The organism is Spongiivirga sp. MCCC 1A20706 (assembly GCF_046524175.1).
GTDB lineage: Bacteria > Bacteroidota > Bacteroidia > Flavobacteriales > Flavobacteriaceae > Spongiivirga.
In genome coordinates this window covers 403,701-519,043 of record NZ_JBEFZF010000003.1, presented here as the reverse complement: position 1 = coordinate 519,043, position 115,343 = coordinate 403,701, and the positions used below count along the sequence as shown (strand labels likewise).

At 37.7% G+C, this 115,343-nt stretch carries 91 protein-coding genes, 1 other RNA gene and 1 pseudogene (2 of these 93 cut by a window edge); 43 read left to right on the top strand and 50 right to left on the bottom strand.

Features of this window, described 5'->3' with window-relative positions:
- The 7 genes and pseudogenes from ABN763_RS10265 to ABN763_RS10235 form a co-directional block, all read right to left on the bottom strand.
- On the bottom strand, positions 1-195 hold the beginning of the coding sequence (locus ABN763_RS10265) for a DUF819 domain-containing protein (protein ID WP_410485371.1). 1,077 nt of this gene lie to the left of the window's left edge; only the first 195 of its 1,272 coding nucleotides appear in the window; the start codon lies at positions 193-195; the stop codon falls past the left edge of the window.
- A 44-nt stretch (positions 196-239) separates the two neighbouring features.
- Positions 240-1,673: pseudogene (locus tag ABN763_RS10260) on the bottom strand (DUF5916 domain-containing protein); the annotation flags it as partial.
- 27 nt (positions 1,674-1,700) lie between these two features.
- Positions 1,701-2,462, bottom strand: coding sequence for a carbohydrate binding family 9 domain-containing protein (locus ABN763_RS10255; RefSeq protein ID WP_410485370.1), 762 nt, complete (start codon positions 2,460-2,462; stop codon positions 1,701-1,703).
- 172 nt (positions 2,463-2,634) lie between these two features.
- Complete coding sequence (locus ABN763_RS10250; RefSeq protein WP_410485369.1) at positions 2,635-2,808, bottom strand: Arc family DNA binding domain-containing protein; 174 nt, start codon at positions 2,806-2,808, stop codon at positions 2,635-2,637.
- 2 nt (positions 2,809-2,810) lie between these two features.
- Entirely contained in the window at positions 2,811-3,749 is a 939-nt protein-coding gene (locus tag ABN763_RS10245) for an alpha/beta hydrolase family protein (protein WP_410485368.1), read from the bottom strand.
- On the bottom strand, positions 3,746-4,246 hold the full coding sequence (locus ABN763_RS10240) for a DUF6141 family protein (RefSeq protein WP_410485367.1): 501 nt from the start codon (positions 4,244-4,246) through the stop codon (positions 3,746-3,748). The genes ABN763_RS10245 and ABN763_RS10240 overlap by 4 nt, the downstream gene beginning before the upstream one ends.
- A 37-nt stretch (positions 4,247-4,283) precedes the next feature.
- On the bottom strand, positions 4,284-5,141 hold the full coding sequence (locus ABN763_RS10235) for an SPFH domain-containing protein (protein ID WP_410485366.1): 858 nt from the start codon (positions 5,139-5,141) through the stop codon (positions 4,284-4,286).
- A 123-nt stretch (positions 5,142-5,264) separates the two neighbouring features.
- Between ABN763_RS10235 and ABN763_RS10230 the strand changes: the two genes are divergently transcribed.
- On the top strand, positions 5,265-6,050 hold the full coding sequence (locus tag ABN763_RS10230; protein ID WP_410485365.1) for a S1/P1 nuclease: 786 nt from the start codon (positions 5,265-5,267) through the stop codon (positions 6,048-6,050).
- A 2-nt stretch (positions 6,051-6,052) separates the two neighbouring features.
- Here the strand turns inward: ABN763_RS10230 and ABN763_RS10225 are convergent, their stop codons facing one another.
- Positions 6,053-6,913 (bottom strand): AraC family transcriptional regulator, encoded by an 861-nt coding sequence (locus ABN763_RS10225; protein WP_410485364.1) that lies wholly within the window; start codon positions 6,911-6,913, stop codon positions 6,053-6,055.
- Between the two features lie 161 nt (positions 6,914-7,074).
- On the opposite strand from ABN763_RS10225, the gene ABN763_RS10220 reads away from it, so the two are divergent.
- Positions 7,075-7,491, top strand: coding sequence for a hypothetical protein (locus tag ABN763_RS10220; protein ID WP_410485363.1), 417 nt, complete (start codon positions 7,075-7,077; stop codon positions 7,489-7,491).
- Between the two features lie 425 nt (positions 7,492-7,916).
- On the opposite strand, the gene ABN763_RS10215 is transcribed toward ABN763_RS10220, so the two are convergent.
- Positions 7,917-8,513, bottom strand: a complete 597-nt coding sequence (locus tag ABN763_RS10215; RefSeq protein ID WP_410485362.1) for an alpha-ketoglutarate-dependent dioxygenase AlkB family protein — start codon at positions 8,511-8,513, stop codon at positions 7,917-7,919.
- A 599-nt stretch (positions 8,514-9,112) separates the two neighbouring features.
- Between ABN763_RS10215 and ABN763_RS10210 the strand changes: the two genes are divergently transcribed.
- The 3 genes from ABN763_RS10210 to ABN763_RS10200 are packed head-to-tail and all read left to right on the top strand — an operon-like array spanning position 9,113 to position 27,100.
- Entirely contained in the window at positions 9,113-24,100 is a 14,988-nt protein-coding gene (locus ABN763_RS10210; protein WP_410485361.1) for a gliding motility-associated C-terminal domain-containing protein, read from the top strand.
- 10 nt (positions 24,101-24,110) lie between these two features.
- Positions 24,111-25,130: a type IX secretion system membrane protein PorP/SprF gene (locus ABN763_RS10205; protein ID WP_410485360.1), complete on the top strand. Its 1,020-nt coding sequence runs from the start codon at positions 24,111-24,113 to the stop codon at positions 25,128-25,130.
- 14 nt (positions 25,131-25,144) lie between these two features.
- Positions 25,145-27,100 carry an OmpA family protein gene (locus ABN763_RS10200; RefSeq protein ID WP_410485359.1) on the top strand — a complete coding sequence of 652 codons (1,956 nt, stop codon included), beginning with the start codon at positions 25,145-25,147 and terminating at the stop codon, positions 27,098-27,100.
- Between the two features lie 53 nt (positions 27,101-27,153).
- Here the strand turns inward: ABN763_RS10200 and ABN763_RS10195 are convergent, their stop codons facing one another.
- The 4 genes from ABN763_RS10195 to ABN763_RS10180 all read right to left on the bottom strand — a co-directional run bounded on the left by ABN763_RS10195 (position 27,154) and on the right by ABN763_RS10180 (position 30,056).
- Complete coding sequence (locus ABN763_RS10195) at positions 27,154-27,570, bottom strand: DUF3052 family protein (protein WP_410485358.1); 417 nt, start codon at positions 27,568-27,570, stop codon at positions 27,154-27,156.
- Positions 27,571-27,572: 2 nt separating this feature from the next.
- The gene (locus ABN763_RS10190; protein WP_410485357.1) at positions 27,573-27,980 is read right to left on the bottom strand and encodes a DUF1801 domain-containing protein; all 408 of its coding nucleotides are present in this window, start codon (positions 27,978-27,980) and stop codon (positions 27,573-27,575) included.
- Positions 27,981-28,106: 126 nt separating this feature from the next.
- Positions 28,107-28,856 carry an SDR family NAD(P)-dependent oxidoreductase gene (locus ABN763_RS10185; RefSeq protein ID WP_410485356.1) on the bottom strand — a complete coding sequence of 250 codons (750 nt, stop codon included), beginning with the start codon at positions 28,854-28,856 and terminating at the stop codon, positions 28,107-28,109.
- A gap of 183 nt (positions 28,857-29,039) precedes the next feature.
- Positions 29,040-30,056: a carboxypeptidase-like regulatory domain-containing protein gene (locus ABN763_RS10180; protein ID WP_410485355.1), complete on the bottom strand. Its 1,017-nt coding sequence runs from the start codon at positions 30,054-30,056 to the stop codon at positions 29,040-29,042.
- Positions 30,057-30,321: 265 nt separating this feature from the next.
- On the opposite strand from ABN763_RS10180, the gene ABN763_RS10175 reads away from it, so the two are divergent.
- Positions 30,322-30,921, top strand: coding sequence for a methyltransferase domain-containing protein (locus ABN763_RS10175; RefSeq protein WP_410485354.1), 600 nt, complete (start codon positions 30,322-30,324; stop codon positions 30,919-30,921).
- Between the two features lie 126 nt (positions 30,922-31,047).
- Entirely contained in the window at positions 31,048-31,725 is a 678-nt protein-coding gene (locus tag ABN763_RS10170) for a hypothetical protein (protein WP_410485353.1), read from the top strand.
- Between the two features lie 114 nt (positions 31,726-31,839).
- On the opposite strand, the gene ABN763_RS10165 is transcribed toward ABN763_RS10170, so the two are convergent.
- Together ABN763_RS10165 and ABN763_RS10160 are read right to left on the bottom strand one after the other, a co-directional pair.
- Positions 31,840-33,072, bottom strand: a complete 1,233-nt coding sequence (locus ABN763_RS10165) for a hypothetical protein (protein WP_410485352.1) — start codon at positions 33,070-33,072, stop codon at positions 31,840-31,842.
- Between the two features lie 125 nt (positions 33,073-33,197).
- Complete coding sequence (locus ABN763_RS10160; RefSeq protein ID WP_410485351.1) at positions 33,198-34,076, bottom strand: hypothetical protein; 879 nt, start codon at positions 34,074-34,076, stop codon at positions 33,198-33,200.
- A gap of 1,116 nt (positions 34,077-35,192) precedes the next feature.
- On the opposite strand from ABN763_RS10160, the gene ABN763_RS10155 reads away from it, so the two are divergent.
- The 4 genes from ABN763_RS10155 to ABN763_RS10140 all read left to right on the top strand — a co-directional run bounded on the left by ABN763_RS10155 (position 35,193) and on the right by ABN763_RS10140 (position 47,625).
- Entirely contained in the window at positions 35,193-35,519 is a 327-nt protein-coding gene (locus ABN763_RS10155; RefSeq protein WP_410485350.1) for a hypothetical protein, read from the top strand.
- A 47-nt stretch (positions 35,520-35,566) separates the two neighbouring features.
- Positions 35,567-44,722, top strand: a complete 9,156-nt coding sequence (locus ABN763_RS10150) for a Calx-beta domain-containing protein (RefSeq protein WP_410485349.1) — start codon at positions 35,567-35,569, stop codon at positions 44,720-44,722.
- Between the two features lie 32 nt (positions 44,723-44,754).
- Entirely contained in the window at positions 44,755-45,681 is a 927-nt protein-coding gene (locus ABN763_RS10145) for a type IX secretion system membrane protein PorP/SprF (RefSeq protein WP_410485348.1), read from the top strand.
- A 507-nt stretch (positions 45,682-46,188) separates the two neighbouring features.
- Positions 46,189-47,625 (top strand): leucine-rich repeat domain-containing protein, encoded by a 1,437-nt coding sequence (locus tag ABN763_RS10140; RefSeq protein ID WP_410485347.1) that lies wholly within the window; start codon positions 46,189-46,191, stop codon positions 47,623-47,625.
- A gap of 426 nt (positions 47,626-48,051) precedes the next feature.
- On the opposite strand, the gene ABN763_RS10135 is transcribed toward ABN763_RS10140, so the two are convergent.
- Positions 48,052-49,344, bottom strand: coding sequence for a hypothetical protein (locus ABN763_RS10135; RefSeq protein WP_410485346.1), 1,293 nt, complete (start codon positions 49,342-49,344; stop codon positions 48,052-48,054).
- Between the two features lie 530 nt (positions 49,345-49,874).
- Here ABN763_RS10135 and ABN763_RS10130 point away from each other — a divergent pair.
- Positions 49,875-51,278 (top strand): hypothetical protein, encoded by a 1,404-nt coding sequence (locus ABN763_RS10130; protein WP_410485345.1) that lies wholly within the window; start codon positions 49,875-49,877, stop codon positions 51,276-51,278.
- Positions 51,279-51,507: 229 nt separating this feature from the next.
- On the opposite strand, the gene ABN763_RS10125 is transcribed toward ABN763_RS10130, so the two are convergent.
- Positions 51,508-52,338: a serine protease gene (locus ABN763_RS10125; protein ID WP_410485344.1), complete on the bottom strand. Its 831-nt coding sequence runs from the start codon at positions 52,336-52,338 to the stop codon at positions 51,508-51,510.
- A 20-nt stretch (positions 52,339-52,358) separates the two neighbouring features.
- Positions 52,359-53,072 carry an SOS response-associated peptidase family protein gene (locus ABN763_RS10120; RefSeq protein ID WP_410485343.1) on the bottom strand — a complete coding sequence of 238 codons (714 nt, stop codon included), beginning with the start codon at positions 53,070-53,072 and terminating at the stop codon, positions 52,359-52,361.
- Positions 53,073-53,284: 212 nt separating this feature from the next.
- Here ABN763_RS10120 and ABN763_RS10115 point away from each other — a divergent pair, with 212 nt between their 5' ends.
- The 12 genes from ABN763_RS10115 to ABN763_RS10060 all read left to right on the top strand — a co-directional run bounded on the left by ABN763_RS10115 (position 53,285) and on the right by ABN763_RS10060 (position 60,662).
- Entirely contained in the window at positions 53,285-54,478 is a 1,194-nt protein-coding gene (locus ABN763_RS10115) for a hypothetical protein (protein WP_410485342.1), read from the top strand.
- Complete coding sequence (locus ABN763_RS10110; protein WP_410485341.1) at positions 54,450-55,505, top strand: hypothetical protein; 1,056 nt, start codon at positions 54,450-54,452, stop codon at positions 55,503-55,505. Before ABN763_RS10115 ends, ABN763_RS10110 begins: the two co-directional genes overlap by 29 nt.
- A 53-nt stretch (positions 55,506-55,558) precedes the next feature.
- Positions 55,559-56,638: a hypothetical protein gene (locus ABN763_RS10105; protein WP_410485340.1), complete on the top strand. Its 1,080-nt coding sequence runs from the start codon at positions 55,559-55,561 to the stop codon at positions 56,636-56,638.
- 264 nt (positions 56,639-56,902) lie between these two features.
- Positions 56,903-57,514 (top strand): recombinase family protein, encoded by a 612-nt coding sequence (locus tag ABN763_RS10100; RefSeq protein ID WP_410485339.1) that lies wholly within the window; start codon positions 56,903-56,905, stop codon positions 57,512-57,514.
- 62 nt (positions 57,515-57,576) lie between these two features.
- On the top strand, positions 57,577-58,086 hold the full coding sequence (locus ABN763_RS10095) for a hypothetical protein (protein ID WP_410485338.1): 510 nt from the start codon (positions 57,577-57,579) through the stop codon (positions 58,084-58,086).
- Between the two features lie 92 nt (positions 58,087-58,178).
- On the top strand, positions 58,179-58,526 hold the full coding sequence (locus ABN763_RS10090) for a hypothetical protein (protein WP_410485337.1): 348 nt from the start codon (positions 58,179-58,181) through the stop codon (positions 58,524-58,526).
- Between the two features lie 21 nt (positions 58,527-58,547).
- Complete coding sequence (locus ABN763_RS10085) at positions 58,548-58,874, top strand: hypothetical protein (protein ID WP_410485336.1); 327 nt, start codon at positions 58,548-58,550, stop codon at positions 58,872-58,874.
- 9 nt (positions 58,875-58,883) lie between these two features.
- On the top strand, positions 58,884-59,108 hold the full coding sequence (locus ABN763_RS10080; RefSeq protein ID WP_410485335.1) for a hypothetical protein: 225 nt from the start codon (positions 58,884-58,886) through the stop codon (positions 59,106-59,108).
- A gap of 12 nt (positions 59,109-59,120) precedes the next feature.
- Positions 59,121-59,330 carry a hypothetical protein gene (locus tag ABN763_RS10075; protein ID WP_410485334.1) on the top strand — a complete coding sequence of 70 codons (210 nt, stop codon included), beginning with the start codon at positions 59,121-59,123 and terminating at the stop codon, positions 59,328-59,330.
- 14 nt (positions 59,331-59,344) lie between these two features.
- On the top strand, positions 59,345-59,797 hold the full coding sequence (locus ABN763_RS10070; RefSeq protein WP_410485333.1) for a hypothetical protein: 453 nt from the start codon (positions 59,345-59,347) through the stop codon (positions 59,795-59,797).
- A 25-nt stretch (positions 59,798-59,822) separates the two neighbouring features.
- The gene (locus tag ABN763_RS10065) at positions 59,823-60,347 is read left to right on the top strand and encodes a hypothetical protein (RefSeq protein WP_410485332.1); all 525 of its coding nucleotides are present in this window, start codon (positions 59,823-59,825) and stop codon (positions 60,345-60,347) included.
- Between the two features lie 18 nt (positions 60,348-60,365).
- A complete protein-coding gene (locus tag ABN763_RS10060; RefSeq protein WP_410485331.1) occupies positions 60,366-60,662 on the top strand; it encodes a hypothetical protein in 297 nt (98 codons plus the stop codon).
- Positions 60,663-61,213: 551 nt separating this feature from the next.
- Here the strand turns inward: ABN763_RS10060 and ssrA are convergent.
- Positions 61,214-61,615, bottom strand: a transfer-messenger RNA (tmRNA) gene (gene ssrA, locus ABN763_RS10055).
- Positions 61,616-61,804: 189 nt separating this feature from the next.
- On the opposite strand from ssrA, the gene ABN763_RS10050 reads away from it, so the two are divergent.
- Positions 61,805-63,010, top strand: coding sequence for an NAD(P)-dependent oxidoreductase (locus ABN763_RS10050; RefSeq protein WP_410485330.1), 1,206 nt, complete (start codon positions 61,805-61,807; stop codon positions 63,008-63,010).
- A 346-nt stretch (positions 63,011-63,356) separates the two neighbouring features.
- On the opposite strand, the gene ABN763_RS10045 is transcribed toward ABN763_RS10050, so the two are convergent.
- From ABN763_RS10045 to ABN763_RS10020, 6 genes are all read right to left on the bottom strand, one after another.
- Positions 63,357-65,018: a tetratricopeptide repeat protein gene (locus ABN763_RS10045; protein WP_410485329.1), complete on the bottom strand. Its 1,662-nt coding sequence runs from the start codon at positions 65,016-65,018 to the stop codon at positions 63,357-63,359.
- 159 nt (positions 65,019-65,177) lie between these two features.
- Positions 65,178-65,819, bottom strand: coding sequence for a DUF1361 domain-containing protein (locus ABN763_RS10040; RefSeq protein ID WP_410485328.1), 642 nt, complete (start codon positions 65,817-65,819; stop codon positions 65,178-65,180).
- 24 nt (positions 65,820-65,843) lie between these two features.
- A complete protein-coding gene (locus ABN763_RS10035; protein ID WP_410485327.1) occupies positions 65,844-66,149 on the bottom strand; it encodes a hypothetical protein in 306 nt (101 codons plus the stop codon).
- Positions 66,142-67,536 (bottom strand): cell envelope integrity protein CreD, encoded by a 1,395-nt coding sequence (creD, locus tag ABN763_RS10030; protein ID WP_410485326.1) that lies wholly within the window; start codon positions 67,534-67,536, stop codon positions 66,142-66,144. Before creD ends, ABN763_RS10035 begins: the two co-directional genes overlap by 8 nt.
- Before the next feature lie 55 nt (positions 67,537-67,591).
- Positions 67,592-67,882, bottom strand: a complete 291-nt coding sequence (locus tag ABN763_RS10025; RefSeq protein ID WP_410485325.1) for a winged helix-turn-helix domain-containing protein — start codon at positions 67,880-67,882, stop codon at positions 67,592-67,594.
- Positions 67,883-67,909: 27 nt separating this feature from the next.
- Positions 67,910-68,518, bottom strand: a complete 609-nt coding sequence (locus ABN763_RS10020) for a hypothetical protein (RefSeq protein WP_410485324.1) — start codon at positions 68,516-68,518, stop codon at positions 67,910-67,912.
- Between the two features lie 108 nt (positions 68,519-68,626).
- Between ABN763_RS10020 and ABN763_RS10015 the strand changes: the two genes are divergently transcribed.
- Complete coding sequence (locus tag ABN763_RS10015) at positions 68,627-68,983, top strand: DUF1801 domain-containing protein (RefSeq protein ID WP_410485323.1); 357 nt, start codon at positions 68,627-68,629, stop codon at positions 68,981-68,983.
- Between the two features lie 129 nt (positions 68,984-69,112).
- A complete protein-coding gene (locus tag ABN763_RS10010) occupies positions 69,113-70,564 on the top strand; it encodes a peroxidase family protein (protein ID WP_410485322.1) in 1,452 nt (483 codons plus the stop codon).
- A 108-nt stretch (positions 70,565-70,672) separates the two neighbouring features.
- Here the strand turns inward: ABN763_RS10010 and secDF are convergent, their stop codons facing one another.
- Entirely contained in the window at positions 70,673-73,648 is a 2,976-nt protein-coding gene (secDF, locus tag ABN763_RS10005) for a protein translocase subunit SecDF (RefSeq protein ID WP_410485321.1), read from the bottom strand.
- A 153-nt stretch (positions 73,649-73,801) separates the two neighbouring features.
- Here secDF and ABN763_RS10000 point away from each other — a divergent pair, with 153 nt between their 5' ends.
- Positions 73,802-74,077 (top strand): hypothetical protein, encoded by a 276-nt coding sequence (locus ABN763_RS10000; RefSeq protein ID WP_410485320.1) that lies wholly within the window; start codon positions 73,802-73,804, stop codon positions 74,075-74,077.
- Between the two features lie 25 nt (positions 74,078-74,102).
- Here ABN763_RS10000 and ABN763_RS09995 read toward each other — a convergent pair whose 3' ends face one another.
- The 3 genes from ABN763_RS09995 to gyrB all read right to left on the bottom strand — a co-directional run bounded on the left by ABN763_RS09995 (position 74,103) and on the right by gyrB (position 78,142).
- Complete coding sequence (locus ABN763_RS09995) at positions 74,103-75,026, bottom strand: SecDF P1 head subdomain-containing protein (RefSeq protein ID WP_410485319.1); 924 nt, start codon at positions 75,024-75,026, stop codon at positions 74,103-74,105.
- 64 nt (positions 75,027-75,090) lie between these two features.
- Entirely contained in the window at positions 75,091-76,017 is a 927-nt protein-coding gene (mdh, locus tag ABN763_RS09990) for a malate dehydrogenase (protein ID WP_410485318.1), read from the bottom strand.
- A gap of 175 nt (positions 76,018-76,192) precedes the next feature.
- Positions 76,193-78,142, bottom strand: a complete 1,950-nt coding sequence (gene gyrB / locus ABN763_RS09985; RefSeq protein ID WP_410485317.1) for a DNA topoisomerase (ATP-hydrolyzing) subunit B — start codon at positions 78,140-78,142, stop codon at positions 76,193-76,195.
- A gap of 316 nt (positions 78,143-78,458) precedes the next feature.
- On the opposite strand from gyrB, the gene ABN763_RS09980 reads away from it, so the two are divergent.
- The 5 genes from ABN763_RS09980 (at position 78,459) to ABN763_RS09960 (ending at position 85,268) form a co-directional block, all read left to right on the top strand.
- Positions 78,459-80,411 (top strand): ATP-binding protein, encoded by a 1,953-nt coding sequence (locus tag ABN763_RS09980; RefSeq protein WP_410485316.1) that lies wholly within the window; start codon positions 78,459-78,461, stop codon positions 80,409-80,411.
- Positions 80,404-81,036 (top strand): response regulator, encoded by a 633-nt coding sequence (locus ABN763_RS09975; RefSeq protein WP_410485315.1) that lies wholly within the window; start codon positions 80,404-80,406, stop codon positions 81,034-81,036. The genes ABN763_RS09980 and ABN763_RS09975 overlap by 8 nt, the downstream gene beginning before the upstream one ends.
- Positions 81,037-81,344: 308 nt before the next feature.
- Complete coding sequence (locus ABN763_RS09970) at positions 81,345-83,174, top strand: fibronectin type III domain-containing protein (protein WP_410485314.1); 1,830 nt, start codon at positions 81,345-81,347, stop codon at positions 83,172-83,174.
- Between the two features lie 92 nt (positions 83,175-83,266).
- A complete protein-coding gene (locus ABN763_RS09965; RefSeq protein WP_410485313.1) occupies positions 83,267-84,364 on the top strand; it encodes an NHL repeat-containing protein in 1,098 nt (365 codons plus the stop codon).
- 10 nt (positions 84,365-84,374) lie between these two features.
- Positions 84,375-85,268 carry a hypothetical protein gene (locus ABN763_RS09960; protein WP_410485312.1) on the top strand — a complete coding sequence of 298 codons (894 nt, stop codon included), beginning with the start codon at positions 84,375-84,377 and terminating at the stop codon, positions 85,266-85,268.
- Positions 85,269-85,270: 2 nt separating this feature from the next.
- Here ABN763_RS09960 and ABN763_RS09955 read toward each other — a convergent pair whose 3' ends face one another.
- From ABN763_RS09955 to kynU, 8 genes are all read right to left on the bottom strand, one after another.
- A complete protein-coding gene (locus tag ABN763_RS09955; protein WP_410485311.1) occupies positions 85,271-86,368 on the bottom strand; it encodes an amidohydrolase family protein in 1,098 nt (365 codons plus the stop codon).
- A 58-nt stretch (positions 86,369-86,426) separates the two neighbouring features.
- Positions 86,427-87,128 carry a hypothetical protein gene (locus ABN763_RS09950; RefSeq protein ID WP_410485310.1) on the bottom strand — a complete coding sequence of 234 codons (702 nt, stop codon included), beginning with the start codon at positions 87,126-87,128 and terminating at the stop codon, positions 86,427-86,429.
- 9 nt (positions 87,129-87,137) lie between these two features.
- On the bottom strand, positions 87,138-87,923 hold the full coding sequence (locus ABN763_RS09945; protein WP_410485309.1) for an SDR family oxidoreductase: 786 nt from the start codon (positions 87,921-87,923) through the stop codon (positions 87,138-87,140).
- A 43-nt stretch (positions 87,924-87,966) separates the two neighbouring features.
- Positions 87,967-89,406 (bottom strand): aldehyde dehydrogenase, encoded by a 1,440-nt coding sequence (locus ABN763_RS09940; protein WP_410485308.1) that lies wholly within the window; start codon positions 89,404-89,406, stop codon positions 87,967-87,969.
- A gap of 64 nt (positions 89,407-89,470) precedes the next feature.
- On the bottom strand, positions 89,471-89,881 hold the full coding sequence (locus tag ABN763_RS09935; protein WP_410485307.1) for a RidA family protein: 411 nt from the start codon (positions 89,879-89,881) through the stop codon (positions 89,471-89,473).
- Between the two features lie 23 nt (positions 89,882-89,904).
- A complete protein-coding gene (locus ABN763_RS09930; protein WP_410485306.1) occupies positions 89,905-91,320 on the bottom strand; it encodes an FAD-dependent oxidoreductase in 1,416 nt (471 codons plus the stop codon).
- The gene (locus tag ABN763_RS09925; RefSeq protein WP_410485305.1) at positions 91,320-91,934 is read right to left on the bottom strand and encodes an FMN-binding negative transcriptional regulator; all 615 of its coding nucleotides are present in this window, start codon (positions 91,932-91,934) and stop codon (positions 91,320-91,322) included. Before ABN763_RS09925 ends, ABN763_RS09930 begins: the two co-directional genes overlap by 1 nt.
- Positions 91,935-92,031: 97 nt before the next feature.
- Positions 92,032-93,336, bottom strand: coding sequence for a kynureninase (gene kynU / locus ABN763_RS09920; RefSeq protein ID WP_410485304.1), 1,305 nt, complete (start codon positions 93,334-93,336; stop codon positions 92,032-92,034).
- A gap of 65 nt (positions 93,337-93,401) precedes the next feature.
- On the opposite strand from kynU, the gene ABN763_RS09915 reads away from it, so the two are divergent.
- Genes ABN763_RS09915 through ABN763_RS09905 form a run of 3 tightly spaced genes read left to right on the top strand, consistent with a single transcriptional unit; the run spans position 93,402 to position 96,142 of the window.
- Complete coding sequence (locus ABN763_RS09915) at positions 93,402-94,559, top strand: MFS transporter (protein WP_410485303.1); 1,158 nt, start codon at positions 93,402-93,404, stop codon at positions 94,557-94,559.
- 17 nt (positions 94,560-94,576) lie between these two features.
- Positions 94,577-95,113 carry a hypothetical protein gene (locus tag ABN763_RS09910; RefSeq protein ID WP_410485302.1) on the top strand — a complete coding sequence of 179 codons (537 nt, stop codon included), beginning with the start codon at positions 94,577-94,579 and terminating at the stop codon, positions 95,111-95,113.
- An 18-nt stretch (positions 95,114-95,131) separates the two neighbouring features.
- On the top strand, positions 95,132-96,142 hold the full coding sequence (locus tag ABN763_RS09905) for a glycosyltransferase (protein WP_410485301.1): 1,011 nt from the start codon (positions 95,132-95,134) through the stop codon (positions 96,140-96,142).
- On the opposite strand, the gene ABN763_RS09900 is transcribed toward ABN763_RS09905, so the two are convergent.
- Positions 96,139-96,723: a hypothetical protein gene (locus ABN763_RS09900; protein ID WP_410485300.1), complete on the bottom strand. Its 585-nt coding sequence runs from the start codon at positions 96,721-96,723 to the stop codon at positions 96,139-96,141. The two genes, ABN763_RS09905 and ABN763_RS09900, sit on opposite strands and share 4 nt — an antisense overlap.
- Before the next feature lie 107 nt (positions 96,724-96,830).
- The gene (gene gcvP, locus ABN763_RS09895) at positions 96,831-99,680 is read right to left on the bottom strand and encodes an aminomethyl-transferring glycine dehydrogenase (protein WP_410485299.1); all 2,850 of its coding nucleotides are present in this window, start codon (positions 99,678-99,680) and stop codon (positions 96,831-96,833) included.
- 127 nt (positions 99,681-99,807) lie between these two features.
- Between gcvP and ABN763_RS09890 the strand changes: the two genes are divergently transcribed.
- Positions 99,808-100,644 (top strand): hypothetical protein, encoded by an 837-nt coding sequence (locus ABN763_RS09890; protein ID WP_410485298.1) that lies wholly within the window; start codon positions 99,808-99,810, stop codon positions 100,642-100,644.
- A 17-nt stretch (positions 100,645-100,661) separates the two neighbouring features.
- Here ABN763_RS09890 and ABN763_RS09885 read toward each other — a convergent pair whose 3' ends face one another.
- From ABN763_RS09885 to ABN763_RS09860, 6 genes are all read right to left on the bottom strand, one after another.
- Complete coding sequence (locus ABN763_RS09885) at positions 100,662-100,925, bottom strand: hypothetical protein (RefSeq protein WP_410485297.1); 264 nt, start codon at positions 100,923-100,925, stop codon at positions 100,662-100,664.
- 12 nt (positions 100,926-100,937) lie between these two features.
- Positions 100,938-101,492 (bottom strand): sigma-70 family RNA polymerase sigma factor, encoded by a 555-nt coding sequence (locus ABN763_RS09880; protein WP_410485296.1) that lies wholly within the window; start codon positions 101,490-101,492, stop codon positions 100,938-100,940.
- Between the two features lie 50 nt (positions 101,493-101,542).
- Positions 101,543-102,454, bottom strand: a complete 912-nt coding sequence (locus ABN763_RS09875) for a TIGR01777 family oxidoreductase (RefSeq protein ID WP_410485295.1) — start codon at positions 102,452-102,454, stop codon at positions 101,543-101,545.
- On the bottom strand, positions 102,451-103,275 hold the full coding sequence (locus tag ABN763_RS09870) for a DCC1-like thiol-disulfide oxidoreductase family protein (RefSeq protein WP_410485294.1): 825 nt from the start codon (positions 103,273-103,275) through the stop codon (positions 102,451-102,453). The genes ABN763_RS09875 and ABN763_RS09870 overlap by 4 nt, the downstream gene beginning before the upstream one ends.
- A gap of 85 nt (positions 103,276-103,360) precedes the next feature.
- Complete coding sequence (locus tag ABN763_RS09865) at positions 103,361-103,699, bottom strand: hypothetical protein (RefSeq protein WP_410485293.1); 339 nt, start codon at positions 103,697-103,699, stop codon at positions 103,361-103,363.
- Positions 103,700-103,752: 53 nt separating this feature from the next.
- Entirely contained in the window at positions 103,753-104,256 is a 504-nt protein-coding gene (locus ABN763_RS09860; protein ID WP_410485292.1) for a GbsR/MarR family transcriptional regulator, read from the bottom strand.
- 84 nt (positions 104,257-104,340) lie between these two features.
- Here ABN763_RS09860 and ABN763_RS09855 point away from each other — a divergent pair, with 84 nt between their 5' ends.
- Positions 104,341-105,570 (top strand): glycosyltransferase family 4 protein, encoded by a 1,230-nt coding sequence (locus ABN763_RS09855; RefSeq protein WP_410485291.1) that lies wholly within the window; start codon positions 104,341-104,343, stop codon positions 105,568-105,570.
- Between the two features lie 60 nt (positions 105,571-105,630).
- On the opposite strand, the gene ABN763_RS09850 is transcribed toward ABN763_RS09855, so the two are convergent.
- From ABN763_RS09850 to ABN763_RS09840, 3 genes are all read right to left on the bottom strand, one after another.
- Positions 105,631-107,664, bottom strand: a complete 2,034-nt coding sequence (locus ABN763_RS09850) for a M3 family metallopeptidase (protein ID WP_410485290.1) — start codon at positions 107,662-107,664, stop codon at positions 105,631-105,633.
- Between the two features lie 226 nt (positions 107,665-107,890).
- The gene (gene purE, locus ABN763_RS09845) at positions 107,891-108,376 is read right to left on the bottom strand and encodes a 5-(carboxyamino)imidazole ribonucleotide mutase (RefSeq protein ID WP_410485289.1); all 486 of its coding nucleotides are present in this window, start codon (positions 108,374-108,376) and stop codon (positions 107,891-107,893) included.
- A gap of 6 nt (positions 108,377-108,382) precedes the next feature.
- The gene (locus ABN763_RS09840; RefSeq protein ID WP_410485288.1) at positions 108,383-109,540 is read right to left on the bottom strand and encodes a 5-(carboxyamino)imidazole ribonucleotide synthase; all 1,158 of its coding nucleotides are present in this window, start codon (positions 109,538-109,540) and stop codon (positions 108,383-108,385) included.
- A 167-nt stretch (positions 109,541-109,707) separates the two neighbouring features.
- Between ABN763_RS09840 and ABN763_RS09835 the strand changes: the two genes are divergently transcribed.
- From ABN763_RS09835 to ABN763_RS09820, 4 genes are read left to right on the top strand one after another with little or no spacing between them, the layout of a single operon-like run.
- Positions 109,708-110,814, top strand: a complete 1,107-nt coding sequence (locus ABN763_RS09835) for an adenylate kinase (protein ID WP_410485287.1) — start codon at positions 109,708-109,710, stop codon at positions 110,812-110,814.
- A gap of 9 nt (positions 110,815-110,823) precedes the next feature.
- A complete protein-coding gene (gene obgE, locus ABN763_RS09830) occupies positions 110,824-111,822 on the top strand; it encodes a GTPase ObgE (RefSeq protein ID WP_410485286.1) in 999 nt (332 codons plus the stop codon).
- Positions 111,823-111,882: 60 nt separating this feature from the next.
- Positions 111,883-112,761 carry a tetratricopeptide repeat protein gene (locus ABN763_RS09825; protein ID WP_410485285.1) on the top strand — a complete coding sequence of 293 codons (879 nt, stop codon included), beginning with the start codon at positions 111,883-111,885 and terminating at the stop codon, positions 112,759-112,761.
- Between the two features lie 58 nt (positions 112,762-112,819).
- Positions 112,820-114,175 (top strand): UDP-N-acetylmuramate--L-alanine ligase, encoded by a 1,356-nt coding sequence (locus ABN763_RS09820; RefSeq protein ID WP_410485284.1) that lies wholly within the window; start codon positions 112,820-112,822, stop codon positions 114,173-114,175.
- A gap of 89 nt (positions 114,176-114,264) precedes the next feature.
- Here the strand turns inward: ABN763_RS09820 and ABN763_RS09815 are convergent, their stop codons facing one another.
- Both ABN763_RS09815 and ABN763_RS09810 read right to left on the bottom strand, forming a co-directional pair.
- Positions 114,265-114,426 carry a hypothetical protein gene (locus tag ABN763_RS09815; RefSeq protein WP_410485283.1) on the bottom strand — a complete coding sequence of 54 codons (162 nt, stop codon included), beginning with the start codon at positions 114,424-114,426 and terminating at the stop codon, positions 114,265-114,267.
- Between the two features lie 225 nt (positions 114,427-114,651).
- Positions 114,652-115,101, bottom strand: coding sequence for a DUF1569 domain-containing protein (locus ABN763_RS09810; RefSeq protein WP_410485282.1), 450 nt, complete (start codon positions 115,099-115,101; stop codon positions 114,652-114,654).
- Between the two features lie 77 nt (positions 115,102-115,178).
- On the opposite strand from ABN763_RS09810, the gene radC reads away from it, so the two are divergent.
- Positions 115,179-115,343: the 5' end (the start) of a RadC family protein gene (radC, locus tag ABN763_RS09805; protein ID WP_410485281.1), read on the top strand. Its footprint extends 534 nt past the window's final position; the window shows 165 of its 699 coding nt (coding positions 1-165); its start codon is at positions 115,179-115,181; its stop codon lies off the right edge, out of view.

Genomic DNA, 115,343 nt, shown 5'->3' with positions numbered 1-115,343 from the left:
ATCAGAAACCAGGTTAAAAGAACTAAACAATGATGGAATTAGATAACACATAAGTAGTGCTGGAACATATTTGTAAAAATGCTTCCAAACCCCTTTTTTAATCGATTCTGTGTAGAAAACAAAACCTAACGCGAGCATTAAAAGCCCGAAAACAATGGTATCGTTTGTAATTAATGGCAGTTGTTCTTCTTTCATAAGTTGCAATATATGAAAATGAACAACGTATTTTATTTCTTAGTCTAAATGTTGAGCCAATAGGTGAGTTTTAGATTGATCGACCTGTTTTTAGGAGCTATTGTTTCAGTAAAATAGTTGTCGTTATACACCAGGAACAGATCAGAAAGCGGTGCAAAACGCCATTGTAACCTTGAATTAATACTAAAATTATCTCGTTGATTACTGTATTGTATAAAAGTTGCCCAGAAAATAGACTTGTTGAAAGTAACATCGATTCTTGGTCCAACTAACCAAATATCTGCTGAGGGAAATGGGTCTGGCAAGGTAATGTTGTCATAATTAACCTGCATCGACGCCGTAAAGTATGGTTGCAGCCTTAAGTTAGCCCTACCTTGAAAAGAAAATCGGGTGCCGTTAAAAAACTCGCCATAAGAAGGGTTGATATTATACGAGAATTTTTTACGTTGGTCAGACTGAAAACCTAATGAAATTCTATGATACACATAAGCACGATCGGCAGGAAGTTCTAAACCGCCATCAGTACTCGTAGGATCAAAACTGTTAAACAAAAACGTATAACGTCGATTAATGTTAACGGTAATTCGTTCTTGCGATTTAAAATCAGCTTGATACCGACCAAAGATTGTGTAATCAGAGTTTTTGAAATTCTCTTCGGGTCTCCAGGTAAAAACGTTGGTAAAACTTAACGTATGTCTGTTAAAAACTCCTTTTTTGGGCCAAAGATATCGCTCTATTCGAGTCACCGTTTTAAAAATATCGGTACGTCGAACAAAACCAAGGTCTGACCTGAAATTTTCCCCTACCTGCCGGGCATCGGCTCTAAAAAGCCAGTTGCGGCTATTGTATGTGGTACTCATACCCCATGATAAATCCTTATCATCCACATTTGGTGAAAATGATTTGTGTAGATAATATTTTCCTATCCATGTATTGTCAGCTGACGCTAAGTTATAGTCAATTCCTGCAACTCGATTATAGCTATTATTGCTGAATTCGTCATCATTATCATTATTAAAATCATAATCTTTGGTTGATTGTCTGTTAATGAAAAACGCACTAATGTTCGATCGGCTAAATAGCTTATGTTGTACCACCGCTACGGCATTATTATTTGCGGCAATTTCATCATCGATATTCTCATCGGTTTGCACATTAATAAGACCAATTCGCAAGTTGTTATTAAGCTTACCACTAAGTCTTGCGCCCGCAACTATAGGATTTTCTGTGGCATCTCCGTTGAGATCAGATGCGATACCAATTCTTCTAGAGAAAAACGGGTTCCCATCACGATCATCCCCGAAAGTTCCAAATAGATCGCTATTTTCAATAAAAAACTGTCTTCTTTCGGGTAAACTTACTTCAAATCGACTTAAATTAGTTACCTGCTGATCAACCTCTACTTGTGAAAAATCTGGATTCAAGGTCAAATCTAAATTAAGACCGGTTCCAATGGTTAAACGAGCATCACCGCCAACTTTAAAATCATCAAAACTAGTGTTATTTTAATAGTCTTTTCCGGTTATGCCGTTGATATATGGAATAATTGCAATGGGTGTCTTTGCCTTGCGCAATGGTTTTTCAAAAATCATATCACCCATATAGGCCAGATTGAAAATGAACTGGTTTTGCGGGATTTGCATCCATGTATTTCGTTCGTTATCCTGAGTATCGAAATGGTAGCTATTGAACCGCCATTTGGTTTCTCCTTCTTTAAACTTAAAAGCGTAAAACGGAATTTCCCATTCAGCTATATAATACCCATCATATATTTTGGTTTCGCCTTTCCATTTGGTATCCCAGGAAGTAGTGAAGCCGCTAAGGTCGGTACCACCACCAGAAACTAAAGCTTCCCTTCGAACTCCAAGTGGATTCGTGCCAAATAAAAAAGCGTTGGTTCCGTCATTAAAAGTATCGAACATGAGGGTGATGTTATCGCTGCCACCTGCTCTAAAGTCCCTTCTTAGCGAAGGCACAACATATTCTTTTCCGGAAGCTTTTACTTTAATTCCAACATATAGAAAACGATCATTGTATAAAAACTTGATTTCAGCCTGCTGCTTTGCTTGTACGGTATCGGTGGGGAAATATTGCCAAAAATTATTGGCTACATTGGTTTCTTGCCAAGAAGGTTCGTCTAAAACACCATCTAAGGTTATAGGATCTTGAATATACTTTACGGTAACTTGCTTTTTCGCAAGTCCCGTTTGAGCAGTATTGTAGGTAAAATTTAAAAATACTGCTGCCAGAACTAAAAAATAGCGCATACTTTGGTTAGTTAGCCAAGCAAAAGTATGTTTTTAAACGTTAAGAAAAACCTAATTCCAATGGGCAATTAACCCTCTAAAATTGCTAGTTGTCTATTTGCAAGAATCTGATTTGATAGTGGCAAGGTTGCCACCTATTTAATAGGGAGTGAAACCTACTCATGATAAAGTACTAATCTTCTTGATCTTCTCTTTTTTTTGGCGCTCTTTTAGCCTGTTTTAAGTATTGCATTAGCATCCATTCAATTTGGCCATTGGTTGACCGAAACTCATCTGCAGCCCATTTTTCAATAGCCTTGAACATATCTTCATTAAGCCGTAATGCGAATGCTTTCTTTTTGGGCATAGCTATTTTTTAATGAATTTTTCCAATACATTAATCAACTTTGTTGATATTGGAAAGTCAGGTGAATAGTAGGACTTTTGGTTATCCTCAGGATTGGTTACTGTTTTTAAAACATGGTTCATCTGTTCAACGATCACAAGCTCGGCATCTGGTTTGGCTTTATGTAGGAGCTCTGCATCTTCAACGCGAACTTGTATATCAGCATCACCGTTAATAATCATCGTTGGTATGGTGATTGACTTAATTAATACACTAGGGTTATATCGATTGTAATCTTTTAAAATTGCTTGATTCTGAGGGGCAAATATGCTCATTAACATTGGATTTACAGCCTCGATGGTATCCTGTCGCTTTAAGGTTGCAAAATGTTCAGCGGCAGTTTTTCCAAGCATTTCATTTTGCTGAGTTATTTGTCTTACAATTGCATTTTCGACCGTTGTGCCCAAACCTGCAAGGGAGACAAACTTATCAACTGCGTTGGTAATTGAAAGCATGCTTACTAGGGAGCCTTGGCTGTGACCTATTAATATTATATTGTTGAATCGTTTATCATTTTCAAAATTTTTCAATATCGATTTAACGTCTTCAGCAAGTGCATTAAACTTCATTCCTTTAAGCATGATTGGAATGTTAGACTTAGTAGCCTGACGTTTATCGTATCTAAAAATGGCGATATCACGATTTGCCAGACTATCAGCAAGTTGTTTAATGTAATTTGCCTTTACATTAAAAGCCAATTGGTTTCCGTCTCGATCTGGATTTCCTGAACCTGGAACAAAAATGACAAGAGGCGTTTTATTAAGTGAGGCATTGTACGTTAAGGTGCCAGGAAGTGTTATATCCCCGTTTTTAAGTGTTATTTCCTCAGCGACTTTCTTTTGCCCATAAAGAACAGTACCCACTAAGAAGCTTACAATTAATATCGTTATTCGTGCTATCATGATTGTGTTTTAAAATATTGATCAATAGTACGCTGTGCTTCTGTTGGTCGCTGCGTACCAATAAGTAATTTTTTTCCGCTTATAAATTGAAGTTGAATGCCTTGGTTTCCAGAGGTATTATATGCTTTTCCACTACCTGATAAAGATATTTTATATCCCCAGCCTCCATATTCACCCATAGCACTGTAAGAGCGTGTATGACATTCTTTTAGTTCGCTCCATCGAATGAGTTTCATTTTTAAATGAAGCGGAAACATTTGATAATAAATGCCCTTTTCGTCAATACGAGTACGAAGTGAAATTGCGTAAAGGAGAAATAAAAATACCGCAGATAATACCATGGTACCATTAAAAATGATAAGCCCTGTTTGCCCTAATTTTTCTGCTCCATTAGCATTAACCTTATATACTGCGTATGCGATAATGGCTAAAGAACCCCATACAATTAAGTGCATGAACCACTGATTAAAACGTTGCTTTTCTACAAATACTCTCATCGTCAACTGTTCTTTCAAGTAAAAATTAAATAGTAATTTATGTAAGTGTTCCTGTATTTAGTACTGGAGTTGCATCTTTATCAGAACAAAGTATTACCATTAAATTGCTTACCATAGTGGCCTTACGTTCTTCGTCGAGCGTCACGATGTCTTTTTTACTTAATTCATCCAATGCCATCTCAACCATACTCACGGCACCTTCAACAATTTTATGTCGTGCCGCAATGATTGCGGTAGCTTGTTGCCGCTTTAGCATAGCATTCGCTATTTCTTGTGCATATGCTAAATACCCAATCCGGCTTTCTAGTACCTCAATACCTGCAATTGACAGTCGTTCTTCTAGCTCCTTTTCAAGTGCTTCGCTAACTTCATTAACACTAGAGCGAAGGGTAATGTCTTCATCAAGGCCTTCGTCGGCAAAATTGTCGTACGGATACATACTGGCTAGCTTGCGAACCGCTGCATCGGTCTGTACACGAACAAAATTCTCATAATTGTCTACTTCAAATGCAGCTTTATAAGTGTCAAGTACGCGCCATACCAAAATGGTACTAATCATTACTGGATTTCCTAACTTATCATTAACCTTCAGCCGTTCGCTATCAAAATTACTGGCTCTTAGAGAGATTTTCTTTTTGGTATAGAATGGATTTACCCAAAAAAGACCATTTTTCTTCACAGTGCCTTTATACTTGCCAAAAAGTAAGAGCACCTTCGATGTATTGGGATTTACCAAAACAAAGCCTGGTAATAAAAATAATACAGGAATAAACAGTAGGGCGTACTCAGGATTACCAGTGCTGGTCAACGCATAAATAATCAACCCGACAGCAGTTAAAAAGAACAGTAACATAATGTAACCATTCATGGGGACTGTAGTTTTCTCGTTAGACATATGTATTTAGTTTAAATTGATATTAAATTGATATTATAAAGATATGTATTTTTTTATGAATTTTCCAAATATTCTTGCGATGGAGGTTATTAATCTTACGTATTTTTGTGGAAAACATATGAAGTGAGAACGTACCTATTTTTAGTGATAATATTGTTGCTTGTAATGCCTTCTGAAACAACCGCTAATGAGTTTTTTTGGGGTAGTACAGGTCATCGAACAACCGGGCATATTGCTCAAAAACACCTTAGCAGAAAGGCGAGAAAGGCAGTAAAACGATTGTTGAAAGGAGGTAATTTGGCGTCTGCTTCCACCTTTGCCGATGAAATAAAGTCGGATGATGCCTACCGAAAATATAGCCCTTGGCATTATGTGAATTTTAATTTTGGTACCAAATATGGAGACCAGCCTTTAAATCCTGCTGGAGACATTATTATGGCGATCCGGAAATGTAAAGCAGTGTTGCAAGACCCGAATAGTTCAGATACTGATAAGGTTTTTTATCTAAAATTACTTGTCCATTTTATTGGTGATTTACATCAACCATTACATTGTGGGAAGGCTGAAGACAAAGGTGGCAACGATTTTCAGGTTCGCTGGTTTGATCAAGGCACCAATTTACACAAGGTTTGGGATTCTAAAATGATCGATAGCTATGGAATGAGCTATACCGAACTGGCCGAAAGCATTGATGTGCTATCCAAAAAAGAACGAAAAGCGATACAAGAAGGAAGCGTACTCGATTGGGCTTATGAATCTCAGGCATTGGCTGATAAAGTGTATAAATCTGCCAAAGTGGGAGAAAAACTTAGATATGATTATTCCTACAAAAATCTAGGTACTGTCAAGCAACAGCTACTTAAGGGTGGAATTCGCTTAGCCATGGTACTTAATGAGATATTTAAATAGTATTATGCAGGGGCATTATTAGCCTTTTTAAATACCTTTGGTGTTATCTGATAGTGTTTTTTAAAGACTTTGGTTAGGTGGCTTTCATCCGTAAAACCAAGCTCGTAGGCAATTTCTGCTATCGTCTGGTCGGTATTTCTCAGTCTATATTGCACCAGTTGCATTCTATAATTTTCTATGTATTGTCTAATGCTATCTCCAGTTTCTCTTTTAAAAAGCGCGTTAATGCTGTTAGCAGACATGCCGAAACTGTTAGCAATTTCATTGGTTTTCATCAATTCATGCTCATATACGTTAGTACGTATGTAACTAAGTACATCATCTATTCGAGAGGATTTTTTGGTGTATTTAGTTCTGTTTTTTCGATAGCTTCGCTCAATATTGCGGGCAATAAGACTTAAAATAGTACTGATTGTATTGGAGATTATGTTTTTTGAGTAGGGCTCGTCACTAACATATTCGCTTAATACCACCTCGTGAATTTGCCAAATGAGTTTTCGGTCGTTTTCATCATTGATAACATCACCTGGCATTAAATTGGGGTTGTGCAAAATATGTTCGATTCGATGCAGCCAGTAAGCCCTATCAGGTAACTGTTTATTTTGAGTAAAAAGTGTTTCAGTAAATTTAAAGTAGGTGAAAGTAGTTCGATCTTCAATTTCAAAATTGTGCACATCTTCTGGTGCTATGAGAAAAATATCTTTTGGTTTGTACTTAAATCGCACATTATTGATGGTGTGGTAACCAGTGCCTTCTTCAATAAAAATGATCTCAAAAAAATTGTGATTGTGTGGTTCAAACTCCCAAACATCGAATTGATATTGGTGCAACACAAAACTTTGATACAGATTAATACGGGTCATTGTGTTTAGTTCGTTGTTTTTCAATAGTTAAGATAAAATTTCACCGAAAACCTTTTCGTAACTAATTGATATTCAAAAGGTACAACTTTTTTGTAAAAAAGTACAAGTTCTTTTCTATGCATGCATAGTAATTTTGTCAAGCTGAATCAACCCCTCCAAAAATGAGTACAATTAAGATAAATATGTTCACCATAGCACGGGTATTTACCGGTGTTTATTTAGTATTTCATTCGTTTTTAAGAACCGTCGATTTTAATGGTTTTTTAAACAAAGTAGATGTTTATTTTGAAAACGTAACAGTATTCAATTTTAAAATACTGTATTACACAGCGCCCTTGGTTCCTTTTGAAGAATTTGCCTTAGGAATATTACTGGCGCTTGGTTTGTATACGCGTCTTGTACTAAAAATTGGAGTGGTGTTGCTTGCTTATCTGAGTTTGTTTCTCGTTGATGCAGGAATTTACTCGGAGGCTATTTGTCATTTAATAATGACAGTCGCATTTATGACGCTTTATATGTTTAGGGCGTACAATGTGCGATCGATGGATTATGAAATTCGCTCACACTCGTTGCTTTAATTTTTGGCACGAGCTTTGATATATAAGTTATGTAGCTGCTTACAACGAAGCGAGGCTGGTTACCAAGTGGAGTAGCAGTTACATTTTTTGGTTGGTTAGTGGAAAAGCATCCGATTTTCGGGTGCTTTTTTTTTGGAATCAAGAATGAACAGGAAGTATCTTGACCTAAAAGTTTACATAGGAGTTAGAAACCAAAACCAAAGAAAAAACTAAATGAAATGATATAAGAGAAATAATATAAAGAATGCTGTACGCTAATATTGAACATTAATGTTTACAACGCTCAACGTAAAACCCTCTTTATTCATTATTCCGCATTCTGAATTAATAATTTTAAAAACTCTAAACTCTAAACTCTAGACTCTAAACTCTAAACTCTAAACTCAGAACTCAGAACTCTGAACTCTGAACTCTGAACTAAATTATTATATCAATTTACGAAAGGTCAGGTTAATACGCGCTCCTATTGGTCTAGCTGTTTTTGCAATTTGATGTTGCCAATAATGCTGTGTAGTTCCTTTCATTAATAACAAACTTCCATTCGCTAAAAGAAGTTTGTGTTTTCGGTGCTTCTCTGTTTTATGACGAAGATGAAAAAACCGCTCCTCACCAAAACTTACAGATGCTATTACTGGATTGTTACCTAGTTCCTTTTCATCATCAGCGTGCCAGCCATTACTATCTTTTCCATCACGATATAAATTAAGCAATACCGTATTAAATGTATGATTACTAATGGCTTCAACCTTATTCTTAATCATGTTTAATAACGAAGTAAAGCGATGCGGATGCATCGTAATATTGGAGTAGGAATATGGTTGACCATCGTCTCCATATAAGGCAGTAAGTCTGGGTTGGGCATATACTTTACCGTAAACGGTAATATCATCTTGTTGCCAAGGCGTTTCTGTTAAAAGCTGATGATATATAGAATTAGCCTTTTGCGCATTAAAAAAATTAGGATAGTACACTACGTCCCCATCTTTTAAATTGAACGGTATTGGCTCTGAAAAAAGAGACATTGATTTTATTAACTAGTATGCAATGAATAATACTTCATTATAAAATTAAGTGAAAAGAATAAATCTTTAAGTTAGTAATTTGATTAAAATGACTCTTTAGTCAATTTTGTTCAACATAGTGGTATTCATGAAACTAATGTGTAAATATTACCGAAGCTAGTGAAATTGATAGGTTCACTTCGATGTCATCTATTAAACTGTGTATCAGATTGATAAAAAGATTAAACAAAGTATTTTTTTTTAAAGATTTAACATTTTTTCTTTAATTTTAACAATGTGTTTTGAGCGTACACTCAAGAAACTAACTAAACCAACAATAGAATTCATACTGGGAGCAACAGGTTGATGATTTAAAGAACAGCGGGGTTCTATAAATAGTCAAATGCATTTGTCTATTTCATAAATTTTAGAAAATAGAATTGTTATTAACCAAAATACTAAGTGTGAAAAACAGCTACCTCGACTCCTTTTATTGATCTTATAACAGATCACCCTCCATTAGAAAAGAGCATATTCTTTGAGATACCTATATAGCAATTGGTATATTCTAAGAATAACTGGTTGTTTCCCATACTTTATTATTAACCGATCAATTACCTATGAAACTCCTTGCAACTACTTTGTTGGGCATTATCCCTAGTTTATTCCTTTTAAGAATGCCTCGGTCCAAGAAGCTTATTTTTTCATTATTTCTTGTATGTTCTTTTGGACTTTTTAACCAAACCTTGATTGCACAATGCCCGTCGCCAGGCACTGGAGGAACATTATATGATCAGGACGACTTAGGGAATATCATTGACGGAAATATTACACTGACCTCGGGTGATGTAGTTTGTATTTCTTCCTGGCCGCCTACTTCTGGGACCTATACTTCGGGAGGTGTTTTCGGAGGTATAGATCATGTTAGTACGGGTAATCCTGGGTATACATGGCCAGCAGGAACAACACTGTACGTACAAGGAAGTGCAGGTGAAATAGGGTTTTTTGGGGCGCTGGCGGCTGCAGGTAGCCCTGGTTGTACTGCTCCTTTTACAGATAAAGCGGTTATAGCTGTAGAGGATGCTAACGGAGCTGCGATTAGAGTGCAGGGAACATTAGGTATTTGCGCATCAGCCTTATATGCTGACAACTATGCTGATGCCTTTTTAATTAATGGTGCATTTGATATTTTTTCTGCTTTTGGTTGTAATGCCAACCCGTTAAATTGCGAAGCCGGAGTACCAAGTGATTTATCAAGTTCTTCTGGAGGCGGGAATCCGAACCCTGATGAAGATGGAGACGGTATTTTAAATGTTGCGGACCTTGATGATGATAATGATGGTATCCCTGATGATATTGAATATTTAGGCTTTAGTGTTACCGATCCGGCGGGAGGAATTTGTGATATTCCTTCTTTTGATTTTAGTAACAATCCCACCCAAACTGGACCAAATAATACGGTAGGGACCACCTATAGATATACCAATTCTGCACCTGGTATTGATGCGGTGGTAACAATTTTGGAACTCAATAGCGCAGTCATTAATACTATCGATAATCAAAATACTGGTTTAGCCAGTGCTTTCAATCCTGAAATACGATTTTCAGGTACGGGAACACCTAACGCTGTTTTCCGAATGGATTTTTATGAAACAGGCACTACGAATCCTGCTGCTTCCATAACCAGTTTTGGTGGTTCAGCCTATGATATTGATGGGACTAGTCAAAAAGAATCGCAGGTATATTATGATATAGGGGCTTATATTTTAGAAAGCACGACTGCCTTGTCAGCAGATACGGTTACAGACCCCACCTACGGTAATGGTATCGATTTTACCGCAGGAGCTGTGCAAGGTCCAAGCATTGATACCAATCCCGTAATAAGAGCATTTTTTCATTATCAAGATGTAAGTTCATTTGTTTTTAGGCTGCAATATAAAAAGGGAAATAATGGTGGGTCGGCCACAAGGCAATTCTCATTAAATATTGATGAATGCACGGCAATTGAATATGCTGATCCTGATTTTGTAATTGTTAATGGGTTGGATTTTGACAATGACGGTATTCCCGATCATTTAGATATTGATGCGGATAATGATGGATTGCCCGATGTTTATGAGGCAGGCAATGGTGCTTTAGATACTAATAATGACGGAGTGTTAGACGCAAACGATCCTGGAGGTGATGTCGGAGCAAACGGTTTGTCGGCACTGGTAGAAACAAATGATACGACTACCGCAGGAATCAATTATATACTACCGAATACAGACAACGATTTAATATCGGAAGGAAAAAGGTTGTTTGATTATAAAGATCGAGATGCAGACAATGATGGAATTACTGATGCTGAAGAGGCGTGGGCAAACAATCTAGTTTTAGGGGATGCTGGTAACGACGGTACTATTGATGGCGACGGGATAGACAATGCAACAATTACTGATGCCAATGGTGACGGTTGGGATGATGATGCCCAAGCGATTTATAATGGGGTTCCAACAAATTCTGATTATGATACCATACCAGATCATCTTGATTTGGATAGTGATGGCGACGGACTGCCTGATACCTTTGAAGGCAATTTTCAGGTTGCTGATGGTGATAATGATGGAATAGTCGGAACTGGAATCCCAGTCGATTCCGACAATGATGGTTTGGCCGATACCAATGATCCTGATTTTCCGGGGAATATTTTAGGCGGTTTTGGTTTTAACCAAGATCGCGATGGCGATGGCGTGAATAATTATTTAGACATCGATATTGATAACGATGGCATCATTGATAATATTGAAGGCTTACCAACTACTTCCTATGTATCCCCATCAAATACCGATGCGGATGGAGATGGATTAGATGATGCCTATGATGTAGACCAAGGAGGAGTTGCACATGGATACGCAAATACCGATGGGGGTTCGGCGCCGGATTATGCTGATACAAACTCAGACGGACAAGACGGAGGGTTGGATCCTAGTGATTTGGCCGAAAACTTTTTTGGCGTATCCGGCTCATTAGACCCCGCCGAAGTTGATGTTGATAATGATGGAGTGCTAGATGCCGTGGCCTTTGCCGATGCTGATGGTGACGGACTGGCTGATATTTTTGACCTCAGTGCGGGGACAACGGCTATTGCCAATGTAACCAATGGTGGGCAAACACCCACAAGTCAACCCAACGATCAATTGTCTTCTACCCCTGAGAGAGACTGGCGTGAAGAATTGGCACCGGATAACGACGGTGACGGTATTCCAGATAGTGCAGATATAGATGACGATAATGATGGAATCCTAGACTTAAACGAACGAGACTATTTGGTATGTAATTATCAAGTAACAGCATTCGGTGCTCCGAGTGGTGCATCTGTTTCAGGATCTAATAATGCGAACGCCACGACAACAACAGTTACCATAACAACATCCGGTGGCGGCACTTTATCCAATCAAAACCCGATTTTAGAAAGCTTTCCTCAATTCAATATTACACCAGCGTTAAATGGTGTCCGAACAAGTCGAACGGGAGCGGTAACTATAGCTTTTTCTCAACCAGTTGAAAACCCAATTATCTTGTTTTCAACAATTGGTGGCCCGGGTTTACTTAGAACACTTACCTTTTCCAATACCTTTGCAGTTCTAGACCGATATGGTACCATCACAATAACTCCGACCACTATTTCAGGTGAGGAGGTAGGCGCTGCGCTTCAATTTCCGGGAACCTATACTTCAATAAGTTATACGACAACGGCTCCGGCTGAAGAATATGATATTGCTGTTGTTTTTCAAGATGGTGCGTGCCCATTAGCAGCTGTTGATAGTGATGGAGATGGGATTTTGGATACATTTGATCTGGACTCTGATAATGACGGGATTACTGATTATACAGAGGCAGGTGGAACCGATGATCCTGATGGAAACGGACAACCGGGTACTGGTGTTTTAGCAGATAACACTGAAGTAGATGCCCAAGGTTTACCACTAGGAGCAGCAGGGTCATTACAAACATTTGATTCTGATGGTGATGGTATTGATGATAATGTCGATTTAGACAGCGATAACGACGGCATTCCTGATGTCATTGAAGCACGCGGTACTGATGAAAATAACGATGGGCAATTAGGCCCGGGTACTGCTAATGATGCGGATGCTGATGGACTCATTGATGCGATCGATCCTTATGACGATCGTGATGGTACTGCTGATACTGCATTAAATCCCGGTAATGCGTTGCCAATACCCAATTCTGATGGTAATGGTCCGGTGGATTATTTAGACTTAGATAGCGATAATGATGGTATTCCAGACGTCACCGAGGCTGGTGGTTCTGATCCTGATGGTGACGGTATTATTGGAACCGGTGCAATAACGGATACAGATGGTGATGGTTGGAGTGATATCACCGATGCTGATGATGGCGGCACGGCCTTACCGGCAGGTGACGCTGATGGTGATGGAAAACTTAATTTTCAGGATGTTGATAGTGATAACGATGGTATTTACGATACGACGGAAGCTGGTGGTACTCCAGATGCGAACGGAGTTATAGCCGGATTCACCGATGGTGATGGAGACGGATTGGATGATAGCGTTACGGGATCACCATTACCATATCCAGATACTGATAGTGATGGCGTTAATGATGCCTTAGATTTAGATAGCGATAATGACGGTGTTTATGATCTTATTGAAAGTGGCCAGGGCGATACCGATGCTGACCAAGATGGTCGGGCAGATGGAGCTGATACAGGTACGGGAGCAGTAACTGGTGCTGCCTATGGTACACCGGTGGACACAATCAATACAGCAGGTGATAACCTTCCTGATTATTTAGATTTGGATAGTGATGATGATGGCATTCCGGATAATATAGAAGCCCAAACAACAGGAGACTATACAGCGCCCTCTGGTACTGATAGTGATAATAACGGTGTTGATGATGCTTACGATACCAATGGTGCACCAGTGACGCCAACCAATACGGATGCTGCCTTGGCAACAAGTGATGCGATCCCGGATTATTTAGATACCGATAGTGATGGTGATGGAACTTTAGATAGTGCCGAAGCGCCTGTTCCTTTCGGTGAAACCTACGCCGACCCAAATGGTAGTCTTGATGACCCAAATACACTACCCGATGAAGATACTGATAATGGCACAACGGGTGATGTTGATTTCCGTGATGACAACAATGATCTTGTTGATACTGATCAAGATGGGATTCCCGATATTACAGATGTCGATGATGACAATGATGGTATTTTAGACGTCGACGAAAGCTGTGGGACAGCAAGCGCAGATGCCAATTTCACAACAGGAGGTGGCACAGGTACAGTTACAGGAACGTTAAGTGATACATCAAATACTATAGTGTTTGATGTAACTTTTAATACGCAACCAAATGGAGCTAATGGCGGTTTTGGTAATTCTTCTGATTTGTTCCCACCTGCTGTTGCTGGTTTTTCAAATGCAGCTGGGTTTACTAGCACGCTTACCATTGCGCCGACTGGAAGTTTTACGTTAACCAGCTTAAGGGCATCTTCAGTAACTGTAGATTTTGTAGATGCAGGTACCTATGCATTTTCACAACCAGTAACTAATTTAGTGCAAAATAGTGGTAGTGGAACCTTCACCTTGTCAGGAGATGGACTTACGGTGACAGTAAGTGGTGGTGCAAATGTAGGAGGATTTACGGTCGATTTACTGAACCCTATTACTTCACCTTTTGATATTATTGCCACCACTTCGATAACTGATACATATACATATGTATTTTCTGCTGATATCGAATTATGTGATGATTTGGATGGAGATGGTATTCCTAACTCCTTAGATTTAGATTCTGACAATGATGGTATTCCTGATAATGTTGAAGCCCAAACCACTGCTGGCTGGCAGGCTCCGTCTTCTACAGTATTTGCTGCTGGCCCCTTTGCAGGATTACCTGATAATTATGGTGTTGGTATTACACCTGAAAATACTGATGGTACAGACAACATAGATACTTTAGATACCGATGCTGATAACGATGGGATATCGGATACTACTGAAGCGGATATTGACCTTTCGGGTGTCGATGCCAACAATAACGGGCTAGACGATATTGCCGATGTTGCTGCTAATACCGACATGATGCCGTATAATGTACCGCAAGGTAATATAACGAACCCTTCAACTGAATATCCGGATGAAAATGCACTAAACGATGTTGACTATCGTGAGGGGCCAGATTATGATAATGATGGTGTGATTGATAGTGTGGATTTGGACAATGACAATGATGGAATTTTAGATCGTGTTGAATGTCCCTTGCCCAATTTAACTCCAGTATCTGCTTCTAGTCCTGAAGCGAACAGCTGGGCACAGGGTCCCTACGCAGTATATGTAACAGGAGGAAATACGGATGGAAGTGGGCATACAAATTCCGGCTGGGATGAAGCAGCGCAGGAATTTGGAGGAACTCTCTCGAATGATAACGATTGGCCCGGATCAGGAGGAGAACAAGATATAACAGGATCCATTGATATTCCATTTGACAATGGCGTAGTTACCCTTACTTCCAATAGCACATCCACTAATTATAATGCGGGTGTAACCGGGAATGAACTGATAAGTGGTGGCACTGGGAATGCCCTACTGTTGGGCCAGGATTTTCCACCGCTACTTAATCTTCAAAATGGAGGGAATCCACAAATAATAACCGCCACGATTACATTTACTGAACCAGTTTCTGCATTCTCTTTTGAAATGTTGGACAATTTTGATACGCAGGGAAATCCTACAGAAAATTATACGGTTAGGGTAAATGATAATTTGGTTTTTCAAGCTCAAAACGGCCAGTTTGGCTCAGATGCTACGGGATTATTAACGGTTCAAGATGGCGATGGAAACAATCAACCTACTCAAATCACAGCAGGTAATAATACAGAGGCTTTTATAGGAATCGTTTCTTCTGGGCCTAAAATCAATAAAGTTGTATTTACCTACACGATTACTGCTACGACACCAACTGATGAACGTAATAATATTGGTATTGATAACTTCTATTGGGCAACGACCACTTTTTTATGCGATGTTGATGGTGATGGACTTCCAAATAGCTTAGACATCGATGCTGATAATGATGGTATTCCAGATAATGTCGAAGCGCAAGCTACAACAGGATATACGGCGCCTTCGGCAACAGGTGTAGTAGGTCAAGGGGATGTAGGACCTACCGGAATTCCTACGGCCTATGATCAGGTTAACGGATTAACACCTGAAAATACAGACGGAACGGATAATCCTGATTATTTAGATGTTGATTCCGACAATGACGGATTGCCTGATGTGATCGAGGCCGGATTCACAAATTTTGGTATTACAGGAGATGCCGATGGTGATGGTTTGGATGATACTTTTGACGATGTAGATACCGCAGCAGGTCCTTTTGACGTAAATGATGATCAAAATAATGGAGCCGCCGATCTGCCTAATCTAACAAATACAACAACATCTGAGGTTGATTATAGAGAAGCGAGCGATTTGGATAATGATGGTATTGCTGATCTTGTCGATCTTGATGATGATAATGACGGGATTCCCGATGCAGAAGAAGGATGTAGCTGGGCTGAAGTCGATTTTGACGTTACTAGAACAAGTACCACTTCTAATGGGGTTACCGTTACCGTTGGTGGTTTTTCTGGATATGGTAGTTTTCTAGGTTTTGACCGCGGTACAACTTTTTTCGATAATGCAGCCTATACCTTTCCCGATGGGTCCACTGAGCTGGATGCATCAGGATTTTTCTATGGGGGCATTTTAAATGCAGGGCAGTTAAATGACAATATTGTCTTTGATTTTACGGGTTCTCCGGTAAAAGAGGTGTATCTACATATTAATAGTCTCGATCAAATAAGAGCGGTATTTGACCCAGCTCTTAATCCTAATATACAAGCTGATGTAGTCTCAGGTAATGATTTTAATATCCTTGTCAATTCAGGAGTATTTGCAATTGGAGATAACAATATTGAACCTGCAGACGATGCTTCCGATAGAAACACCACTCAAGAAGAAGAAGATTTTCCAAATGGGCGATCTGCTGATCTAACGATTAGATTTAGCAGAACGGATAGTTTACCAATTACCCAGTTGAATGTAGGTATTCAGGAAAGAGAGAATGCAAATACAGATGGTGATGGAGGGAATTTTGCGATGCAGGTATTGGTTGAAGAAGATTTTGATGGCGATGGTATTCCTAATTGTAATGATCTGGATAGTGATAATGATGGGATTTTTGATGTTGTAGAAAGTGGTAATCCACTGGTAAGTGATCCGGATAATGATGGTATTGTAGGAACGGGAACACCGGTAGTGGGAACGAACGGTATTCCGGATATAGCTGAAGATGGTGGTGCTGATGGCGCAGGAGTTAGTTCGCTGCCCCTGGATTCTGATGGCAATGTGAACGATGGTCCTAACTATTTAGATATAGATGCCGATGATGATGGTATTCCTGATAATGTTGAAGCGCAAGCCACAGGGGCATATACGGCACCAGCTGGTGATGCAGCTACCAACAATGGCGTGGATACTAACGCTGGTGTTGCACCAGAAGATACTGATGGTGATGGTATACCAGATTATATCGATACTGATGCTGATAATGATGGTATTAATGATGTTTTTGAGGCCGGTCAGGGTACTTTTACAGGCACCGATACCGATGGTGATGGTTTAGATGATGGCTTTGATACGAGTGACGATAGTGTAAGTGGTACTCCTGATGTAAATGACAATCTAGATACGGGAGCAAGTGGTACTCCGGACTCTGATGGCAATAATGACAATATTGCTAACGGAGCGACTACTGATGTCGATTTTAGAGATGCACTTGATACAGATTCTGATGGTATTCCTGATGTTGTTGATCTCGATGATGATAATGACGGTATTCCTGATCTTACAGAGTGTCCAATTAACTATGTTAATATCACTGCTGCAACATTGGGAATTAATGGAAGCCCATTTTCAAATACTGATATTACGAATGTTGACATTAGTGATGCATTTGGATTTCCTGCAAACAGCGGGGCGATTGTTATTTCTGCGACAGGATTAAATAGTGATAATGGGAATCGACTTGTTGTAGGAGCAGATCCATCAGTAAGTGACGAAAGTACATTTGCTATATCCGGTACTGCTGCTTCAAGATTGAGAGCCGAGCTAGAACATGGACGAACACTTGGAGATACTCAAGTAGATGGAATTCGATCATTAGATGGAGTAGCGTATACTCAAATCACGTCGCTAAATCCAAATTTTGTTGAGCAAAATTCTCCTCCGACATATAGTGTCTTAAATACAGGTGGCGGAGCAAACCCAGATTCGTTTGTTTGGCAATCTGCTACAAGTGGAGTAACAAATTTTAGTTTGTTTACAACCAATCCAGGAACCAGCTCAGTAATAAGAATAAGATTGTCGCTGGAACCAGATTTTGACGGAGATGGAATTCCCAACTGTCTTGATGCTGATTCCGATGGGGATGGGATCTCCGATATCATTGAGGCAGGTGGTACCGATACGGATGGTGATGGTCAAGTTGACTACCCAACACCAGGAGACCCAACAAGTATGACAGATGCTGATAACGATGGTTTGGCTGATGAGGTTGATGATGTTGGAGGTTCAGTGACTACAGGAACTCCACTTCCTGTCCCGAATGCAGATGGTTCAGGCGGACCCAATTACTTAGATATAGATGCCGATGATGATGGTATTCCTGATAATGTAGAAGGACAACCTACCGTAGGATATAATCCTCCTGCAAACGCAGATACTGATGGCGATGGTATCGACGATGCCTACGATCCGGATAATGGCGGTACAGCAATTGTACCAGAAAATACAGATGGTACTGACACTCCGGATTATATTGATACAGATGCTGATAATGATGGTGTTGATGATATTTTAGAAGCCGGACAGTTATTGGGCGGCAATACTCCGGCAGATTTGGGCACGGATACTGATGGTGACGGATTGGATGATATTTTTGACGATAGCGATGATACTGCTACAGGGATACCTGATGCAAATGATAATTTGAATGGTGGCGCAGCGGATACTGATAATGATGATATTCCTGGAACTCCGGAAGTAGATTTTAGAGAAATTGAAGACTCCGACAATGACGGGATAGCAGATGCTTTAGATCTTGATGATGATAATGATGGCATTCCGGATACGGCAGAAAGCGGAGGGATCGACCCAAGTGCCGATGATGATAATGATGGTATACCTAATTTTGAAGATTCCGATTTCCCTGGATTTGCAGATGTGAATGGAGACGGAGTCAATGATAATTTAGATGCTGATGGCGATGGTATTCCAAATCACTTAGATAAAGACGGAGATAACGATGGAATTCCTGATATTATTGAAGCTGGCGGTACGGATACTGACGGTGATGGAGAAATAGATTATCCAACACCGGGCGATCCTACCAGTATGACCGACGCCGATGGTGATGGTTTAGCTGATGAGGTAGATACTATTGACAGTGGTAGTGGTCCTGGTGAAGTAACAGGAGGAACACCACTTCCAGCTCCTAACACTGATGGTGCGGGTGGACCGGATTACTTAGATATTGATTCAGATAATGATGGGATTGTTGACAACATCGAGGCGCAATCAACTTTAGGATATATACCTCCTTCAGGTAATGATACTGATGGCGATGGAATTGATGATGCCTACGATCCTGATTGTACAGGTGCTAATTGCGCAGGAGTTACTGGAAGCCCAATTATTCCAGTTGATACCGATGGCAATACGGCTGAAAACCTTCCTGATTATCGCGATACTGATAGTGATGATGATGGTGAAAGTGATACCATAGAAGCATATGACACCGATAATGATGGAGTACCAGATACAGTACCGTCTAACACTGATGCAGATGGAGACGGTTTAGATGATGCTTTTGATAACGATGATGCAGATCCCGATCCTACAAACGGTAATCAAACTGCAACGAATCCATTTCCCGATACAGATAGCCCTGGCGGTGAACCAAACTGGAGAGAGGAGCCAATCGGGCTCACCATCACCAAAACCGATACTTTAGTTGATGGTGGTGATGGGTTACAAGCAGGAGATACCATTACCTATGTGTTTACCGTAACGAATACAGGCGATACCGATCTCACCAATGTGACGGTTACAGATGCATTGGTCACGGTAACAGGTGGGCCATTGGCAACATTAGCTGGTGGGGCAAGTGATACAGGAACATTTACGGCTTCGCACACGATCACTCAAGATAATATCGATGCAGGTAGTTTTAGTAATAGTGCTGTTGCAACCGGAGAAGATATTAATGGTAATACGGTGACTGCTTTATCGGATGATCCCGATGACACTACAGATGTCGATGGTGATAATGATGGCAATCCAGACGACGATACCGTGACAGTATTATCTAGAACCGACGGCATTACGATAACCAAAGAAGATACGTTAAATGATGGTGGAGACGGTGTAAACGCTGGTGACACTATTACTTACATATTTACAGTAACCAATACAGGAAACACAACCTTAACCAATGTTGCTGTAACAGATCCTGGGGTTGTCATTAGTGGAGGGATTTTACCGACACTCGCTCCTGGAGCAGTTGATAGTTCAACTTTTAGTGGTACGTATGTGATTACACAAGCCGATATTGATAGTGGTAGTTTTACGAACAAAGCGACAGTTTCTGCTACCTCGCCCTTAGGTCCTGTTACCGGACTTTCCGATGATCCTGATGATACTAGTAATAGTGTGGATGATGATGGGGATGGAAATCCTGATGATCCTACCGTTACAGATCTTCCTCAAACTACGGGAATTGAATTAATTAAATCGGCAGCGGCAGCTCCGGATGGATCATACGATACCCTTGGAGAAGAGATTGTATATACCATAAGTGCCACGAATACTGGTAATATTACCTTGACCAATGTGGTGGTGACTGACCCTAATGCGGATCCTGGAACGATCACTCCGGTTGATGCTGCAAATACAGCACTGGCTGCCAGCCTTCCACCGGGAAGCACCGTGGTTTTCGAGGCTAGACATGCCATTGTACAAGCCGATTTAGATGCGCAACTTGTATCTAATCAAGCCAGTGTGACGAGTGAAGATCCTGATAGTAATCCGATTGAGGATACGGCATCAGACAATCCAAATACTCCAGCTGCTGACGATCCTACCGTGGTTTCATTAGATGGAGATGCACAATTAACAGTAACTAAAACTGATGATGCAGCCGCTGATGGTGCTTATGATACCTTAGGAGAAGTAATTAATTATACGATAGTAGTAGAGAACACCGGAAATGTGAATCTTACTAATATTACGGTAAGTGATATCAATGCTGATAGTGTAAGTCCTGCTAATGCGGCTAGTCTTGCCCCTGGTGGGACCACCACTTTTACCGCAACACACACAATTACGCAGACTGATCTTGATGCCGGTGAAGTAGTAAATACAGCTGTCGCCACAGGTGATGATCCTAATTCAGCTCAGGTAACCGATACTTCTGATGATCCGGATACTGCTGCGGCCGATGATCCTACTACAACACCAGTAGTTAAAAATCCTGAGTTAACAGTGACTAAAGTTGATATGGCGGCACCGGATGGGGCATACGATACAATTGGAGAAGTAATCACGTACGATATAGAAGTATCGAACTCAGGAAATACTACATTAACCAATGTGGTCATTACCGATCCTAATGCTGATTTGGGTAGTATTAATCCAGCTAGTATTCCTACTTTGTTACCGGGAACAACTGCAACGGTAGGGGCAACTCATACAATTACTCAAGCTGATATTGATGTAGGAATCGTGACAAATCAGGCAACGGTTACTGCTGATGATCCTGATGGAAATGAGATAACAGCAACGTCTGATGATCCAGATGTGGGAGGAACTGATGATCCTACTAATACACCAATATCTCAGACTTCAGGCGTCGAGCTGACTAAAGTGGTATTACCATTGAACCCTGCTGATCCATCTGATTTGTATGATACTGTTGGAGAAGCCATTCGGTATCGAATTACTGCTACTAATACAGGAAATGTTACGCTTATCGGAGCATCAATTACCGATCCTAATGCCGACGCCGGTAGCATTAGTCCTGCAACGGCAGATATTCCTGCAGGAAGTAGTGTTGATTTTACAGCATTGCATACCATAACACAAGCTGATATTGACAATGCAGAAGTTGTTAATCAGGCAACGGTAAGTGTAGACGATCCTTTAAATCCTGGGACACCACTTACAGAAGTGTCTGATGATCCGAATACACCAGCTGATAATGATCCAACAGAAATAACAGTACCCCAGGTAGGAGAATTGACGGTTGTGAAATCAGTTACCAGTGTAGGACCATACGATTCCGTAGGCGATGTAATTACTTATAGCATAGTGACCACAAATTCGGGTACTATTACATTGAGTGATGTTATGGTTACTGATCCAAATGCGGATCTAGGAAGTATCCAAGGAGGCACGATTGCGTTATTATCCCCTGGAAATAGCTTCACCGCGACAGCAACGCATACTATTACACAAGCTGATATTGATGCAGGCGAGGTAGTGAATACTGCAAGTGCTGCTGGTATCGAACCCGTTGCAATAGGGGGTAATCCAACTCCAACATTTGATTCAAATGAAGTGACCACTCCGGTTGACCAGGTATCAACCTTGGTGATTTCAAAATCGGCCGATCCGCCAACAGATGACGGATTTAACGAAATTGGTGAGATCATAACATACTCCATCACTGTGGAAAATACAGGGACTACTACCTTAACTAATATAATAGTTAGTGACCCGAATGCCGATCCAGGCAGTATTACTCCAGCTACCATATCTAGTTTAAATCCAGGTGCTAGTGTACCATTGGTTGCGAGCCATACCATTACACAAGCTGATTTAGATGCAGGTAATGTTACCAATACAGCAAGTGTTGCTGGTGATGATCCACAAGGTAATCCGGTAAGTGATACGCAATCTGATGATCCTAACACACCTGCACCGGATGATCCTACAATAACTGATTTAAGTCAAGAAGGTGCATTAAGTGTTACAAAAACAGCACTTCCCGAACCAACCGATGGATTGTACAATGCAGTTGGTGAGGTGATTAACTATGACATTGTTGTGACGAATACGGGTAATGTAATGTTAAATACCATTACCATTAGCGATACCAATGCCGATGGTGGTGTAGTAACGCCGAACACTATAGCAAGTTTAGCACCAGGGGCTAGCGAAACGGTGGTGGCGCAATACACGATTACTGCCTCTGATCTGACTAATGGTTCAGTTACCAATGTGGCTACCGCTAGCGGTTTTGATCCTTCAGGTACACCAGTAAGTGATGATTCTGATGATCCGCTTAATAGTGCTGATGTTGATAATAACGGTGATGGTGATCCCGATGACCCAACTGTTGTTGGAACACCTCAGGTACTCGATCTTCAAATGAATAAAATCATTAATACGGATCGATTTACTGCTGTAGGTGATCAAGTGACTTTCGTAATTCAGGTAATTAATAATGGAAATGTACCATTGACTAATGTCATGGTAACAGACCCACTTATCGATAGTAACTCCAATGATTTCTACACAACTAGTACCACGATCGACCTGTTAGAGCCGGGAAGAACATTTACCGTTGGTGCTGTGCATGTAATTACTCAGGAGGATGTAGTGGCAGGAGTTGTGAGTAATACTGCTTCAGTTTCAGCCTTGATCAATGGCGGTCCTGAAGTAACACAGGACTCCAATCAAGTAGATGCTTTTCTAGACAGCGATGGTGACGGTATCCTCAATATTGACGATCTAGACGATGACAATGATGGAATTACCGATCTCGAAGAGCAGAATGGCGACCCTGATTTGGATACCGATGGTGATGGTATTATCGATAGTCAAGATTTAGATAGTGATGGCGATGGTATTCTGGACATCTATGAAGCAGGTCATAATGCCAACGATGCTGACGGAGATGGTCGATTGGATGGCCCTGTTGGATCAGACGGCATTCCTGATTCGGTTCAAGATTCACCAAATGGCGGAGCTGTCAACTACACACCAACAGATACGGATGGAGATGGAATTGACGACTTCCAGGATATCGACGATGATGGAGATAATATTCTTACAGCAGATGAAACTCCTGATCCTGATGGCAATGGAAATCCTTCGGATGCGATTGATACCGATGGTGATGGTACACCTGATTATTTAGAACCTAATAATAGCAATGGAGAGGAAATAGAAGTATTTAACGGATTCTCCCCGGATGGTGATGGTAAGAATGATGTATTTACGATAAGAGGTGTTGAGAATTTCCCAGAAAACAATCTTGAAATTTATAATCGCTGGGGGGTATTAGTGTATGAAGCTAATGGTTATGGTCAAAGCGGTAAATTCTTCCGCGGACTTTCAGATGGAAGGGTCACGATAGCTCGAAATGAGGAGCTACCAGTAGGAACATATTATTACATATTCACGTATGTAAACGGTTCCAATACGACCATTGAAAAATCAGGATACTTATACATCAACCGATAATCGAATAGCAATGAAAACTATATATAATAACACGTCTGTAAACAAAATAGTCCTTAACAGATTACTGCTTAAAGAAAGTGGAGTAGTCCAAAGGCTTAATGTAACGATTCTTTTCTTGCTTTTACTGCTGTCTGGAATTAATGAAATCAGTGCGCAGCAAGATGCGCAATACACCCAATATATGTATAATACGATCAGTGTAAATCCCGCCTATGCTGGTAGTAGAGGTGTTTTTAGCGCGCTTGGATTGCATCGTTCACAATGGGTAGGGCTCGATGGAGCGCCAACGACACAAACAATAAGTCTGAATACACCATTGGATGATGAAGGTAAATTGGGCCTGGGAGTCTCTTTTGTTAATGATGAGATAGGACCCAGTGAAGAGCAGTACCTCTTTGTTGATTTCTCATATTCGATTGATACCTCGGAAGATGCCAAGCTTTCTTTTGGACTAAAAGCAGGAGGAAATATACTAAATGTCGACTTTACAAAACTTGGCATTTTCGAACCCGGAGATCCGAGGTTCGAACAAAATATAGATCAACGTTTTTCACCAAATATCGGTGTTGGTTTGTATTGGCATAGTGATGAATGGTATGTGGGGTTGTCAGTGCCTAATCTTTTAGAAACGGAGCACTATGATAAAAGTAGTAGCGATACTAGCGAGACGTTTCTGGCGAGAGAACGCGTTAATTATTATTTAATTGGAGGCTATGTTTTTGATTTGAGTTCAAGCTTAAAATTGAAACCGGCTGTATTGACCAAATATGTAGAAGGAGCACCATTACAAGTTGATCTTTCTGCAAATCTGTTGATAAACGAAAAATTCACGCTGGGTGCGGCATATCGATGGAGTGCTGCCTTAAGCGCGATGGCAGGTTTTCAAATTACTGATAACTTGGCAATTGGCTACGCTTATGATTTTGAAACTACAAAACTGCGTAGATTTAATTCGGGCTCACATGAGATCTTCCTGAGATTTGAACTATTTAATAATGTAAGCGGAGTATACTCACCTAGATTCTTTTAGAAATTATGGCAATCATGAAAAAATATATATCCCTACTGTTAGTTGTTCTTAGTACTGGTCAACTAATAGCACAATCAAGTAAAGTTGAAAAAGGAGATCGTAGTTATAAAGCATACGATTATCAAAAAGCAATCGATTTATATAAGGATCAAGTTGAAGGAGAAGTCGGCACAGAAAATGAAGTGATCGAAAAAATAGCAAATGCATACTACTTCAATGCCGATTTTGTGAATGCAGAGGAATGGTACAGAAAGTTAACAAGCAATGCCAGTGTTGATGTTAATCCAGAAGCATATTATCGTTTTTCACAATCACTAAAGGCAAATAAAAAGTATTCAGAGGCAGATAAATGGATGGACACATTTATCAAATCTAAACCAGCGGATAGCAGGGGTAAGCGCTTTGTTGAAATTCGAAATTATCTTGAAAAAATAGCAGAGAATAGTGGGCGTTTTACTATAGAGTCACAATCGTTTAATACGAAGTTTAATGATTTCGGACCTAGCTTCTACGGGGACAAGTTGTTGTTTTCTTCTGGTCGTGCGCTAATAGGTTTTCAAGTGAAAAAGCATCTGTGGAATAATGCTTCTTTATATGATATTTACGAAGTTTCGCAGGAGCTAACTGATACGCTTGGTAAAAAAAGAAAGATTAAAAAGCTCAAAGAGATCAATACAAAACTACATGAATCGACCTCAGTAGTTACAAAAGACGGTAGCACCATGTACTTTACGCGAAACAATCTCTACAAAGGTGAAGTTGGTAAAGACACTATCGGCAATATCCTATTAAAACTGTTTAAAGCGACTAAAAATGATAGAGGAAAATGGGATAATATAATGCCGTTGCCATTTAATGGTGAAACCTTCTCAACAGGGCATCCGGCCTTAAGTGATGATGAAAAAACCTTGTATTTTACCTCTGACAGACCTGGAGGTATCGGTGCAGCTGATATTTATCGTGTAGCCATTAAAGGTGATTCTTATGGAGATATTGAGAATTTAGGCCCTACTGTTAACACCGAAGGTAGAGAGAGTTTTCCCTTTCTCACTAAAAGTAACAAACTCTTTTTCGCATCGGATGGTTTTTATGGTTTGGGCGGTTTAGATGTTTTTATGGTTGATGTAAATACGTTAGATACTACAAGTGATACCAAACTGGTATACAATGTTGGAGAACCTATAAATAGTCCAAAAGATGATTTTGGTTTCATCATAAATGAAGATACAAACAAAGGATATGTTGCTTCAAACAGAGCAGGCGGCATGGGCGGTGATGATATTTATGGTTTTACCAGAACTAAAATGCTTGTAACCAAATGCGACGGTGGTATTAGTGGATTAGCTTTTGAAACTCATTTTCAAAAGCCACTACCCGGAGCAACACTCGTTTTAAAAAATAGTGAAGGTGAGGAAATTGCAACTACCGTATCAGATAGTCAGGGTAAGTTCACTTTTGATGCAAGCTGTGCTAATGAAGATTATGTGATTGAAGGAACAAAAGCTGGGCATGAGAAGGGAACAACTTCATGTAGTTTAACTGTAGCAGAAAGCACTAAAGAGGTACAGGTGGATTTACTAGAACTACCGCCGTATGAAGGAGATGATGTTGCCAAAATACTAAATTTAAGACCGATTTATTTTTCCCTAAATAAGTCATTTATCAGAAAAAGTGAGGAACCTGAACTTACAAAAGTTTTAAATTATATGAGGGAAAACCCAACTGTTAAGATTGAGATCAGATCGCATACCGATAGTAGAGGTAGTGATCCGTATAATTTGAAATTATCTGACAGGAGAGCAAAATCTACGGCACAATGGATCATTGATCAAGGTATTGCTGCCGACCGTATCAGCGGGAAAGGATTTGGAGAGACACAGTTAAAAAACGAATGTAAAAATGGTGTGCGTTGCAGTGATGCAAAACATGAAGAAAATCGAAGAAGCGAATTTATTATTGTTAGCAAGTAGTGCTAATAATCTGTATTAACCATGAAAAGCTATCCTAGAGATGGCTTTTTTTATTAGCGGTCTTCCTTGCGATATACAAACTTATGTCCGCTCCAGTCATCATTAATAGCGGCTACTTTGACGTCGACAAGTCCAATATCCAGACCGCATTGCATCACATCAAATTTATCAATTGAAGATGGTATTTTAGAGGTTTTTTTAGGCCAACTTACCCAAATGGCACCAGCTTTTTTCAGCACCTTCTTTGCTGCTAAAAAGAACGTTTTAAGTTCATCTTTGGTGCTGGCAAAAAAATGAACGATATCGACTAGATTATCATGATGAATATCTTCTATCAACATAACATCAGAAGGAAAGTCTCTAAAAAAGTTGAGATAGGATGTTGGTGTATTGAAAACCAGCACTTCATAACCCGATTTAATGCCTAATTTTTTAGCGAGTGGTGTGCCTGAATAACCGGAGGTAGCCATATCTATATTATTTCATATTGACTCTTCATATAGTCTATAGATAAGCCAATAAGTTCAGCTAAAACAACCTTGTCAACGTCTGCTAACTGCTTTACATATAAACAAGAAACACCCGTTTCAAATTTACCAAGTTCCTTTAATAGTGCTTCATAGCGATAAAACCCTGCAATAACATAAATAACCAGAAACTTTTTTCGTTGACAAAATCCGGTGAGAAACCACCGACCTTCACGACCATTTTTTTGAGTGTATTTATATTCACCAAAACCAACCATACTACCACGCCAAATTTTAGGAGGTTGTTTGGTAATATGTGACATCATGTCAAACAGCGTCTTACAGTCTGCTTCTTTTTGAGCATCACCTATTTTATCAATTACGGCCTTTACCTCGGGATATTGATCAATCATAGTTTAAAGATAAAAAGATGAATTTAATTCTTGACTTTTCAAAAACGTTAATCCAATAAAAAAGACGATCATTACGGTCGTCTTTTATTATTTGCTATAGTAATACGTTTTACCGACAGGGAAACGCTAATTCCTACCAGACATTACGCCACCATCGGTATCCCAAATAGCCCCTGTTACCCAGGATGCCTTGTCAGAAAGTAAATACGAAATGGTGTTGGCTACATCTTGTGCTTTACCATTCCTTCCTATTGGATGAAAGGCATGGAAGTTTTGTAAAGCATCATTCGCTTCTTGTTTACCGCCAAAAACACTTTCGTAAACCGGGGTTTCTACCACAGCAGGTGACACCGCATTGACACGAATATTATGATCGGCCAATTCCATAGCCAAATGTTGGGTTAGGCTGTGTAAACCTGCCTTCTGCATAGAATATGCTGAAGATGGCGTTGCCTTGACCGCTTGTTTTGCCCACATAGACCCGACATTTACGATAGCACCACCATCTGTTGCAGCCATTTTTTTTGCTGCCACCTGGGTGATGAAAAAGAAGCCGCGGTTCAGGTTTAAATAGGAATCATAATCTGCCTGTGTATGGTCTAAAAATGCTTTTGGACCAAAAATACCCGATGCATTTACCAGGTAATCAAGGTTATCAAGTGCGTTGATGGTTTCATTTAACGCATGTACTTGTGCTTCGTTGGTGATATCTACTTTGTGGGTATACAAATTGCCATTGGTCTCATCTTTAAAGGCATTTAGTTTGGCGTCACTTGTACCAACAATATGAACTTCTACACCTTCTTTTAATAAATTTTCGGCAGTAGCTCTTCCAATACCACTACTTCCTCCTATAATGAATGCTCTTTTTCTCATTTTTTTAAAAATTAAATTGAGAAACAAAATTAGATGGTAGTATTTCCTGACATGATGTGATTAAAAGAGAAAAAATGGTAGTATTAGGAAATCGGCGGATATTTCTGATATGCTGCCCCATGGTATTTAAAACCGTCATGTACTTTTCCTGAAAATCACCGAATACAAGAAGACTGTTCTACTTTATATATCATCTAATAAAAAATCATGCGGTAGTGTATCCCCCATGCGTTGCGCTCCCATATGCCCTTCAAAGTACATTTGATCAACTGGATAATAATTGCCAAAATCATCAACGTAAATTTCGTTACTATAGGTACTGATTTTAGAGTGTGGTAGATTTTTATATTGAATGACCAGAATATCTGAAATTTTAATGGCATTGACTCCATTTTCTTTTCTGACACCAATTACCCGCCGCGGACTGAGTTTTAGCTTAGAGTCTCTTCTGAATAGCCTAAAGCCTTCTTTTGATACCTTATTATTAACAACTGCTCTTAGAAAATGCATTTTAGAACCTTGATAGGTTTCCATTCGTCGTCGTTGGGTCTCTGGGGTGGTCAATCTTTCAAGAGTACTATAAAAACTATGCCCGGCATACGACACATTTTTGACATTAAACTTGTTCTTATCAGGATTCGCTGATCCATATATTAATTCAAACTTATGGAGACGCACTGTAATTTGATACTTCAAGCGATCATTAACGATGATAAGAGGATCTTTACAAAATGCGACCAATTTTTTATCCTTTTCCAGGTACGTTAGTACCAGATCGTCTTCATTTAGAATCGTACATGATTTACCATTGTCGGTATTGCCCAAATAATGGGTTTTAAATTGGTTTAGTTTTACGTCTCTTGTCCAATCATTGGGTGATAGAATGACCTCTGATAGCGGTACTATTTTTTCCTCCATCTCAATGCGCAAAAATTGTCGGTCGTTCACCTGTGAAAATGTAATCGTTTGATAGCCGATGTATGAAATCACCAGCGGGGTCGTGAGATTTTTGTTGTAAGACAGTTTAAACCGTCCCTTTGGCCCTGTTACGGTACCCACGGTAGTATCATCAAAATAAACCGACACCCCCTCAAGCGGATCACCACTAACCAAATCAGTCACTACGCCTTGAACCGATTGCGCATGGATACAACTTGAAAGCGATAAAATAGTGATAATAATAATAAGGTGTCGCAGCATCAGGGTCTTTACGTATTTAATTAAAAATGTTCTTTCTAAAGATAATTAGAAGTGATTATACTTTAAAATGGAGGATTTTTTTTAACGGTACTTTATCGTTATTTCGTTTTAGCTGTTCGTATTTGGAAAATTAAATTGTGGAAATGTCGCGAAGTGCAGGAATAATTGATAGCGCTAGAAAGCATGCACCAACATAAAAATGAAGTAGTGATTGGTAAAGTAATCCATTTATATGTAATTTTCCAGTACTGCAGTTAATCGACCTATGAAAGCAAAGGAACTTCAAGAATATTGGACCGACCGTTACCATGAAAATAGAACCGGCTGGGATATAGGCTATGTGTCTACGCCGCTAAAGGAGTATGTTGATCAGTTAGAAAATAAAAACCTAAAGATTTTGATACCTGGTGCCGGCAATGCGTATGAGGCCGAATACTTATTTAATAGTGGATTTAAAAATGTTTTTGTAATGGATATTGCTGAGGTGCCACTGGCAGCCTTTAGAAAACGAAACCCTGATTTTCCCGAAAATCAATTATTACAAGAAGATTTTTTTAGTCATCAGGATACATATGACCTCATTATTGAGCAAACTTTTTTTTGTTCATTTCCGCCATTGGATGAAATGAGAAGTGCGTATTTCAAGCAAATGGCAAATTTGCTTCATAAAAATGGGAAGTTAGTCGGTTTGTGGTTTGATGTTCCACTAACGGGTGATATGGAAAAACGCCCTTTCGGAGGTGATAAAGAATCGTACCTATCGTATTTAAATCCCTATTTTAAAGTCGACACCTTTGAACGAAGTTATAACTCCATCCCGGAACGACAGGGTAATGAGTTGTTTGGAATTTTAATAAAGAAATAATAATAACGTTTAGAAAAACGATTCTATTGAAAGCCAATGATGTCAAGTAAATATTTTGGACATGCTTTCAATTAAATTTGTAGGTGTCAAAGTGGACATTTTATTTACGAATCTAAAACACAATTGATGAAAACTATTTCAATTCTCTTGTTACTTTTTTGCGGTTTAAACAATTCCTTTTCTCAGGACCAGCAGAAAAATCTCCAAAAAGTGGAAGGATGGTATTTTAGGGCGATAAGCGGCTATCCTGCTTCGGTTACTTTTGAACCAATTGTGCTATTTAAAGATGGATCGTACTATGAAATAACGGATGAGGCTTTGGTTGATTTAGACTTTTCAAAATCAAAAAAAGAACAAAAGAATCTTTGGGGGACTTGGAAAAGAAATAGTAACATTTTCACGCTAACCGACAACAATGGTAAATCCAATGAATACGACCTAGATTCTGGAAATTGGTTTAAAGCCTTTCCCTTTGAAAGTTCAATAAACCTAAAGGGCACTTACGAGAAAATTTCTGGTGGTGATTTTGGTAATGGGCTTTACGCACTTTTTAATTCGCAGTTGGTATTTTTAGATGATCTACATTTTACGCACTCAAAGAACAGTGGAACTATATCTTATGGTTCCAGCGCCTGGCAAAGTGATAAAAAATCCGGGAAATATGTTATTGATGGAAATCTTATCGAATTTGAATACAATGACGGCCGGAAAGTTCGCCTTTCATTTGCCATTGGCGCAGAGGGTGATAATGTTATGGATACGGATATGCTTTTTATTGGAGGAAAAGCCTATGTAATAGATTGATATGGCTATGAAAGTTTAATAAAACAATTGCAATAACCACGCGAAACCATCTTCTTTTAAAATATCGACTCAAAAAATCATAAAAAGGTAAAGAACCGAATCAATCGTTTGCCTTTATATGTTCCTAAAACCCCTAGGTTTGGTCAATGCCGATTGTTTTCGTGCAGCAAGCTGCGCTTTCCTTTTCTTGGGGCCAAAAAATGGTTCATCCGAAAGACACTCTCGTAGTTCGCTTAATGTAGCCTTTTTAGCGTGAATGGTAGACGGCTCTTCACCTTCTGGTAAACCCTGCCATCGCATAAAAACAAATACATTTTGTGTGCCACAGCTGTCTAGCCAATTCGTAACACCGGGATCTTTAGCACTAATGACGAATCGATATTCATTATTGGCGTTTAGCTGCGCTTGCGCCGCTGTTAAACTGGTTTGTCGTTGGCAAAAATCAAGTGCATTAAACCAAAAATCACCTATTTGAATGGATTGATATTTCGCCTTCGATTTTGATACGGTGATCATGATTGCATCATCAGGTCCCATTACAAAAAATCCAGCGGCATTCCATTGACCAGGCAAACCGCTACCATCTTGCGTGGGGCGTGGTTGGCTTAAATAATCGCTTGCAAGGTTCGCCCGTAGACGATCTACAAATTTTACCCAACCTTTAGTAGCGTTAATTAAGTATTTAGACGCTCGTGCGTATTGATCATTTAGCAATGTAGGCGTAAGGTTAGCATTAGGCCGACCTACGGTATCAACACGCTCAATGTACCAGGTGCCACCTTTTTCTTTATCCCAATCCATAAAACTTTCCCGAATAAGCACACTGTTTGCCTCAAAATCATCTTTATAATTTTTTAACCAATTTTCTGCTCCTTCTGGTTTCTCTCGGCTTATATAAAGTTCAAAGGTATCATCACTTCTGAGATTCAATTTTTCGCCATCGATTTGATCCACGGTGATAGGACTTGTCAAGTTTTCGTTATAGCCAGGATTACCAGCACCGACCTGAATTTCAAGAGATGCACTGGTTCCCTTTTTACCGCGTATGATATAGATGCCATCTGAGGCGATAGTAGCCGCAAAATACTTGTTGTCAGGATTGTATAAACCATACTGATTATGCTGATTCATTACCCTAAATTCAGGATGAAGCGGGTCATGAACAACAAAGCCTTCATCTAGTGCGGCTGCTATTTGGTGTTTAAGCTGCTTTTCTGCTGCGGCCAGTTCTTGTTCTGGATTAGGACTAAAAGCATACCATGGTGCTGTTAACATGATGCCTCTTGCTTGTTCAATTGCTTTAGCAAATTGAAGCACTCCGTTTAATTCTGTTTGTAAATCATTCATAATGAGAAGAATATTGTTGTAAATAATGTATAATAAAACTAAAGACGTTTACCATTGTTGGCTATACTAGTTCCGCCATTTAGTGATAACGAATTAAAGAATATCAACCTTCGGTTGGTCAACCACTATTCGGATAAAAAGCTAAAATTCAAAAACTTAATGCATATTGAGTTTAAAAGGTCTTCAGTTGCTGGGTTACGTCCCAATCCTTGATTTAATCCACCTAAAGCAAAGCTTTTAGAAATTTCAACTAATTCATCACTAAAAATAGCGGGATCGTAGTCGCCTAAAAATTTTGTTGCGGTTTGTTCCAATTCATCAAAGGCTGATGGTTGCCTAGAAATAGCAATAAATAATGCATTAAGTGCGATGCCTCTAGCTTTGCCCGCTACTATAGTATTATTGCTCATTTGTGATACCTTAAATGTGCCCACAAATTTTGTTGCTGTACTATCTAGGTTATTAAGTGCCTCGGGTTGTCTTGCTATGGCATTAAACAATTCGCTTATTGCAATACCTCTAGCTTCCGTGTCTGCGTTAAAATTACTACTCATGTTTGAAGGATCGAATGCTCCCAAAAATTGGGTTGCTGCACCATCTAAAACCTCAAATGCCTCTGGCTGCCTTGCAATTGACTGAAACAAAGTTGCCAATGCTCTTCCACGTTCTACAATGGTACTATCGGTAAATGGTAACAACTCTGTGAAGTCAGTATAAATTTCTTCGGAGGCACGTATGAGTACATCAGCTGCCTCGGGTTGTCTTGCAATAAACTCAAAAAGACTTTTTATTTGACTCATTTTTACTGCATTTATATCAAACACATCATTACTTTCAATCAGTGTTGAAATGGAGTCTAATAACCTATTTTGCTCTGCTTGTACAAGGCTTAGACTATCGTTTAGCGTTCTCACCTCTCTTTCTAAGTCTTCTATTTCGTTAGCATTACAACTACATAATAAAATAAAGACTGTTCCCAGTAGGGTACCTAATAAATTTTTCATGGCTTTGGATTTTGAATTGTTTATATCTTACTAGTATCATTAAGCTGTAAATCTTTATGATTTAGGTATTTAGACTTACAATACTTAATCGCTGTACAATATTACTTTGGCGTCGTGTTTTGTTCAACAAAAACAGAGTGAAGAGGAAAAAGAAGCGCTGAAGCCGAAAAAAACATGTTAACCTTGCTGTTCGAAGTACGCAATCTAGAAACACTATCTTCAGGAAGATATCCTTATGTGTAATGATAACACCAGCTTAAGAAAAAACTGGAGTAAAAAATGATAAACTTTTAGTAGCTAATATTGACGGTGATTGGACTACGATGGAATTTAAAGCTTACTTTGGTGCCATCATCTTGATACTAAACTACATTGAAATAAGAGCGAACTTAAACAACCACGTTATCAATAAAGTTCAAATAAAATATAATAAAGTATAGTAGTTGTTTAGCTGGCTCAAAACCTAATTCATAATGCCCCATTTTAAATTTTTCATTTGCGGAGTCGGAGAGGGCCGAGCGTAAAGAAAATGTCCAGTGGATATTTTTAGCGCAGGAGCCAGTTGATGTGTCTGCCTCGAATATATTCGTTAAAAGACTTGAGTGACTCCTCCTTTTGTTTAAACTCCTATTTTGATATGTTAACAAGGAAAGCAATGGGAATTACAGTATAGCTAAGTTCAACAAAATGAATTGTTTATTGATGAAAACAAAAGCTTAAACAGAATAATTTTCCTATTCGTTTTAACATTTTTTTATTATTTTTACTAGAGTGATATTTGATTCTTTCCCTAACTATCAAATAAAATAATCTCTTTCAACAATAGGAGATTAAAAAATAAAAAGACGAATTGTACCAAAACATTTTTTGGTGCGATTACGGGCTATTGATATACTATGATTATCCATTTGGCTATGAAATCGATAATCATACTGCAACGTGATTTTTTTTGACGGTCATCAACACTACAAACGGTTGTTGATGCTATATTTTAAAAATATTAAAAGACGAATAGTTATTTTATGATATAACAAAGAAACCCCGCAATTGTAAACTTTGGCGAGCACACAAAAGCAGGGTCTGGATAAATGATTAGCTAACAAATAACCAACCATTATGATATTATTTTTACTTCGCTTAAGAGGGAAAGTACGCTATTGGCATTCTTTTCTTAAAAACTGGTGGTATACGTCTAAATTTCTCCGTGCAGAATATAACGATTCTACAGTTTTTGTACCAGTATTTATCTCATTTTTTGTTCGCTTTTATTTTGTTAAACAACACATTTTAAGTCAACCAACTACGTTTCGCTTTGCGCTAAGAGACTTGTTTGCTGTACGCTTGCTAGCGGCCTATAGTAATACGAAAGCGCAACAATATAGATTCCATCATATTCAAGTATCCCAAACACATATCACAATGGGTGATGGCATTCTTGCATGAAACAACCAATGATCACTATGAAAAGCTCAATAATTAACCATTACCATATGAAGAAGTCAATACGTTCAAAATACCTTGTACTTGTGCTGTGTTCCCTTTTCGGGAGCGCATCACTGCTTGCACAAAACCCTGGAGGGGTAGGGAATCCTGATGGGACCGTCGCAAACCCTTTTACAAGCTTGGGTCAGGCCAGAACCTTAGTCAGTATCGATGGCACCTATAATTTTAACATTAATGGCGAAACCTTTTCGACCTTTGTGTCGGCTGATGGCTGGGTACTACTAGCGTCAAATGATGAAACTGGTACGCAAGAGGCCCTTACAATTAGTACGACCGTAACGAAAGGGACAAATAGCATTTTATCGGCAGCAGCCTTTGCTGAGTTAACGGATGCCACCGAAGTGCGGATACAAGCAGAGCGTGGATTGAATGCAGGACAGGTGGATGCAGTGTCAACCAATGCAACGGTACTGGCGCGTTTAGTTGCGTATCAAGCCTTTGGTCGTCGGGACAATATCGCACTGAACACCCAATGGTCTGGTACGATTGGAACCTTTTTTAATGATAGTAGTGCCTGCAATACGCAAGCAACTACGGGCGGTGCTACGAATTTTGCACTATCAAATAATATTATTCACAATTGCGGTAATACTTTTGGTATCCATTGGATACCAGGCTCGGCATTATCCAACGTTAATAATTCTCAAGGGGGTAATACCGGTTTTAACTTGTATGGACGGGCACCGGCGGGGGAGGCTGATTTAGCACTTTGGTTAAAAGCAGATGCAGGCACCAATACAACTACTGAAGGAGCATCTGTTTCTTCATGGGGAAATTCAGCAGTATCCTCAGTAATTCAAGTGACCGCAAGTGGAGCGGAACAGCCTACGTATAACCTAGGTACATCGAGTTTGTTCAATTTTAATGCTTCCATTGCATTTGACGGAGATGATCAGCTAACAGATTTGGTAAATGCACCTATTTCGAATATTTCTGAGTCCAATATGTTTGTGGTTTCTGTTCATAACAATAGTAGCAGTCAGGGAGTTGTTTTATCACTTTCCGACCAATCAGTTGGCGTAAATAGAATAAATTATCATATACTAAGAGGTATTACCACATTTTGGGATATTGATGGTTTTACAGGAAACGATCGATTACGAGTAGCAGATAATATTATAGCCACAGGAGAGTTTTCAATTTTTGAATTTAACAACAGTGTTTTAAATAGTTCAAGATCCATCTCTTTAAATGGAGCTGCAGTTAATGGTTTTCAGAACAATCTTACAACACCTAATAACCAAGCGCAAAGCCAAACAGTCAATTTAGTAAGAGTTGGTACAGCGATAACAAATTTTACAGAACGGTTGAATGGAAATATCGCTGAGTTGATTCTGTATGGAAAAGACAATAGTCCCCTAGAAAAACAACAAATACAATCCTATCTGGGCATTAAATACGGAATCACTTTAAACAGTGGTGCAACTGCCTATCTGGCTTCTGATGGCGCTACAACAGTTTGGTCAGTTGATGGTACGTACAACAGTGATATTTTCGGTATTGCCAATGATGCCACTTCCGGCTTGGATCAGCAAATTTCAAAATCAGTAAACAGTGGTGCGGTCTTAACTGTATCTACTGATACTAATTTTACAGGGGCCAATGGTACCCATGTCTCCTTAACTGATGGGCAGTTTTTAATGATCGGTAATGATGGCGGTAGTAGCTCAACAGTGGTGACTACAGGGGTGCCGACGAATCTAAACGCACGTTTAGAGAGACAGTGGAAAGCTGTAAATACTGGAGGCGTAGGTACGGTTAATTTAAGTTTTGATGTTGATACGAATTCAGCCCGTACTTATGAGCTCATTATTAATGGTGCCGCTAGTGGTATTTCTGGAACCATAAATGGCAATTCTGTTGAATTTACGGGAGTTGCCCTAAGTAGCAATGATATTTTTAGTATTGGTTTTACACAGATCGCTCCTGGGGGTACGATACCTAATTTAACGCTTTGGTTAAAAGCAAATGCAGGAGTTACGGGTACAACAGCAGTAACCCAGTGGGATGATCAGTCAGGAAATGACAATCATGTTGCTCAAGGCATTACCGGTAAGCAACCAGATGCTACACTAAATACGATTAACTTTAACCCTACGGTAACTTTCAGTGGCGACGCTAATGACGCTACAGGTGATGGTATGCAAACTATTAATACAATAACGCTTGACCAGAGTGCTAGTATCTTCGCTGTTACCACACGACCCACTCAAAACACAGGTACAAACACTTCATTTCGTTCTGTAGTCGCCAGTGCTGAAGATTGGGGGGCGAGTACTAACAATAACGGTTATTGGCTTGGTTATGGTAGAGATAATCTAGAAGCACGGGGCACATCACATTCTGTAGCCGGACTTAATACGTTTATTTCTGGACCAAATGCTACCGGTGATTCAGCTTTTCTTAGTACATTGATCAATAATGGTGGCACAACTGAACTATTTGGTAATGCTCTTAGTGCAGGTACGTTTACCAACACAGTAGCTGGTTCTTCTGCTTTCTTCTATGACATTGGTCAAAATTCAGCTGTCCCTGCACCGTTTGGACCTGAACGACATTTTGCAGGAGATATTGGTGAGATTGTTGTGTACAATCAAACACTCAGTGTAACCGAAAAACAACAAGTCGAATCGTATCTAGCGATTAAATACGGAATTACGCTTAATAGTGGTGCAACCGCCTATCTGGATTCAGGAGGAAACACTGTTTGGTCCGTTGATGGTACGTACAACAGTGATATTTTCGGTATTGCCAATGATGCCACTTCCGGTTTGGATCAGCAAATTTCAAAATCAATTAATACCGGAGCTGTTTTAACACTTTCAACCGATACCAATTTTACAGGAGCTAATGGTACTCATGTGTCCTTAACTGATGGGCAGTTTTTGATGATCGGTAATGATGGGAATAGTGGAGCTCCCGGTGATGCCGTCAATACCGATTTAGATACCGCTACCTATTATGAACGTTCTGCCAGAGAATGGAAATCCGTCAATACCGGAACCGTAGGAGCTGTAAATCTTCAGTTTGATGGCTATGATGATACCTGGGTGCTATTAACAAGAACTGCCGATGGTAATTTTAGTGCCACGACTGGCACTACAGCCACTGCGCTTTCAGCTGCAGGGACGGTAAGTACTACCTTAACAGGAACTACCTTCTTTACCTTGGCACGATTAGGCACCAGTATCGAGTTTGAAGCAGCAACCGCCAGTGATGTAGAAGCTACAGGAGGTAATCTTCCTAATTTGTTAATAGATGGAACTTTAAATGAAAATACATTGGTCGATGTAATAATAGGCGCAGCAGGTACGGCTACAGCCGGCACGGATTATACCTTAGGTGGCGCTGCGGGTGATGGTGCAGTAACCGTTACAGTAACTATTCCTGCAGGAACGTATACATCCGCAACACCAGTAGCTTTAACTAGTCTCAATGTCTCCGGAGGGGGGTCAGTTAATTTTGGCATTACTGATGATAATGTGGTGGAAACCGATGAAACGATTGATCTTACCTTATCTAATGCGCAATCTGGATTGGTGATCCAGGAAATTACCGGAGGAGCATTAATCGATAATCATGTATATACAATTACCGATGATGATGAATTAGAAGTTGAATTTAATAATGCAACCTATACCTCAACCGATGAGACCGGTGTGATTACTTTAACCCTCGATGTATCTGGTGCAGAGATTACCGCTGCCGAAAGTATTGAGGTAGATGTTACCGGAGGTACTGCCACAGGCGCAGGAACAGATTATACCTTTACTGATCCGACTACGGTCACCATCCCGATAGGAGACTATACGACTCCGGGAACGGTAACCACTGATATTTCGATTGCCACCGATGCGATTGTAGAAGGTGATGAAACCATCGACCTGGCATTGATTAACCCATCAGCCAATACGAATGTAGGTACACAAGATACCGCTACCGCTACAATTATTGATGATGATGCTTTAACGGTTGAATTTAATAATGCCACCTATGCTTCTACCGGTGAAACAGGATTGCTTACCTTAACTCTGGATGTATCAGGAGCAGAGATTACCGTTGCCGAAAGTATCGAAGTAGATGTCACTGGAGGTACAGCTACCGGAGGAGGTACGGATTATACTTTTGCTGATCCTACAACTGTCACCATCCCGATAGGCGATTATACGACTCCTGGAACGGTGACCACCGATATTACCATTGTTACCGATTTGTTGGTAGAAGGTAATGAGACTATTGATTTGGCATTAATTAATCCATCAACAGGAGTTACTGCAGGAATACAAGCTACCAGTATAGCAACTATTATTGATGATGACACTTATGTTTTTTCCATAACGCAAACTGCAGATGGAGCTGAAGCAGCAAGTCCAACAAACGCTCAATTTACAGTGAGCATCGATGGTGGTGTGCTTAATACAACCGGAGCAGCGATAACGGGAACAATTGCTCTTACCGGTACCGCAACTGCTGTCTCTGATTATACTAATGTTACCTCCTTTTCAATAGCTGATGGCACAGGAAGTGTACTCATAGATATTCCCGTGTTAGATGATGTTGAAGTAGAAGTTACTGAGACCATTATCGCAACAATTTCTGCACCAAATGTAGGTACTATAAATGGAGCAGCTGCTAGCGCTACGGCCAATATAACCGATGATGATAGCGGAACCTTAACCATAAGCATTACCCAGACTACTGATGGTGCTGAAAGTGCTACGCCAACAGATGCCGTTTTTACAGTAAGTCTTGATTCGGGCGCAACTAATAATACCGGATCGGCAATAACGGGTACGGTAGCACTTACAGGTACTGCTACCGCAGCAGCAGATTATACAGTGGTAACCACTTTCTCCATTGCTGATGGAGATAGTTCGGCTTTAGTGACCATTCCCATTTTAAATGATAATGAAGTAGAAGTTACTGAGACCATTATCGCAGCGATTTCAGCGCCAAGTGTAGGCACCATAAATGGAGCAGCCGCTAGTGCTACGGCCAATATAACCGATGATGATACAGCTACAATAACCATAGCAGCCGATGCCGATGCGGATGAAGGCACAGCAAGTAGGGCATTTACGCTTACAATGAGCGCAGCAGCATCTACTAATGTTGACGTAAGTTATGCCTTAACGGGAACCGCCACGAATCCTGACGATTATACGGATGCTACAGCAGTAGCGGGTACGGTAACCATTCCTGCGGGTGCTACTACCGCTAGCATAAACCTAACAGTTGTAGATGATACCGATCCGGAGGCGACTGAAACCGTGATTGCTACCTTAGCAGCAGCAACAAATAATACCGCCGTAACTGCTGATACCACACCGACAACCTTAAATATTTTAGATAATGAACCCTTACTGGTTGAATTTCCTGTAACGCCCGCAACAACCGATACTGAGAATCAATCAGAAGCAACACGTACCTATCCTAATTTGGTAATTTCAGGAGCGTTAGCCGCTGATACCGATATTGTTTTAGGACTGGGCGGTGCAGCTACCTTAGGGGTTGACTATACGCTTTCGACCATAACCATACCTGCAGGTATATACGATGGAACGTTATTTAATCTCGGTCCTTTTGTAACCATTATCGATGATAATATTATTGAAAATGAGTCGATTTTATTCATTGCAAACAGCCCGAATGCTCCATTTGCATATGGCGACGCTGACGGTGATGGTGTTTCAAGACCCACTGCAGTATATACGTTTCTTGATGATGATAATTTAACTGTAGAATTTGATAGTGCGACCTATACCTCAACTGACGAATCGACCGCTGTTACCGTGAATTTAACGATATCGGGAGGTGATTTTTCTTCAGTTAGTTTTCCCTCGGGAGTGAGTATTAATATTACGGGGGGTAGCGCTACCGGGTCTGGTACTGATTACACCTATACCAGTGGTACTGCCATCGAAATACCCAATGCTGATTATACAACTCCACAAACCATTTCATTCGACATACCTTTAAATGATGATGTGATTATTGAAGGCGATGAAACAATTGAATTGGAAGTAACCTTAGTTCCATTCAGTTTTCCACCCTTACCACCAATTTTATCGAGAAGAACGGTGATCGGTACACAAAATACTGCTGTAGTCACGATTACAGACGATGATGTGCCAGAGTTTACAGTAAATCCATTAACCCTAGCGGTTAATGAAAATGCAGGCACCAATACGTTTACGGTGGTACTCGATGCGCAACCTTTAACCGATGTGGTGTTTGATATCAGTAGTGATGATACTGCTGAAGCAACGGTTGATCTGTCTCAACTAACCTTTACAAACGCCAATTGGGATCAACCGCAAACGATAACCGTTACGGGTGTTGATGATATTACGGTAGCGACTGATGTAGCAAATATCACTGTGGCGATTAATGATGCCGCCTCGGATGATGCTTTTGATTCCCTGGCAGATAAAGTAGTAGCAGTAACACTTAATAATGACGACGTAGCAGTAGGACCAACCTCTTCAAATGCAGCGGTGAATGTCCTTGAAAATGGCGGTACAGCTACTGTAAGCGTTACTTTAGGAGCACAGCCAGCAACCGATGTAGTAGTCGATATTGTCTCCTTAGATACCGGAGAGGCTACGGTGGCACCAGCAAGCTTAACATTCACTAATGGGAATTGGGACCAACCTCAAACAATAACAATTACTGGGGTCGATGACTCCTTACTGACTGGCGATACATTAACATCGGTAACAATAACCGTAAATGATGCAGCGTCTGATGACGCGTTTGACGGACTTTCGGATACCGTGGCAGTAACCGTAATCGATGACGATGAAGCCGATTTAACGGTGTCTATTGCAAAAACGGTGGATGGTGCTGAAAGTGCCACTCCAACAAATGCGGAGTTTGAAATTACCTTAGATGGCGGTTTGGTCAACGATACGGGTGTCGATATTACGGGTGAGTTAACAATAACAGGTACTGCTACGGGTGGTAGCGATTATACAGATATTACCGCTTTCGCAATTCCGAACGGTGCCAGTTCGGCCACCGTAGTGATACCTATCTTAGATGATACCGAAGTGGAGGTAACCGAGACACTAATTGCTACAATTTCTAATTTGAGTACCGGGTTACCCAGTGCATCCAACAGTGCAACAGCTGATATTACCGATGACGACGCAGCCGCATTAACAATATCAATAGCACAGGCAGTTGATGGTGCGGAAAGTACAGCACCAATTAATGCCGCCTTTACTATTAGTTTAGATGGTGGTGTTACCAACAATACGGGTGCTGATATTACGGGAACATTAGCGTTAACGGGTACCGCTACGGCTGATGCAGACTATTCTAATGTCACAACCTTTGTGATACCAAATGGAGTTAGTAGTGCGTTATCTGTAATTCCGGTATTAGATGATCTTGAAATAGAGGGTGATGAAACAATTATTGCCACAATCTCCGCACCAAGCTTAGGCGCTGTAAGCGCTTCTGATAATGCTACAACAACCATTACGGATGATGAAACGATTAATGGTTTCAGTATTTCAATATTTGCAACGACCGATGGTATTGAAGGGACACCCGCTACGGATGCTACCTTTACTATTGGTATTGACGGGGGGCTAACCAATAGCACCGGTGCACCTATAACAGGAACAATTGCTTATTCGGGAACCGCTACGGGTGGTGCCGATTTTACTGAAGTCACTTCCTTTAGTATTGCTGATGGCAGTGGTGAAGCGATCATTACAATACCAATTTTAGATGATACTACTATTGAAGGTGATGAAACCATTATTGCAACCATTTCAGCACTAAGTCAAGGATTTTTAGGAGTTACCAATGCCACTGCAACCATTGCTGACGATGAGCAGGATACTGATAATGATGGTGTGCCTGATATACTTGATGTAGATCCTAACGATCCGAATAGTGACTCGGATGGTGATGGCCAAAGTGACATTGATGAAACCACTTGTGGTAGTGATCCGCTTGATGTAGCGGATACTTCACCGGATAATGAAGGGGACGGCATTCCGGATTGTGCCGACGATGATGACGATAATGACGGCGTACCCGATACGGACGATGCCGATCCTAACGATCCGAATAGTGACTCGGATGGCGATGGCCAAAGTGACATTGATGAAACGACCTGTGGTAGTGATCCGCAGGATACGGCAAGTACTTCTCTGGATACGGATAGCGATGGGATTCCGGATTGTGCTGATGATGACGATGATAATGACGGCGTGCCAGATGCTGATGATGTTGATCCGTTAGATCCAAATAGTGACTCCGATGGTGATGGGATATCAGATAGTGATGAGACAGATTTGGGGACTGATCCACTTGATCCAAATGATACACCAACCGATACTGATGGGGACGGTATTCCGGATGACTTAGATCCTGATGATGATAATGATGGCGTCGCTGATGCGGATGACGTGGACCCATTAGATCCGAATAGCGATTCCGATGGTGATGGTATTTCAGATAGCGATGAGACTGACTTGGGTACTGATCCGCTTGATCCGAATGATACACCTACCGATACTGATGGTGATGGCATTCCCGATGATTTAGATCCTGATGACGATAATGATGGTACCCCTGATGTCGATGATGATTTCCCACTAGATCCAACCGAAGATACCGATACAGATGGTGATGGTATTGGTAATAATGCAGATGCAGATGACGATGATGATGGTATTCCCGATGCAGACGATAGTGAGCCACTAGTGCCATTTAGTCCAAATGGTGATGAAGATGGCGATGGTATACCGAATAGTGAAGAAGATGCCAATGGAGACGGAAATTTATTCAACGATGACTGCGATGAAGATGGTACTCCCGATTTCTTAGATGCTGATGCCTGCACCATTACTGCGGAGGATATTGCCACCGCGATAACTTCGAATGGAGATGGTATTAACGACACCTGGGTCATTCGCGGTATTGAGAACTTCCCGAATAATGAGGTGTTTGTCTATAGCCGCTGGGGCAAAGAAGTGTTCAGCGCGCGAGGTTATCGCAATGATTGGAATTCGGTTTATAAAGATAACAGTGAAAAGTTACCACAAGGGTCTTATTACTTCGTGATCAACTTAAATGACGGAAAAACCAAACCAATTGAAGGATGGTTATATATCAATTATTAATCAGCATTATGTTTAAATCAACACAGAAAACAATGAAAAAATATATAAGCATCTTCATCCTAATAGCGGCATGTACATCACTAAGTGTTCATGCACAGCAAGAACCGTATTATACCTTATATCGGTATACGCAGAATATTTTAAATCCAGCGGCGGCGGGGTCCAACGATCTTACGCAGTTTACCACGAATATCCGAAGTCAATGGTCGGGTGTAAATGGGGCACCAGAAACACAAAGTTTGGCTTTTGACACCGCTTTGGGCGAAAGGGTCGGTTTGGGTTTATCCATCGTAAACGATCAAACATTTATAGAAAAGCAGACCGGTATTTATGTAGATTTCTCATATAATATTCAGTTAAACGATGCCGCCAGACTATATTTTGGTTTGAAAGCTGGCGGTAATTCCTATGATGTGAACACCGGTGGGTTAAATACTGTTGGTGCGACGGCAGACCCCTTACTCGCAAATATTAATGAGTTTAGACCGAATATTGGTGTGGGGGTGCACCTTACCTATGATGATTTCTTTGTGGGTTTGTCGGTACCTCGTATGCTCAATAACGAACGGTTGGATGATGAAGCCGGAATTGTTACCACCGCTACTGAGCGTCCTCACTTTTATGGTATGCTGGGGTATAATATTGGCTTAGGACCCGATTGGCAAATACGCCCATCCGTATTGGCGCGCTATGTAAATGCAACTCCTGTTTCAGTAGATATCACAACAGCGGTGATGTATGACAATAAGTTTGAAGTAGGGGCGGCGTATCGTACCGACGCTGCTTTAAGCGGATTTGCGACCATTATGGTACAAAACTGGTTACATTTTGGCTACAGCTATGAAAGTTCATTCAACAATCCGATCGCCGATGCATCGATGGGAACGCATGAGGTATATATCCGTTTTATTTTTAATAAATCATCAACCAATAATGGAGTACTCAGTGAGAATGACTAATAGTTGACATCAATGATGATAAAAACCTTCTTGTGGCCATACAAGAAGGTTTTTGTTTTTAACTGTTCATGAATGGAATTATAACTTCTCTCAAAAGTTTTGACTTTAAAATGAGGTTTTAAATAACCATTCCTGAAACGCGGGGTAAAATGTTATTTGAGGCTTAATAATGAAATAATAATGTTTAGAAAAACGTAGGAAATAAAAATATTAACTACCATGAGAATTTCTTTTTAAAAGCACTTTTTGTCGGATTCTATAGGCATTTACTTCATTTTCTCATGTAACATAAAAGTAATATCTCACAATATTACGTGTATGATTAATTTTCGGGTGCAAAGTGTAATTTTCTTCGGCCATTGTTGCAAATAACGGGTTACTAAAAAAACAAAGTGGAGGCATCGAAACAAGTTTGAAATGGATTTTTAATTTCAGTATTTTTACTTTAAATAATAGCTTACCATTAGCCAAATGATTTTCAGCTTTCAATCCTTCAAAGTATTATTATTGTCCATAGTTTTTTTGCTTTTTTTCTCTTGTGAAAAAGAAGTGGGTGACGAACTTAGTAATACAACTCAAAAACTCCCAATTAAAATTGTCAGTTTAATTGATTCTTCAGGAACCGGTGACTTAGTTATTACTAATGGTAATGGCCTTAACACAACTTATAATGAGCTAGAATATGATAAGATTCACGAAATTGAAGTAAATCTAAGCGCCGAAGGTACTTATATATTTGCCATTGAAGATTTTACTCATGGGAAAATAAAAATGTATGCCTCTAAAGAAACGTTAGAAAATTATACTAAAGAGAATCCATTTACGCTTCAATTTGAGCATTATAAGAATCAAAAAATAGCCACTTTCCTGGTAAAATCGGAAGATGGACCAGATCTACGACATAGAAAAATTGACTTAACAGTAAATCAAGCCTATGGTTCCCTATATCATATTGATTGGGGTGATGGTAGCGAAGAAATAGCTGAAGCTCCATTTGAAATTCAATCACCTAGCGATAGAATATACCATAGATATGCTACTTCAGGTGAATATACTATAACGCTTCGTACGACCTATGGTGAGGAAGTATCAGGACTCAATTTACAAATTACTGCGAATGGGAAAGGAGACAGAATTCAAACGCTCGAATTAGAAAATTTACCGAATTTACGCACCTTAAGTTTAGGGGATAGTGATATGATCAATGTCGATTCTGTTATTGAACAATACCCAGAGCTCACAAGTTTAAGTTTACGATTTGGATCGCTTGAATCTATTGATTTATCAAAGAACCCTATGTTGGAAGGGATAAATATAACGGGTAATTATAATACTATTGTTAAAGGAATATCTAGTTTAACCAATTTAAAAGGTTTGGGTGTTACTGGTAATATTGAAAATTTGAACCTGGCCCTATTTCCAGATTTATTATCCTTAACTATTCGCGGTCACAAAATAGGTACTCTTGATCTTTCTGCAAATCCGAAGCTCACTTTAATAACACTTCAGCTTAACGATTTAGACGAAATAAATCTTAGTGCAACTACAAATTTACGATCTTTATTTATTACAAATAATAATCTTACTGGTCTAGATTTAAGTAATAATAAGCAAATTGAGTATTTAAACTTATCCGCCAATTATATTAATGAAATAGATCTTACGCAGCAGGATAAATTAAAATACTTGAATCTATCTTCAATTTTTATTAAACAAGTCGCCGCTCCTGAAAGCCTAGATCATCTAGCGTTGATTGATTTAGCGAAATCTCGGTTTTTAAATGAAGTCGAATTATTGGATGCAGTTTTTAAAGGTCAAGAAAACAACCCTAAAACTAATGGACAGATTATCTTTCATGAACTGGCAAATGTCCTTGAAAGACAAGTCATTTTGTTGAATCAACTAGTGACAGTCCATGATTGGGTCATAAATGTACCTGAATAATGATTGCTTTCGTAGCTGGTTATTTAGAACAGGATATTTATAATTGAGCAAAACTTCCACTCAAATTAGCAGCAGACGATAAATTCACAGAATCTTTTTAACTAAATCCTAATTATTTGTCATTTAAAATAGGGTATTGTATAAGTAGGTAAAGTTGAATCAAACCTAAATATAATTTCCACTAGTGATCGATCCCGAAAAAGTAACAATTTTATCATTATTGTTAGGATTTTCTTTAATACTGCCACTGAAGTCCAATATTCTAATTACTGTAGTTGTTTCATCTTTACTGCATCCAATGACTACAAATACTAAAAAGAGTATAGCAATTGAATTGATTTTTTTTGATAGATGAAATGATATTTTTATATAAAAAAACTTATATATACCTCTTGAAAAATAGGGTTTAGGATTAAAAAATTACTACTAATTGCTCTCTTCTACAAGCTCTATCTTATAAACCGAGGAACCACCTTCGAACACAATTCCTATAATATCACCATCATCATTGAAATCAAGATCATGTATTTTTTTTAAAAAGCCTTCTTCCTGAATGGTTGAAACTTGTTTCCATTGTTCATCAGAGTTGAAATATTGAAATATTACCACATGTTTTTTAGATGGTACATGTGGACTCCCAGGTGTTCCTTCTCTATAAGCGACGGCTATTAGATTACCAAACTTATTGATGGTAACGGCCTGTTCTCTTATTATGATATCTCCTTCATTTTTTGGGGTCAATCGAATTTCTTGTCCTTTTTGTACCCAGCCTGCTGCAGTTTTGTGATACACTCTAAAAAAAGGTTCATCTGCTCGTGCAAAAGTTGGCCTACGAGTTGCTACACCTTCAACAATGAAATTCTTTCCATTAGCGCTAAGATCTAAATCGGACGAAAACGCTTCAAGATTAAGTTCTCTTATTTCTTGGTTTAGCATTAGTCCTTCATCAGTAACATCATAAATTTCTACAAAGCTTCCCTCATCGTTACCAATAATTAGTACGTCACCTTCACTATTTAATTCAGCATGTCTCATGTCTAAAAAGACCAAAATTTCTTCACCCAGTTGTTCCCAATTTTCATTTTCACTTAATTTAAATACTCTAAGTGAATTATTGCCACTACTAAATCGAAGAACAACGAGTATATTTCCTTTTTTATTAAGAGCAATAGAAGAGCCTTGAGATGTCCTAAAGGGAATATCTTGACCGAGTTGTACCCAAGAACTATTATCATTCCTGAAGACTCGGGTTAGGCCATCTCTAAAAAATTCCTCAGTTGAGTCGTAACTTACTGCAATAGTACTTCCATCATCGCTCATAGCAACATCGTAGCCAGCCCAGTTGGGCTCAACATTGATATCACCATATATATCCTGGTTTGTTTGTGTCCATTCCTCAGTTTCAAAGGCAAACACTCTGATTCGTCCACTGCAAAAATTGACACATGAATTTGGTTTGGCTTTGGAACCCAGGATAATTTTATTACCTGTATTATTTAAATCCATAGAGTGTTCAGAACTAAGAAAATTCAAACCTTCGAAATCATCACCCTGTTTTACCCATGCTATGTTTTCAAAACCTATAAAATCAATGTCATTGGGGTTAGTACTTACAACTGGAATAGATTCTTCTTCAGAAGGAATTTCTATAGTGGTGTCATCTGTACAACAGGTTAATATTAAAAGTGTAAAAAAGGGTAAAATTGTTCTTTTAACCATGATCAGCTGATAATGTAATTAAGTTTAAACATTTTGCATAAAAGCTAAAAAAATGTCCAATAAACTAATTTACTCTTTTGGCGACATTTTATTGCTAGTATTGTTTACGATTCGGCAATTATATTACTTTTTTTTAATAATATAAGCGATTTAAATTTACTGATTCCCTAAGGCCTGTTCGGATAGCTATTTAGATTTCTTTGGTTAGAAATTATTCGCTTAATCTAGTAGCATGAGTTTACATATAATGCAATAGTACTTGTCCAGTTCTTTAAAATAAGGCTTAGGTAAAGTTCATCTTAACCTAGATTTTAAGTGAATTGGTTATAGGTATTTGTAACTTGAATTTCATATAACTAAAAATTAATGCCTTAAACACAAAATAGTTTTAATGTGGTACTGAAATGTATATTTCAAGTTAGCTAATCAAACCTTTTTCGTTACCACTGCATGTAATCTTCCCTATTAGAATTGAATGTTCAGATAATTGTTGATGAATTTAACTTAACACAATAAATTGACAATACGATATGTATGAAAATCAGAATATGGCCATTCTTACTTCCGTAGATGGTTCAGAGAGGTTTAGATATCCTCAAGGGGTATTCACAGACAGCTTAATCAAATCAATGCTGTTTAACAGGTATTGTGTTTTGCCTTTAGCATCTGCTATGAATTCCCTGGAGCTTCATTATCATATTGACCGTCAAAAGAAAGAGAGTGATATATGTTTTGTTGAACAAGCCATACGAGAGGGATGGTTGCGTCCCACCTTACACGAACGTGTAAGCAATAATGTTGATTTAAAAAAATACCTGGAAGAAAAGTACAAATCCACTAAAAAAAGCTCATTACCTAGTGAAGTTACAGATTACGATCACTATGAGGATTTTTGTACAGAGGTAATGCATGATTGTATTGAAAAAGTCAACTATGAATATTTAACGAAAAATAACATTGATCCTAACCATTCTTCTAAACTGTTTCTTAAGAATGTGCTGGAGTATATTGATCCGGACCCCAAACGTTTAGATGAGATTCGTTCGGAATACCCACAACATTGGCAATCAATAACCAATGTGCTTGCAGATACTGCAGAAATCAGAAAGTCGGGCTTATATGAAGCTATGAATTTGATGCAAGACGAGTCAAAACTCAGTCGTTCACTTCTAATTGGGGAGATAGGTCGTAAACTTGGTAACAAGAACGATAAAAAATATGATCACCCAGACTATATACTTGGACAAATTAATGGTTACGAACAAAGAAATATCAATTCTTACAAAACACTCTTTAAATGGATAAATCGCGCCCATCATAGGGCCAGCGCTTCCACGCTGAACCTTGGTATTAATATACCAAAATTTAGCTACAAGGATGATTTCGTGATACATGAAAGAAAATTTACTATAGATAAAGCACCTATGATTAATCCTTTTGAAATGTTACTTTCAAAGAAGAATAAAATTCCAAAAGTATTGCTGCCGACCTATTTTCAGAATGGTTTTTTCGATAATGGAGGTCTCGTTCAGGCTAGAAAAATTGAAGGAGAAAAGTTTTTTGACCAATTGGACACTTATGAGAAAGATCCGTCCGACCAAAAAGCAAAAGAAGAGCTCCAAAAACTCTTCTCGAATTATGCAAATGCCATTTCAAAATCAGTCAAGATTAGTTTATGTCCTTCATGGCTAGGCCACTGGTCCGTTTCAGTAGGTGGCTTGTTATTGTCTTTGCACGACAAAATTGACCCAGAACAACAATTTGCAATAGAACACCCTTTATTGGGCATGTTGCTGTCTAGCGCGGGGACGTTAATGATTGGTTGTAGAGCCCTTCAGACATTCGAAAAACATGGTGGTCGTTTTCTTACCCAACACTTTAACCTGACGTTGGACAACCAAAACGCAAGTAATGATACTTTGTTAGTCTACTAAAACCTTCCAGAATTTGTGGCTAGTCATTTAAAACTGGACATACTAGACAGTTAAAAATTTCTTCAAATTCAATAATAGTTTAGGATAGTTAGAAAATTGATGATTCATTTAAAATAGGGTATAGGTAAAGTTCAAATAAATCTAGGTATGTTTTTTATAATGGTAAATGGACAAAGTACAAGGCCGGAAGTCTACCTATCAAGGCTAAGTCCTTTAATTGATTCGGCGTTTAAAAGAGTAGATCATCTCTACCGTGTTTCTTTTCATAGACCTGTATGGTATCGGTAATATGATCGACTGGTTCCACGAGTGCTAGTCCTGAATTCTCTTCAAATATGATCCTAGGTCGTTTTGTTTGTTGGCTGATTGCAACATCTTGAAATGGTATATAACTTTTTACAACGCCAATTAAGTATGCCTGATTGTTAATTTTCGTTCCTTCAATTGCGCCAACTTCAGGTTTCAAAATAACGGGACCACCACTATTACCAGGAAAGACAAGTGAGTCAACAATAAAATCTGTGCTCAAATTATCAAATAGATCCCGTATTCTACTAATTGAACCCTTTCGCAAAAAAACATATTGTCGATCTCTATCTAACATCCCCATTGGAAATCCTAAAGTAAATGTAGAATCACCTTCACTTACTCCAATGTCTTTTAGCTTTTGAATATTAGCAACAGTTTTATCAGACTGGTAGCAATTGATTTTTAGACCAATTTGATCAAGTAATGGTGCGTTCAATTCGATTACGGCGACATCAATATCTTGACCAATATGACCAGTCCATAGCACCTTATCATCCTCTATTAATCTTAAAGGTATATCGACAGAAGCCAGGTTTTTTTGCGGGTTAAATTTTAAAACTACAGAATCATAACCTTGTAAAACATGTTTGTTAGTGACTAAAAAGATTCTATATTTTTTATGTGGTTTTTCTTCAGGTTTCAATTTTTGACCATATAGAAAACCCGTACCGGTCCAATGTTTACTGTCATCTTTGTTTACTGATCCAATTGCAACAACGCAATCAAGAAAGTATGGTGGAATATATGCCATAGTACTAAACTAATAAAGATTTACTGATCAGGATTTAAAATGTAAGAACGATTTGTATCTATATTAATGTTTTTTAAATCTTCTGAAACTCTATGGCTACATAATTCTTCAACTGTAAACCCAACACGTAATAGTTCTCTAACATGAGGTTTATCTAATTTCCCCATCAGCGAATCATCACAAAAGGTTTCATCTAGAACCAAGGGTATTTTTAACTGAGAACTATTAAAATTCTCAAAACTGGGCTTAACTGATGTTGTAATGATTGCTGCAGTATATAGGTCATCAGCTGGATCGAAATCATTATAAACACCTGCAATCATGAAAATTGATCTTCCTGATATTTCAGACTCATCAGATATATACCAAAAATGATGTTGTACAGTATTGTTCTTTTCACATGTCAAGAAGAACCCATCAGAAATAATCAAACACCTTTTTCTTAATATACTTTGATTATATGTGTTATTGTCGAACAATGTTTTATCATTAACATTTAATGTATCATACTTTTCTCTGAAACTATAAGGATCTTCAACAGCCCAATCAGGAATAAAGCCCCATTGTACCGGATAAATATATTCGGGATCTTCTTGGGGAATCATATATAAAGCAGGATGATCTAATCCGTATTTATGATAGTACGATTCATAGGACAATGGTACTGCCATTGTTTTGCCGGTTATTTCTTCAATCCTATTTTTGTTTGCTGTTAACGCTTTATCATAAAACATTGGTTCCCTGACTTTAAAAACAAATTTAACTGATTTACACTTAGAATTTCTTTTCTAAATAGAGTTCACATTAAATCAGTACGTTCAACTAATAAAGCGGTATTTATTCTATAATAATAGCTAAGATTATAGAATATTCTTACATTAATTATTCTCCCCTTAGCCAACTGTTTTGGTTTAAGGGGTTTTATGATTTATTAATATCCAATCTCATGAAGAAGTTATTTAAGGTAATTATTTTCTGTATGTTCCAACTCAATTTGAGTTATGGAAATTCAGCCTTAGTTAGTGAAAAAGAAAATCTCGGTGTGGTTTATGTGGATCCTGCTACAGCAATTGCCATTGCACAAACTGCAGTACAAGTTTGGCAAGCGTTAGGCCCTAAAGATCAAAGTATTAGTCAAATTATGAATATGTTGCAAACTATCGATTCCAAATTGGATATTATTAATGAGAAGATGGATATTGTTATTGAGGAGTTGCAAAATTTAGACAAAAAAACATACCTATTTTTTAAAACAGCTGAAGGGGAAGTCCTCTTAAAAAGTATGATCACATTTGATAGAGCCCTTTTTGAAGAAATTAAAGACCTTCCTTCATCACTCAGAAGCCAACAGAAGAAGAGGTTTATAATCAATGAGGAACAACGACTTAAAGAATATTCAGACCGATTACATGATGTTTTTTTACATCTCCAAAAATTTGGTGAAAGACCTGAAATAGCATCATACATATCGGTTTCCTTCCAACTCGAAAATAGAATTTACGAAAAACTAATATTCGCCAACTCAAATGTGTTACCAAAATCATTAATGCAGTCCAGGCAAGATAATTATTTAGACTTTTTTTCCAAAACGATAGTTCAACTGGAAAATAGATTAGAAAAACTTAAAAAGGAGGGGCCGGAATCTGACAAAAATAAAATTGCAAGTGTTTTAAACCTTACTAATCACGGAAATGGCAAATGGACTAGAAATAAGAGTGGTGTTACTTTTATTAAAACACATAGAACTAATGAAGGTAGACGTGGAAGGGTGTTCGATTACCATGAAATTATTTGGCATTATTTTACGCTTGAACAAACCGAATGGTTGAAATCCGAGGATCTGGATAACTTAAGATTCGAATTGGGATATGAATTTGATGACTGGTTCTATGGCTTCAATATGAACGTTACTGTTAGTACTCAAAAAGGTGAAAATTATAAAAAAAAGAAACCAGGAGATTGGAAAAGTGCAGATCATGACTTCTTACCAAGTGTGAATTCAGAAATTCAAACCAATCTTCCCAAAATATTAAAACCAAGACGCGATAAGCTTTTGCTATTATGTTATAGCATAGAAAATGTTTCAAAATCACTATTTAATATTCAGAAAAATGAAGAAAGCCAACTTTACAGCAATTAATTTGATATTACTTCTTATATCTTCATTTTCTTTTAGTCAGTCAGGTTATACTGTGGCTCCCTCAGGTAGTAATGGTATAATTATAAGACTAACAGCAGCTACAGTTAACAAACCATTTAAAGGAATCATTAGTGGATTCAACTGGCTTAGAGACATTGCAAATGAAAAGGAGAAAAATCGATTTATTAAGAACCTAATATCGGATATGCAAAATGTGTCAATTAACGAACAGCCTAATTTTTGGAGAATTAACTATTATACAGAACCTTCGGGGGCAAAGAAAATGGGTCATATCACAAAATTCGGAGAGGGATCCACTTTAGAAGATGCTTTTGTGGATAATTATAAGTCTCCTTCATTACAATCTACACCACCAAAACTTCCCTTTGAACACGGGCTGTTTATTAAAATTCAAAAAACAGAAAATGGAATCATCATACAAGAATTTATCTTGACAGATAGTGAAATCAAGTCAAATTATATTAATGCAAGAAGGAAGGCAAGAAAAGACATAATAGCTTGGTCCAAAAATTCTGCTGCTGAAATCACGTCTATTGAAGACATATATCCTGCATACTTGAATAAATCTTTAAAGAGAAACAATAAGGTTAAAAGAATTGCTAGAAAAATTGAAGCAATTCAAAATAGAGAAAAACTATTATTGCTAAATAAGAAATATTCTGAATTAGAATATAAGATGAAAACTTCTCTAGAGAAATACGTTAAAAACCAGAAAAAGTTACAAAACCATATGAGGGTAATTAGTGTTGCGAATCTGTTACTTTCAGTGGCAAGCGCTAGTAATTCAATATATCAATCTGGAGAAAACAACGATTTAGAAATGAGGATGAACAGCCTTTCTGAGGATGCTCAATCAATTCAGGCTGATTTGGGGTATCTTAAATCCAGCGTAAACAATATGCATCATGAAATATTAGAGATCAATCAAAACACGATTTTAATCATTAATGCAAATGATTTTAAGATTAACATTGATTATCCTTCTGAGCCACCACTTGTACAGTAAATCTGGAACTTACCCAGAAGAAGGCATTAAACCATAAATAAAATTATTATCCGATGAAAACTAAGATTCTTATTCATATTATATTCGCTTTTGTTTGTTTTTCCAGTTGTAAACTCAAGAAGGAATCATCGAAGTGGAGAGCACAAGTAAATAAGTCTATTGAAGACATCACGAAAGCTGTTGATGGAATATCAAAAGCAGTGCCCGGTGAAAGATATTTACGATTAATTGATAAAGCCAGAACTGGGACAGCTGAAGAAAAGGAGCAGGCTAGAAAAGATATTATTGCAATATTTGGAGTTGATCCGCAAAATAATAACTGGGAAGTCGTTATTAACTTCAATTACAATACGAGCAGAACAATTCAGGCTGACGCGATAATGAACTTGAATAACTTTAGCATTTCAATAGATCAAGCGGTATTGGAAAATAGAATTAATATCCAAAAGGTAGGAAGCACGCTGATCGCGCCACTAAATGAAACAGAATTAAGGACAAAGATATTTGGCCATGTAAGTAAAGCGGTTGGATTAATGAGTGGCGAACCAAAATATCATACATTCGGAAATAATACAAAAGCTCAAGTATATTGGCCAAATTCCGCAATTATGCCAACGCCATTTCGTTTAGATGGTGGTTTTTTGGGAAATGCAAAGCGAAAATTGGAAAAAGAAGTTAACGAAAAGATAATATTAAGAAGTACCATAAACGAAGAAATTACAAACGCCATATGGTCACTAAGAGAGCCATTAAGGAGAAGACAACTTGGAGAACCTAATTTACGATTTGATTGGGATCCAATTGATGGAGGTAATGTTATTGTGTTCATTGATGAAAATGACTTAAATGAAATAAAAGAGAAACATGGAAACAACCATATCATTGTAGAGGCGGTTATTAAAGATAAGATCAACAGTTTAAATTTTAAGAATTATAATCCTTTTTTGCTGAGAGTAAGTGATTTTTTACAGGCAAATCGTTCCATCAAAATTGGCAAAAATAGAACATGTTATTGGGCAATTGCAAACTTAACTAGAACTTCATTTATCAATCCAGAAACTTATATAAGTGTAGAGGAACTAAAAAAAGGAATTACAGAACTCAAAAAGCTTAATGCAGAAAATATCGAATGAATCGCTTTAAAAAATAAATAGGATTTTACACTATTAGTAATAATGTCAGATTTAAAACCCTGATTTATCCAGATTAAAGTGAAACAGATTTAATTTTAGAATTATAACTATACAATTTTTATGTTTTTTGTCAGATTTTTCAAGTTTACTAAAACCACCGTTTTTATGAACTTTTGAGATTTGCTATGTTCATTACTTTTAAAAAGTTTAATTCATCGTGCTAATTAATTAGTTTAATTTTAGACATATAATTAAACTTTAATCATGATTTTTGGATATGCAAGGGTAAGCACTGCAGAACAGAGTTTGGATCTTCAACTTGATGCATTACTAAAAGAGGGTATTTCAGATAGGAATATCTATACTGACAAAGTTTCGAGTACCAAAGAAGAACGGAAAAGCCTTAACAAATTATTGGATTATGTCAGGGAAGGGGATACTATAGTGGTATGGAAACTAGACCGCCTGGCCAGAAGTCTTATTCACTTCACCAAACTAATGTCTGAATTAGATGCCAAAGGTGTAAAATTCAGAAGTATTACCGAGGCTTTCATTGATACTACTGAAAAATCTTCACACTCCGAATTTATAATTAACATATTCGCTGCCTTGGCTCAATTGGAAAGAGATATTATAATTGAGCGAACAAAGGCCGGACTTGAATCGGCGCGAAGGCGAGGAAAAGTACTAGGTGCTCCTCGAGGCATTAGCAAGAAAAACCAACAGAAAGCAGTACTTTGTGAAGAATATTTTAATGAAGGTAAGCTTACGGTTGCAGAAATCTGTGATAGACTTGATATTTCTAGAGCAACATACTACAAGTATTTAAGATATAGAGGTTTAACAGGAAAGCTGAGGCCGTACAAATTAAATTGATTTATAAAATAAGAAGTGATAAAAATCTTAAAGATTCTATGAATTCGAAAAAATTTTAATGAGTGAAAAGGCGCTATCCTAACATCGAAAAAAACAAATTATCAGAATTCAATACTGCCGAAATAAGAGGCTGGGTTATCGACCGCTTAGTGCAAATAGAGTATCGAGTCAATAATATAATATTCGAATTTTTTCAACCTGAAGAAAAACAGGTTTTCAATGAAGTACTTCTTAATAGCTCGGTGATAGACTTTGGTGGTAAAGCTAAGATCTTATACAACATCGGAGTATCTAAAACAACCTTAGGAAAATTGAGAAAAATTGTCTCAATAAGAAATGCTTTTGCGCACGCATCATTAGGCGAGGATATCACCCTTAATGTATCTATTGATGAGGAAGGAAATGAGAATGTTAAATTAGATTCGTGGAGTATAGTAACAGTAATGAATGCTGAAGGTTCTATTAATAGAAAAGCTATTTCAGAATATTTAGAACAGTTCCTTGATTTAAACTCCGAACTTAGAGATGAATTTGATGAATTTTTGGAAGCTCTTCGGAAACGAAAGAAATAGGTTTAGACATTACAAATTTTAAGTCAAAAATAGTCGTTGAATAAAATATGTATTAAAAGAGTTAGATAACCAGCAGTGATATGAGGCAAAATTTGGAAAAAGCTAAATTAATTAATGATTACATCAAGCATATAAATACCTTATCCACCGGATCAATACTTTTGATAATAACCTTTTTCGAAAAGTTATTTTTAAAAGAGGAAACAATATGGCTCATTATTGCTGCTTTGATATCACTATTTGTTTCAATTCTAGGAGGTGTGTTACTAAAAACAATTTTAACTTTTTCAGCTTCAGGCAATATTGATATTCAAGAATTGGATAGTAATGTTCAAAGATTTTTCGCATCCACAGGAGTTCTTCTGTTTTTAATAGGCTTTTTAATAGGTATTTTAGCTATAACAGTTTTTGGAATCTTAAACCTAACTGCAAAAGTCTAATTGAACATTACTAAACAATAAATGAAACTAATTCTTAACTTATTACAAGAGACTTATCCTGAAATTGATAAGAAGGTAAAATCTGTTGACACAAATCTCGAAGGTGAGCTAAATACAATCTTTAAAGAGTATGACGGCGATTTTCAGATCTTAGGCTCGTATTATCTTGAAGCCCTTGAAAAATATGAGAAGGAGTACAATATTATACATGCTTTGTTCTTAGACAAGCTTAAACAACATAATTTAGCCATAGATCAGATATTAAGTCATTTGATAAAAGCGCGAATAATAGAAAAGCGACTAAGCGCGGATTTAAAGCTCAGAACTTTTTTATCAAAGATAAATTGATAATTAATCATGGGATTATTGGAAAAGTTCAATAAAACGATGACTGAAACAATCAATTTCCAGGAGTATTTAGATAGTCAAAATCATAAGGGACTAGCTGAGGAATTCTACAATACTCGAGAAAAAGTAATTAATGAACAGGAATTAAATGATGCTGATAGATTCCATATTGCCATGTTATTAAAAATTGAAGGTGATAAATGGATGAAATTACATGAAGAAACCAAAGTCTAATTAAACGATCATATGAAAAAATATAGTGCTGTAGTGATATATTCAATCAAAAGAGAAGGCAGCAGAAGGGGATTTTTGACTGTTATTCATTATGATGATATTAATATATCAAATGAAAAAATAATTGAACTTGCTGATCAAAAAATGACAGAGAATAGTAATTTTTTTCATTTTACAATTGAAAGTGAAGGGTCTATACATTCAAGAGATAAATTAAACTAAAGTCTAAATAAACAATGAAGAAATGTTTGATCTTTACTGCCCTGTTAAGTCTTTTGACTTGCTGTATTGAGAAACGGAGAACCCCATGTGATTGCTGCGAAAATGTATATTTAAATATTGATGACGCACTAAAATGTATTGATAAAAATCCTAGAAAAACTTCAAATGATGACCGTCTTTTTTTGATAGCGATTACTGATTCGAAGAATCAAAGTTGGAATCTAATTAAAGATCGAGACATAATTTCAAATGCGAAAAGAAATTATTTGTTGATTGTGGCAAACAAATCTGAAATTAGTAGTCATGAGAAAGCTACTCAGGAGATTCAAGATTTGATTAAAAAGTACGATGAAGAAGAATCATATTTCATTGTGGCTAATCAGGCAATGTATCCTTTTGCTGATTGGGGTGAAAATGAATCAAAAAACGAAATTATAAGTGCATTGCAAATAGGCAGTGGACCATAACTTCATATAAAAGTTCAAATAAACGATGAAGAAGTTCCTTTTTACAACTCTAGTATTATTATTTTGTAGCAAGAGTTTTGCATGCAAGTGTTACAGGGTTGACTTAAAAAAAGAATTAAAGAGTACCAAGGCCATTTTACATGCAAAAGTCCTGAAGATCGAATATGTATCAATGGGTAGTATTTTTTCAAACCCAGAACGTGAGCACCTTGAAAAGAAACCTGAAAATCAGATATTGCATCTATCTAGAAATAAATCTGTCGCCAAAGTTGAAGTAGAAATAATTAATACTTACAAAGGGAATTTTAATTCAGAGAAATTGACCATTTACACTTCTAAACATGGGCAATCCTGCGGCTACTTAGGATTTCAAGTGGAAAAAGACTTTATCATTTTTCTCCAGCCTGAGTTACTATCCAAAAGATTATTTAGGGATTACGAAAATAGAGTTAATCAAAACAGATTATGGACCAGTCGTTGTAGCAGAACTATGCTTTTTAATGAAATAGAGTCAAAGGAGATAAGAGATGGACTAAAAAGTCTGGACTAAAGCTCAAATAAACTATATATGAAGAGTGCTTTACAAAATACAGTTGAACAATTTCTAATCCTATTTGAAGAGGTTTTTGATAAGGATTGGGAATACTCTAAATACATGATGGGGGTTCCTGAAGATACGGAGGATCAAAAAGCAAGCGCTAAGGAAATGGGATTAGATTCAATTGATATAATATCGGATAATGGCACATTTTTAAATCCTAAAGTAGAAAACGAAACAGAAGATTGGGGTAACAGAGGCGCACTTCTTGAAAAGTATCGAGAACTTAAATACCTACTGAATCAATATAGTTTAAAAAAACGATGACATATAAAGATATTCAAGATAAGGCAAAAATAGAGTTAGGAAGGTCAATTAAAACCTGTTGGATAGCTGATGTAAAAAGAGAATTGGGTTTGACAAGTAAGATCGCGAATAATAGAATATCTAAGTCTGGAGTAAAATATCCATGCCCTGATGGACCAGTAAAGGATTGGTTATTAATAAACCTAGAGTCCAGATAGAAAGATATAGAGATACTGTTTCAGATCATCTACCGTTTGTAGTCACTTTTAGAATAGATAAAAGTCGCGATTGACTGGAAGCTGGAGGAAATGGTAATAAGAAGGGAATTAAATTTGGAGTTTTGTTTTAATGGATAAAATATCAATCAGTAATGTCTTCTTTAGATTCTCCTGTAAAAAAATAAAACACTTAAATTATTGAATTTAAGTGTTTTATTGTTGTTTATTGTGGAGTCGGAGAGGGCCGAGTGTTAAGAAAATGTCCGGTGGACATTTTTAGCGCAGGAGCCAGGTGATGCGCCGGCCTCGAATCCCGGAGGCGTAACGAAAAAAGCCACCCAGAGGTGGCTTTTAGAGTGGAGTCGGAGGGATTCGAACCCTCGTCCAAACAAGCAATTACAATGCTTTCTACACGCTTAGTCTTGATTCAGTTTTCGACTAGCAGCTGACCCAAAACCGCCCACTACTAGCTTAGCTTCTTAAATTTTAAAACTGTGCCAAAGCTACACCGTTTCTATGTTGACTTTTATGGTGCCTCTAAACGGGACGCCATCAACAAGGGCTTCCCAGAGACATCTCGCTTTCCTACCTTGTAGGACTAGGCTTGTGACTTACTATAATTCAGTCGTATTAAGCTGCAAGAGCGTAGTTATTCTCGCCATTTAAAAGGTTGAAATAAGATATTTACGAGCATTAATTTCATGGCTCGACGTGCTTACACTATAATTCGACTCGCTGTCAAAACCAGTCGACCCCGTTTTTTAGTATTCAGTATTCAGTTGGCAGTCTTCAGTAACAAACTCCGAATGCTGGACTAAAATTTTGGAAGCCAAAGATAGTATTAAAAACTCTATCTTTGCCACCGGTATAAAAATAACAAAATGCGTGCCGTTTGTTATTTTGTCAGTGCCATCACTTCAATAATCCAATAATTGACAGTCTAGAATGAAATTCGCGCTTATAAAAGAACGTAAGAATCCGCCAGATCGCCGGGTAGTCTTTACACCTAAAACAGCCAAACAAGTAGTTGATCAATTTCCTGAGGCTGTTCTGGTGGCTGAAAGTTCTGACGTGCGTGTTTTTAAAGATGCAGAGTATCAAGAAATGGGAATTGAAGTAGTAAGTGATTTGAGTGATTGTAACGTACTTCTCGGCGTAAAGGAAGTACCAATTGATGCATTGATACCCAATAAAAAGTACTTTTTCTTTTCACATACCATCAAAAAACAACCCTATAACCGAGCGTTGTTAAACGCTATTTTAGATCGTAACATCGAGTTGTATGATCACGAAGTGATCACGGCAGAAAGCGGAAAACGACTGGTAGCTTTTGGTCGTTATGCCGGGATTGTAGGGGCGTATAACGGTGTTCGCACTTACGGACTTAAATATAAGCTGTTCAATCTTCCAAAAGCAGAGACCCTAGAAGACCAAAAGGCATTGATCTCTGAATTGAATACAATTAAGCTGCCAAATATTAAAATATTACTTACCGGTCGCGGTAGGGTAGGCAATGGCGCTCGTGAAATGATCGACGCGATGAACATTAAAAGAGTAACCGTTAAAGAGTATCTTGAACAAACGTTCCATGAACCGGTATACTGCCAGATCGATGCATCAGAATATAACAAGCGAAAGGACGGCGTTCGAGGTAGTAAACAAGACTTTTTTGAGAACCCCGAAGAATATAAATCCAACTTTTTCCGCTTTGCCAAGGTGACCGATTTTTATATTGCCGGGCACTTTTATGGTGATGGTGCCCCTTATCTATATACTAGGGAAGATGCAAAACATCAGGACTTCAATATAAAAGTAGTAGCCGATGTGAGTTGTGATATCGATGGGCCGGTAGCGACCACGATCAAACCCTCTACTATTGCCGACCCTATTTATGGTTACGATCCGCAAACGGAGAAAGAGGTCGATTTCAAAAGTGAAAATGCCATTGCGGTAATGGCAGTTGATAATTTGCCTTGCGAATTGCCCAGAGATGCCAGTGAAGGTTTTGGTGAAGCTTTTTTAAAGCATGTAATTCCTGCATTTTTTAACGGTGATAAAAACGGAATTCTAGAGCGTGCACGAATGACCAAAAATGGAAAATTGACAAAGCGCTATGCGTATCTGCAGGACTATGTAGATGGTAAGGAATAAGCCACTAATTAACGTTATACAACTACAATACAATCCCATCTGCGGCAGTAAAAAAAGGCATGGACGTTAATCCATGCCCAAAGGCAAGGTCGGGGAGTCAATCCTAGTTGGAGGATCGAAATATTTGACCAAGCCCGCAATTGTTAAGGGGTATGAATAATTTGCTAAAAATGGGTTAGCATGTCTAGCGAAATACGCTAAAAACAATGAAATTCTTCATAAGAGAGCGGTTATAAAAAGTAGACAAGCTGAAATTTTCTTTTTTTTGGGTGGTGTATAGAAAGTAGATAGCTACTGTAAACAACTAGCTTTTTGATAGTTGCATTGGATTCCTTAATACCGTTAATCAAACTTCTACTTTTACTAAAAATGAAAGTAAATCGTCTTCACGGTCAAGATCAAGCTTCTTTCTTAGTCGGTATCGTGCCGTTTTGACGCTTTCAGGAGAAATACCTAAAATTCCTGAGCACTCTTTTATGGTTAAATTAAGCCGGGTTAAAGCAGCGACTTTTAAATCATTTGCGCTTAGGTTAGGAAATTGGTGCTTTAAATTTTTAAGAAAATTAGTATGTACCTGTTCAAAATGAATCTTGAAATCGTTCCAGTTTTTATCAAGATTCTGTTGTTGCTTAATAATAATTTCTAACTGATCGAAAGCAAATTCTTTTGTCTTTATAGAAGCTTGCTTGATTTCTTTTATGGTGTCTTGTAATGTTTCTAAAAACTCATTTTTCTGCAAAAAATTAAGCGCATATGAGGTGAGTTCTTTATTCTTGAAATGAAGCTCTTGTTCTAGTTCTTTTCGTTTTAGGTGCTGATTTTCAATTACGCTAAGGCTATGCCGTTGGTTTGATTCGTGTAATTGTTGCTGCTTTTTATTCTTAAGTCTTAGGCTCCTGATTAGTAAAAATGCTAAAAGTGAAATAACACACATTCCAATACCTAGTACCCATTGAATAATAACATAGTCTTGTTTTTTAAGATACATATAATTCAATTCGGTCTCTTTTTTTTCTAGGGTGTCTTTAAATTCTAATTCGGCAACTTGTTTCGATTGCTCTGTATTGTAAATGGAGTCTTTTAAGGTGGAGTATGCCTCGTGATACGCAATAGACTCTTCAAATTTGCCTTCTTCTTTTTTTAATGATTTAATTTCCTCAAGGACCTCTAACTGCAACTTTCTCAGATTTTTTCTTTTTGCCAGATGTAAAGAAATGTCTAGATGTTGTTCAGCTATTTCATATTCTTTTTCGTTTCGTAATATTTTACTAAACAACAGTAGATTTCGAACCATCGCAGCGTCATCTTTTGCTGTTGAACTATGGTAAATAGATTCCTCTATATAACAATCAGCTAGTTCATATTCTTTTTTGATAAAAAATAACTTTGCTAATAGATTATTTGCATCGACAACGCCTTGAATATTTTTATTATGGTCATAGATGTTCAAGGCTTCTTTTAATATTTTTTCAGCTTCTTTCAGATCTTTTCTCTCAATGAGTACATTTGAAATTTTGGTATATGTGGTCGCGACAAGGTTCTTTAGGTCAAGCTTTTCAAAATGCGTCTTTGCAGTTACGTATAGTTCTATTGCCTTATCATACTCCCCAATTTCAGCATAAACCTGTCCCATGTTCATGGCGCAGTTGGCAATACCAGTACTATCGTTAAGTTGACTGTAAATGCTGTTAGCGTCTTTCAGGTTTTCTAAAGTAGATTTGAGAGACCTTTGGGACCAATAGGCCTGACCCATTAACAATTTGGCTGCTGCTTGTTGCTCCAGATTGTTTGATGCGACCGCTTTTTGAAAAGCAATGGTGCCAACATGTAATGAATGCGTCGGTTTTTCTTCAAGACAACGCGTTCCTAAACTGATTAGTTGATGCGTTTTTTCAGTTACTGTTAATGAAGAATTGTTTGTAATACTGTCAGTACTTTTCTGTAAGTCCTGTCCGCTTATTCCTTGAGTCCAAAGAAGCAGCAGAATCAATAATGAACGATAATGCATGGTTTAGGTGGTGTGTGATACCAAATTAAAACAAATCGTAAAATCGGACTAAAACTATCTACATTATGGGGTAAAGCCTCGTTAAACTGAATATTGTATTATTTTTTTGTTCTAAAAGTGTGGACTACCCTAAACACTGGTAGGCGCTCCAACGCTTGATTAATCAATCTTTATTAGCTTTCTGTATAAATAATATGCTAATAGTATCGACCCGCCAAAAAGTAAACTAAAAACCCACGTATTGATGCCGCCCAAACTTCTTGTGGCCAGTATTGTTAGTTTAATGGGGTTAGTAATGACTTCCCAACTATTGAGTCTGACAAATCGCCCTAGATATACTCCATATCCGCTTAATAAACAGCAGGCGACAACAACAAAATGAGAGGAGCCATTGGTGAAATACCATTTGAGATTTTCATGAATAATAAGAAGGGACTGTAGCCCTAGTTGCAAGCCTGCTAAAGCGAAGCATCCAATAAGAATAAAGTCGAACCATAAAGGCATTTGTGACCAACCTTCCAGATGTATAAAGTCTGTTATGATGTAAGGTGCATTCGGAAAAAATAATAGCCATACTAAAAATATGATGGCAAATAGATAAGGTTTTTGCCATCGCTCTTTTCTAATTAAAACGTATGAACAAAACAATGGCACTGTTGCCAAGACTAAATTCCATACTAGAAAAAGAAATAGTGGTGATCTGGTTATATATAGTCGGATTCCCAGAAAAAGAAAGCCTATAATCAGCGGTGCTGATAACTGTTTTATAAATGCGTTTTTATTTAAAAATAATGTGTTCATTACATGTTGATTTATTTGAATGAATTAGCTGAATAAAATCCATAGGTAACCTATAGCAATTGGAATATTCAATAGTATTGCAAGTGCTGTTTTAAATAATCGACCTTGATGGGGTTTAAAAATGATTGCGCCAATTAGTAACAGAAATATCATAACGCTATTGACCAGCGAAGCACCTACCACATAAATGAACCCCAATCGAAATACTTCGGCCGATGGCGCGGTTAAATAGGCTGTAAAAAATAAGGTGCCTATGGCAAAACTGGCAATGCCAATATACTTACTTGTATATTCAAGCTGTATGGGCCAAAAAATAGCTTCCTTATCCATTTTGCCAGTCAATTTTACGTGATACATACATAACAATGGCTAGAATGAAAAAGAGCCCTAAACTACCGACCAACAAGGCATAGCTTTCTAATTGAATAATCGTAAAAATGAAAGCATAAAGAGCTGATAAAGACACTAAAATGAACATTGGGAATTTGATGTTTTTCAAGATTGATCTTGAGTATAAGGTGATCAATAAGATGACTGCAACTCCCGCTATTAGGTAAGCTTTTAAGAAACTACTATGTTCTGATATTGATATGAGTAGGGTGTAAAACATGGTCAACGCCAAGCCAATCATTAAATATTGAAACGGATGTATGCTTATTTTGCTCAATGTTTGAATTAAAAAGAATATCAAGAAGGTAAGCGCGATTACCAAGAAACCATACTTGGCTGAACGTTCACTTTTTTGGTACTCATCTACAGGTATCATGAAGTTCACTCCAGATGCGTATTCATTTAAATCAGGTAAGTAATTAAATGTTTGTTGAGCGAATGGTCTATTAAGGTCGAGTACCTTCCATTTAGCATTAAAACCTTCATCAGTAATTTTGTCCGGATTTACAGGTAGAAATTCACCAATAAAGTTCGCTGTTTTCCAATTCGATGTTAGATTGGCAGTCGTTTCTTTACCAATAGGGATAAACCTAATTTGCTTACTGCCGTTTACATTGAGATCTATGGAAAAACGAATACTGCGTTCTTTCGGTGAATCAGCTTCCTTTAATGCGATACTGCGAAGTGTATGCATTTGTACAAAGTCAGGGTTATAGTAGTTATTTTGATTTTTGTTGCCCTCGTATACTGATGAAAATGGATATCGGTTCGCATTAATATTCACTGCTACTTCGTCATTAACCCCTTTAAGATTTGATGTTTTAATAATCATTCGTGCTTTGTCCCAAACAATATCTTCTGCAGCAACGGACTCTTCTGTAAAATCGAGATTGGCAAAAGTTCCTGTAAGTGTACTTTCGCTTTGATATACAGCAGTAGTGTAAATACCTCGACTTTTAGGCTCAGGATGTACGCTGCCCATAATATCTAATGATTCAGGAAAGAAATAACCATATTTTATTTTCTCTTTGCGTTCCGTATGGACTTTTTTGGTCTCCTGATCGGTATAAGTGGTTTCGACATAGGTTTTATAAGGAACTTTCAATATCGGGCCGTAAATCAATACTTCTTCACCCCATTTCTCATTAATTTCAGTAATGACCTCTTGTTGCCTTCCAGCTCGCTCGGCAATGAGACTTTTAATATAGGCAAGAGGAATAAGGAGTACTACAATAAGTAAACCTACCATGAGCATTCTTGCTGTAATTGATGTTTTGAGCCAGTTTCCAAACCGACTACCTTGATTATTTGATGATGTATGTTCCATAGTTATATATTTAAAGTACTTTGTATTTCAAAGTAAATGATTAAAAAAAATGATGTTATTTTCCAATAAGCTTTTCCAAGGCTTCTATATGTTTTTTAAAAGCAGCACGTCCTAATGGGGTAACGCTGTATTTTGTGTTTGGTTTTCGATCAATAAATGATTTTTCTACTTTAATGTATGCTGACTTTTCCAGGGCTTTTACATGGCTAGCCAAATTACCGTCGGTTACATCCAATAGCGCTTTCAGCATTTTAAAATCGGCGTATTCGTTGACCATTAAGATCGACATAATACCCAACCGTATTCGGTGGTCAAAGGCTTTATTTATGTTGTTTATGAGTCCCATATCGTATCCCCACGCAGGCAGGAATTGCTATTGCCGTTCATATTTAAAATACATGATTGTTCCGTAAATAATATGCATCAATCCAAAACCAACCACCCATAGCCAAAAACCATAACCAGGCAAGAGCGCACAAATTAATCCAAGTGCGATCTCAATTAATCCTAAATAGCGGATGTCACCAATGCTATACTTAGAAGCGTTTATAAGCGCTATGCCATAGAAAATGAGCATTAAAGCACCGGTTTGTCCATATTTTTGTTGGTTGAGAATGATCAAAATATAAAGGCCCCCGGCAACTAACGGAATCAAGAAATTAATAACCAACCTGCGGGCGCTGGTATCCCACATTTTTTCACCATTTTTTTTGGCCTTTCTTGTTGATAGGTAAATAGCAGTAATCACACTGAAAAAGGCAACAAGAAATAGATCGAGTAACACCAAGTTAAATACGTAGCCGTCAAGAATTAAGTAGCCTTGGTTAGACGTGGTGACCAGCCAATAAGCAACCGCGGCGCCAATAAGGGCATAAATACCTGCAAGTATTCCAGACAACCCACTTAATGAAATAAAACGGGACGATCGAGTCATCATATCTTTTATTTCAGAAATATCTTTTAAATAGTCTTTTGATTCCATATTAAAAGTACTTTGAAATACAAAGTAAATAATAATTATTTGGATTACCACTTTTTTTAAGATTATTTTTTTGAATTAATTTGGTATTCGAATAATTTTCTTGGACCAATGAATCCTGCAGAACGATATATTTTAGAGCAACCTGAACCATTTAGGGCCATTTTGTTGCACCTTCAAAGCACCATTGAAAAGTTATTTGATGAGGTTGAGCTTCAGTATAAGTATAAAATTCCCTTTTACTATTTTGGAAAACGCCCTTTTTGTTATTTAAATCACACTAAGGATTATGTTGATGTAGGTTTTTGGAATGCCGGTTATATAACCGTTCATTTAGAACATTTAACTAGTGCCAATAGAAAGGTGATGAAATCACTTCGGTATAAAAGCTTAGAAGAAATTAATCAGACGGTTTTAGAAGAAGTGTTGAAAAATGCTTTCGATGTACGGGACAAAAAATTCTACTAACAGGCAGTTTTACTGTACTTTTCCCCCTTACGATCTAGAATAATCCGGTGCGAAATTCCATTTATTTCCTTGAGTTATCTTGCTGATATTGAGTGAATTTTGTGGTGTTAATCATTTAAACCAAAAACCATGTCACAAAATCATCACGGAATGCAGGTAAATCCTGGGCAAGAATTTCTATGCTATCACGATTCTATTAACAAAGAAAGAGAGGGCCGGTTTGGTCGAATTTTTCAAAATCATCCCCCACTTTGGGTCAATCCGAATGTGCTTATTGAATTAGGTAAAGTAGGTGGGCCTATGGACGAAGGGAATAACGCTGAAACTGCCGATGAAGTACCTTTAGGTATGATCTATCTAGGGCAGTTTATTGATCATGATATTACTTTAGATACTACATCATCAGTTGATAGGGTTAACAATCCAAATGAGATTGAAAACTTTAGAACACCAGCCTTAGATCTTGACTGTATTTTCGGGGAGGGGCCTGAAGACGAACCTTTTTTATATGAAAACGACTCGATGCGTTTGTTAACAGGAGAAACGAATAATAATATTGGTCAAGGGCCTGATCTTGAAAAACATGATCTGGCCAGGAATGGGCAGGGGAGAGCGATGATTGGTGACCCGCGCAATGATGAAAACAGAATTGTATCACAGTTGCAATTAGCATTCATTCGTTTCTACAACGAAGTATATAATGATGTTGAAGCAGCGCATCCTGAGCATTCTGATAAAGAAAATTATGAAGAGGCAAGACGCCTTGCTACTTGGCACTATCAATGGATTGTGGTTAATGAGTTTTTACCAACCATAGCAGGTGAAGTTGCAGTAGATACTATTTTAGGAAAAGGAAGAAAGTGGTATTGTCCGTCAGGAAGATCGTTTATGCCAGTTGAGTTCTCGGTAGCATCATACCGTTTTGGCCATTCAATGATCACGCAAGAGGTGACACTTCAAAATGGGGGTGCAACGCACGATCTGTTCTCCGCATCTGTAGGTCGGGGTTTTACTAGATTGGCTAATGAAGATCAAGTGGTGCATTGGGAGCGGTTCTTTGATTTTGATGGTACCTACCAACGGTCTGGAAAAATGGATACACAAATGGCAAGCACCTTATTGGCGTTACCATTTTTACCACCGCAAACACCGGCCGCAATGAAGTCTTTGGCGACGCGAAACCTTTTAAGGGGACAAAGCTTCCTATTGCCTTCAGGAGAATTTGTTGCCGAAAAAATAGGCAGGCCGCAGGCGGAGATTGATCAAGTGAAGAATTTTGTTAAAAATCAAATTCAAGCGAATAACATCGATCTTGATTATGGTATTCCGTTATGGTACTACATTTTAGCAGAGGCTGAGGTAATTGGTCGTGAAGACAAGCAAGGTTTTAATCCCGGAGAGGGACTTGGACCAGTAGGAGCGACCATCACTTGCGAAGTGATTCTCGGTTTGTTAGAACTAGATCAACATTCGTATTTAGGAGCGAACCGCAATTGGCTACCAACCTTAGGCAATAATGGTGATTTTAAAATGAAAGATTTATTAGAAAAATCATTGACATCTGTAATGCAACCAGCTTAAGTATTGATTTAAAGTTGGATTAAGCATATACATTTATAATCAAAAAAGCCCTGACACTGTCAGGGCTTTTCCTATTTGAATTAGCCAGATTATTATTACTAAATAATCCTATTCTTTTTTCTTGCTTTCGTCACCTTTATTGGTGGTGTCATACATAATAGGGGTTGCAATAAACATCGATGAGTACGTACCTACGATAACCCCAACAATCAATGCGAACATAAATCCTCGGATGGATTCACCACCAAAAATGAAGATGGCCAATAATACCACTAAAGTAGTAAGCGAGGTGTTTAAGGTTCTACTTAATGTACTGTTTAACGCACCGTTTACAATCTTAGCATATTTCCAAGAACTATGATCGTTTGCAAACTCACGAATACGGTCAAATACAACCACCGTATCATTTAAAGAGTAACCAATCACCGTAAGGATTGCTGCAATAAATGCTTGATCTATTTCCATGTTAAATGGCATTATTCTCCATGTAAGTGAGAAGATACCAAGTACGATCAAAACATCGTGGAAAACGGCCGCAACAGCACCTAAACTAAATTGCCACTTTCTAAAACGGAATAAGATATATAGAAAAACAACTAGTAGAGACCCAAATACCGCATATAATGAATTGGTTTTAATATCATCAGCGATTGTTGGGCTGACCTTGAAGGTTTTCATAATACCCATTTTTGCCGTATTGCTATCATCACCAGGTTTAAACGACTGATAGGTCATTCCATCCGGTAAATAACTTTGTACAGATTCAAATAATTTTTGTTGAATTTCTTCATCTACTTCAAGACCTACTTCATCAACTTTGTACTTAGTTGTGATTTTTAATTGGTTATCAGCTCCAAAGGTCTTTACTTCTGCACTTTCAAAAGCAGCAATCACATTTTCCTTTACCTCTTCAGGATTCACTGCATCGGCAAAGCGAACCTGGAACGAACGTCCACCTGCAAAATCGACCCCTTCATTTAATTTGTTACCAAAGAATAACGAGAATACACTGACAGCTACTAATATTCCAGAAATGACATACGCAACTTTACGCTTATTGATAAAGTTAATCGTCATATTTCTAAACAGGTTTTTAGTAATAGTTGTAGAAAAATCTAGCGATTTACCTTTGTTTAAGTACCAGTCTATTAACAGACGAGTAATAAATATTGCGGTGAATAATGAGGTGAGAATACCTATGATTAATGTCGTAGCAAAACCTTTAATCGGACCACTACCAAATGCGAATAATATGAGTGCTGTAAGTCCAGTGGTAATGTTCGCATCAATGATGGAAGACATTGCCCCTTTCCAGCTAAATGCATATTCTACAGCTTGTTTGTTTCCTTTACCTTTTGCAAGTTCTTCACGAACACGTTCAAATAATAGTACGTTCGCATCCACTGACATACCAATCGTTAATACGATACCTGCAATACCCGGTAAGGTTAATACGGCACCGAAGCTCACTAATACCCCGAAGATTAATACTATGTTCAGTGCTAAGGCAACATCAGCAAAAAGACCAGCTTTTCCGTAGTAGAAAACCATCCATAGGAGCACTAGCACCAATGCGATTAAAAATGACATTAAACCGCTATCAATAGCTTCTTGACCAAGTGAGGGTCCAACCACCTCATATGAGATAAGGTCTGCTTTAGCAGGAAGTTTACCCGCACGCAACACGTTGGCTAGGTCAATTGCTTCATTTAAGCTAAACTGACCGTAAATTTGAGTACTTCCGCCAGGAATTGGTCCGTTTGACCGAGGTGCAGAATACACAATGTTATCCAGTACAATAGCGATATAGCCATTCTCTTCAAAAACCTTGCCTGTTAATTTTTCCCAAGCTTTAGCGCCCACCGTATTCATTTGCATAGATACTGCAGGTTTACCTTGCTGGTCGTATGATTGCGAAGCATCAACCACAACACCACCACTCAAAGGAGGCTTTTTATCGCGATTCGCTTGTAATGCATACAATGGAACCACTTCAGAATTTGCTTCGGCCTTACCCCAAGCGAATTTAGTATAACGAAGTTCTTGTCCCAAGAGTTGAGTAATTTCCGGCATACGAAGGTACTCGCCTACACGAGCGGTGTCCTTAATAGCAGCAGTACCAATACCAACACCGTATGGTGAGTAGCTAAATACTTCGAAAAGTGGACTTGCTTGTGGCGTACTAACTGAATCTTGAACCACATCACCTAATAAGGAGTCGATTTCTGACTTTTCATCTTCAACAATCTCTTCGGCTGATTTTGGCTGTAATTCAATCAATTTTTGATTTGCAGCTGCAATAAATGTTTGGAATGCTGCTGGTTGTGCAGTTTGCCAAAACTCTAATTGGGCAGTACTTTGTAGTAATCTTTTTGCACGGTCTACATCCTTGACACCAGGAAGTTGAACAATAATTCGTCCGGATTGTCCTTCACGCTGAATGTTAGGTTGTGTAACACCAAATTGGTCAATACGCTTACGTAATACTTCGAATGCAGAAACAATTGCCTCATCGATTTTCGTACGAATCTCACCCTGTACCTTGTCGTTGCTATCACCTGCATTGACAGTACCGTATAATTCTTTGGTTGCAAAAATATCGGGATCTGATAGCCCTATTGAACCGGCCGAGACTTCGTCAAACGCTTCAAAAAATGACTCAACGTAAGGATCAGAAGATTGCGTCTGCAGTTCATCAGCTCTTTCTAAAGCACTGTTGAAGTTAGGCTCTTTCGTGTTGTTAGCAAGACCTTTTAATATGTCTTTTACAGAAATCTGTAAGGTAACATCGATACCACCTTTAAGGTCAAGTCCCTTGTTAAGTTCTAACTGCTTTACTTCGTTGTAGGTATAATCGGCAATTCCAATATCATATACCTTCAAGTTTCCGATAGAATCTAGGTATTTTACTTCGATGCTATCGCGTTTTGCTAAATATCCATCAACATTATCGGCAATTTTGCTTACTGCGAAATCCTCTGCTTCACCTTCAACTTTACTACTTACAAAAGTAAATGACAGCTGGTAAATACTTACCAGAGTGAACAAGATTGCAAATAGCCGAACGAGTCCCTTATTTTGCATGTTTTACGTTATTATATTACTGTGATTTTTTTAAAACGAGCAAATATATTATTTCAATCAAGAATAGCCAATTATTTTGGGGTTTAAGTAGGCCATTTTACACAATGTATTTGATTGGGAGTATATTTACTAAGTTAATTTAAGAAACTAACGATGGCATTTGGATTTGGACCTGGTAGTGATATGATGAAATCTGTTGAGTCAAACAGAAAACAAATTCGAAAAAAGAAATCGCTAAAACAAATAACAGAAGCCTTCGGTAACGAATCTTGTGCTAAACCTGAATTTGTAAAAGTTTCTAAAGAAGAGTTAGAGCGGTTGAAACAAGAATTTTTACTTAACAAAAGAAAAGAGCAACAGCAAGTTTATGTGCTTTTGGGGTTCGTTATTCTAGCAGTGGTAGTTGGTTTTTATTTTATCATGTTTTGAGTTAAAGGATATTGTTAACTACCAGTTATTTCACCACAGTCACAGACTTAACGTGAATTTTGGGTAAGGTACCTGACTTTAATATTGCTACTTTTTCTTTTATTTCCCTATCAGTAAAAACACCCGTTATTTGAGCACTACCTTCTTTTATAGGTGTAGCTACCATTGGGCTTACTAAAAGCTGTTGTTCGTATATAATTGGAATTGTACGACCTTGTGACATGGCCTGATTTGTTAGTTTTTCGAACTTTTTAGTGCCGATTTCATCAAACTGAATATTAATTGAGTTTTTTGCCATTTGATCAAAAGAGTGATGAGCTTCGATGATATTAGCTCCTGTTAAATATACTTTTTTATCATATACATAAAGTGATATGTTGTTGTGAACTTTATTATAATTAAAGGTATAAGTGTAGTCGGTTATATAGGAAGACAAAATTGAATCAATCGTTTTGGTTTTTAAAAAAGATTCGATCATCGGTTGGGCTGAATTTTGATATATTCCAACGTAGTTTTTCACTATGTTTTTAAATTTTGGAGAAAAAACAGATTCGTTAGACTCCCCTTTAAAAAAACTAGTATCTTTTTGAATTTCACTGGCAATTAGCTGATCAAGTTGGTTATGCAGTTTGGAAATTTGCCTTTGTTCTAATCCTAAATGAAAGCCTATTTTTCCTGGAGTTTCTAATAGCACTATAACAGCATCACTAGGAATGTCATCGTAGAAACCGCATACTAATTTTAGTTGATTATTGCCTAAGTTTTTAGACGATATAAGTTTAATATCGTAGGCATCAAGTCTTTTACTTAATTGAGTGTGTATTTCTTCTTTTGATATTGTATTGTCTTCTATTTGGATAGTAATCTCTTGACGAAACTTTTCAAGAGGAAGACAGTTGTATAGCGTAAAACAAACAAGAAAGATAATTGCCAGTACTAATTTTCTCATAGCATTTTAAATTAAAAAAGGCCACATAAATGTAGCCCTTTAAAAATGAATATGTTGTACTATACTAAACGTCTAAAAGTCCGTTGGTTTTTTTAACACCCTCAGCACTTTCTTGCATTTTTGCTTTCTCAGCATCACTTAATTCAATTTCTACAATCTTTTCAATACCGTTTTTTCCAAGAATAACTGGTACCCCAATACACAGATCATTTAACCCATATTCACCTGCTAATAATGCTGAACATGGGAACATTTTTTTCAAATCACATGCAATTGCTTGTACCAATCCGCTTACTGCTGCCCCGGGTGCATACCAAGCACTAGTACCCAGTAATTTAGTAAGTGTTGCGCCACCAACTTTAGTGTCTTCTAATACTTGGTTCAATCGTTCTTCCGATAAAAACTCTGACGCTAAAACACTGTTTCTGGTTGCTAGTCTAGTTAATGGCACCATCCCCTTGTCGCTATGACCGCCAATTACCATACCATCAATATCCGATATAGGAGCTTCTAAAGCCTCAGCTAAGCGATATTTGAAGCGGGCACTGTCTAGTGCACCACCCATACCAATAATTCTGTTTTTTGGTAAGCCAGTTACTTTGTGAGCAAGGTAGGTCATGGTATCCATAGGGTTACTCACCACAATTAAAATAACATCAGGTGAATGTTTCACTAAGTTTTCTGAAACTGATTTTACGATACCTGCATTAATGCCAATTAATTCTTCCCTCGTCATACCTGGTTTACGAGGTATTCCACTAGTAATTACTGCGATATGACTACCAGCAGTTTTTAAATAATCGTTTGTTGTACCTGTGATTTTAGTGTCAAAACCGTTTAAGGAAGCAGTTTGCATTAAATCCATTGCTTTACCCTCAGCATAACCTTCTTTAATATCGAGTAATACAACTTCCGAAGCAAAATCTTTTATGGCAATGTACTCAGCACAACTTGCTCCTACAGCACCTGCACCTACAACCGTAACTTTCATATATCTTAGTTTAATTTATTATTTGAATTGAATCGCAAAGCTAAGAAAACCTAAGTAATTTCTTCCTAACAATACTCATAGTATTCGTGAAATTTATTTAGCAATAAATTAAAATTACACACTAAAAAAAGTCCACCTTTATGGGGTGGACTTCATTTATTTTGACTGTTACTAATTATGCATCAATATTTGCGTAAACAGCATTCTTTTCAATGAATTCTCGACGTGGTGGAACTTCATCACCCATTAGCATTGAGAAAATACGATCCGCTTCACTACCATTATCAATCGTTACTTGTCTTAATGTTCTAAACTCCGGATTCATTGTTGTTTCCCAAAGTTGTTCAGCATTCATTTCACCAAGACCTTTGTAACGCTGTATGGTTGCGGTGCCTCCCATATTTTGATTGATCATATCGCGTTGATCGTCATTCCAAGCATATTCCTTTTTATTACCTTTTTTCACCAGGTAAAGTGGAGGGGTAGCAATATAGATATGGCCATTTTCAATTAACTCTCTCATATAGCGGAAGAAGAACGTTAAAATTAATGTTTCAATATGGCTACCATCGACATCGGCATCACACATGATTACTACTTTGTGATATCGAAGTTTGGAAAGGTTTAATGCTTTGCTATCTTCTTCAGTACCGATGGTGACCCCCAATGCGGTAAACATGTTTTTGATTTCTTCATTTTCAAAAACTTTATGCTGCATCGCTTTTTCAACATTCAAGATTTTACCGCGTAACGGTAAAATTGCTTGAAACATACGGTTACGTCCCATTTTTGCAGTACCACCTGCTGAGTCACCCTCAACAAGGAATATTTCACATTGTGCAGGATCAGTTTCTGAGCAGTCACTTAACTTTCCTGGTAGTCCGCCAATACTCATGACTGTTTTACGTTGCACCATTTCACGAGCTTTGGTAGCCGCATGACGTGCTTGTGCAGCGAGAATTACCTTTTGCACAATCGTTTTAGCATCATCAGGGTGTTCTTCTAAATAATCAGTAAGCATTTCTGACACTGCCTGACTCACTGCTGAACTCACCTCGCGGTTACCTAACTTCGTCTTCGTTTGTCCTTCAAATTGAGGTTCAGCGACTTTTACGGATACAATTGCTGTTAATCCCTCTCGGAAATCATCTCCGGCTACATCAAACTTTAGCTTGTCAAGCATGCCTGAACTATCGGCGTATTTTTTTAGCGTATGTGTCAGTCCGCGACGGAAACCTGAAAGGTGTGTACCTCCTTCATGTGTATTAATGTTGTTGACATAAGAATGTAGATTCTCAGTGTACGAAGTGTTATAGATCATTGCCACTTCTACGGGAATCCCATTTTTTTCTCCTTCCATAGAGATAACAGTAGCAATCAACTGATCGCGCGTGCTATCTAAATACTTTACAAATTCTGGAAGGCCTTCATCACTATGAAAGTCTTCTCGAATAAATTCACCTTTTTCGTCCTTATTACGTTTATCGGTGATTGATATTTTAATGCCTTTATTTAAGAAAGAAAGCTCTCGCAAACGAGCAGCTAAGGTATCGTAGTTATACTCAGTAGTTTGAGTGAATATAGAATCATCAGGGGTAAAAGTTACCACAGTACCATTATCATCAGTATCGCCAACTGCTTTTACCGGATATAAGGTTTTACCACGCTCATATTCTTGTTCCCAGATTTTACCGTCTTTGTAAACTGTTGCTTTCAGGTGATTAGAAAGTGCATTTACACAAGAAACACCTACACCATGAAGTCCGCCTGATACTTTATATGAGTCTTTATCAAACTTACCACCAGCACCAATTTTGGTCATTACTACTTCAAGAGCAGAAACGCCTTCTTTTTTATGAATCCCAACAGGAATACCACGTCCGTTATCACGAACGGTGATTGAATTATCTTCATTAATCCACACATCAATTTGATCGCAGTAACCGGCCATCGCCTCATCGATCGAGTTGTCGACTACCTCATAAACCAAATGGTGTAGACCTCGAACTCCTACATCACCAATATACATGGATGGGCGCATGCGCACATGCTCCATTCCTTCCAGTGCCTGAATACTATCAGCTGAATAATTATGCTTTTTCTCTTCTTTATTTTCTTCGCTCATAAAACTGCGTTTGGGTTTGTGTTGTATACGGTTTTTGTTGTGCAAAAACCATGCAAAAGTGGATTGTGAAAGACCCAATTTTTCGCTAACAAGCAAATATAGCAAAATAGGCTTCACTTGCTAGTATTTATAGGTGTTTCAGGGGGTAAGTTATCAACAAAATTTTGTGGAAAAAATCTGCTTTTTTGTCAGTGTAAAATAACGGGCTACAACCAAAACAAAACCTAGGGTTTTCCCCTAGATCATCAGATGGGTAAAACCAATTAAAATTTAGTTGTATTTTGAAGGTAGATTTGTGCTAACCAAAATAAAATCAATGAGAAGAATACTTTTTTTGTTGTATTTAATGTGTTGTTGGAATTTTGCGTTCCCTCAAGTTATCCAGGTCGATAGTTTGAAATTAATATTACAAGACAGCCAGACGAATGATAGCACAAAAGTTGATGTGTTGCTGGAGCTTGTCGATTTTTATAAATCTACAAGTATCGATAGTATGGCATTTTACGCTCAAAAGACGCTTGAACAGTCTCTTCAATCTCATAATTACAAATTGGCAACTGCATACAATAACATCGGGCTTATTAAGTATTATAAAGATGAAGTTGATTCGGCTAGAATTTTCTATGAAAAGACCTTAAAACTTCTTGATAAAGAAGAAGATAGCATTTTACGGGCCAAAACATATTCCAATATTGCAATGACATTTAAAGAATCGTATGATGTCAAAAGACGAATTGACTATAAATTAAAAGCAGTTGACTTGGTAAAGAATAATCAAGCAGAAGTAAGCTTGATTTATGCTAATCTGGCAACAGAATATGAGTATCTACAACTCTATGAAAAATGTCGTGAATATTATAAAAAAGCTTACAGTGCTAGTAAAGAAGGGAAAAATTATAGAGTTCAAGCATATTCAATTTATGGATTGACCAATATGTTAATCGATGAGGATAAATACGATAGCATTGCAATGTACTTAAAGGAGGGAATGTCCCTATGTTCTAAAACTAATTCCCCAGAAATTTGTTATTGGATGAATAATCAAATGGGAAATAATTTTACCAATCTTGAGGAATATAGTAAAGCAAATAAACACTTAAAGCTGGCAAGAGAATATGCTGTACAACTGAATAAAGAGTTTGATGTGGTCGTTAGTACGGTTTCATTAGCTAGAAATGAGTTTGAAATGGGTAATTATGCATCCGCTTCAAAATACTATCAAGAACTTGAGGCATACTATGAAGACGAACCAGTACCTGCTTTGCTTGTTCATGGGTATTTAAATTATGCAGAAACTGAAGCTGCACTCGGGAATTTTGAAAAATCGTATTATATCTTAGACGAATATGTTGAAGTTAAGGATTCGCTGTTAACCGATGAACGAAGAGCGTTAGCTTTAGAAATGGAGGAGAAATATGAAACCGAAAAAAAGAACAAAGAACTCGCCGAACAATCCGCCCAACTTCAGGAACAAGAAAACACCCTCTTAAAACGAAATAATCAAATTAAACTATCATTGTTAGGAGGTGGATTTTTATTGCTTGGAGGAATCGGCATTTGGCTTTATTCCCGTCAACGCCAAAAACTGAAAGATAATCGTATTCTCGCACTAAAGAATGAGCAGGAGGTGGTCAAGTTAGAGGCCTTGATTACCGGAGAAGAAAAAGAACGAGTTCGCCTCGCACAAGACCTACATGATGGTATTAATGGTGACTTATCGGTTATTAAATACAAGATTAGCAATGTCGACAAATCTGCTTTTTCAAACGAAGAAAAGCAAGAGTATAAAGAGGCGATTACGATGCTTGATAATGCAGTGGAGCAAGTTCGACGTATATCCCATAATTTGGCGCCACCATCATTGCATAATTTCGACCTAATAGAAGCCATTAAACAATATTGTACCAAAGTCAATACCTCCAGTAAAGTGTCAGTCGATTTTCAGTATTATGGCGATCAATTCCAGCTTAATAAAGAACATGAAACCGCCGTGTATCGAATGATTCAAGAAATGTTGAACAATATCGTGAAACATGCGGAAGCATCAGAGGCCTTAGTGCAATTAAATCACCGAGACGATCATTTGCACTTAACTGTTGAAGACAATGGCAAAGGATTTAATATCGATGAAAAGGCGGAAGGTATGGGGCTTAAAAACATTCGCTCTCGAGCCGACTTCCTGAAAGCTGATTTAGATATTTCATCTGGTAAAAATGGAACAACCTTCGGACTTGTTGTTGAACTCGATAAACTAGCCACAAATGATTAAGGTTTCTATTGTAGATGATCATACGATGGTGCTTCAAGGGATTCAAACCATGTTGCAAAACGAATCCAACATTCAGGTAATTGGTGCATATGATAAAGCGGTTCATTTTTTTGATGATGTCAACAAAAATGAACCCACTATCCTATTGCTGGATATTAATCTTCCAGACGGTAATGGAATTGAATTATGCAAGGAAATTGGTTTAAAATATCCTGATATTGTCATAATAGCGCTTTCAAACTACAGCGAACCAGGATTCATTAAAAATATGTTACGTAATGGAGCTAAAGGTTATCTGCTAAAAAACACCGAAAAAGATGAGCTGATACTTGCTTTAAAAGAGGTCTATGCGGGTAACACTTATTTGCCGCGGGCGGTACAACAAATATTATTGGCTGAAAGTATTGGTAGTCCAACACAAACAAGATTTGTACCCAAACTTACCCGCCGTGAAAAAGAGGTGCTCAACCTTATCGCAAATGAACATACCAGTCAGGAAATTGCCGAGAAGTTATGTGTAAGTCCAAAAACTGTTGAAGCGCATCGTAACAATCTTATCCAAAAAATGGGTGCGCGAAACACTGCAGGATTAATTAAATCAGCGATGGAAAAGGGTTTGATTTAGTTAAGAGTTCACCTCGCAACTCCGCTCCCGGTGACTTGCTAATCAAATATTACTTTTTCAATGGAAAGTCGCTTGGTCCTGATGGCTATAGGACCATATCGAGACTTATGCTTAATGAAATTCCTGTTTATTCTCAACCAAAGAGATCAATCTAATTTCCTTTAAAAGGGAGGCTATTAAAATTAAAAATTTGAGTCTGCCAACTAAAAACCTAGGGAAAACCCCTAATTAGTACTTCAGTGGTTTTACCTCATGCACAGCTTGTTGATAGTTAGCACCTTGCCATTGTTAATCTAAAGAAACTTAAAATGAAAACAATTGGCAAAATGTTCTTCTTTATACTCATTATCAGTGCGTGTAGTAAAGATAACAACAATCCGCCCCCAGAACCTGAAAACCGCCCACCGGGTAATTTTACCGTTACCACATCGGTTGAAGGTAATAATGCAACCATTATGTGGACGCAAGCTACTGATCCGGATGGTGACGCGGTAAATTATTCTGTGGTACTCGACGGCAATACTATTTTAAATGGTGCTGCTAATAGAAACAGTGTTGAGGCAGAAAATCTAAATTTTGATACTTCTTATTCAGGTACCGTTACGGCATCTGATCCCGACGGGCTCACATCAACATCTGATTTTAGTTTTACTACCGGGATGGAGCCGAATGAAGCACCTGAAAAGGCCATATTGAGCAGCCCGGCTAATGAAGCATCGGGTGTAGTTTTACTACCTGAACTAACTTGGCAAGCTGCAGCTGATCCCGATGGAGATCCGGTAACATACGAAGTATTTTTAGACACTAATGACGCCGATACTTCAATCACTACTGACATTACTGAGCTTGCTTATATTTTGGTAAACGAACTTGAATTAAATACTACCTATTACTGGAAAGTAAGAGTGAAAGACGATAAAGGAGCAATGACTGATAGTGATATCCAATCATTCACCACCAATCAAGCGCCTGGGGTATTTAATCTGTTAAGTCCGGTTAATGATGCACGCGATATACCATTAAATGTAGAATTAAGTTGGGATGCAGCAGTCGACCCTGACGGAGATAGTGTTTTATATGATGTATATCTCGATCAAAGTGCCAATCCAAGTACTAAGGTGATGAACCAAACCCAAGTCACTAATTTTTCAATTAGTGATCTTGAAAATGAAACCCGCTACTATTGGAAGGTGATTGCAACCGATTTAAAAGGTGGTGAGGCCGAAAGTGAAGTGCGCTCATTCGTAACGCAAGGTGCGGTGGTAGCAACTGAAGTAACCACTAGCGCTGCATTTTCTAGGCGATATGGCCACGGATCAGTCGTCTTTAATAATAAAATGTGGGTTGTAGGTGGTATTAATTGTTGTGGTACTTTTTACGAAGATGTATGGTCAAGCAGCGATGGTGAAAACTGGGATTTGGTTACTGATACTGCGCCTTTTGGACGAAGAGGAGAACATGCTCTGGTCGTACATGATGGTAAGATGTGGCTTATTGGCGGACGTGATAGCTTTGCGCAACCTGCCGGATATAAGAATGACGTTTGGGTTACTGAAGATGGGATTAATTGGACACCGGTAGCACTTTCAGCTGCCTTTTCACCAAGATATAACTTACAGGTGGTAAGCTTTAACAATAGTCTTGTGCTAATAGGAGGTGTGGGCGAAGAAACGAGTGATAGAAATGAAGTTTGGTCGAGTACAGATGGGGGTGAGTGGACTCAACTTACTGCTGATGCCGGCTTTTGCTGTCGTGGTTTTAGGGCAACTGTTTTTAAAGATAGTATTTGGTATATCGCTGGTTTTTCCAATAGTGTATTTAAATCTTCCAATGGTATTAACTGGGAAGTTGTTACCGATAATGCTCCGTTGGCCGCGCGTGTGCTGCCTACAGTGGTGGTATATGATGATCGTCTTTGGATGACTGGAGGTCGAGATGGTAATAATTCAAGCCGCTTTTTAAACGATATATGGTATAGCGGTGATGGAGAAAATTGGACTCAAGCCAATGAAAATTTAGGGTTTGCCAAACGGTTTGGACATAGTTCAGTAGTATTCAATGATAAAATTTGGGTCATCGCTGGTGATCGCGGCACAGCAGGTGATTCTACTTTGGGTGATGTGTGGTCTATTGAATAAGCACTCCTATCCTATATAATTCTAAAAACTCCCTGTTTTGAAAATTGAAGAAATGGGGAGTTTTCCAAAAAATTAACTTAAACATATTAAAGATGAGGTTAAAAATAATTTACAGCTTGCTATTGGTGTGCTTAGTAATAGCTTGCTCAAAAGAAAATATAGCAGAAGGTGAAACATTACAAGTGGCTAACTTAAGAACAAACGCTCAATGTACACCTACCGATGCATCTGTTTTAACTGTTACCGGAGGAGGTAACGGTTATGAAGATGGAAACGTACGTACTGCAAAGTTCTCTATTCCAGCTGATGTAGCGTTAAACAGTAAAGGCGATGTAGTTGTAGCCGATTGGGGAAATCATCGTATTCGAAAAATAACGCAAGATGGAAAGGTTAGCACCATTGCAGGCGGCTTAAGTGGCTTTCAAGATGGGTTTGGTAGAAATGCTCAATTTTTAAACCCTTCGAGTATCGCAATTGATGAAAAAGATAATATCTATGTCGTTGACAGGGGGAATCATGCAATTAGAAAAATTGACAAAACCGGAATGGTAACAACATTGGCTGGTAATGGAACCCCAGGAAGTAATGATGGAAACGGTAGCCAGGCGCAATTTTATTATCCGTACGGAATTACTTATTCACCCGATGGTAGTTTATATGTTACCGATGAGGGAAGTCAAAGAATTCGAAAAGTCACGCTATCTGGTGTCGTTAGTACCTTTGCAGGCTCTTCTTTAGGTTATGAAGATGGTTACAATGCGAAATTTGATTTTCCAAGAGGTATTACTGCAGATAATAATGGGAATTTATTGGTGGTTGAATGGCGCGGTCATCGAATACGAAAAATTGATCCGAATGGGTATGTCACAACCATAGCCGGAAGTGTTGAGGGATATTTAGATGGATCTTCAAACAAAGCCCGATTTAAGCGACCCAATGGAATCGCAGTTGACGCAGCAGGTAATATTTATATATCCGAAGAGAATAACCAGAAATTGCGCGTCATTTCGACGAATGGGACCGTAAAAACCATTGCGGGTAGCACTTCAGGTTATCAAAATGGCGTAGGCGCTGAAGCAAAATTCAACTATCCAAGGGGTATCGCTATAGATGGTACTACCATGTATATCGCTGATATGAATAACCATCGCATACGTAAAGCAGCCTTGGCTTTTGATTGTGTTTTTTAATCCTTGACAAATGAAAACACTAATAATCGCCTCGCTAATACTTTTCTTCATCATGTCGAACAAGCTCAACGCACAGCAAACTGGAATCGTTTCTTATCCTGAATATGGCTTGCAATTTAGTATTCCTGAAAACTGGATGGGTAAAGAAGCTGATGATATGTATATCATGGGGTCAAATATCGAGGCGGGCAGAATGGTTTTATTTTTCTCAGAAGCGGAATCACAAAATCAACTAATTCAGCAATTGAAAGGTGGCTTTCATGATCAAGCTGTTCAGCTTAATTTAAAGGGAGCATTGAATGTTGGTACCGAACAAATTACCGGAATGTATGAAGGTTTGGTGAGTGGGCAATCGATAAAGGCCTTTCTAATTTCTAAGAGAAGTAAAGAAGGAAAAGGATTGATTATTGTTTCGTTAATTGAAAGAGCTCTTTACGGTCAAAAAACCATCCAATTAGCTAAAAAGGTAGCAAATAGTGTTCAGTTTTTTCATCCTATTCAACCTGCTGATCCCCATAAAACAAGCACAGCGCAGTGCATTGAACGCGTAAATGGCAACAAGTTGGTATGGGTAGACTATTATAACTCACCCGACCGATCAGGTAATGGTAGTGGACTAAGTGGTGGTTACGATTTAAAGAAAGAGATCAACCTTTGTGCCAGCAGCGTGTTCACCTATTTTGGTAGTAGTTTTGTAAATGTCGGTAGCGAAAATGCAAGTGTTTTTCAGGATCATCAGGCTAAAGGTCATGGTAACTGGAAAATTGTTGAAGGTGAGAAATATCCACTTTTGATATTAACCTATCACGACGGAAATGTGCAACAAATGGCCATAACGATGAAAGATGGTAAAACCTTTTTAGATGGTGAGCGTTACTATGTGGTAGATGGAGAGTGTTACTAAGATTATACTGTTGTTTGTTTCGCTAGGATTTTATCAATTAGTACTTGCTTTTTCTCGTCATTATCTCCATACAACCACTGTAATACATTATCCTCCCAAATTGCATCGCATTCTTCTGCTGTGAAAATACCTCTTTCCTTTGCGAGATCTAGTATTTTTCCTGGATAAGAAGACTGTTGCTCACTTTCCATTTCACCCAAAGGATAAGGGTCGTCTAAACCCATTAAAATTTGTTTTGAACCTTGGTTTTCAACGAGTAGCTTTAATGATCCGGTATCGTGAACTAAGGTGTCGAAAAATATATTCGGGTGACCAACAGCCTTTCTTGGATGTTGTTTACCTTCAAATAAGTCTGGTCGTCCGTCAAAGCCTTGAATACGGCGTCCGAGATTTATTTGCGCTAGTTGCCCGCCATGTGCAAAACACACACGCATGTTAGGATACTTGTTTTGATACCCGTTCAAGGTTAAAAAATGATAAGCATCAGCGCATTGTGCCAACATCCATATTAAATGAAAACGCCACGAAGTGTTCTCCAGTAAGATAAATTTCTCACCGTCATAAGGGTGGATTTCTACTGCTAAACCATAATTATCAGCGGCTTCAAAAATACGCTCGTTTTCTTCATCAAAAATACATCGCCAAGTACCAATAGTATCCATATAATGAGTGGGTAAACAAAGTAAATTCATACCCAACTCCTCAACACAGCGTTCAATTTCCCAAACGGCACCGCGAGCATATCCCGGGTGTACCACAAAGCCGCAGGTAAATTTTGAGGGGTTTTCATGTTGAATACGCGCATTAAAATCATTTTGAAATCGCAATGCCTGTTTCATTTCCTCTAGACGAAGTCCATTGCCGTACAATTGCGAAAGATTCAATACCACAGCATGATCAATTTTGTAACGCTCCATCCATTCCAGCTTTTCATTTAAGAAAAAACTCGAATCGGTTACTGGGCGTCTCCAACCTTTTTGAAGCATAAACTTACGCTCGTCATCAACCCAAAAAATCTCCTTGTCCTTCATAAATTGTGGAATTTCATGAGGATAGGGTAGTAGGTGCGAGTGACCGTTAATACGAAGTTTACGTTTCATGAATGCTAATTAAGTAATCCTATAAAGATATGAAACTTTAAAGTTGATTCGGTTAAAATTACTTTAATTCCGTGGCAACAATTGAGTTGGAGGTATAGGTTTTTCCATTAAGTGACTTCATAATTGCTAAGTCACCAAAAAGATCATTTAACTTTTTGAAATTATCTTTTTCTGTGCTCTGATATCTGGTTAACGAGTAGTATAACATCCTATTCAATATACGTGTTTTATCCTTGATCTCGTTATAACGCTTGGTCAGATCAGCTAATTCGTTTTCTTCAATGAAATAAAATTGAGGATTGTATGTCAGACTTATTGAGAATGTTCTTTTATTACAGAACACACCGTCGTAGCGCTCTATTTTTATATTTTCAAAAGATTCCGATTGACCTGCTTCTATTTTTACCAAATCACTTATTAAGTTCATTTGGTTTCCACTTCCATCATCCATAATTTGAACATAACCTTCTTCAGAAACTTTACATTTTTTGTTTGATGTAATAGTTAATTTGAATGGGGCAATATCCAAACCATGATGTTCTAATTGATTGTTCAGATCGAGGTGTTTATCAAAAAGAAATGATTGGGGTTTTACAATGTATATAGCTTTTTGCGTGTTGTTTGTGAAAGTGAGTGATAGATTTATGGTCGATTCTTTAGCCTTATAACTAGCTTCTTTAATTGTTATACTCAGTTCTTCCTGAGCAAGGCAAACAGAAAAATTTGAAACAAGGATTATAATAGATAAAAGTTTTCTCATAAAAGTGTTTTAAAGTGATTTGGTGCGCCCGCCATCTACAGGAAGGTTGATTCCGTTAATATACCCTGCTGCTTCACTTGCTAAAAAAGCAATAGCATTTGCAGTTTCTTCGGGTTGAGCAAATCGTTTTGCGGGAATAGTTGATTTCATGTTATTGGCAATTTCATCAAAACTTTTGCTTGTTTTTGCAGCCTTATTACTTATGATTTGAGTTAAACGCTCAGTTTCAGTTGCGCCGGGTAGCACATTGTTTACAGTGATACCAAATTCACCAAGTTCATTTGCTAATGTTTTTGCCCAATTGCCAACAGCGCCTCTTATGGTATTGGAGACGCCTAAGTCAGGAAGTGGTTGTTTTACTGAGGTGGAAATCACATTGATGATTCTGCCATAACCAATATCTTTCATTTTAGGTACTACCGCTTGAACAAGTAGGTGGTTGCATTTTAGATGTTGTGTAAAGGCACTTTCGAAATCACTTATTTTAGCACTGTAAACTGGTCCTCCAGCGGGTCCTCCAGTATTATTCACAAGTATATGCACTGCTTTAAGCGCATGCAGTTTTACCAATACTTTTTGCTGTAATGCCTCAGGATCTTGAAAGTCGGCTGCAATATAACTATGCTGTTGTTTGTTGTTAGGTAATTCAGCTAGCACCGCCCTTAATTTATCTTCATTTCTAGCAACTAGAATAACATTTACACCAAGTGTGGCCAATACCATAGCGGTAGCTTTACCAATACCTTGGGTGCTTCCACAGACGAGAGCGTTTTTATTGTTTAGATTCAGATTCATTTTTTAATTATATCGTATTAGTCAAGATATTTCAATGTGCTATCTAATATTGTATACATACATTTTTTGTATCGGTAAAAAATCGCAATGCTTCAAAGCCACCTTCTCTTCCTACACCGCTATTCTTCATTCCACCAAACGGAGTTCGTAGATCGCGCATCATCCAAGTGTTTACCCATACAATGCCGCTTTCGAGCGCTTTGCTCATTCGCATGGTTCTTTTTAGGTTGTTGGTCCATATAGTGGCTGAAAGTCCATAAGTGGTGTCATTTGCCATGGATAATACCTCTTTTTCAGTATCGAATGGCATAATAGTAACTACAGGACCAAATATTTCCTCTTGATTTAGTTTGCAGGAATTATTTTTTACTTCAATAACGGTTGGCATTAAGTAGTAACCATTTTCTAAACCTTCAACGCTAATTTCTTGTCCACCATATAAAATGGTTCCGTCGTCTTGTTCTGCAGTTTCTATATAGGACATTACTTTCTTTAAATGGTCTTTAGAAACTAATGCGCCTAAATCTGTTTCTTCCATACCAGGGTCACCCACTTTCAGCTGACTTACTTTATTGATAAAATCAGTTTTAAACTTATCATAGATAGCGCGTTCAACAAATACTCTACTTCCGCATAAACATATTTGTCCCTGATTGGCAAATGATGATTTTACGGTAGTATTCAACATGTCTTCATAGTCACAATCAGCGAAAATAATATTGGGATTTTTTCCGCCTAACTCCAAAGAGAGCTTTTTGAATTTTGGCGCTGCGATTGCCGCTATGTGAGCTCCTGTTTTAGTGCCTCCTGTAAACGATATGGCCTTGATTTTAGAATGCGCGATTATAGCCTGACCAGTATTGCTTCCAAGTCCGTGTACAATGTTTAGTACACCTTTTGGTAAGCCTGCTTTATTACAAATTTCTCCTAATAAAAAAGCAGTCATCGGTGTTACTTCGCTTGGTTTTGCAATCACACAATTACCGGCTGCTAATGCCGGTGCAATTTTCCAGGTGAAAAGGTAAAGAGGTAGATTCCAAGGAGAAATACAGCCTACAATGCCTATGGGTTGTCTTAGCGTATAGTTTAAAGCATTTTGTCCTGTGCTGTCATGAGATTCGCTTGCAAATTGAGTTATGGCATGGCCAAAAAACCGAAAATTGCTAGCTGCTCTGGGGATATCGACTGATTTAGCAAGGTTAACTGGTTTACCATTATCTTTACTTTCTGCCTCGGCAAGTTCATCTAATCGGGACTCGATACCTTCGGCAATTTTTAAAAGGATTGTACTTCGTTTCTCAACCGTAGTTGTTGACCAGCTTTTGAATGCTACTTCAGCTACTTCTACTGCCAATGCTATATCTTCTTCTGTGCTATTTGGAATTTGACCATATATTTTGCCATTGGCTGGGCAATAATTATCGATCCAATTATTATTAATCGGATTTGAATATTCTCCATTAACGAAGTTTTGTATGGTCATTGTATTCTAGATATAAACTAAAAAAGGCGATTTTGAAAAATCTTGAAAATTCCAAATCCCATTTTCAACTTTCAACTCTTTTATACGCCATCACCTTGATTTCTACAACCAAATCAGGGTGTGGTAGTTGATGTACAGCCACCGTTGTTCTAGCAGGTCCGGTTTCAGCGTTGAAAAACTCAGCATAGGCTTTATTATAACCTGCAAAGTCATTCATATTTACTAAAAAAGAGGTCACATCGACGACATCATTTAAAGTAGCGCCTTCATTGGCTAAGTTCTTCTCAATGTTTTTTAACACCTCTCTGGTTTGTACTTCAATATTGAGTCGTTTTGTTCCCATTTCGTCAATAATATCAACGCCGGCAATAGTATTGTCGGCTCGACGGGAACTGGTGCCGGAAACAAAAACAAAATCACCCACTCGCTTTGTATGTGGATATGCACCTCTGGGTGTTACTTTCTTTTCACTCATTATGAAGTTTTATTTAGCAGTTTTCAATCTTTTAATTCTGCAATTCTATCTTGCTTTAATATTGCGTCCGTAACTGTTTGCACCTTTTGTAGTGCATTTTTCAGTACTGGTTTTGGCATTTCTTCAGTGATTTCGATATCACCATTAGTAATCATATTAAGTAAGGCTTCATCTTGTGCTCTTCCTTTAACCATGGCCTCACGATAACCAATATCTTCATTAAAGGTAACCAACGAATATTTTGAAGAATAATCATCGGGAAAATTAGATTCTAGTGCCATTTCTAGCTTACGTTTTTCTTGAAAAATCGGATTTGCAACATGGTCTTTCATTTCATGAAAGTTATCAATGGCGAGGTCGGCAATAGCATCAGTGTCCTTTTTTCTTCGCTTCTGATATGCTTTAAAAATTGTTTCCCAATTTTTATGTCCTTCATCTAAAACAGCATCAAACTCCACAACATCTTCAAAAGAGGCATTCATACCCTGACCGTAAAACGGGACAATTGCATGAGCCGAATCACCCATTAGCAGGGTATTTCCTTTGTAATGCCATGGTGAGCATTTAATGGTGCCAAGTGGGGCTGTAGGGTTTTCAAAAAAATCATCCACCAAATTGGGCATTAATTCTAGCGCGTCTGGGAATTCCTTTTGAAAAAATTCAGTTACAATTTTTGGGTTGGTTAGATTACTAAAATTGTATTCACCTTCTTCATAGCTTAAGAATAAAGTGACGGTAAAACTACCATCTAAATTTGGTAAGGCGATGATCATGAAATCACCTCTTGGCCATATATGCAACGCATTTTTATAGGTTTTATAACCTCCGTTTTTTTCTGGAAGAATACTCAACTCTTTATAACCATGGGTAAGATAGTTTTGTGAGAAACTAAATAAGAATTTACGTTCTAGATAGTAGCTTTTTCTTAATGCCGATCCTGCACCGTCTGTTGCAATTATGACATCAGCTTTTTCAGAAAATGCTGACTTCGAGCTATCATCCATAAAATAAGCTGTGGTGTTTTCAAAATCTACTTTTTCGCACGATTTGTTAAAATGAATATTCACTTTTGGATGCTTTTCAGCTTCATCAAGTAACAAAGCATTAAGATCACCTCTAGAAATTGAATTGATATATTCATAATCACGGCCACTATAATTGGATAAGAAGGTATTACCCTTTTTATCGTGAATCATTCTACCGTTCATCGGGATGCATAATTCACGCACTTTTTCTTCTATTCCAACTAGTTTCATTCCTTTATTTCCTCGATCAGAAAATGCTAGATTAATAGATCTGCCAGCACTAATATCCACTTTACGAAGATCAGGGCGCTTTTCATATACATTTACAGTATAGCCTCGTTGCCCCAAACGTAAGGCAAGCAAACTGCCGCATAAACCGGCACCAATAATTAAGATGGAATTATCTTTATTCATCAACGTTTAGGTCTTTTCTTTTTCATTAATTCAGCAATCTCGTTTGATGCACTAAGGGGTGTTTTTTCAAGCTCCTCAACTACGCTGTGGTAATTTTTATCATTATGAGATTGCGATAGTTTGTAGGTAGCTTGAATATCGGTAATTTCTATTTCAAAACCAATAATTCCACGCATTTGTGCCATGGTTTTTTTAGATAGGTTTTCCGGTTTTATGGGATTTTTCATGGTTGCTTCATATTTATTGATTAGTCTATGAAGCAATGCTTCAAAAGCTTCGCCAGTTACCTCTTTTAGCTTACCGTAAACATGGACTGCAACATAATTCCATGTGGGTACTTCTTCGAAATCATACCAAGATGATGAAACGTAAGAATGTGGCCCGTTAAAAATAGCAAGTACCTCTTTTTCATTTTTAAAAGTTTTCCATTGCTCATTGCCACGAGCAACATGCCCCTCTAGAAAAAATGACCCATTTCGTTCAATAAGTTCCAGCGGAATATGAGTTGCCAATAGTTTTGATCCTCCGGTTACTAAAATGCCAAATGCATTCGCTTTTAAAAACTCGAGGATTTCTTTTTGGTCGTTATTTTTATAATACTCTGGTATGTACATCGTTTAGTGTAAGTGTTTGCGAGTTAAGTAGTTTAGGTGATAAAAATCCCAAATTCCAAAAAGTACTTTTCATAACTCATAACTCATAACTCTATATTCAAGACTTGTCGCTAATAATTGCCTTAAGCTTTTCTACCATCATAAAAACTTCTTCAAAAGTATTGTATAGTGAAACCGGAGCTGCTCTAATAACATCGGGTTCGCGCCAATCGGTAATAACTCCGGCAGCGGTGAGTTGCTCATGTAAGCTTTTATCGGCATTTTCTACCTTGATCGATACTTGACAACCACGTTGATCAGCATCTTCAGGAGTGATGATCGAAATGCGATCATTATTCATATTCTTTATGAGATTACTTAAATAACCACTTAGTTGTGTTGCCTTTTTTGTAATTTGATCAATACCCGCTTTATCAAAAATACTGAGAGAAGCCTTTATTGCTGCCATCGATAGAATAGGGGGATTACTCAATTGCCAACCTTCAGCGCTAGGAATAGGATCAAACTCGTGCCTCATATTAAATCTGGTTTCTTTGTTATGTCCCCACCAGCCTGCGAAACGTTTTAAAGTAGGGTCGTTGGTATGACGCTCATGAACAAAACAGCCAGCCAAGCTTCCAGGCCCCGAGTTTAAATATTTATAAGAGCACCATACCGCAAAATCTGCTCCTGAATCGTGTAAATTTAAAGAAACATTGCCTGCGCCATGCGCACAATCAAAACCAACTTTGCAACCGTATTGGTGACCAAGTTGAGTAATTTTTTTTAGGTCGAAAAACTGTCCAGTATAATAATTAACGGCTCCAATCATTATTAGCGCTATCTGATCTCCTTCCTTTTTTAAAATGGCCTCAAGATCTTCCATTCTAGGTAAATCTTCACCCGGTCTTGCCTTCCACTTTATTAAACCATCTTTTCGACTAATATTATGGTTGTGTAATTGCGAACTAACCGCATAATCATCTGAAGGAAATGCATCTCCTTCAATTAGTATTTTGTAACGAGTAGATGTAGGACGATAAAAAGAAACCATCATCAAATGAAGGTTCACTGTTAAGCTGTTCATCACTACTACTTCGCTATTTTTTGCTCCAACTATTTTGGCCATGGTGCTGGTCAAATACTCGTGATAGGGCATCCATGGGTTGGTAGCTTCGAAATGTCCTTCTACGCCTAAATTGGCCCAATCATGTAACTCTTGATCAATATACGACTTCGTGGTTTTTGGTTGCAAGCCAAGCGAATTACCACAGAAATAAATAAGATCATTTCCATATTGATCTTTAGGAATATAAAATCGATCTCGAAACTTGTTTAGCGGATCATTTTGATCTAGTTCTCGAGCAAAATCAATAGAGGCCTTTTGATCGGTCAATGGAATAAGGTGTTGGTGTGTTAGCAAAAATAGGAATTTATTTATCGTCTTCTTAATCGGTTGTGTTAATGGTTTTTCAGCTATTTTTGGGCATGCGATCACTGTACCTCATTTTATCAAAGTTTCGATATTTCTCTCCAGCCTGGGTTTTTACATCTCTTAATATTTTAATAGCAACTTGGGTGCTGTACATACCTACTATAAAAGACAAGCTATCGCTTGATGATGGTCAAGTGGGTATCGCTCTGTTTTGCTTGGCTGCAGGTACTATATCGATGGTGCCTTTCTCGTCGAAAATCATAAAGCAAATAGGCTTGGGAAAAAGCACCTTTGTCGGTATTGTTATTTTTTCTTTGGTGTTTTTACTTCCCTTCATGGCTCCTTCTTATATCCTACTATGTCTTACTCTTTATATAGTCGGGCTATTTGCCTGTTTAACAGATGTCGCGATGAATGCCTTAGTATCTGAAATTGAGTCGGACGATGAAGTACACTTCATGTCAGCCGCTCATGGTTTTTTTAGTTTGGGCGGAGTTATTGGTGCTGGGATAGGTACATTGGTAATTACTTATTTTAAAATACCGTTGCACCATATGTTGGCTGCGTCTCTTTTGGTGATTATAACTAATATGCTATTGCTAAAAAATTATATAGCTATAAAAGGAAAGCAGGTAAAACGAGAAAAGAACAAGTTTAATATAAAACTTTTGCGCCCGCTACTAGGGCTTACCATAATTGCTTTTTTAATTATGGGTGGTGAAGGAGCGGTCGAGCACTGGAGCAAGTTATATTTGTTAGATATTGTTCAGGTCTCAACTGATAAAATTGCAGGTTATGGCTTCGTTGCATTCTCGGTTACAATGACGCTTGGTCGTTTTTTTGGAGATGCAATTAGCTCCAATTTTGGTGCAAGAAAACTTATCATTGCTAGTTGTTTAATAGCTATTGTCGGTTTACTATGTGTTTTGTTTGCAGACTTTGTATTTGCAATTATTGGCTTTGCTTTAATTGGGCTCGGCTTTTCGGTGGTAATTCCAGAACTATTTCGATTGGCCGGAAAGGCAAAAGGAGTTTCTCCTTCAGAAGGTATTTCCTTCGTAGCAGGATTTGGTTATGTGGGTTTTTTGGTAAGTCCTGCTTTTTTAGGATGGTTATCTAAACAATATGATTTAAGTGTTAGTTTTATGGCGATACTGGTAGGTGTGGCGCTTGCTATGTTAATTATGTTATTTTTTAAGCGAACGTTTTAAAGTGAAATAAAACGACTATGTACGAGGATGATGATTTTGATGATGACTCTAAAGAATTTAGAGATTTCCCCATTTTTAAAAAGGCTGAAGCGATTTACGATATAATAATGCGCATTGAGCAAATTGATGCGGAAGAGCAAGAGGGACTAAGTGAATATGAGCGTAATGCAATTTCCGATCATATTGATTATATGGTTGAAAATGCTAGCATCATTCCTTCGAAGATTGCTAATGCTTTAAGCAGTGATGTATATAATGAACAAATGGAGAATGCAGCGGTAATTCGGGCATGTGCTAAAGAGTTGTTGGCTGATGCTACAGATTTAATATCTCTTGGTTTTAAAGATGCAGATTATTTGCAAATACTTAGTGCTGAGGTGGAAGAGTTTCGTATGTTGTTTGTAGAGTGGATTCAAACATTCGATCCTAGCAGTTATAGCATTGACCGATGGGGACTATTTAATCCTCCCGGGGTGAATTACGATGATCCCGATCCGGATGATGATCTGCCTTTTGATCCGTTAGATCTTTTTAATGATGACGATGATGACTAAATCCTCAAATAGGTTTTCATGAAAAATGGACTTTTCATTTCCGGTCATAAAACCACTTTTATAGCAGAAGATTTTAGTTTGCTAAAGCAACACTATCGTATGAGGCATTTTCATATGAATATGCCTAAAAACCCTATTTTACTAGCATGGCAGCTATTTAAATCTTTTTGGAATGCACTATTTGTAGTGCCCAAAACCGACTTTGTTTTTTGCTGGTTTGCAGATTATCATGCCTTTTGGCCATTATTGTTCGCGAAGCTATTTAATAAGCCAAGCTATCTGGTGATTGGAGGCTTTGACGCAGATAAAAATCTCGACTTTAATTACGGTGCTCATGTGAAGACTTGGCGAAGCACAATTATTAAACGTATTGCTTTATTGGCAACAAACCCTTTGCCAGTAAGTAAGCATACGTCCGATTTAGTGAAAAAGAATTTAGGTAAAACCGTATATAATCGGTCAACCATAGTTTATAATGGAATTAATACAGGAAGCATTGTAAAAGCTGTGTCAAACCGGTCTGGTTTTATAACAGTTTATAAGGTTGCAGATTTAACACGGCTAAAAATTAAAGGCGCTGATTTTTTAGTTGAAGTAGCAAGAAATTTTCCAGATAAAAGTTTTACCGTTGTAGGACCGTATAATCAAGCTGCTGATTATTTAAACTCGTTTCAGCTAGATAACTTAGAGGTGTTACCACCAAAACCACATACAGAACTTTTACACATACTTCAATCAAAGAAATACTATTTGCAATTTTCACATATTGAATCATTTGGTATCGCCTTGGTAGAAGGAATTTTATCTGGTTGTATTCCTATTGGATATGGTATTAAATCCACTTCTGAAATTATCAAAACACCCGAGTTGATTTTAGGAGAATTACAAATACATAGTTTCAAAAAAGCCCTGGAGAATGCAGAAACAAGAGGAGGGAAAATACTTGTTGATATTCAGAATCACTGTAAATCGCAGTATGATTTAAAACGAAGGGAAACCGAGTTAACAGTACTTATTGATCAACACTAAATCTCTTTAAACGATTTAATTATTTGCCTCAAGGTCCCTGAGTAGCGCTCACTTCTGCTATCTAATGTCCAACTCATAATCATATAGACATCTTCCTCGCCTTCAGTAAAACCCAGTATATACTTTATTTCGTAGGGCACATCTTCAAGTTGCCCACTTAGCTCAAAAACTCTAGCCGACGTGCCGTTGACAACTACTTTTTTGATTTCAGATCGATCGCTGACTTTGAGCCCCTGCATGATTGATTCACTCTGGAACTTGGCATAGTTATCAATAACTGACTCCTCTTCGTCATAGCTGCTCACGATTTTTAAAGCTTCAATCATCTCACTTTTATCCTCATCTATTACTACTACATAAGTTTCCTTTAAAGCATGCATATACTGTAAGGAAGCATCATCATGCAAAATAGTGGTGCTTTTCATGTATTTTGGAACAGAAAGTGAGTATTGGTCAAGCACTTTTATTTCTTGAAAGTCGGATGTTAATGATAGTTTTTCAGGTTCTTTTTTAAAACCTTCCAAACAGCTACTAAATAGAATAAAGCTGAAAATAGCGAATACATGTAAAATACGTTTCATAATTATTTGTTAGCGGGTAAAAGATAGGGTTTTAAATATTAGTGAATAAAAAAGCTTTCAACTAAAGTCAATTTAATTGAAAGCTTCTTTTATGAAAATGTTACCGCTTAGACTTCTGCATACGCCTCGATAGGCGCGCAAGTGCATATCAGATTTCTATCTCCGTAAGCATCGTCGACACGACGCACTGATGGCCAGAATTTATTTTCACTTAAATACGATAATGGGTACGCTGCTTTCTGCCTACTATATGGTAAATTCCAATTGTCAGCGGTAAGCATTGCTAGTGTATGTGGGGCATTTTTTAAGATATTATTTGGCTCATCTTTGGAAATATTGTCAATCTCTTTTTTGATAGAAATCATCGCATCACAAAAACGGTCTAATTCGGCTAAATTTTCACTTTCAGTTGGCTCAATCATCATAGTGCCCGCAACAGGAAAAGAAACTGTTGGCGCATGAAAGCCATAATCCATAAGGCGTTTTGCAATATCGACTACCTCAATACCGTGTTCTTTGAACGGTCGGCAATCTATAATCATCTCATGTGCAGCGCGGCCCATCTCACCTGAATACAAAGTTTGGTAATGATCTTTTAAACGCTCTTTTATATAATTGGCATTTAAAATGGCATATTTGGTTGATTTTGTTAAACCAGCTTCTCCTAGCATCGTAATGTATCCGTAAGAAATTAAACTGGCTAAGGCAGAACCCCAAGGTGCAGCAGAGATGGCATCAATAGGCTGTTCGCCTCCAGTAGCTATTAAGGGGTTGGTCGGTAAAAACGGAACCAGATGTTTTGCTACGCAGATTGGTCCTACGCCAGGGCCACCGCCACCATGTGGTATCGCGAAGGTTTTATGTAGGTTTAAGTGACAAACGTCCGCACCAATAGCCCCTGGATTGGTCAATCCGACCTGGGCATTCATATTTGCTCCATCCATATACACCTGACCTCCATAATCATGAATGGTTTGTGTAATTTCTTTTATTGCTGATTCAAAAACTCCATGTGTGGATGGGTAGGTAATCATTAAGCCAGCTAATGTATCGGCATATTCTGTTGCTTTTGCTTTAATATCGTCAAGGTCAATATTACCATTGTCCATTGCTTTGGTTACTACAACCTTCATTCCTGCCATAACCGCAGAAGCTGGGTTGGTACCGTGCGCTGATGAAGGGATTAGAACAACATTACGATGATGATCACCTCTTGATTTATGATAGGCCCGAATTACCATAAGTCCAGCAAACTCTCCTTGAGCACCAGAATTTGGTTGTAAAGATGTGCCAGCAAAACCGGTAATTTCTGTAAGTTGATCTTCCAATTTTTTGATTACCTCTTGGTAACCTTCAGCTTGATCAACAGGTGCAAAAGGGTGAATGTTGGACCATTGCGCATTACTTAACGGAAGCATTTCGGCTGCCGCGTTAAGTTTCATAGTGCATGAACCTAGGCTAATCATCGAGTGATTAAGCGCAAGGTCTTTTCGTTCCAATTTTTTGATGTAACGCATCAACTCAGTTTCTGAATGATATGAGTTGAAGATATCTAACTGCATAAAATCAGAAGAGCGTTGTAAGGAAGATGAAATGGTTACAACATCATTTATTTTTTCAATTGAAACAGCTGATTTTCCTTCGGCTTCAGCAAAAATGGATACTATTTGATTAAGATCGTCAATGGAGGTTGTTTCATTAATTGAGATAGAAACGGTATCGACATCAGGATAAAAGAAATTAACCTCATGTTTTTCGGCAATTTCTCGCACCTTGTTTGCGTTAGCTTTTATTTGTATGGTATCAAAATAATGTTTGTTAGTTTGATATAATCCCATTTTTTCCAACGCATCAGTTAGCGCGGCGGTATTATTATTAACCGTTTTGGCAATATGAGTAAGACCTTTTGGGCCATGATATACAGCATACATACCTGCCATAACAGCAAGTAGCACCTGGGCGGTACAAATGTTTGAAGTTGCTTTATCTCGCTTTATGTGCTGTTCTCTTGTTTGCAATGCCATGCGTAGAGCACGTTCACCATTGGTATCTTTGGTTACACCGATAATACGACCTGGTATGTTGCGTTTGTATGCTTCTTTAGTTGCAAAATAGGCCGCATGGGGTCCACCATAACCTAAGGGAATTCCAAATCGTTGCGTGGTACCAACAACTACATCTACCCCGAAATCTCCTGGCGCTTCAAGCAATATCAAACTCAAAATATCAGCGGCTACGGCCACTTTAATCTGAGCTTCTTTTGCTTTTGAAATGAATTCTCTGTAGTCAAAAATCTGTCCTGACTTTCCTGGGTATTGTAATAATGCACCATAATACTCTTCAGTAAAGTCAAAACTTTCATGATTGCCAATAACCAATTCAATTCCTAGGGGAATGGCTCTTGTTTTAAGTAATGAGATCGTTTGGGGCAGCACTTCATCAGATACAAAGAACTTTACTACATTGTTCTTTTTCTGCGCTCGTTCTCTAACTGCAAAGAGCAAAGTCATAGCCTCTGCCGCTGCAGTTGATTCATCTAACAAAGAAGCATTCGCTAATTCCATCCCGGTAAGATCGGTAATCATGGTCTGGTAATTTAGTAGTGCTTCCAGTCGGCCTTGAGCTATTTCAGCTTGATATGGAGTGTAGGCAGTGTACCATCCTGGATTTTCTAAAATATTTCGTTGAATAACTGCTGGTACAACGGCAGCATGATAGCCAAGTCCTATATAACTTTTAAAAATTTTATTCTTGGCACCAAGCGCACCAATATGTTTTGTGTATTCATACTCACTCAAAGCATCATCAAGCTTTAAGGGCTTTTCTAACTTAATATTGTCCGGTATTGTTTCATACATCAACTGGTCAATGCTTTCAATGTTCAGTGTTTTGAGCATGATGTCCCGTTCACTTTCAGTTGGACCTATATGACGGTTTGCAAACAAATGAGTATTCATTGTAAAATGGTGTTTTATGGTGCAAAAATACTTTAAAAAGTATCGTTTGATAACGTTTTCGTACTGCAAAAGTAGGTAAGTTTTTCACAAAATAAAGGGTTGTTAACAGAAGCTGTATTTTTGTTTAATGAAGTGGTTTATTCGCTTTCTGGAATTTTATGTCAATAGCAGTATTCATGTAGCTTTTTCCGTGGTAGGCTTAACCATTGTAACGCAGCAAAAGTTCAACATTTTTAATGGGTTTGATCTACCGTTTTTTGTGTTTTTTGCAACAATTACGGGATATAACTTTATAAAGTATGCGGGTGTAGCCAAATTTCATCATCGTAGCCTCACTAGAAGTCTTAAAGTTATTCAGGTTTTTTCTTTCTTTTGCTTTTTGTTGATGTGTTACTTTTTCTTTCAGCTACCTTTAGCTTCTATACAACTGGTTGTCATTTTTGCTGGAATTACTTTTTTTTACGCGATACCTTTAGTGCCGAAAATATGGAGTCCCGTAGACGAAAACCAGAATTTACGCAGTATTAGCGGAATAAAGATCTATGTAATTGCACTGGTATGGGTCGGTGTTACTGTCTTTTTACCACTTTCGCAAGCTGATATGTTTATTAGTCATGGTGTATATATAGAGGCGTTTCAACGTTTTTTGATGGTCATGCTACTAATGATACCTTTTGAAATACGAGACATGAAATATGACAGTATTAAGCTTGGTACCATCCCTCAAAAAATAGGGTTAAAGAAAACAAAGCGAATAGCACTATTTTTAATTGTAGTGTTATTCGCTTTGGAATTTTTTAAGGATGAAGTTAGTCCGCTTGAAATTGTAATATTCGCAGTTATTTCAATTTTGCTAGGACTTTTTATTCAATATAGTTCAAAAGATCAAAGTAAATATTATAGTTCATTCTGGGTTGAGGGAATTCCTATTTACTGGTGTGTACTTATTTTACTTTTAAAGTAGTTTTCTTGTATACGCCTTTAGTTATTACTGGACAATTTTTTTTCTAGTTCTTGCTTCATTTTAGTCTTTAGATCGTTATCCAAAGTTTTTACTTCAGCTTTTTGAACCAATTCTGATAATTTATTATTACGCTTACTGTACGCTTTAGTAATGCGACACCAGGAAAGTCTGATATTCAACTTTAAACGTTCCCAACCACTTGCCTCTCCATACTGAACTTTGTCGCAAATGTGTTTGGCTTCGTCGCAACTAATAAATAATACACTTTTCTTACTAGTCATTTTTATTTTTTATTAAAACCAATTCTCTTCTAGGCACTCGGCTAAAGCCGTACGTGCTCTATGGATGATTACCCAGAGATTAGACGCAGTAATATTTAATTCATTACAAATAGTTTCAGTTTCATACCCTTGAAGCGTTTTCATTGTAAAGACGGCAGCTTGCTTCTCTGGTAATTTGCTAATACAATTATTTATTGCATCGCCCAATTCTTCATTTTCCATGGCACCCGCCGCACCAAGATCAGAAAGATCAGCCACGCGTTCTTCGAGCCAATCACCCTCACCTTCTTCACTATTGTTATAATTAATACGTACTTCGGCTTGTCCTTTTTTGCTATTAATTTTTCTGTAATGGTCAATGATTTTTCTTTTCAAGATTGAAACAAGCCAAGTTCGCTCGCTCGCCTCACCTTTAAAATTTTTCATTGATTTCAGTCCGGCAAAAAAGGTTTCTTGCACAAGGTCTTGGGCAATCTCTCGATCATTTACACGAGTAATCGTGTAATTGAAAAGATAATCCGCATAGCGGTCTATCCATTTATTAGGTTCTATCGTTTCTTTTGCCATAATGCTTTTCAGACCTGCCAAAAATAGAATAATTATTTCACTTTTTAGGTTTATAAAAGTAGATGCGCCAAGCTTTTTGTTAAATCTTGATGTTTGAATATAAATCCTTCATCGAGCAAACGTTTCGGAACCACACGTCTACTTTTTAATACAAGTTCGGTTTCTGTATTTATCAAGATCGCACCAATTTCAAGTAGTGATTTAGGTAGTGGCATACCAAATGGAATATTAAGTGTGTTGCGAATACGTTTCATTAAGTTGGCATTAGTTGTCGGTTTTGGTGCTACAATGTTAAAGACACCTTCTAATTTGTTGTTTTCAATGAGAAAATGAACTGCTGAAACAAAATCATCTTCATGTATCCAGCTAAAATACTGTTCTCCTGATCCTTGTTTACCGCCAAAACCAAATTTTGCTAGATTTACTATTGGTCGTAATGCCCCACCTTTATTACCAAGAACAATCGCTGTTCTTAGCGCTATTTTTCTTGTCTTGGGCGTTACTTGGTCAAAAAAAGAAGCTTCCCATTCCCTTGCAACACTTACTGAAAACCCATTTCCGATTTCACCAGTTTCTTCGTTCATTTCCTTATCCATACTATGTCGATAGATGGTTGCCGTTGAAGAATTGATCCATACCTTGGGCGGATGATCACATACTCTAACCGCATGACCTAGAATTTCAGTGGCGTTTACTCTTGAATCTAGAATACGCTTTTTATTTTTTGTGTTATAACGACAATCGACTGATTTTCCTGTTAGATTAATAAGTACATCAGCATTTTCCAAGTATTTCGACCAATCTCCCAATTGCTCACCATCCCATTGATGGTATTGTACGTTTTCTTGTTGAGCCAGTTTTCTTCTTGAAAGAATGATAATTCGGTCACATTTTGTTTTAAAATATTGCATAAGGACTTGTCCTAAAAAACCCGTGCCGCCTGCTATAATTATCTTTTTCATAGTATTGATGTTAAAAGGGGAATCCACAAAATTCTATATACAATCCAGCTTATTGTTACGTACGATGGTAACTCTAAATTTTCAACTCGTTTAATATGCTGTATCACCATAAACCCAAATACAAGCAAGAAGTAAGCGATTAAAAAAGTTTCTCCCTGATAGATGATTGCACTTGCTATTAAAATTGGAATCAGTAGTAATGACCCAATTAGCGAAATGGCTATCATGTTTCCAAGATAATTCAAGATTCCCTTGTTATTGCTTAGGCCTAATATCAATGCTTGAAAGGGGATTTGCAATACACACATAAGCAAAGCCTTTTCAAGAGCGTTGTCTTTAATGAAGTTGGGTAACATTAAAAGGTATTGATGAATAAGTATAGTTGATACCATAGCTCCAAAAAGTATAAAGTACCAACGATATTCCTTATTGAATGTAGGGGTGCATTCAATAGTTTCGCTGCTTTTTGGGTTTGGTATAATGACTTTTCTATTGTATGAAATGAACTTATATAAGCGTTTTAAGCAGAAGAAAACTAAGGGGTTCTTCCCAATTTTACCTATCCACTTATACCGATTTCCAATTACAAGTAAAAGGCTATCCATGCCATATATAACATTACCGGAGGTTTTATCTATCAAGGCTATTTCATCTTGCGCGCGGTTCATGTCAAGTATTGCAGATTCGTTGCCGGTTAGTTGCGAAAATGCTTTTCTGCCTTGACCATCTAACATTTGTTTTTTTAAGAAAAGGTTTGTGTAGCCAACACATAGTGGGCAATCACTGTCGTAAACTAGTGTATGATTTGATAGTGTTTTCATCTGTTTGTTTTTGTTGTTTTTAAAGGGTCAGACCTAATGCGCCAATAGTCATCTCGGTAGATATCAAGACTTGTAATGGCTCGTTTTATATGAGCTCTTTTTTTAATTTGTAGGTAATAAAAACAAAGAAGGAAGCGAGTAACATGGGGATCAATGTCCAGAATAACATGTAAATATCATTAGTTGAGCTCAGGTCCTTTACTAAAATTGAAATCAATCCGTATATAATGACCAAGCTTCCGTATATAGATAATCGCTTTTTGGTCGTTAATGGGACATTTTTCGAATTAAAAATCAGAAAGCAAAACATGACTAGCTGTATGATACCGAGCAATATCTGCGCTAGCATTCCCAGATAGATGGTTAAATACAAAAGAAGCGTAATGCTATAGGACCAAATGTTGATGGAATGTAAAGTCTTCATTTTTAATTATTTTAAAGTTTCAGAAATTATTGAAATATATATTGAAATTTTTTTTACTTAATCATTTTAAAGATTGATTTTGTAATCCAATTTTGTTTATGATTCACCATTTTTTCAAGCATCGTATCAGCTGTTGATGCTAATTCGTGTAATGATTTTGTTTGTTTGATGAACTCATCATTCTTCGCTGATCCATCTTTTTTTATATCAGAAAGTTCCTTTAGTACTTTTATCACCGGTTTGATCTCTCGCCGGCTGCGTTCTTTTGCAATTTGCCTAGCCAACTCTTGTACATCCTTTTCAGTACTGAAATACTCTTTTCGCTCTCCTCTTTTTGACTCTTTAAAAACAATACCCCAGTCCATTAATTGACGTAGATTCATACTTGCATTACCACGAGAAATTTGTAATTCATTCATAATTTCCTCCATGGTCATAGCTTTGGTAGATATAAAAAGCAACGCTTGAATTTGAGCCATTGCCTTGTTAATGCCCCACGTAGAGCCCAATGCACCCCAGGTTTGAATAAATTTATCTTTTGCTTCTTCGTAATTCATAGTACAAATATATAATAATTTTTAAACTTTCAATAATTATTGAAAGTTTATTTAACTCATTTCTTAAAGCTTATTTTTGTAAGAATGAAAAAATTATTGATCATCGGATTTGTTTGGCCGGAGCCCAATTCAACTGCAGCAGGTTCCCGATTGATGCAATTAATTGAGATGTTTCAAAACGATGGTTGGGACATTACATTTGCCACCACCGCAGTACCTAGTGGCAATGAGTTTAATCTAAATTCACTAGGCATAACAACGAAAAAAATAACGTTAAATAGCGTTTCCTTCGATAATTTTATTAAAATATTGAAACCCGAAGTAGTTATGTTCGATCGGTTTATGATTGAAGAACAATTTGGATGGAGGGTAGAAGAACATTGTCCAGATGCGGTAAAGATTTTAGATACTGAGGATTTACATTTTTTGCGGAAAGCAAGAGAAAAAGTGTTTAAAGCTAAGAAGAAATTAGAAAAACAGGATTTATTAAGTGATTATTTTAGACGGGAACTTGCTGCAATGTATCGGTGCGATCTTAACTTGATCATCTCATCATTTGAATACGAACTTCTGCAAAGCGAATTTGATTTTCCTAGGTATTTACTTCATTATATTCCCTTTGTACAAGCTGCAATTCAAGCTAATTCAATTGAAAAGCTACCAAATTTTAATCATCGTAAAGACTTTATAACTATTGGTAATTTCCTTCACGCTCCTAACTTAGATAGTGTGTTATTTTTGAAGGAAACCATATGGCCGATTATAAAAAAGCAGCTACCCGCTGCGGTTATGAATGTTTATGGTGCTTACGGATATGAAAAAGCACAGCGAATGCATGACCCGAAAGGTGGATTTTTGATACATGGCAGAGCTCAAAATGCGAATAGAGTTTTGAAAGAAGCACGAGTATGTCTCTCTCCCTTGCGGTTCGGTGCTGGTCTTAAAGGAAAATTTATAGATGCCATGAATGCAGGCACACCTATTGTAACAACCAGTATTGGCGCTGAAGGTATGACTGTTGGCAAAAAATGGGCCGGTTGTATTGAAGATGAACCCCACGCTATTGCTAAAAATGCCATTTTGTTATATGAAAACAGTAGCGAATGGCAAAAAGCACAAGGTGTAGGTTTCGATATTATTAATAGCCTTTTTAAAAAAGAAATGCACCAATCATCATTGATTGATGCTTTGAACGAGGCAATCAGAAACAAGAAACAACTGCGTCAACGCAACATAGTAGGACAGTTGTTAAAATATCATCAACTACAAAGCACCAAATACATGGCTAAGTGGATTGAAGAGAAGAATAAATGACCTTCAGTATCCCGTATAGCTTAACAATAAATCTAGTTCTGATGATCTATCTGATTAACATCAGGCCTTCATAAGTCCTGCTCTTCTAAGCAAAGCCTCTGGTTTAGGTTCTACTCCTCTAAATCGTACATATAAATCCATTGGGTCCTCGGTACCTCCTTTAGAAAGTACATGGTCTTTAAACTTCGTTGCTACATCTTCATTAAAAATACCTTCCTCTTTAAAATACTCAAAAGCATCAGCATCTAAAACTTCTGCCCACTTATACGAATAATAACCGGAAGAATACCCGCCTTGAAAAATATGAGAAAATGAAGTGCTCATGCAATTTTCTGCAACATCAGGATATAACGAGGTGCCCTTAAAGGCTTCTATCTCAAATTCTTTTACACTTGCTATTGAAGAGGGATCGCCGCTGTGCCAGCTCATATCAAGTAAGCCAAAACTAAGCTGTCTTAGTGTTTTCATGCCCTCTTGAAAAGTAGCTGTCCTTTTTATTTTCTCAACTAATTCCATAGGAATCACATCGCCGGTTTCATAATGAAAAGCAAATAACTCAAGTGCTTCCTTTTCATAACACCAGTTTTCTAATACTTGACTCGGAAGCTCAACAAAATCCCAGTACACATTGGTGCCTGCTAAACTTGGATAAGTGGTATTGGCAAGCATGCCGTGTAGGGCATGTCCAAACTCATGAAAAAGGGTGGTAACCTCATTAAATGTTAGTAAGGATGGCTTTGTTTTAGTTGGCTTAGTAAAGTTACATACGTTAGAAACATGGGGCCTTTCGTTTTTTCCATTTCGAATTTGTTGGCCCTTGAATAAAGTCATCCATGCGCCACCGCGTTTTCCTTTTCTTGGGTGAAAATCAGCATAAAAAACAGCAACTAATTGGTTTTTACTATCAAGAATCTCATAGGTTTTGACCTCTTCATGATAAGTATCAATATTGTTCACCTCTTTGAACTGAATTCCAAATAGCTTTTGTGAAACTTTGAATACACCTTCAATTACATTTTCAAGTTTAAAATAAGGTTTCAACTGCTCGTCATCTAAGTCAAATAGTTTTTGTTTCAGTTTTTCAGAGTAGTACGCTCCATCCCATTTTTGAAGAGTGTCTATATTATCGAGCTCTTTTGCAAACTGTTCTAATTCTGAAAACTCTTTTTCAGCCGCCGGTTTGGCTTTTAATAGAAGATCTTCCAAAAAAGCGTACACTTTTTTAGGGGATTTGGCCATACGTTCTTCTAAAACAAAATGTGCATGGGATTCATACCCTAAAAGCAACGCGCGTTCATGTCTTAAATTCACCAGTCTTAAAACATTTTCTTGATTGTCATTTTGGTTATTTTGAAAACCTTTTGACCCAAATGCCAATGACATTTTTTTTCGTAGAGCTCTATTATCTGCATAGGTCATAAAAGGAATATAGCTGGGGTAATCTAGAGTAAAAATATAACCTTCTTTGTTCTTACTTTTTGCTAAGGCCTCAGCAGCCTCTATGGCAGAATCCGGTAAGCCACTTAACTCTGATTTGTCAATTACATGCATTTCAAAAGCATTCGTTTCTGCTAATACATTTTCCCCAAAAGTGAGTTTAAGTTTTGAAAGTTCTTTGTCAATTTCACGAAGTTGTGCTTTTTTGTCCTGCGCTAAATTTGCACCGTTTCGCGAAAAGCTTTTGTATTTTTTATCAAGAAGTGTTAGTTGCTCCTTAGATAATTTGGATCTGTCAGAGTGATCATAAACATATTTTACTTTTTCAAACAATCGCTCGTTTAGCGTAATATCATTTTGAAACTCCGAAAGTAAAGGCGAAACTTCTTGTGCAATTTGCTGAATAGTATCGTTCGTTTCTGCAGAATTCAGGTTGAAAAAAATACTTGAAATACGGCCTAGTTTTTCGCCAGAGTATTCTAATGACTCTATAGTATTATGAAAATCAGGTATTTCTTCATTTTTTACAATATGGTCTATTTCATTTTTTGCAAGTTCTATGCTTTTCTTAAATGCTGGTAAGAAATCTTCATTTTTTATTTTGGAAAAAGGTGTTGTATCGTGTTGAGTATCAAATTCTCGCAGTAAACTATTCATTTTTATGTATTTAGTCGATGTTTGGAAGGTTTTAGTCGAAAAGAACAAAAATTATGATTGACTTTTTTCAAAATTCATTTGAAAAAGGCAATTTTAAAATAAGAAAAAATAACTAGACTAAAAGTCTACTTAAAAACTTCATTAGATGGTTGTTTAGTTTTACTAAATGGTGTTTAATTGATTAATAGCCCGTAAAAACCCTGATTTATATTCAGGGTTTTTTTTGCTATTTTTTGAGGTTTTTGGCGCCTTCGATTACCTTTTGCTTCAACCCCTGTTTGTAAACTATTATTTTGTCAAGAACACATGTATCAGAAGCCCCTATTATTTGGGCTGCCAAAATACCCGCGTTTTTTGCGCCATCTAACGCAACGGTTGCTACAGGAACACCACCAGGCATTTGCAGAATTGATAATACAGAGTCCCAACCATCAATAGAGTTTCGTGATTTGACCGGAACACCAATAACCGGAAGCGGACTTAATGAAGCAATCATTCCTGGTAAATGTGCCGCACCCCCAGCGCCAGCAATTATAACTTTAAATCCATTTGTATGAGCATTCTTGCCATAATCAAATAACTTTTCAGGTGTCCGATGTGCAGATACAATATCTACTTCTACTTCAATATCAAATCCCTTTAAAATATCGATGGCTTCTTGCATTACCGGAAGATCTGATGTGCTTCCCATAATTACTCCTACTTTACCCATTTATTTTTATTTTGAAATTACTTGTATTAAACTTTTAACGTTTTGTGCAATTTGTCTTGCCTTGTCTATCGATTCGTTTACAACGGTAATATGGCCCATTTTTCTGAATGGTCTGGTAGTACTTTTGCCATATATGTGAGGGGTTACACCTTGCATATTTAGTACCATATCAATATTTTCATAGCACACATTTCCTTCAAACCCTTCGGCTCCGACTAGATTAACCATCACCCCAGCTACCTTACTATCTGTATTACCTAGGGGCAGGTTCAAAATGGCTCGAATATGCTGCTCAAACTGTGAAGTGTATGAAGCCTCAATACTATAATGGCCACTATTATGAGGTCTCGGCGCTACTTCATTTACTAAAATTTCATCATCTTGCGTTTGAAACATCTCAACCGCTAAAAGCCCTACATGCTCAAAAGCTTCGCTTACCTTTAGTGCTACCGCTCTAGCTTTGTTAGCAACTTCTTCACTAATTCTTGCTGGGCAGATGACATATTCTACCTGATTCGCTTCGGGATGAAATTCCATTTCTACCACCGGATAGGTTTTCATTTCACCCGAGGCACTTCTGGAAACAATTACTGCTAGTTCATTCTTAAAAGCAATTTTCTCTTCGGTTATGCATTCTCCTTTGGGTAAACCTTTTAGGTCTTCAGCATTTTTAATAACCTTTACCCCCTTACCGTCATATCCAAACTGAGCACTTTTCCATACAAAAGGGAAAGATATACTTTCGTGTGAAAGTGCTGTTTCAATTTCATGCACATACGCAAATCTTGAAAATGGTGCTGTTGGGATATTATGATCTACATAAAACAGTTTTTGAACGGCTTTGTTTTGAATTGTTCTTATGGTCTTAGAAGAAGGATAGACCACGGTGCCTTCTTTTTCTAATCTTTCTAAAGCATCGACGTTTATCAATTCGATTTCAAAGGTTAAAACATCTACCTTTTTGCCAAAATTATAAACCGTATCAAAATCTTTTAAATCGCCTTGTATAAATTCATTACAAGCCAATCTGCCTGGTGCATCTGCACTAGGGTCTAAAACGACTGTATGAATATCAAATTTTCGGGTCTCGGCAAGTAGCATTTTACCAAGTTGACCGCCTCCTAAAATTCCTAATTTAAATTGCGATGAAAAGTAATCAGTCACGGGGTATTTTTAAATGATGCCACAAAAATACACTTAATAATGGTTTCTGTTTATAGCCCTTTTTATCTAATTTTTGAAAGAAGTCTTTTAATCATGAATAATACCCTATTTTAAAGAATTGTACTTCGTGCTAATTATTTATCTTTGCGCCTTTATTTATTAGGGAATTGATACAACTCCACGACAAATATTTTACTCCGTATATCAAGGCTGATAGTATTGACAGTACCATAAAAAAAATGGCTGCTGAAATTAAAGCAGATTGTGGCGATGAAGTTCCTGTTTTTATTGGAGTTTTAAATGGTGCTTTTCGTTTTGTTGCTGATTTAATGAAACATTACAATGGTGACTGCGAGGTTCAGTTTATTAAAATGCAATCATACGAGGGTACGGCTTCAAAAGGAACAGTACTACAACAAATAGGTTTGAATCAAGATTTGAGCCAAAGAAAGGTGGTGATTTTAGAAGATATTATTGATACAGGTAACACCCTCACCGAAATTTATAAACTACTGGAAAATCAAGGAGTAGATGATTTCAAAATCGCTTCTTTGTTTTTTAAACCAACTGCGTATACAAAAGAACATAGTATTCACTATATCGGATTTGAAATTCCTGATCGATTTATCGTTGGCTATGGCCTGGATTACGATGGGTTAGGAAGGAACCTATCTGATATTTATCAACTTAAAACAACTTACATGACAAATTTGGTGTTATTTGGACCTCCGGGTGCAGGTAAAGGAACACAAGCTGATGTGCTCAAAGAAAAATACAATCTTGTACATATTTCAACCGGCGATGTTTTTAGATATAACATTAAAAATAAGACAGATCTTGGCACTTTGGCAAAATCGTATATTGATAAAGGGCATTTGGTTCCTGATGAGGTGACCATTAAAATGTTGAATGCTGAAGTAGAGAAGAATCCTGATGCAAATGGATTTATCTTTGATGGTTTTCCGCGTACAGAAGCGCAAGCTGAATCTTTGGATAGGCTTTTAACTGAAAAGGGAAGCCAGGTAAATGCTATGATTGCTTTAGAGGTTGATGATGAGATTTTAGTTTCTCGTTTAATGGAACGTGGAAAAACCAGCGGTCGACCAGATGATGCTAATGAGTCTGTAATTCGTGACCGTATTGCTGTGTACTATAAACAAACAGCGGTTTTAAAAAATTACTACCAAAAACAAGAGAAGTTTATCGGTGTGGATGGTGTAGGTTCCATTGAAGAGATTTCAATTCGTTTAAGCGAGGCAATTGATTCACTATAAAACCGTAGTATGACCGAAGGTAATTTTGTTGACTATGTAAAGATGCATGTCTCCTCCGGGAAAGGAGGGAAGGGCTCTGTACATCTTCATCGTGAAAAATACATTACCAAAGGTGGTCCGGATGGTGGTGATGGTGGTCGAGGCGGCCATGTTATTGTACGTGGCAATCCAAACTTATGGACACTTCTTCCGCTAAAATTTAAACGTCACATAAAGGCAGAGCACGGTGGGAACGGCTCTAAAAATCGAAGTACAGGTGCTGATGGCGCTGATGTGTATATCGATGTGCCTTTAGGTACAGTTGTAAAAGACTCTGACACTGACGACGTCCTTTTTGAAATAACGGAGGCTAACGAAGAAAAAATTGTTGTTGAAGGAGGAATGGGGGGTCGAGGTAATTGGCACTTTAAAAGTCCAACGAATCAAACACCACGATATGCACAACCTGGTGTAGATGGTCAAGAACGAAATATTACTATCGAACTGAAGGTACTCGCTGATGTGGGCTTAGTTGGTTTTCCTAATGCTGGAAAATCAACATTACTATCCGTCATGACAGCTGCAAAACCCAAGATAGCCGATTATGAGTTCACAACCTTAAAACCCAATCTGGGAATCGTCGCTTACCGGGACTATAAAACGTTTGTAATGGCCGACATTCCCGGTATTATTGAAGGAGCTGCCGAGGGAAAAGGACTAGGTCATTATTTCTTACGTCATATTGAGCGAAATTCCGTACTATTATTTTTAATCCCTGCTGACGCTAAAGATATTGTCAAAGAATACGAGATTCTTTTAGATGAACTTAGACGATATAATCCTGAGATGCTGGATAAAGACCGTTTGGTGGCTATTTCTAAATGTGATATGCTGGATGATGAGTTAAGAGCAGAGATGAAAGCTGAACTCGACAAAGATTTAAATGCTCCGTACTTATTTATTTCCTCAGTTGCGCAAATAGGACTTACTGAATTGAAAGACATGCTTTGGAAAACGCTGAATGTATAAATTTAACATTGCATTTAAACGCTTTGCTACACATTTACGTTAATTGATAAAAACCGTTACATGAGAAAATTGTTGATGTTCGTGTTATGCATTTCTAAACTCACTTTCGCTCAAAATGATAAAGAAACGGCAGTCAAATTAGCTTTTGAAACAAAACAGTTTGAAAAAACACGTCAATTGGCAAACGAACTACTTGCTAACAATTCACAAAACATAGTAGCTCATACTTACTTAGGCCATATTGCGGGTAATAACAAAGACTGGGATAGTGCCATTAATCACTATAAACTACTAACAACAATTAAAACAAATAATGCTGATTTCCACTATTGGTATGGAGGTGTTTTGGGGATGAAAGCGTTAGAGAACAAGTTGTCGGCACTAGGATTGGTGAAGAAAATGAAGAAGGCTTTTCATAAGGCAGCAGTACTTGACAATAAGCATATTGATGCGAGATGGGCGTTATTAGAAACCTATTTACAATTACCCGGCATCATTGGAGGTAGCTATAAAAAAGCTGAGTTGTATGCCGAAGAACTTGCTTCAATTTCTGAAGTTGAAGGGCACTTGGCAAAAGCATACATTGCAAATTACAAAAAGCAGTATGAGCTTGAGAAAAAGTATCAGAAGTTGGCATTGATGAGCTGTAACTTGATCTCAGAATCATATAAGCGCAATACTATTCACTACCAATTGGCCAAAGCGGCAATAAACAATAATCAGGGTATAGATCTCGCATTAAAGCACCTTGATTGGTTTATTAAAAAACATAAAAGAAGTGATAGTGTTGCTAAAGAATGGGCTTACTTTTATTGTGCTAAAGCATATCGATTAAAGAAGGATAAAAAGAAAGCGCTTGCCTATTTAAATAAAGCAAAAAAAAATAAAGAAGTGGCCAAGTATTCTAAGAAAGAAGAAGGCATTATTTTAGCGCTTTAATTATTGAATACACTTTTCAAAATCACGTTTCCAACATTATATTTACCAAAAACTAATTATGCGATATCATTTTATAGCTATCGGTGGCAGTGCGATGCACAATTTGGCACTGGCATTACATCAAAAAGGAGATACGGTAAGCGGTAGCGACGATGTCATTTTTGAACCTTCCCGATCAAGACTTGCGAATGCAGGATTGCTTCCTGAGCACGAAGGATGGTTTCCCGAGAACATAACTACAGACATAAATGCGGTAATCTTGGGAATGCATGCGCAAATCGATAATCCCGAACTTAAAAAGGCGCAAGAACTTGAAATACCTATTTATTCGTACCCGGAGTTTTTGTATCAACAATCAAAAAATAAAACTCGAGTGGTCATTGGTGGTAGTCACGGTAAAACCACAATTACCAGTATGATTTTGCACGTAATGGAGTATTATAATCGCGATGTAGACTATATGGTGGGAGCACAGTTGGAGGGTTTTGATACAATGGTAAAGATTACAGATGATAATGATTTTATGATACTTGAAGGTGATGAGTACCTGTCATCACCAATTGATAGACGACCAAAGTTTCATTTATATAAACCTAACATTGCGTTATTAAGTGGCATCGCATGGGATCATATTAATGTGTTTCCGACATTTGATGATTATACAAAGCAGTTTGAAATATTTGTTGATACCATAGTAAATGGCGGAATCATAGTGTACAATGAGGAAGATCCTGAAGTAAAGCGTATCGTTGAAGATTCTGAAAACACTATTAAAAGAAATGCTTATACAACTCCATCTTACCGGGTAGAGCATGGCACGACTTTACTTGAAACGGTTGAAGGAGATGTTCCAATTGAGATTTTCGGAGCACATAATATGAATAATCTGGCTGGAGCGAAATGGATATGTCAGCATATGGGTGTTGATGAAGCAGATTTTTACGACGCGATCGCAAGTTTTAAAGGGGCTTCAAAACGATTAGAACAAATTGCCAAAAATAAAAACTCTATAATATTTAAAGATTTTGCGCATGCACCATCCAAGGTAAAGGCGACGACTATTGCTGTAAAACAACAGTATCATAACAGAAAGCTTATCGCTTGCCTTGAGTTGCATACGTACAGTAGTTTAAATAAGGATTTCATTGAAGAATATGAGGGTGCGTTGGCTGCTGCTGACCTCGCTGTAGTATTTTATTCACCAAAAGCGGTAGCCATTAAAAGGCTTGACAATTTAAGCGAAACTGAAATAAAAGATGCCTTTAAGAGAGAAGATTTAAGAGTATTCACTCAACCCGAGACATTCCATTCTTTTTTAAAAGAACAAGATTTTATAAATACCTCATTGTTATTAATGAGCTCTGGTAATTATGGTGGAATCGACCAAATGCAGTTTGAAAAGCTTATAGCCTAAAATTTGGCCATAAAAAAACCCTGACGATGTGATGTTTGTCAGGGTTTCTAAAATAAAGTAATTTTATTTCATACGCGTTAGATGCTTAATTAAAGAAATTTTACGATTGCGTTGTATGCGAAAGTCAAAAGACCTAATGCAATCAACGTCAAATAAACCCAAGTAAAGGTTTTTACTGTAACGGCTTCAATGCCCTTTACATTCGCAAGCTTTCTTCTATAAGCTTCCTTTAATACTAATAGTGCCCCCATAATAAAAGGTTTTTAAATTGAACTTAATTTATTAAACAAAGATAGGCTAAAGTTGAACAATTTTAACTGTTTTACCGATTAAAAGACGTTAATCATCGTCAAAATACAATAATAAAATTTGTTTTTTGACGTTAGCAAACAGTTAGTTTAGCGATTTCTCTGCATAACCTAAATGATAACGCTATATTATCTGGGACATTTTAAAAAATCGATAAAAAACTATACTTAAACGTTAAATTGCCTTAGGTGGTGATCTAAATGCTTGTATTGCAATTTGCCCCATTGATCCGGAGTGAAGTTTCCAAAAGCCGGATGCTTTATCCAATTTTCTTGGTCATTTTTAGCATAAAATTCATCGACCAAAATATTAAGCTTGGACCGCTCCTCTTCAAAATCAGGGGTTTCCTTTACCATAAAGGTTTTAGGTGTAGGTAAGCCTTTCTTCCAAGGTTTATCATTATACATGGAACTTTTAAAGCTTTTAAATACTAGTTTCATTAACGGATTTGGAGTAGGCATGACCTTTTTTTCTAATGGTACTTCCAGCGCAAATTGACAATGTTTACACATCTGTGCTACATTCATAGTACCCCAGGTGGCATGAGACTGTTCGTTCAAGTTTGAGATTCTGCTTTTTATCTCCTTGTATGCCCCTTCACTTAATAATGATTTCATTGACCTAGTATTCTTATTATTAGTATTTAAAATTATCACTTTTTTCTAAGTTTATTATATTTAGAGAAAAACTACTCATGGGTAAACAGAAAGAGTCCTTTTCTATTAAAAATTGGTCGGTAGATGATCGGCCACGGGAAAAGCTCTTACAGCAGGGACGTTCGGTTTTGACCAGTACGGAGTTAATAGCTATTCTAATCGGATCGGGAAATAAAAATGAAAGTGCGGTTGACTTGAGTAAG

Bases quoted from the DNA above. Each gene is read 5' to 3' on its own strand.
- ABN763_RS10160 (WP_410485351.1), bottom strand. From the start codon at position 34,076: ATGAAAAATTTATTAGGTACCCTACTGGGAACAGTCTTTATTTTATTA.
- ABN763_RS09970 (WP_410485314.1), top strand. From the start codon at position 81,345: ATGAAAACAATTGGCAAAATGTTCTTCTTTATACTCATTATCAGTGCG.
- ABN763_RS10085 (WP_410485336.1), top strand. From the start codon at position 58,548: ATGAAACTAATTCTTAACTTATTACAAGAGACTTATCCTGAAATTGAT.
- ABN763_RS10180 (WP_410485355.1), bottom strand. From the start codon at position 30,056: ATGCTGCGACACCTTATTATTATTATCACTATTTTATCGCTTTCAAGT.
- ABN763_RS09865 (WP_410485293.1), bottom strand. From the start codon at position 103,699: ATGAAGACTTTACATTCCATCAACATTTGGTCCTATAGCATTACGCTT.
- ABN763_RS10130 (WP_410485345.1), top strand. From the start codon at position 49,875: ATGTATGAAAATCAGAATATGGCCATTCTTACTTCCGTAGATGGTTCA.
- ABN763_RS10065 (WP_410485332.1), top strand. From the start codon at position 59,823: ATGAAGAAGTTCCTTTTTACAACTCTAGTATTATTATTTTGTAGCAAG.
- ABN763_RS09815 (WP_410485283.1), bottom strand. From the start codon at position 114,426: ATGGGGGCACTATTAGTATTAAAGGAAGCTTATAGAAGAAAGCTTGCG.
- ABN763_RS10120 (WP_410485343.1), bottom strand. From the start codon at position 53,072: ATGTTTTATGATAAAGCGTTAACAGCAAACAAAAATAGGATTGAAGAA.
- ABN763_RS10115 (WP_410485342.1), top strand. From the start codon at position 53,285: ATGAAGAAGTTATTTAAGGTAATTATTTTCTGTATGTTCCAACTCAAT.
- ABN763_RS09960 (WP_410485312.1), top strand. From the start codon at position 84,375: ATGAAAACACTAATAATCGCCTCGCTAATACTTTTCTTCATCATGTCG.
- ABN763_RS10145 (WP_410485348.1), top strand. From the start codon at position 44,755: ATGAAAAAATATATAAGCATCTTCATCCTAATAGCGGCATGTACATCA.
- ABN763_RS09945 (WP_410485309.1), bottom strand. From the start codon at position 87,923: ATGAATCTGAATCTAAACAATAAAAACGCTCTCGTCTGTGGAAGCACC.
- ABN763_RS10045 (WP_410485329.1), bottom strand. From the start codon at position 65,018: ATGCATTATCGTTCATTATTGATTCTGCTGCTTCTTTGGACTCAAGGA.
- ABN763_RS10245 (WP_410485368.1), bottom strand. From the start codon at position 3,749: ATGATAGCACGAATAACGATATTAATTGTAAGCTTCTTAGTGGGTACT.
- secDF (WP_410485321.1), bottom strand. From the start codon at position 73,648: ATGCAAAATAAGGGACTCGTTCGGCTATTTGCAATCTTGTTCACTCTG.
- ABN763_RS09925 (WP_410485305.1), bottom strand. From the start codon at position 91,934: ATGTACATACCAGAGTATTATAAAAATAACGACCAAAAAGAAATCCTC.
- ABN763_RS09850 (WP_410485290.1), bottom strand. From the start codon at position 107,664: ATGAATAGTTTACTGCGAGAATTTGATACTCAACACGATACAACACCT.
- ABN763_RS10000 (WP_410485320.1), top strand. From the start codon at position 73,802: ATGGCATTTGGATTTGGACCTGGTAGTGATATGATGAAATCTGTTGAG.
- ABN763_RS10125 (WP_410485344.1), bottom strand. From the start codon at position 52,338: ATGGCATATATTCCACCATACTTTCTTGATTGCGTTGTTGCAATTGGA.
- creD (WP_410485326.1), bottom strand. From the start codon at position 67,536: ATGGAACATACATCATCAAATAATCAAGGTAGTCGGTTTGGAAACTGG.
- ABN763_RS09825 (WP_410485285.1), top strand. From the start codon at position 111,883: ATGAGAAAATTGTTGATGTTCGTGTTATGCATTTCTAAACTCACTTTC.
- ABN763_RS10250 (WP_410485369.1), bottom strand. From the start codon at position 2,808: ATGCCCAAAAAGAAAGCATTCGCATTACGGCTTAATGAAGATATGTTC.
- ABN763_RS10010 (WP_410485322.1), top strand. From the start codon at position 69,113: ATGTCACAAAATCATCACGGAATGCAGGTAAATCCTGGGCAAGAATTT.
- ABN763_RS09995 (WP_410485319.1), bottom strand. From the start codon at position 75,026: ATGAGAAAATTAGTACTGGCAATTATCTTTCTTGTTTGTTTTACGCTA.
- ABN763_RS09855 (WP_410485291.1), top strand. From the start codon at position 104,341: ATGAAAAAATTATTGATCATCGGATTTGTTTGGCCGGAGCCCAATTCA.
- ABN763_RS09980 (WP_410485316.1), top strand. From the start codon at position 78,459: ATGAGAAGAATACTTTTTTTGTTGTATTTAATGTGTTGTTGGAATTTT.
- ABN763_RS09870 (WP_410485294.1), bottom strand. From the start codon at position 103,275: ATGAAAACACTATCAAATCATACACTAGTTTACGACAGTGATTGCCCA.
- ABN763_RS09880 (WP_410485296.1), bottom strand. From the start codon at position 101,492: ATGGCAAAAGAAACGATAGAACCTAATAAATGGATAGACCGCTATGCG.
- gcvP (WP_410485299.1), bottom strand. From the start codon at position 99,680: ATGAATACTCATTTGTTTGCAAACCGTCATATAGGTCCAACTGAAAGT.
- ABN763_RS10170 (WP_410485353.1), top strand. From the start codon at position 31,048: ATGAAAACTATTTCAATTCTCTTGTTACTTTTTTGCGGTTTAAACAAT.
- ABN763_RS09900 (WP_410485300.1), bottom strand. From the start codon at position 96,723: ATGAAACGTATTTTACATGTATTCGCTATTTTCAGCTTTATTCTATTT.
- mdh (WP_410485318.1), bottom strand. From the start codon at position 76,017: ATGAAAGTTACGGTTGTAGGTGCAGGTGCTGTAGGAGCAAGTTGTGCT.
- ABN763_RS10020 (WP_410485324.1), bottom strand. From the start codon at position 68,518: ATGGAATCAAAAGACTATTTAAAAGATATTTCTGAAATAAAAGATATG.
- ABN763_RS10175 (WP_410485354.1), top strand. From the start codon at position 30,322: ATGAAAGCAAAGGAACTTCAAGAATATTGGACCGACCGTTACCATGAA.
- ABN763_RS10100 (WP_410485339.1), top strand. From the start codon at position 56,903: ATGATTTTTGGATATGCAAGGGTAAGCACTGCAGAACAGAGTTTGGAT.
- ABN763_RS09885 (WP_410485297.1), bottom strand. From the start codon at position 100,925: ATGACTAGTAAGAAAAGTGTATTATTTATTAGTTGCGACGAAGCCAAA.
- ABN763_RS10240 (WP_410485367.1), bottom strand. From the start codon at position 4,246: ATGAGAGTATTTGTAGAAAAGCAACGTTTTAATCAGTGGTTCATGCAC.
- ABN763_RS09975 (WP_410485315.1), top strand. From the start codon at position 80,404: ATGATTAAGGTTTCTATTGTAGATGATCATACGATGGTGCTTCAAGGG.
- ABN763_RS10205 (WP_410485360.1), top strand. From the start codon at position 24,111: ATGAAAACTATATATAATAACACGTCTGTAAACAAAATAGTCCTTAAC.
- ABN763_RS09910 (WP_410485302.1), top strand. From the start codon at position 94,577: ATGTACGAGGATGATGATTTTGATGATGACTCTAAAGAATTTAGAGAT.
- ABN763_RS10060 (WP_410485331.1), top strand. From the start codon at position 60,366: ATGAAGAGTGCTTTACAAAATACAGTTGAACAATTTCTAATCCTATTT.
- ABN763_RS10110 (WP_410485341.1), top strand. From the start codon at position 54,450: ATGAAGAAAGCCAACTTTACAGCAATTAATTTGATATTACTTCTTATA.
- ABN763_RS09915 (WP_410485303.1), top strand. From the start codon at position 93,402: ATGCGATCACTGTACCTCATTTTATCAAAGTTTCGATATTTCTCTCCA.
- ABN763_RS10080 (WP_410485335.1), top strand. From the start codon at position 58,884: ATGGGATTATTGGAAAAGTTCAATAAAACGATGACTGAAACAATCAAT.
- ABN763_RS10210 (WP_410485361.1), top strand. From the start codon at position 9,113: ATGAAACTCCTTGCAACTACTTTGTTGGGCATTATCCCTAGTTTATTC.
- ABN763_RS10215 (WP_410485362.1), bottom strand. From the start codon at position 8,513: ATGTCTCTTTTTTCAGAGCCAATACCGTTCAATTTAAAAGATGGGGAC.
- ABN763_RS09820 (WP_410485284.1), top strand. From the start codon at position 112,820: ATGCGATATCATTTTATAGCTATCGGTGGCAGTGCGATGCACAATTTG.
- ABN763_RS09905 (WP_410485301.1), top strand. From the start codon at position 95,132: ATGAAAAATGGACTTTTCATTTCCGGTCATAAAACCACTTTTATAGCA.
- ABN763_RS09935 (WP_410485307.1), bottom strand. From the start codon at position 89,881: ATGAGTGAAAAGAAAGTAACACCCAGAGGTGCATATCCACATACAAAG.
- obgE (WP_410485286.1), top strand. From the start codon at position 110,824: ATGACCGAAGGTAATTTTGTTGACTATGTAAAGATGCATGTCTCCTCC.
- ABN763_RS09930 (WP_410485306.1), bottom strand. From the start codon at position 91,320: ATGAATAAAGATAATTCCATCTTAATTATTGGTGCCGGTTTATGCGGC.
- ABN763_RS10050 (WP_410485330.1), top strand. From the start codon at position 61,805: ATGAAATTCGCGCTTATAAAAGAACGTAAGAATCCGCCAGATCGCCGG.
- ABN763_RS09890 (WP_410485298.1), top strand. From the start codon at position 99,808: ATGAAGTGGTTTATTCGCTTTCTGGAATTTTATGTCAATAGCAGTATT.
- ABN763_RS09875 (WP_410485295.1), bottom strand. From the start codon at position 102,454: ATGAAAAAGATAATTATAGCAGGCGGCACGGGTTTTTTAGGACAAGTC.
- ABN763_RS10165 (WP_410485352.1), bottom strand. From the start codon at position 33,072: ATGAATGATTTACAAACAGAATTAAACGGAGTGCTTCAATTTGCTAAA.
- ABN763_RS10220 (WP_410485363.1), top strand. From the start codon at position 7,075: ATGAGTACAATTAAGATAAATATGTTCACCATAGCACGGGTATTTACC.
- ABN763_RS10040 (WP_410485328.1), bottom strand. From the start codon at position 65,819: ATGAACACATTATTTTTAAATAAAAACGCATTTATAAAACAGTTATCA.
- ABN763_RS09940 (WP_410485308.1), bottom strand. From the start codon at position 89,406: ATGACCATACAAAACTTCGTTAATGGAGAATATTCAAATCCGATTAAT.
- ABN763_RS10075 (WP_410485334.1), top strand. From the start codon at position 59,121: ATGAAAAAATATAGTGCTGTAGTGATATATTCAATCAAAAGAGAAGGC.
- ABN763_RS09965 (WP_410485313.1), top strand. From the start codon at position 83,267: ATGAGGTTAAAAATAATTTACAGCTTGCTATTGGTGTGCTTAGTAATA.
- ABN763_RS09810 (WP_410485282.1), bottom strand. From the start codon at position 115,101: ATGAAATCATTATTAAGTGAAGGGGCATACAAGGAGATAAAAAGCAGA.
- purE (WP_410485289.1), bottom strand. From the start codon at position 108,376: ATGGGTAAAGTAGGAGTAATTATGGGAAGCACATCAGATCTTCCGGTA.
- ABN763_RS10255 (WP_410485370.1), bottom strand. From the start codon at position 2,462: ATGCGCTATTTTTTAGTTCTGGCAGCAGTATTTTTAAATTTTACCTAC.
- ABN763_RS10155 (WP_410485350.1), top strand. From the start codon at position 35,193: ATGATATTATTTTTACTTCGCTTAAGAGGGAAAGTACGCTATTGGCAT.
- ABN763_RS10235 (WP_410485366.1), bottom strand. From the start codon at position 5,141: ATGTCTAACGAGAAAACTACAGTCCCCATGAATGGTTACATTATGTTA.
- ABN763_RS10150 (WP_410485349.1), top strand. From the start codon at position 35,567: ATGAAGAAGTCAATACGTTCAAAATACCTTGTACTTGTGCTGTGTTCC.
- gyrB (WP_410485317.1), bottom strand. From the start codon at position 78,142: ATGAGCGAAGAAAATAAAGAAGAGAAAAAGCATAATTATTCAGCTGAT.
- ABN763_RS10015 (WP_410485323.1), top strand. From the start codon at position 68,627: ATGAATCCTGCAGAACGATATATTTTAGAGCAACCTGAACCATTTAGG.
- ABN763_RS10105 (WP_410485340.1), top strand. From the start codon at position 55,559: ATGAAAACTAAGATTCTTATTCATATTATATTCGCTTTTGTTTGTTTT.
- ABN763_RS10070 (WP_410485333.1), top strand. From the start codon at position 59,345: ATGAAGAAATGTTTGATCTTTACTGCCCTGTTAAGTCTTTTGACTTGC.
- ABN763_RS10185 (WP_410485356.1), bottom strand. From the start codon at position 28,856: ATGAGAAAAAGAGCATTCATTATAGGAGGAAGTAGTGGTATTGGAAGA.
- ABN763_RS09860 (WP_410485292.1), bottom strand. From the start codon at position 104,256: ATGAATTACGAAGAAGCAAAAGATAAATTTATTCAAACCTGGGGTGCA.
- ABN763_RS10135 (WP_410485346.1), bottom strand. From the start codon at position 49,344: ATGGTTAAAAGAACAATTTTACCCTTTTTTACACTTTTAATATTAACC.
- ABN763_RS09955 (WP_410485311.1), bottom strand. From the start codon at position 86,368: ATGAAACGTAAACTTCGTATTAACGGTCACTCGCACCTACTACCCTAT.
- ABN763_RS10190 (WP_410485357.1), bottom strand. From the start codon at position 27,980: ATGATTGATCAATATCCCGAGGTAAAGGCCGTAATTGATAAAATAGGT.
- ABN763_RS10025 (WP_410485325.1), bottom strand. From the start codon at position 67,882: ATGGGACTCATAAACAACATAAATAAAGCCTTTGACCACCGAATACGG.
- ABN763_RS10195 (WP_410485358.1), bottom strand. From the start codon at position 27,570: ATGGCTACCTCCGGTTATTCAGGCACACCACTCGCTAAAAAATTAGGC.
- ABN763_RS09950 (WP_410485310.1), bottom strand. From the start codon at position 87,128: ATGAGAAAACTTTTATCTATTATAATCCTTGTTTCAAATTTTTCTGTT.
- ABN763_RS10035 (WP_410485327.1), bottom strand. From the start codon at position 66,149: ATGGATAAGGAAGCTATTTTTTGGCCCATACAGCTTGAATATACAAGT.
- ABN763_RS10200 (WP_410485359.1), top strand. From the start codon at position 25,145: ATGAAAAAATATATATCCCTACTGTTAGTTGTTCTTAGTACTGGTCAA.
- ABN763_RS10225 (WP_410485364.1), bottom strand. From the start codon at position 6,913: ATGACCCGTATTAATCTGTATCAAAGTTTTGTGTTGCACCAATATCAA.